This window comes from Acinetobacter sp. GD03645, assembly GCF_029845285.1.
In the GTDB taxonomy this organism is placed as follows: Bacteria; Pseudomonadota; Gammaproteobacteria; order Pseudomonadales; family Moraxellaceae; genus Acinetobacter; species Acinetobacter corruptisaponis.
On record NZ_JAOCLL010000015.1, the window covers coordinates 1 to 98,107 of the forward strand.

Here is a 98,107-nt window from a genome sequence, read left to right on the forward strand (position 1 = left end):
TTATAAACAAAGAAGATTCCAACAAAATTTAATATCCATTTATACTCAATAAAATTTAGATATTTACACACTATAAGTGAAATCGATGACAAATGTTTATATTGCTGGCTCTGGTAAATTAGCCCTTGAATTATTGAATGGATTAATGCTTGATCATAATTATAATGTACGGGCATGGGCTGATAGAAAATTGTCAGAACCCTCTATTGTGGTACACGCTGGTTCAGGACGGGAACTAAAGGACATCATTGGGCATTGTGAACAGACAAACTCTGTTCTGGTTGAGCTATCAACTGAAACGAACCTATCATCTGAGCCTTTAAATATTCCAGTCATTCTATCTCCCAACACCAACATTTTAATGCTCAAGTTTATGTTTATGCTGGAAAAGGTAGGCTATAACTTTAGTCAATACCAGATTAACCTGACTGAGTCCCATCAATCGGGCAAGACTTCAACGCCAGGAACTGCAATTGCCATGGCGAAGTCATTAGGGCTGGCAGAAGAGAATATTGAATCGATTCGTGATCCTAAAATACAGCGTGAGGAACTAAAAATTCCAGAACAGAGTCTGAATCGGCACGCCTATCATCGAATTGAGATTTCTGATCATCAGTCCTGTTCAATTAATGTGGAAGCCAAGGTATTGGGTGGTTCACCCTATGCTGAGGGTGTGAGGCAAATTATTATTGCCGTCAGCAACAATACACTCGAAAAAAGGCTTTATCAGGTTACGGAATTTATTGATAAAGGCTGGATATAAACCAATAGCACTGCATTGATTGTTAGGGCTTATTTTTAGAATAAAACCATGTATAGAAAATTTTATTGGGATTATATTCTATATGCCTTGATTGGGTGTAGCCTACTTGTTGGTTATGCCTATATTGATCAGGAACCCTTTAACTGGGTGGCTGCCATATTTGCCTTTATTTTTGGCATTTTATTGATGACATTTATCATGATTAGGTTGCCGTTATTTAATCAGTATTATATTCATCGTGCTCAATTAAAGCATACGATATTAAAAATGAAAGCACATGATCATGCTACTCATCGTGTTGCACCAGTCATGGCCAGTTTAATCTCAGCAATGATTTTCGGTATTATTCTCTATGTTTTGGGTTTTGAATCTTTTAAGGTTGAATGTTTTGTTGCTGCAATTGCAACTGGGGTGATGAGTTTTTATTACGCTCCTGATTAGTCGTCTGTACCTTAAAAAATCATAAAAAGGAAGTTTCTGTGTTGAATGTCATTGTGCAGTTGATGGGTGGAATCGGGTTGTTCCTTTTAGGTATGACTTTGATGACCGATAGCCTGAAAGCAATGGCAGGGGAAGCACTACGTCAATGGTTGGTGAGATTTACTGATTCTCCAATCAAGGCGGTATTATCAGGTATTGGGCTGACACTGGTGGTGCAGTCCTCAACAGCAACCACTTTGGCGACCATTGGTTTTGTAAGTGCTGGGGTACTCAGTTTCAGCCATGCGATCGGGGTGATCATTGGTGCCAATATTGGAACGACCAGTACGGGCTGGATGGTGGCGCTACTTGGTTTAAAGTTTTCGATTTCCAGTTTTGCCTTACCACTGATTGGTATCGGGGCCCTGCTAAAATTATTGGGAAAAGAAAGGGTTGGGTTTATTGGACTGACTCTGGCAGGTTTTGGTCTATTGTTTTTTGGTATCCAGCTTTTGCAGGATGCCATGAGTGGCGTGGCGGAACTGATTGATCTATCGCGCTGGGCGGAACCGACGTTGTTGATGCGTTTGTTTCTGGTGCTGGTGGGTATTCTCATGACCATCGTACTCCAGTCATCCAGTGCGGCAATTACCACAACCCTTGCGGCATTGTCTACCCAGACCATTAATCTGGAACAGACCCTGGCGTTGGTGATTGGGCAAAATATTGGAACGGTGGCTACGGCTGTTTTGGCGGCAATCGGGGCAACCACGAGTGCCAAGCGAACGGCTGCGGTTCATGTCATTTTTAATGTGGTCACTGCGGTTTTTGCATTTACGCTTTTATCTCCAGCGTTTATATGGGCGTATAACCATATTGAAGCCATTCATCAACTCGGAGCGGTTTTGCTGGTTGCCGCATTTCATACTTGTTTTAGTGTCTTGGGGGCATGTATTTTTATGCCTCTTTTACCTAGGTTTGAGCAGTTCATTATTTACCTGCTTCCAGAAAAAGAATATTCAACAACACGTTATTTGGATGAGTCCCTGTATAGTGTTCCTGCGCTGGCAATTGCCGCAGCAGAACGGGTGCTATTGCAATCGATTGCTGATATGTATGGGATTTTTATACGCTGTATCCGTCGGGAAATCGTTGCTGGGTTGGTGAGGACGGATGAGCTTGATCATATTCTGGTAAAAGTTGAAAATTATCTGGATGCAATGACTATTCCACAATCCCTTGCAGATCAACGTCGCTTTATTATCCTGTTGCGGCTGGCTGTTTATGTCCGTGTTTTAAGGAATGACTTAAAGGATGTCTCAAAGATTGAAACTATTCAACGTCAGGCTGCCATTTATGATTTAGCACAGCATTTTGCGGCATTGATTGAGCAGTATATTCCTTATTTATTGCAGGAACCATTTGTAAAAATACCTAAATCTTTAGTGGATGAATTGAGCTTGATAGTGAATGAAATGAAAGAGAGACAGGAATCTGTAAGGCAAAAGATTATCGAGGATTCTGCCCATCAAAATGTTTCTGCAACCTATACTCTGGAATTGCTCGCTGCCCAGCGTTGGCTGGAGCATTTGGTTGTACATTCTGAACGGGTTGCAATTCTGCTGGGTGATACTGATCAGGGCATTGTCCATGAGGAATTGGCTTAATGCAGAAATGTGGTTAAAGGCCCGAACAGGCAATAATAGAAAAAGAGTCCTGAAGCCTGGACTTGAAAGTTTTGTTATAAATCAGCATCACAAATCGTTAAATATCAATTTTTGATGATAAGGTTAAACTGCGTATAATCTTTTTAAAGACGATAAGATATAAAGGATCATTCATGACAACCGACCAACAATTTCCAACACCTGCCAATCTTGGTATTGCGGTATATGCAAATAATGCCGAAGCGATTGGGAATACCCCACTCATTCGTATCAACCGTATTATTCAAACAGGGGCAACGGTTTTAGCCAAGGTTGAGAGTCGCAACCCTGCATTTTCAGTGAAATGCCGTATTGGTGCGGCCATGATTGCTGATGCTGAGCAGCGTGGTGTACTCAAGGCGGGCATGCATATTGTTGAACCGACCAGTGGTAATACAGGTATTGCACTGGCGTTTGTGGCGGCGGCAAAAGGTTATCCCATTACCCTGACCATGCCTGCAAGTATGAGTCTGGAACGTCGTAAGGTGCTGAAAGCCTTGGGTGCGAACCTTGTACTGACTGAACCAGCCAAAGGCATGAAAGGTGCGGTGGATGAGGCGGTACGCTTAGCCACTGAAAACCCTGAACAATATTTCTTACCACAACAGTTTGAAAATCCAGCCAATCCACAGATTCATACAGATACTACAGGTCCTGAAATCTGGAATGCCACAGGTGGTAATGTTGATATTCTAGTGGCGGGTGTGGGAACTGGCGGCACCATTACAGGGATTTCACGTTATTTTGAGCAAGTGCAGAATAAGCCATTGTATTCAGTGGCGGTTGAGCCAGCTGAGTCTCCAATCATTACCCAAACTAAAAATGGTGAGAGTATTACACCTGCACCGCATAAAATTCAGGGGATTGGTGCCAACTTTATTCCTAAAAACCTGGATTTGGACCTGGTTGATGAAGTCCTGCCAGTCAACAGTGCCGATGCGATTGAATGGGCAAGAAAGTGTGCCACTCAGGAAGGCATTCTGGTGGGGATTTCAAGTGGCGCAGCATTGGCGGCGGCGGCCCAGGTTGCTGAACGTCCAGAAAATGCGGGGAAAAACATTGTGGTGATTCTACCTGACAGTGGTGAGCGTTATCTATCTTCGGTGTTGTTTGAGGACTTGTTTGACGAGGCTTAATCAGTCGTTGAATATAAAAAACCATGCCTAGCGCATGGTTTTTTATTGTCCAATTTAAAGGGCTTTCTTTAAGGCCTTTTCATGTCGCTTCACGGATTTCGCGTATTTCTTGCCTTTGTGTCGTGTCCAGAAACTGCGTTGATAACCTGTCGGTCCGACATTGTAATAGGCAACGGCTTTTGACCAGCTTCCCGCAGATTTATAGTAGGTCGCAAGCACTTGGGTGCCACAGTTAATATTGACACTTTCATCATAAAGATTGCCAGGACAGGCCTGATGCCAGTGGCTTGGAATGATTTGGGTCAGTCCCACCGCGCCCGTCGGTGAGCGTGCGGCGCTATTGTAGTTGGATTCCTGTCGAATAATCGCCGCAATTAAAAGTGGCGAAACATCGTAACGCTCTGAGCTTTGAATGATGATGGGCGATACGCGATTGGCGGTACTAGGTGAAACAGAATAAGCGGTTTGTAATCCTGATGAGAGTTGATTGGAACGATTGGCAAATGATCCGCTTAGACTGCTGCATGCAGACAGGGTGATAGCGGTCAGAACCAGGCCGATTCTTAAAAGCAGCAAGATGGGTTTTTCAAAGATGTATTGTTGAGTTGTTAGGATTTGCAAAGCAAACAACCAGAAAAATAAAATGATCAGTCATGGTATTAAGCCAAATTGAGTGAGTCAATAGCGATTATTTTATCGTTCTATGTGTATGCGAATTAAACATGAGGCCAATAAAAAAGCCCCGACATCCTGTCGAGGCTTTCTCATATTTGGTTTCTTGCCGCCAACTCCTGTCAACGACCACGTCCTGTGCTTCTTGTTGTTCTGAATGAGACTTCCTGTCTCTCTATGATTTGTATATTAGGGGATAAACCTGCTATCAGCTATTCGCCAATCACCGCAACTTGTGTACGTTTTAACCTACAAAATACAGGGTCATGACCAAACGGCTACATTTTATCAGTGAGGGGTTCAGGCATGCGGCAGTATGTCCCGCAGAAAATCATATGCAATGCCCAACGTTTCAGGGTTTTTTAAAGGCGGCCATTACAGGGAGTCTAAAAGGGACTAAAATCAAACCAGACCTGTAGAAAAAGCTGATTTATGTCGGATATTGTCAAAACCCATATTGAATATGGTTCAAAATCATTTACCGCGATTTTATGGTCATTGTTCTTTGCAGGGTTTGCCTCGTTCTCATCCCTGTACTGTGTTCAGCCGATGATGCCGATTTTTGCAAAGTTCTTTCAGGTCACCCCGACACATAGTAGTTTTCCATTATCCTTTTCCACCATTGCCCTAGCCATTGGCCTACTGTTTACAGGCTTTATTTCTGATCGTTTCGGGCGCAAACCGATTATGGTGTTTGCATTGTTCCTGGTTTCGGTTTTATTGCTGGTCAGTGCGTCTTTTCCAATCTGGGAAATTTTCTTAACAACTCGTATTTTTATAGGCTTGGCAGTGAGTGGTGTTGCAGCAGTTGCCATGACCTATATTGGAGAGGAGATTTCACAGAAAGATATTGGTTTTGCGATGGGGCTGTATATCTCAGGCACAGCGATCGGGGGGATGGGCGGACGCTTGATTGCAGGGGTATTGGTTGATTTTATCTCATGGCAATCAGCAACTTATATTATTGGTTTTATCAATCTTATCATTGCCTGTCTGTTCTATTTACTCTTACCCAAGTCCCAGCATTTTCAACCCTATCCTTTTCGATTTTCCCGTTTTAAGGCGGCGTTTGAACAAAACTTAAAAGACCGTAAATTACGCATCCTGTTTGCCGAGGGTTTTATCCTGATGGGATGTCTGGTTACAGTATTTAACTATATTAGTTATCACCTGCTGGAAACACCATTTCAGTTATCACAAAGCTGGATTGGCTTAATCTCGATTGCCTATTTGGCAGGAATTTACAGTTCATCAAAAGCAGCGCAGTGGAGCTTTAAATATGGTCGGGCCAAAGTCTTACCCCTCATGTTATTGATGATGATGGCTGGACTGCTGATTACCCTGATTCCAGCACTTTGGGCAATTTTGCTGGGGTTGATTATTTTTGCCTTTGCTTTTTTTGCAGCGCATTCCACCGCCAGCAGTTGGGTATCTGTGCAGGCAATTCAATATCGGGCGGTGGCTGCATCGCTGTATTTATTCTGCTATTACATCGGTTCCAGTTTGTTGGGAAGTAGTGGTGGCTTGATCTGGGAAAACTTTGGCTGGGTCGGGATCAATCTCAGTGTGGTGTTGGTATTGGCAGTGGGACTGTTTCTGACATTTTATCTCCATGATGCAAAATAATTATTTTCTCAACTTAAACGACAGTTACAGTCGCAGGACACTTGCTAAAAACCATTGAATTTCGGTAACTTAAGCACGTGCGATATTCAGCATGACAACACAAAATAAATATGGGGAAAGCAGATGGAATTACATAGTCGTGTTTATTATAAGCATCCTGACTCAACAATCATGGGGCAATTAGAAGCGTTATTTACCACACACCAGGGAGATGAGGAGAAATTTAGTCAGGTAGCTTTATTGATTAATTCGCAGGCAGGTGAGATTACTCAAGAACTGCTTGATTTGATTGATTCGATTGAACATGACCTTGCGCCAGAGACGCTTGATTATGTTGCTGGCTTTGCAGTGCTGGATTTTACCCACGGCTCAAACGGGGATGAAAATATTGAGAATATTTTAATTTTCCTGAAAGAGCTGCTGCCAGAAATTATTGTACAGGCTTGGGGCTGTGGTGATGATGATCCCTGGGAATTCTGGTTTAAGTTTGATGGCGATGAACTGGTTCGTGAAGATGATGAGCCATTCAATGACCCTGAACAGGATGAGGAAATCAAGGCATCCATTTATGCATGGTGGCATCAGGGCTTGCCAGTGGAAATCAAGGAAGGTTTCCTAAACGAAGAATAAGGTTTATCAATCCCTTATCTCTATATTTCCCCATAATTCTGATCAGAGAAGTGGGGAAATATGATTTGTTTATTTTTTAATCTATAAAAATGAATCAAATTCATGTTAAAATGATCGGCTTTCATCTTTAGATGTCTCTCCTCCATCTGCTAGCCGAGATTCGCAAGCCATGTCTACTGCCTACACCATGCAGACCGCGCCCAAAGCGCTGTTTGATTACGACAAATATTGGGCGTCGTGTTTTGAACCCGCACCATTTTTGCCGATGTCACGAGAAGAAATGGACTTGCTCGGCTGGGATGCTTGTGACTTTATTTTAGTCTGTGGTGATGCCTATATTGACCATCCTTCCTTTGTGTCGGGTGTGATTGGGCGTGTGCTTGAGGCACAGGGCTTCCGTGTCGGGATTATTGCGCAGCCAGACTGGACCAATGTAGAAAGCTTCCGTGTGCTGGGCAAGCCCACCATTGCGTGGGGGGTAACGGCTGGGAACATGGATTCAATGATCAACCGTTATACGGCAGATCGTAAAATCCGCTCGGATGATGCCTATTCTCCAAACAATGAAGCCAATAAACGCCCTGACCGTGCGGCGACTGTGTATTGCCAGCGTTGCCGTGAGGCATTTCCAGATGTGCCTGTATTGCTGGGGGGGATTGAGGGCAGTCTACGCCGTATTGCACACTATGATTATTGGTCAGACAAGGTTCGCCGTTCCATTCTAATGGACTCTAAAGCCGATTTGCTGATGTATGGTAATGGTGAGCGTGCCATTATCGAGGTGATGCACCGCTTGGCCAAAGGTGAAAAGGTGCATGACATTACCGATGTTCGTGGTACAGCATTCATCATTAATAAACATAATAAAGCCTCCAAGGCAAAATTCGTTGAAATTGCCAGTAACGATGTCGATACCATTGGACGTGTTGATCCCATCATCAATCCGTATGTGATGACCGAAGATATTGATGGCTGTGAGGTTGAGAAAGAAAAAGGCAATTCTTTAGCCCAATATCAAAATTTTCAGAAAGAAATTGTGGCAAATCCAATTGTACGTGAGGGTGATCAGTTAGACCCTGATACCCAGATTGTGCAACTGAGAGCTGCACCATCCAAGGCGATTAAGCATAAACTGCCACCACGTGAACTGGCGGTGATTCGTTTGCCCTCATTTGAAGAGGTGGCAAATGATCATGTGCTGTATGCCCATGCCAACCGTATTCTGCATCTTGAAACCAATCCAGGCAATGCGCGTGCCCTTGTTCAGCGCCACGGTGAGCGTGATGTCTGGATTAATCCACCGCCGATTCCACTGACCACAGAGGAAATGGATTACGTGTTTGACTTGCCGTATGCACGTTTACCACACCCTGCGTATGGGGATGCACGTTTCCCTGCATTTGACATGATCAAGTTCTCTGTCAACATCATGCGTGGCTGTTTTGGTGGCTGTACGTTCTGTTCGATCACGGAGCATGAGGGGCGGATTATCCAGAACCGTTCGGAAGACTCGATTTTACGTGAAATTGAAAAGATTCGTGATACTGCACCGAATTTCACAGGCATTATTTCAGACTTGGGTGGCCCAACCGCCAATATGTACCGTCTGCACTGCAATGATCCTGAAATTGAGAAGAACTGTCGTAAGCCATCCTGTGTCTATCCAGGCGTGTGCCAAAATCTGCACACCGATCATGCGCCATTGGTTCAGCTTTACCGTAAGGCGCGTGAAATCAAGGGTGTGAAGAAGATCCTGATTGGTTCAGGCCTGCGTTATGACCTTGCGGTACTCAATCCTGAATATGTCAAGGAACTGGTTCAGCACCATGTTGGTGGTTACCTGAAGATTGCACCTGAGCATACCGAACAGGGACCACTCTCCAAGATGATGAAACCTGGAATTGGTACCTATGACCGCTTTAAGCAAATGTTTGAGCGTTTTAGTAAGGAAGCGGGCAAGGAACAGTATTTGATTCCATACTTTATTGCTGCACATCCAGGTACAACTGACTATGACATGATGAATCTGGCGGTCTGGTTGAAGAAGAATGGTTTCCGTGCCGATCAGGTACAGACGTTCTATCCATCGCCGATGGCCACTGCCACCACCATGTATTATTCAGGTAAGAACCCACTGTCCAAGGTGGCGCGTTACACTGAAAATGTGGATATCGTCAAAGGCGAGAAACGTCGCCGTTTGCATAAGGCGTTTCTGCGTTACCATGATCCAAACAACTGGCCTCTATTGCGCGAGGCATTAAAGGAAATGGGGCGTTCAGACCTGATTGGGAATTCCAAGCAGCACCTGATTCCGACCTACCAGCCACAGGGAACTGCTGAGGGCGAATATAAGTCGGCGCGCAAGAAAAACTCCACTGTGGCAGGGGATTCCGCAAAACGTACAGGACAGCCGCAATCAGGCCAGAAACGTCCACAAAAAGGACAGATTCTAACCCAGCATACGGGCTTGCCACCGCGTGAAACAGGTGAGAAACGTCCTTTCTCGGCAAAGCCAAAACCGAAGTCCAAGGCACATCGTTAAGTTGAGTTTGGGAAAGCATGAACCCTTCATGCTTTCCTTTAGATACACAAATGAGGGTGTGGTCACAGATTATTGGTAAAACTACAATTTATAGAAACATATACTGACAATATCGACTTGAATATTCCCCACAGGATGATTATAAATAAAGGTGCAGGACGCTTTTACGACTTTGGTCGGCTGTTCAAACACGATTAAAAAATTTAAGTTTATACTGCTAAAATGACTTTGCTATCGCTCGCTGTTGATTAAAAAAGTATTGACTAAAAAAATTGGCATCAAAGCCAAAATGATTATAAAAAATCTAAAGGGATTGGTTAGAAATGTATTATTTCATAACAATAGTTGGACTACTGTTTATTACAGTATTTGCAGTTCGAAGTTTGCACCAAAATCGGCGTCAGGACAGCCCACTGAAACGACGTGGTATCCTGAATATTTCTGAACAGATTACCCTGATGCGTTTACAGGCGGTTTTGCCACGGCATACCGTATTGGCGCATGTGTCTTTTGATGCCCTGCTCACCACAAAGTTTGCCCATACCCGCCGTAAGTATCAGGGGCTGGTTGCCGATTTTGTGGTGCTGGACCAGCAGCATCAGGTGCTTGCCATCATTGAGATTGCTGACGAGTCCTATGTCAATCGCCTGCAACAAAAACATTATCAGGACAGTCTGCTGGAACTGGCTGGATACCGTGTATTGCGTTACAGCGCGATTCCAACTGAACAGGAATTAAGGGAAGACCTGATTCCTGACCTGTTCGCGCCTGCTGCACCAAGAAGTGCTACACCAGTGACCATGCCACAGGCGGAGCGCGCGATAAAATACAACGTTCTGGCGGTGAAATCGTCCTAGTCTGGACGCACTGCCGTGACGGTCATTTCCACCAGAACATCAGGCGCATAGAGCTTGGATTCCACACAGGTACGTGCTGGGGGATGCCCCTCAGCAATCCACGCATCCCAAACGGCATTCATGGCCGCATAATCTTTTTCAATGTCTTTCAGGAAAATAAACACAGATAAAATATGGGTTTTGTCTGTGCCTGCCTCAGCCAGTAAACGGTCAATGTTGTCTAAGGTCTGCTGGGTCTGTGCGCCAATATCCAGGCTGGTGTCATCTGCCAGTTGTCCAGCCAGATGAACCTGATTTCCTGAAATTGCAACTTCGCAATAACGTGAGGTGACATGAAGTCGTTGCACAGACATAATGGTGACCTAATTAAAAAACATAGGCTGATTGTACTGCATACCCCCTCGCCACAGTGTAATTTTGTTTGACATCAGACCCACCTAAAGGAGGGTGATTCCTCCTCCGAGACGCTCATGTCCGAGCGCAAGAATATTCAGTGCTGAGTTTATATCTCTATCGTGAAATATACCGCATTCCACACACTGCCACTCTCTTATTCCAAGTCCTGCTCTACCTTTTGGACTACTACAGCGTGAGCCACAGCACGAACACGTTTGGGTGGTATACGCTTCATTGACTTCTTCATACCATACCCCTGCGTTCTCGCATTTATACTTGAGCATAGTCCTTAGTGTTGTCCAACTTGCATCCAGTACAGACTTGGCTAGTTTGGTCTGTGCTAATGCTTTGGCATTCACATTGCCAACGAAGATGGCTGCATGTTCATTCACTAATTTATGACTGAATTGATGCAGCATATTTTGACGTAGATTTTTAATCTTGGCATGAATCGCTTTCACTCGCTTTTTATTCTTAGCTCTTTGTGCAATGCCAAGTTTTTGTTCATATTGACGATAGATTTTAGGAGCTTTGAGTTTGACACCGTCTGAACAGGTCGCTAAGTCTTTTAAACCTAAATCTATGCCGATTGATGTTTTAGCGGTGGTTTTTTCTGCTTTGACTACATCAACAACTAGGCAAACGTACCAACGCCCACGACTGTCTTCTACAAATGAGCCTGTTTTTACGTTGTAGTTCGATAGCCCATAACTATCCCATAGTTTAAATTGGTGCTTGCCATATTGCACATAGCCATCGGCATATTTAATGGCTACTTTCTTGAATGGAATCCAACCTAACGAATGCCTAGCTGATTTCTTGTTACTGACACGCCATTTTAATTTTGCTTTTTTGAATTGCTTGCGTCTTGTGACCAATTCTTCTGTCACCGCCTGAATGGTTTGGCTGTGCAAGTTGCATTCTTTCGATGTGCCTTTCGTGTATTTGGCAATATCGTAAGCTGAAAAGAATTGCTGTTTTCGTTTTAGATGTTTAAAACACAAATCATTGACGTAATTCCAGACAAAATTAACTTCGGATGCCATCTGATTTAGCACCTTGCCATGTTTGTCTTTTATGCGTAATTTGAGTGTCTTCATGCAATTATTTTAACAGTATTTTTCTTAATAGTGACTATAGCACAAGTATCTAAAACGACATTTCATGTCGTATGGCTTACGCGAGTCGCTTATATCCCCCAGCTAAAGCAAGGGGTTTTACGCTCCATTTGATAAATCAGGCAGCAAAGCTTTCCATGCGAACCAGCCTGCGTTGCTGGAAAAATAAAATGGAATGTTGCTGCGGACAAATGATCATATTACCAAGATTCAGGAACTGAATTTTTGCCTCTCTCAGTTGGTTTAGGCAGGATGCGATTGAACTGTGTAATGGGCAGAGCTGGTCAAGCATCATTAAGCTGGTGTGGTACATGGTATTTTCCTTATTTGCAGAATAAAGGATGGAGCGAAGCAATGGCTTCGCCCCCAATCGCTTTAGACCGTTTGTTGTTCAGATTGATACCAGTTGACATGGCGTGTGACGAACATGACACAGGCAATCAGTACAAAGGACAGGATGGAGCCGAAAAGGAATGTTTTTCCACTGGATTGCAGCAGCAGGTACATCATGCCGTAGAGCACACTCAGCAAAATACCAAACAGGATTGCAGCCTTGAGGCCCTTGACCACGAAATATAGATAGCAGGTGATCAGGCTCACACAGGCAATTGCGGCAATCAGGTATGCCAGACTAAAGCTGTAATATTCACTGATAGATAACAGCAATACAAAGAATACGCCTTGAGCCATCGCGACCAGCGCATACTGGACAGGGTGGATTTTCAGGTTCTTTAATACCTCAAATAGAAAGAAGCAGCCAAAGGTAATGATAATCACCATAATGCCGTATTTGATGGCACGATCTGTTTGGGTATAAATATTGACCTGATCGAGAAACTGAATTGAAAGGCCCGACTTGGTGGCTGCATTGGGGTAGGGATAGGCAGCCGATGCATCAGGCTGGGAATTGAATTGCTGATAAAAACATTCACTGTTTTCACACATGGAAAGCTGATCAAGATTACGTTTGCCCAGCGCGATATTTTTCCAGTCTGCCTGAAACTGCTGTTGCTGGCTGGATTTTTTAAAAGGTAGGCTTTGACCGTCATATTTGGCATCACCCCAATTGCCCTTGGCCTGATAGGTCATTTCATAACTGGTGGGAATAAAGGTAAATTCACTCAGTCCCTCAAGCTCAAACTGTAGGTTGAATTTAAAGCCTTGCTGTAATTTCTGGATCAGTTCAGGATATTGCTTGGTGGTGATATGCATCACATCAAAGCCACGCTGGCTTTGGCTCTGTTCAGCAAAGTCAAATTTATAGGCCTTGCCATCAATGTTAAGGTTGGGTTTGGCATTCAGTCCGCGTGCATCCTGAATCGGAAAAACAATTTCAGCCTGATCCCAAAGATAGCTGCGTTGTGACTCATTGGAAAGGCTTTTGAATATGCCCTGTGCTGTCATGTGGTTCTGGTAGCTGATCGCCTTATAAATCGTGCGCTTATACGTGCTATCTGACACCTTAAACGCTGCTGTCCAGTCAGAATTTTCTGCGCCTACGGTGATAAACCGTATTTCATTACATTGATAGTTTTCTTTATTTTCATTGGTACAGGTGGTTTGAACCTGATAAGGCAGTTTTAAGTAAGGAGCAATCACTTGTTGTGGACGGATTTGCTCATTGGCAATGTCTTTAATGACCTGCTGCTGGTAACGTTGTCGTTCGTTCACCAAACCTGAAATAAACAGCAGTCCGAGATAAAAAATCAGGATCAGGAACAGAATCGCTCCAATCTTAAGATTAATAAAATTACGGCGCATCGTGGAGTCCATTGTCATTGTAATAGGACAAGTATCTAGAACTGAGATGCGCTTAGGATGAGCTGGGCTTGAAGCTTAAGTGAAGTTTGTGTGAAGTGTGATGCTGACCAGTACACCAGATGCATGATTTTTCAGGAAATCCAGCGTGTTCTCGGCAATATTCTGGATATGAATCTGTCCGTGGTGCTGTTGAACAATCTGCTGAACGATACTGAGTCCAATGCCTGTGCTACGTTGCTGATTGTGGGGACGGGGCAGGGAAAAGTAGGTTTCAAAAATACGGCCCAAAGCGTATTCGGGAATCGCCTCGCCCTCATTAAACAATAGAATGTGCAGATGATGCTGGGCAGGGTTTGCCTTAAGTTGCAGTGCAATGATTCCCTGTGCTGGGCAGAAGTCTCGCGCATTATCCAGCAGGTTGTTGAGTGCCTGTCTGAGCCAAAAGGCATCGGCATATACGCCGCATTGTTGAGGCAGATCAAGCTGTAGCTGAACCTGCTTGAGTTGCAGGGCGCTATGTTGCTGTTGAACACATTGTTGAATCAGGGCATTCAGGTCAAGGGTTTGAAACTCTAGAGCATGCTGGTTTTTTTCCAGACGGGTCAGCAACAGCATCCGCTCAATCAGGGATTGCAGGCGCTGGCTTTGCTGCACAATATGGGTGGCAAACTGCTGCTGATCAGTCAGTGGTAGATCATCCTGCAACAGTTCAGCACTGGCTTGAATGGCGGTCAATGGGCTTTTAAGTTCATGGGTGAGTGTGTTGACATAGTTTTCAACATAGCCACGGTCTTCCAGTTTTTCCCGCATATCGCTTAATGCCTGAGTCACCTGATTCAACTCTTTGGCGGAGTAGAAAAAGGGAGCCTGGTTGACGGGCGCAAGGGCCTGGGCATAACGCCGTACCTTATCAATGCTATGTCTCAGCCAGTAGGCAACGATACTAGCCAGTAATAAACTGAGCGCCGCAATCCATAACGCCTGATAAACCAGTTGCTGTTCCGCACGCTCAATATAAGGCTGTACCGACTGGTTTGGTTTGCCAATACTCACCACACCGATGAGTTGCTGTTGATGGATAATTGGTGCGGCAATATACATCACACTGCTATTTCGGTCATAGGGATAGATGGCTGTGGAACGTGCGCCGTATTTGCCAAGCAGGGTCAAATAGACATCATTCCATTTGGAATAGTCCTGTCCAACCGCTTGGTGTTCAGAATCGTAAATCACAATCCCATTTTGGTCGGTAATATAAAGCTGCTGGTTGATTTGGTTCTTTTTATGCTGCCAGATGGTGGCATTCAGTTGGCGTGATAGCGCCGCCTGTATTTTCTGGTCGAACTCGGGAGTATTGACCTGATGCTGGGCGACATCCTCCGCAACCAGTTTTGCAATGATGTTGGCGTTTTCAGCCAGTGTATCTTCAACCACCTGCCGTACATTGGGTTTGACCTGCTGGGTCAGGGTATAGGCAATAAAGCCTAGACTGAGGATAACCACCAGACTAAAGAAAAACCAGATACGGATAAAGATGGACATCGCTTATTCCATTATTATTTTTTTAAACTATAACCAAAGCCCCGATGGGTTCGAATAGGCTCATCATCAGGTCTGACCTGTTTTAGTTTTTGCCTTAAACTCTTGATATGGGTATCAACCGTCCGTTCCAAACTATGTTCGGGATGCTCCCAGATATGATCCATCAATTGCTGTCGGCTAAACACTTGTTCAGGATGTTGAATCAGCAAAAATAACAGGCGATATTCATAACGTGTAAGCTGTAGGATTTGTCCATGATACTGGATTTGCAGCGACTGTGGAAAGCATGACCATACTGAGCACCGAAGCAGGGATTCTGTTTGTGGTGATAACGGGGTTGGAGCAGCTATCGCGGTTTGGGCTTCCATCCTGCGCCAGATGGCTTTAATCCTCGCCACAATCTCACGCGCGCTAAAGGGCTTGCTACAATAGTCATCCGCACCAATTTCCAGTCCCACCACACGGTCAATCTCATCATCGCGCGCAGTCAAGAACAATAACGGCGTTTGATATTTCTGGCGTAATTGCTTGCACACCTCAAAACCATTGATATCAGGTAGGCCCACATCCAGAATAATAAAATCAAAACCCTGCTGTGAAAGCAGTTGCAGTGCCTGAGTCCCTGTATTGGCCCAACTGACCTGCCAGCCCTCACGTTCAAGTGCATAGCGCAAGGGTAAAACAATGGCGGATTCATCTTCCACACATAGAATTTGTTTTTGATTCATGGTGATTGATCATTCAAGATATTCTAATTGTATGGATACAGTTTAGCTGAACACGGCAGGGAGAAAAGTGCAATCCTGAAAATTTTATGGGCGGGGAAATTGAGAAAGGACACCAGAAGCGCCCTGTAATATTCGGATTTGATCGTCACGCCAACCACAGGAGCAGATGCTAAAAGTGAGGATTTCTTTAGCATCAGCAAATCACATGGATAATGTGATTGCGCTGCCTAGAGTACTGAAAAGCGCATAAAAAGCAAACATAAATTTAAACAGAAACCATGCTTTTGAGTAAAAAAACGCCATTACCATAAGCAAAGCTGGGGTTCCTGCTGGGCTTGCTGTAATTGATAAACACCCACGCCAACCAGACGGAACTGCAAACTGGGTTCAAGATGCATTTCATTCAGCAATTGCAACACCACCTGCCACAGGTCCTGCTGCGATTGCAGGGGCTGTTTAAAGCTTTTACTGTGCTGTAAAACCTGAAAATTCTTTAACTTCAACTTGACGTTGACACCACGGGCCGCCAACTGCTTTTTATTCAAACTACGCCAGACCTGTTCGGTCAACGGTTGCCATGTACGGCTGCATTGATCAAGGGTGTAATCATCATCAAAGGTGATCTCCTTGGAAATTTGCTGCCGTTCCCGTTCAGCCTTGACAGGGCGGTGGTCAATGCCCTGGGCATATAGATAGAGCTGTTTGCCATATTTGCCAAAATGGTGAATCAGCACCTTTTCCTCAATTTGTTGCAGTTGACCCAAGGTATGCAGATTGAGTTGATGTAGCTTGTGCTGGGTCACCTTGCCGACACCGTGAATTTTACTGACGGGCAAATCCTGAATAAAGCTGAGTACCTGTGAGGGCTTGATCACAAACAGGCCATTGGGCTTGTTCCAGTCCGATGCGATTTTTGCCAGAAACTTATTCGGTGCAACGCCTGCGGAAGCGGTTAGTCCAGTGGCTGCCAGAATATCGGCACGGATCTGTGTTGCAACCTCGGTGGCGCTGGGGATGTTTTTTAGGTTCTCGGTCACATCCAGATAGGCCTCATCCAGCGACAGCGGTTCAATCAGTGGGGTATATTGCTGAAAAATCTGGTGGATTTGCGCAGACACCTCTCGGTATTTCTCAAAGTTCGGTTCAAGCACAATCACCTGTGGACAAAGTTTTCGTGCCTGCCCCATCGACATGGCGGAACGCAGGCCAAAGACACGGGCAGGGTAGGAGGCGGCGGCAACCACACCACGGGTATGATGAAAGGCCACCACCACAGGCAAATCCCTGAGCTCGGGACGTTCCCTTAACTCAACTGAGGCATAGAAAGCATCCATGTCGATATGGATGATCTTGCGCAGCTCATTTGCCATCCTGAATGCCCTGTTGTTTTAAAAATATTCGCCACTGTTTGGGAGAGTCGGCATAAACATTTAAATCGACAGGTTGATCAATGCCATCAATTTTGCCATTCTGGGTGTGTTGCCAAAACAGCCATTGCCGTCCATCTTTCAGCTTGGGCTGTTCCTGATAATCACGTACCCAGAGCGGTGTATTAACGAAGCTGCCCATCAGCACAATATGGTAAAAACTCTTGGAAATATAGAAAATGGGCTGCTTGCCATAATGCTGCTGTAGTTGGTCATGCATGACCTGAATTTCGCTGAGTAACTGCTCCTTGGTAAAGGCATTGATGCAGTTGCTGTCATATTCAAGGTCAATCACGGGTGGCAGGGCATCCGCTTTCTTGGGTACGGTAGCGATAAAGTTTTCCGCCTGTACCTTGCCATCCCGACATAAACGGTAGAAGTGGTAGGCACCGACATGCAGGCCCTGTTCGCGTGCCTTAAGCCAGTTTTCCTGAAAGTTTCGGTCCTTAAAGTCACCACCCTCGGTGGCTTTCAGATAGACAAACTGGTACTGCACTGGAGAGATCTTTTTCCAGTTAATCTCACCCTGATGGTGCGAAACATCAAAGCCACGAATGGCATAGTCCTGTGCAGAGGCTTTCTGCTGATGGAACAGGCCGAAATAGCTCACCACACCAAGCATGACAGCCAAGCCAACACTGGCATAGGTTGGATAATATCGGGAGAGTGGATGTTTCGCAGGTTTCTTTGCCATGTCGTCAGCTATATTTTTTCATGCAGCCTAGTCTGCCATTTCTTTTGGAATTTGCCAAAACACCAGTGCGGTGATCAGGTTGATACAACCCAGTGTTATTAATGTGGCATGGAACGCAGTGGTGAGGGAAGCGGTTGAGAAATGCTGACCAAACACATTAATCAAGGTTCCTGCCAACGCCACCCCGATACTCATCGACAGCATCATGATCATGGAAAGGAAACTGTTGCCACTGCTGGCATCCTGTTGCGGCAGGTCTTTCAGGGTCAGGGTGTTCATTCCGACAAATTGCAGCGAATTCAGTGTACCAAAGATAAACAGATGCAGCACTTTAAGCCATAGTGGGGTGGTTGCTGTCATTAGGGCGAAACTGGCGATACATAATCCAACCAGAACGGTATTGGTCAGTAGAAAACGACGATAGCCAACACGCTGGATCAAAGGACGGATAATCGGTTTAGAGAATAATGAGCCCAATACCAGTGGAATCATCATTAAACCTGTGAAGAACGGTTCAAAACCAAAAGCCACCTGTAGCATCAGCGGTAAAATAAAGGGAATGGCGTTACTGCCCAGACGTGCAAAGAAGTTGCCCAAAACCCCAATCGAAAAGATTTTATAGCGAAACAGGCGACCATGAAACAGCGCATTTTGATGGCTATGCGCATGATAGGCATAGCCAATGGTGGCAATGGTTCCCATCACCAGCAGGCTAATGCTGACAAGGCGGGAATATTGGGGGGCCGCAATATTTTCAATACCCAACGATAGCCCAACCATTGCGATCATCAACAGGATTAAACCACTTAAATCAAAGGGTTTTACCGTCGGTTCGGTTTGGTTGGGCATGACTTTCAGGGTCATGATCATGCCAAGTACGCCCATAGGCAGGTTGATCAGGAAAATCCAGTGCCATGTCGCCACCTCAACCAGCCAGCCGCCCAGCGTCGGTCCCATCAACGGGCCAATCAGGCCTGCAAGGCTCATTAAACTCATGGCGGAAAGGAACTGCGAGCGTGGAATGATTTTCAGCAATGCCAAACGTCCCACGGGCATCAGCAATGCGCCACCAATACCCTGAATCACCCGAAAAAACAGTAGTTGATTCAGGTTCTGCGATAACCCACAGCCTAGTGAGGCAAGGCTAAAAATCACCATTGAGGCAAGGTAGACATTGCGAATCCCAAAGCGGTCGGCCAGCCAGCCACTCAATGGAATGCAGGCCGCCACAGACAGCACGTAGGCCACGATTACTCCATGCATCTGCAAGGGATTTTCATTGAGCTGGGCCGCCATGCCTGGAATTGCGGTGTTGACAATGGTGGTGTCCAGCGCCTGCATAAAGAAGCCAATGGAAACCAGTAACACCAGCAGTCGAAATTCAGGCTGTACGGCTTGATGGGTGGTTGTGGACATGCAATATCATGAATAAAGGTTTTAGCTTAGTTTAAGGCAACCCTGATGAAAATAAAGGCTTAAATTGTCAAGGAGTCGTCATGGAATTGACATGAAACTGTCATCCAACTTGAATCTCAAGGCATTAGCTTAGCCGTACAAAAGAAATGTATGGAAGTTGATGATGAAATTTAAGATTTCAGTTTTATTGACGGCACTGCTGTCAGTGGGGATGGTTGGCTGTGAAGATGATCAGGACATCTTGCCGAAAGAAGAGGTGCAGCCAAAACCAGAAGTGGTTGAGCCGAAGCCTGAACCTAAGCCAGAGGTTGAAGCAACGCCAGAGCATATTCAACTCAGCTTGTTGGGACGTTATGAAGCGGGTGCGTTTGGTGTCAGTGCCGCGGAAATTCCAGCCTATGATCCTGCAACAAAACGCGCGTTTATTGTCAATGCCAAAGCAGGTGCATTGGACGTACTTGATTTATCCAATCCAGCCCAGCCTGTATTGCTCAAATCACTGACTGTGACGGATATTGCTGCGGGTGCGACCGTGAATAGCGTGAGTATTCGTCAGGGGATTATTGCAATTGCCATTGAAGCAGGCAAGAAAACCGATACAGGTTTTGTGGCATTTTATCAGGCAAGTGATTTAAGCCGTCTAAGCTATGTGCCTGTGGGGGCACTGCCTGATATGTTGACCTTTAGCCCAGATGGTCAAACGGTATTGGTTGCCAATGAGGGTGAACCGTCGGATGATTACCAAATTGACCCAGAGGGTTCAATCAGTGTGATTAATGTCAGTGACATTCTTAAGCCAACCGTGAAAACAGCAGATTTCAAGGCGTTTAATAATCAAAAAGAAGCATTGCTTGCCAAGGGTGTGCGTATTTATGGACCGAATGCCAGCGTTGCCCAGGATTTAGAGCCTGAATATATTGCGGTTTCCAGTGATGGCAAAACCGCCTGGGCCAGCCTACAGGAAAATAATGCGATTGCGGTGATTGATATTGCCACAGCAACCGTGACTTCGATTGAGGCATTGGGACTGAAAGATCATGGTTTAACGGATAGCTCATTTAAATCCATGCTGGATAGCAGCAAAAATTCAAGTAATGGATTGGATGTGAGTGATTTTGATGGCAAGAAAACCGTACAGGATATTCTAATCAAGGCATGGTCGGGCCTGAAAGGCATGTATCAGCCAGATAGTATTGCTGCATATACCGCAGCGGATAATAAAACCTATTTGGTTTCTGCCAATGAGGGCGACTCGCGTGCATGGGGTGAGACGACCGTAGAATATTTTGGCCTGACCAAGCCAAAAGATTTAGAGAAAAATAAATTAAAACGTTGTGATAATGACAACAGCAAAGGCTTTGTTGAAGAATGGCGTGTGAAGCATCTTGTGCATAAAGATGGTTTTGACCGCCGTTGTGCCGATGATTTACCTGCACATTTACGTGATCTTGCCGCAGGTGCGCATCTGAACCCAACTGTATTTAGCTATTGTGGCGCAAGCAAAGGTGATGCGGGCGATTGCCGTGATGATAAACAGTTGGGGCGTTTAAAAGTGACATGGACACAAGGTTATCAAACTGAAAATGGTAAACCTGTGTACTACTCCAAAGCAGGCGATAAAATCGGGGTCAATGGTAATCCACTCACCGACTATCTGATGTATGACGCACTCTATGTATTGGGTGGCCGTTCATTCTCGATTTGGGACACGCAGAATCAGGTCAAGATAGCTTATGATTCAGGCGACTTTATTGAACAATACCTGAATAGTGATCAGTGTAAGTTAGGTAAGACGCGTAACATTCCATGTAAAAACTGGTTTAACAGTAACCATGAAAAAGGAAATACACTGGGTGGACGCAGCAGTAACAAAGGCCCAGAACCAGAAGGTCTGACCATTGGTAAAATTGGTAATAAACAATTCCTGTTCTTAGGCCTTGAACGTATGGGTGGCGTGATGGTCTTTGATGTGACCCAGCCAAAACAACCGATTTTTCAGGATTATTTAAATACTCGTGAAATCTGGGATGAAGCGGATCCATCAAAGAACTTGTCTGCACATGGTGATCTAGGCCCAGAGGGATTGATCTTTATTGCCGCCAAGGATTCACCAAATGGCAAACCGTTGCTGGTGGTGGGGAATGAGGTCAGTGGTTCAACCGCGATCTATCAGGTCAATACACAGTAAAAAAAAGCGGATCACCAGATCCGCTTTTTTGTGTTCTTTTTAAACCCTGATATGTTCAGGACTATTCAGGTTTTTGATGACATTGGAAATCTGCTCAGGATTTTCACAGATAATCAGTTTGGCGCGATGCTGTGGCGGTAAAAAGCCCTCTTCAACGGCATGGTCAAGCTGGGCAATCAGCGCATCATAAAAACGGTTGACGTTATAGATAATCATCGGTTTCTGGTGCTGGTTGAGCTGTCCCCAGGTGGCGATTTCCAGAATCTCCTCAAACGTTCCCAATCCGCCTGGCAGGGCGATAAAGGCGCTGGCACGTTCCGCCATCAAGGCCTTGCGTTCATGCATGCTCTTGACGATATGCAGTTCGGTCAACTGGCTGTGTGCAATTTCATAATCCAGCATAAATTCGGGAATCACCCCAACCACTTCACCGCCATGCTCAAGCACGGTGTCAGCAACCTGACCCATCAGCCCAATGCTGGCCCCGCCATAGACAATTCCGAAACCCTGGGTGGCAATATGCTGGGCCAGTTCAATGGCTGTGTCGCAGTAAATGGGCTTGTTGCCTGCACGGGAACCGCAATATAAGGCAATCAGGGATTGGGTGGTTTTGATGGGAGATGTTTCGTTGTTGTCAGTCATTTTTACAATACTATTCATTCAGTTTATTTTTACCTTATCATTTTCACTGTCGTTGTCTAGGTTAAATGACTTTTATGACAGTTTGATGCACACTTTCCGTACAGGCTTCTCTGTAAACTTTAGAAAAAAATTACCAAGATCATCCCCATAAAAATGATGAATTTCACCGTAATCTTGCCTATACTGAAAATCCTTTTATTAATCTATGTACCTCTATGAGTAGTGGTTGTTGTCGCTCCGCTTTGTTCTTTTTTCCTATAAAAAATGTTTTGGCTACCTGTGCCGATCTTTTAGATTTTAAATTTCATCATAACACTGCCAATTTTGCAGAGGAGTCAGCTCAATGATTCTGGAATGGATGTCCGACCCCTCTGCATGGGTTGGCCTAGCGACATTGGTTGTACTTGAAATTGTACTGGGTATTGATAACCTGGTCTTTATTGCCATTTTGGCAGAGAAACTACCACCGCACCAACGTAATACAGCCCGTAGGGTGGGTTTGGTGCTCGCATTGCTGATGCGTCTGGTGCTGCTTGCATCCATTGCATGGGTGGTGACCCTAACCGAACCACTATTCCATATATTTGACCATGCTTTCTCAGGTCGAGACCTCATCCTGTTGTTCGGTGGTGTGTTCCTGTTGTTTAAGGGAACCATGGAGTTGCATGAACGGATTGAGGGCAAGCAGGCATTAAAAGAGGAAAACCCTGTCCATGCCGCGTTCTGGATGGTGGTGGTACAGATCGTGGTGCTGGATGCCGTGTTCTCACTCGACAGCGTGATTACCGCCGTGGGGATGGTGAAAGAGCTTTCCATCATGATGATCGCGGTGACCATTGCGATTGGTATCATGCTGCTGGCGTCACGCCCGTTGATGGATTTCGTCAATAAGCACCCAACCGTGGTGATCCTGTGTCTCGGCTTCCTGATGATGATTGGTTTCTCACTGGTGGTGGAGGGCTTTGGCTTCCATATTCCGAAAGGCTACCTCTATGCGGCGATTGGTTTCTCTGTGCTGGTCGAAATGGTCAACCAAACCATGCGCCGCAATCAGGAGAAACTGGTCACCACCACAGATTTACGCTACCGCACGGCATCGGCTGTGTTGCGTATGCTTGGCAGTAAGGGCAATGGTGGTGAGGGGCAGAACAACGAGTCTGAAGATGTGTTGGCGACACAGGCCTACGCCAAGGAAGTGTTTGATGAGGACAATGGCGTGTATCACAGCGTACTGGTGCAGGGCGTATTGGGCCTGTCTGAGCGTCCTGTAAAATCGGTGATGACTCCACGTCCTGAACTGGAATGGCTGGACCTTGAGGCTGACCCAGCCGAATTGAAAGAACGCTTGATGGCAATGACCCATTCACGCCTGATTATTGCACGGGGTGAGCTGGATAACATTGAGGGTGTGGTACTGACCCATAAAATTCTCAATGAATACATTGAAACAGGAACGATTGATTTCAGTAAACATCTGCGTGAACCTGTGATTGTGCATGAAAATGCGCAGGTGTTGATGGTGATGGAGCAACTGCGTCAGGCACCGTTACAAATGGCAATCGTACTGAATGAATATGGTTCGATTGAGGGCATTGCCACACCAATTGATGTCCTGGAAGCGATTGCAGGTGAATTCCCTGATGAGGACGAACTTGAGGCAGCGGCGGAAAGTCTTGAAGATGGTTCCATGATATTGGAGGGTTCAACTGATATTCGCCATGTTTCATTGTTGCTGGGTAAAGACCTTGTGGATGAAAGTGAGGAATACTCAACCCTGTCTGGTTATCTGTTGTTCCATTTGGGCCGTTTACCTGAAAATGGTGAGACGGTTGAAGCAGATGGCTACCGCTTTGAAGTAGTGACCATGGATGGGCACAAGATTGAGAAAGTGCGCATTATCGCGGAAGAGAAACAAGCAGAGAAGTAATTAGTTTCCATCTCAATAGCCTTCGAGTTTGATCTTGTTGTACAAGATTTTCTCAGGGCTATTTTTATTTGAGAGTTGAAAATGACCTCCTTGGAAAACTGTCCATGTGGACAGGGGCAATATGTAGCGTGCTGCCAGCCCCTGCATTTGAAACAGAAAACGGCCCAAACGGCTGAACAGTTGATGCGTTCACGCTATAGCGCCTTTGCCTTGCAGCAGATTGGCTACATTCTGGAAACCACGGCATTGGGGCAGCAGGTTTTTTTAGACCGTGCTGCGATTGCGGATTGGAGTCAGGCGAATCAGTGGCTGAAACTGGAAGTGGTACAACACCAGCCCAAACTGGATAAAAGCCATGCCTTGGTAGAATTCAAGGCCCATTACCATGATGGAAAGCAGCAACACGTTCACCATGAGGTTTCACATTTTGTGTTGCATCAGCAATACTGGTATTTTCTTGATCCAACGCTGGATATGCAGATCACCATGAAACAGCCCTGTATCTGTGGTTCAGGGAAAAAATTTAAGCAATGCTGTGCGCAATTCATCTAAGTTTGACTTAAAATAGTGCACACTTTTATGCCTGATTTAAGGATGTAGGCAGATGTTGCTCACCGTGATTTATATAATTGCCATCACTGCGGAAGCCATGACAGGTGCACTGTCGGCAGGGCGACGGAGTATGGACTGGTTCGGTGTGGTGCTGATTGCCTGTGTCACTGCACTGGGTGGTGGCTCCGTGCGTGATGTGTTGCTGGGACATTATCCCCTAACCTGGGTCAAGCATCCTGAATATCTGGTTTTGACCTGCTGCGCGGCATTTGTCACCATCATTATTGCCAAATGGATGAAGCATTTACGCAGTGTGTTCTTATTGCTTGATGCCATGGGATTAATTGGTTTCACCATCATTGGCTGTCAAATTGCCTTGTCGATGGGACATGGTTTTGTGGTTTCCGCCGTGGCTGGGGTATTAACAGGGGTATCGGGTGGTATTTTGCGCGATATCTTGTGTAATGATGTGCCACTAGTGTTCCGTCGTGAGCTGTATGCCAGTATTTCCTTTGTTGCGGTGATTTGTTACTGGGTCTGTCTGGAGGTTGGACTACCACATGACCTTACCGTAATTTTTACCTTGGTGTTTGGTTTCACCTTGCGCGTGATTGCAATTTATTTTGGTCTGGAAATGCCAAAATTTATTTATAAGGAAGATGATGCCGAGTCTGCATCTTCAACGGATGAGCATTGATTTGAATCCGAGCCACGGTTTCAAGAAATGGAAGCTATAATGAAAGATATAGATTTTACTAGAAAAGATTTTTATAAAAGTAGCGCGCTTTTTGTTTTCTTAATGATCATATATTTAATGGCACATTATAAATTTCAGCTAGAATTCTTTAGTGTTTTGCATGATGCATTCTTATTTGGTGTTATTTTAGGTTTGTTCAAATTACTACGAAAAAGTAAGGATGATCAACAGAACTATCTTTTTCCCAATATCTTTTTTATATAGCTCATTATTTCTCATCTTATCCTGAATAAATAAAATATCATCTCTGAGTCACCACTTGACGCACTCATAGCAATAAACACTTGTCACATCTCATTCATCGACTTAGCATACCAAATATTGACGATAACAATGATTTTGGATGACTTGCTGATATGACCAGCCTTGCACATCATGCAACAGAAAACCGCTCCGTAGCCGAATTCACAGAACAAGCTTACCTCAACTATGCCATGTACGTGATTATGGACCGTGCATTGCCACATATCAGTGATGGCCTAAAACCCGTACAGCGCCGTATTGTCTATGCCATGAGCGAGCTGGGCTTGAAGTCAACAGGCAAGCCAAAGAAGTCTGCACGTACAGTCGGTGATGTACTGGGTAAATATCATCCGCATGGTGACTCTGCCTGTTATGAGGCGATGGTGTTGATGGCACAGCCATTCAGCTATCGCTATCCACTGATTGAAGGACAGGGCAACTGGGGTTCACCTGATGATCCAAAATCATTTGCGGCAATGCGTTATACCGAAGCCAAACTTTCTGCCTACAGTGAACTGTTGCTGAGCGAGTTGGGACAGGGCACCAGTGAATGGCAGGACAACTTTGATGGTTCGATGAAAGAACCAATCACTTTACCCGCTCGTATTCCCAATATTCTCTTGAATGGTACGACGGGTATTGCAGTGGGTATGGCAACCGATATTCCACCACATAATTTACGTGAGGTGGTGAAAGGGACGATTGCGCTGATTCGTAACCCTGAAACCACCGATGAAAAACTGGCGGAATATATTCCTGCACCAGACTTACCGACCAAAGCTGAAATCATTACCCCGCCTGAAGAGTTGTTAAAGATTCAAACCACAGGGCGAGGTAGCTATCGGGCACGTGCGGTGTATACAGTAGAAAAAAATGAAATCGTGATTACGGAGCTTCCATATCAGGTTTCAGGCTCTAAAGTTGTGACTCAAATTGCCGACCAGATGATTGCGAAGAAGTTACCTCTGGTCGCAGATATTCGTGATGAGTCGGATCATCGAAATCCAACGCGTTTAGTCATTGTATTGCGATCTAATCGTGTCGATGCGGAAACAGTGATGAGCCATTTATTTGCAACGACAGATTTAGAATCAAGCTATCGCGTTAACCTCAACATGATTGGGGCCGATGGTCGTCCGCAGGTGAAATCTATTCGCCGTATTTTATTGGAATGGATCGAGATTCGTAAGCAAACCGTCACCCGCCGTTTGCAATATCATTTAAATAAAATCGAAAAACGTTTGCATATCCTGGCAGGTCTTTTAATTGCCTACCTTGATATTGATACCGTGATTCGCATCATCCGTGAGGAAGACCAGCCGAAACCTGTGTTGATGCAGCATTTTGGTATTGATGACATTCAGGCCGAAGCCATTCTGGAACTCAAACTTCGCCATTTGGCCAAGCTTGAAGAAATGGAAATCCGCTGCGAGCAGGAGGAGTTGGAGGCAAAAGCAGCCATTATCCGTGAACAACTGGCAAATCCAGAATCATTGAAAAGCCTGATTATCAATGAACTGAAAGAAGATGCGAAAAAGTTTGGTGATGACCGACGTTCTCCAATCGTTGCGCGTGCGGATGCCGTCCAGATTAAGGAACAGGATTTAATGCCTGCCGAAACCGTGACGGTGGTGTTGTCTGAGGCTGGGTGGGTACGTGCCGCCAAAGGTGCGGAAGTTGATGCGGCCAACCTGAATTATCGTGCAGGTGACCAATACTTGAGCCATGCTGTGGGTAAAACCAATCAGAGGGTGTATTTCCTTGATGAGACAGGGCGTAGCTATGCCTTGCCAATCAGCAGTTTGCCATCGGCACGTGGTTTGGGTGAACCCCTGAGTTCCAAACTTGCGCCAGCAAGTGGCGTATCCTTTATTCAGGTCTTTATTGAGGATGATAACAGTGAGCTGCTTGCCGTCAGTTCAAATGGCTATGGCTTTAAAACCCAGGCCGCACAGTTGGATACCAACGCCAAGGCAGGTAAAGCGTTCTTAACTGTTGCAGACAAGGCGACCGCCTTGCCATTGCTTCCAATTCAGCAGGCCACCCATGCCGCAATCCTGAGTTCATCAGGCCGTTTACTGATTATTGACTTGGCCGAACTGCCTGTCCTGAACAAAGGAAAAGGTAACAAGTTGATACAACTTGAGGAAAAAGAGCAGATTTTATCCATGACAACCCTGACGTTAGATGAAATAATCCAAGTCGCTGCAGGACAACAGCACTTAAAACTGAAAGGGGATGATCTCCAAAAATATATAGGAAAAAGAGCAACAAAGGGGCAACTTTTACCACGGGGATACCAAAAAGCAAATAGACTCTTCATTCAGAGATAAGGCTAGTATTCTGTAATACAAATACGTTATATATGACAATGTATTCATATTGTTTGAATAGGTTGACAGGGCAATTCAAAAAGTTAAAAAAAATGTTTTGTCATGGAAAGTAACGTTGTTACATTTTTAAGGATTACCACTCGGAGATAATGGCATTATGGAAAAGATTTGGTTTGCTGAATACCAAAAGACAGGAATTCCAGAAACAGTTGCACTGCCTGCTGAAAACACCTCACTTGTTGATATTTTTGAACGCAATTTCCAAAAATTTGGTTCACGTGATGCCTTTATCTTTATGGATAAAGTTTTAACGTATAATGAATTAGAAGTCGCTAGCCGTAAATTCGCAACCTATCTACAAAGCCTTGGTTTGGCAAAAGGATCGCGTGTTGCGGTGATGATGCCGAACGTATTCCAGTATCCAGTGGTGGCATTGGGTGTGTTCCGTGCAGGTCTGGTACTTGTGAACGTGAACCCGCTCTATACAGCGCGTGAGCTTGAGCATCAGCTAAATGACTCAGGTGCTGAAGCACTGGTGATCATTGAAAACTTTGCCAGCGTATATCAAAGCATCATTGGCAAAACACCTGTGAAGCATGTGATTGTTGCCTCTGTAGGGGATATGTTGGGTACGCTTAAAGGCACCATCGTAAACTTCGTTTTACGCAAGGTCCGCAAGCAAATTCCAGCATGGAGCATCCCTGGCCATGTGAAGTTCAACACAGCGTTGAACAAGGTGAGCCCAAGCAACTACAAGCGTCCAAGCCTGACTTTAAGTGACACGGCTGTACTTCAATATACGGGTGGTACAACAGGTGTTTCTAAAGGCGCTGAGTTGACTCACCGTAACCTTGTATCAAACTTATTACAATGTGAAGCCATCTTCTCAAGCAAGTTTGGTGAAGGTGATGGCACCAAAGAAGACCGTATTGTGTGTGCATTGCCGCTTTACCACATCTTTGCGTTCATGGTTTGTGCCATGTACGGGATGTATAAAGGTCAGGCCAATATCCTGATTCCTAACCCGCGTGATCTTCCAGCGGTTGTGGGCGAATTGCGTAAATACCAGCCTTCATTCTTCCCAGCAGTGAACACATTGTTCAATGCCTTGGTGAATAACGAAGAGTTCAAGCAGCTTGACCATAGCAAATTGAAGATGGCGATGGGTGGTGGTATGGCAGTATTGCCATCGACTGCTGAAGCGTGGAAAAAAGTGACGGGCACTATCATCATTGAAGGTTATGGCTTGTCTGAAACCTCACCAGTTGCAACAGCAAACCCACCAGCAACTACAGAGTTCAGCGGTACGATTGGTATTCCATTGCCGTTGACCGAAGTTGTATTGCTTGATGATGATGGTAATGAAGTTCCTCAGGGCGAACAGGGTGAAATCTCGATTCGTGGCCCTCAAGTCATGAAAGGTTACTGGAACCGTCCTGATGAAACTGAAAAAGTCATGACGAAAGATGGCTTCTTCCGTACTGGCGATGTCGGTGTCATGGACACACGCGGTTACTTCAAGATTGTAGACCGTAAGAAAGACATGATCCTGGTATCTGGCTTCAACGTTTATCCAAGTGAAATTGAAGAAGTAATTGCAAAACATCCGAAAGTATTGGAAGTGGCTGCAATTGGTGTTCCAGATGAAAAATCAGGTGAAGTGCCGAAGTTGTTCATTGTGAAGAAAGATCCATCTTTAACCACTGAAGAAGTGCTTGCTTATGCAAAACAAAACCTAACTGGCTACAAGTGCCCACGTTATGTTGAGTTTATGGATGAATTACCTAAATCAAACGTTGGTAAAATCCTGCGTAAAGATTTACGTAAACCAGCTTAAGCTGTGCTGTAAAAAACGCCGCAATTGCGGCGTTTTTTTATTTAATCTGAGTTAAATATAAAATTCTAAGTGAAATATGATACTCGGAAACGTCATCCGCAATTGTTTGAGACAGGACTCCGTTAATAAAGTATTGTTTCTGCGATTCATTAATTAGCTGATGGTAGTCAACGAGTTTTGCGGATGACAATGCCTTTGCTTACTTTGGGCGAAACCAAAGTAAGGCGAGCCGCAGGTTGATCCTGAAATTGGATGAGCACTCGGCAAGATTCCACCAAGAATTTTTCCAATAAGTTAGAGAAGTCTTGAAGCCTAACTCAGGTTATTTATGATTAGATTTCATTAACCAGCGATCAATATAAGGGCGGCCAATACCCACAATTCCTACAAACACCAGCATGGTGGCAAGCTGAAAACGTAAACGGCTCGGGTCGATTCCATTAAAGCTAAAATAATTGTCGGCAAAGACATATAGCACAATCACCAGTAGCCAGTGCCAAAGTGTGAAACGCTGAATCCCCACCGCATAAAAGGCAATGGTCAGCACCACAAAAGTTCCCAAGGTAGACTGCCAGTTTAAGTTGGCACAAATCACGCTTAGCAGAAACGCCATAATAGGCAGGACCACTTTCAGCGCGCGATCAACCAAAAGCTGATGCTGTCGTTGTTGGGCCAGAACATCAAACATTTCTTTTTGATCTTGAGGTTGCATAACTTGACCTTAAAACAGTATGAAAAAACACCACTTCTACACAAAGAAAATAAGTAACCTTGCGTTCAGCTACACTTGATTTATCCCATCCACCATCCTCTCATCTTATCAATACAGCATCAAAGTGCTTTGCTAAGGTTCAGGGTTGTGTGAGGAATAGGGCAAATTGTATATTCTTTCTAAGTTACAAAATCTACAATTTGTGTGTAGTGATCACTCACCACTACACGAGGGAATATACAAGATTAAATATTTTTGTACAGGCAAAGCGGCATTGCATTTTTTTTATGCACCAGAATCAGATCATCAGCAGGAAATAATCCAGCAGGCTATCTTGTCTCTCGCCCCAATTCATTCTTAAAAGTTCAACAATAGACCCATCAATAATAGACCCATCAATAATGAATAAAAATATCGCTGCATCCTCCATTGTGGCGCTAGTTTTGATTTTTAACAGTAAAGACCAGATTTGCTCCAGTAGCCATGTTCTATATTCAATAACAATTTGATAGGCGTTGGGATATAACTTCTCAAGCTCAAAAATAGCCTTAAACAACAAATGATACGGGCCATTTAAATCAACATGGAGCAGATAAATTTTCCTCAATTGGTCGACCACATTTGAATGACGATAAGCCGTCTTAATATTGCTGATTTTTTCTTCCAGAGTTTCTTTTTGAAAAACAAGGCACAGTTCTATAAGTTTTTCTTTGGACTGAAAATAACGATAAAACGTTGCCTTCGCCACATTGGTTTCCCTAATAATCCGATCCACACTCACCTCCTGAAATCCATACAAGTTAAAAAGATTTCTTGAGTAATCAAGCACTGACAAGGCTCGTGAGGAGATTTGCAAATTTGGCATAAGCACACCACCGAACATAAGTTTTTTTGTTGTATATCCATGAGATCAAAACATCAGTGTCTTTTCAGGAACGTAGAAAATAGACAAGACTGTGCCTTAGCCATCTCACATGCTTTATTGTTGATATGATTTTTTAGTTGGTCTGATCTAAAGTTTGTAAAACCTATAGACGATCAAACAGCATGAAAGGTTTGCTGGAATGTATGGGAATAAAGGCTTTGGCAATGATTGCCGATGAAAAAACAGAAATGGTGCGCATAGTAAACCCCTGTAAAATAGAAGTTCTACCAAACCATTGCCTGATTATGGTGGCAGAACGAAAGAGGGTTGACCGACTGGTTTCAACTCCAGCACACCCGAAGGTGTCCCTCTCCCGTCCTACCGCTACGGGAGGAGACGAGGAGTTTACACACAAAACTATTCCTCAGAAAGAATAGTTCTGATGTAGTTGAAAAACGGTCGGTCAAGACCGACTGGCGATGTAGGCCAGTATGCACAGAATAATCTGTGAGTTCGTGAGTGTCAATGTAAAGAAATGGCAAGCTATTAAATTTATTAGCTTTTAATATGGTGGCAGAACGAAAGAGGGTTGACAGACTGGGCATACAGAACCAGCACGCACGAACGCGTCCCTCATCCGTTCTACCGAAAAGGAGGCACGGCTATAGATACTTGAAGTCTTGCCCCAAACCGTTGCGGATGAAGTGTCCGAGTATCATATCTCATCAAGGATTTTATATCGAATTCAGGTTATACAAAAGAAACACTTGGCGAACAAGCACAAATGAAAATTCAATAGATTATGAGTTATGATAGCATGATCAGAAGAACTTCAAATGATGGATGTGAGCATGCAAGGTATTAGCGGCATTATATTGATTATTATCGTCGCATGTTTGTTGCCGTATGTTTTTACCCTGATTGCAAAATCAAAAGGTGGTTTTCAGGCAAAGGATAACCAGAATCCGCGTGAGTTTCTAGCCAAGACCACAGGTCTGGCGGCCAGAGCCAATGCGGTGCAGCAAAACAGTTTTGAAAGCCTGCCCCTGTTTATTGCCGCAATCCTGATGGCCGAATATATGGTGGTGCCAGAGAAATTCATTCTTACCCTGGGCTGGGCATATATCGTATTTCGGGTGATTTACGGAATATGTTATTTGGCCAATCTGGCGACCTTGCGTTCAATCATCTGGTTTTTTTCAATACTTTGTCCCATCTTCCTTTTTGTGATTACCATTAAAATGACCTAAGCAGCGTTGGGCAGAAAATTCACCAGCGCTCAGCATATCTAGCATCATTTTCCTTGTATTCACGTTATAATCTGTCGGATTTTCATCTGACTTCACAATATAAACGAGTGTTGATATGAGTTATAGCAATATTCCTGCGGGTAAAGACGCACCAAACGACATCTATGTCATTATTGAAATTCCTGCAAACGCAGCGCCAATCAAATATGAAATCGACAAAGATTCTGATGCGTTGTTTGTAGACCGTTTCATGGGTACAGCAATGTTCTACCCAGCAAACTACGGTTATGTGCCAAATACATTGTCTGAAGATGGTGACCCATTAGACGTGCTTGTTGTAACTCCACATCCTGTTGCTGCGGGTTCTGTGATTCGTTGCCGTCCAGTGGGCAAACTGAACATGGAAGATGACGGTGGTATCGATGCGAAACTGATCGCTGTTCCACACGAGAAGTTATCTCCACTATATAAAGATGTTCAGGAATATACCGATCTTCCTCCGCTGTTAATCAGTCAGGTTGAGCATTTCTTTGCACACTATAAAGATTTAGAGCCTGGAAAATGGGTGAAAATCAGTGGTTGGGAAAATGCCGCTGTTGCGAAAGAAGAAGTGTTGAAAGCAATCGAAGCTGCTAAAAAATAATTTTAAAAGATAAAGCCTGATTTTATCATCCTAAAATCAGGCTCATAAAAAAACCGCCATTCAATTGAATGGCGGTTTTTTTATGAGTTGATCTAAATTGAATTAGAACAGTTTCACTGGAATATCAAGGAACAGGCGCCATTCATTGGTGTCACCGATATATGCCTTGTCATAGGCATCGCTGGCACGGTAGTGTGAATAACGTACTTTCAAGCTGGTGTCTTTTGCGAAACCGCTTTGAATCTTGTAAGACACCTGATTGAAGAACTCACGTTCCTTTGCATTGTCATCAACAAGGTTGTTCTTGTTGTCTGTCGCATGGATGTTCCAGCCATAGACATAGGCGGATGTCCAGCTTAAACCTGCAAGGTCAAGCGCGGAGAAATCAAAGGTGTATTGAAGCTGGGCCGATTTCTCGCGGTTACCAATAAAGTCAGACAGGTAAGAGTTCGGCAGGTAAATACTTTGTCCACCGTCAGCATTTTGACCATAGTCATAACCGACATTACCCGTGTTTTGCTGGTAAGCCAGCATCACAGTGTGTGGGCCTGTGTTATAGGTGGTTGAGAACGCCCAAATATTATTTTTCTTATCTTCGCTGGCTGGGCCAGTCGCAGAGTAAGTGTTGGCATTCTTGTCAAACTTGGTGTGGTAGCCACTCAGGTCATACGTCAGTGAGCTTTTGTCAGCAAGGGATTGCTTGTAGTTCACATTGGCATAATGACGCTCAAGCGTATCTTTACTGTCCAAACCATAGTAGGCGGTATTTAACTGATCATTCACCTTGTATTTGGCACCCCAAACCACCGCACGGTCCAATTCGTTCTGGTCAGTGGCGATCTGGTCTGGAAGCTGGTTCTTGGTAAATTTACCCGCAGTCAATTCCAGCCCGTTAATTTCACGGCTGGTGATCAAGGTACCTTCAAAGTATTCAGGCACCATACGTGTGGTCATGCTTGCCAATACAGGCAGGTCGAGAACCTGTGTACCGTAGCGTACAGTGGTGTTTGAGAAACGCGCCTTCACGCTACCGCCACCACGGGTCCACTGGTCATAAGGTGAATTGTCATTCTTTCTTGGCACCATGCTGTTGCCAGAATGTTCATTGTCACCAATTTTAAAAGAGAAATCACCTACCGCACCGACACCAAAACCCACAATGCCTGGGGTAAAGCCTGATTCAACATTCAGCATTGCTGACTGTACCCATGAACTGGTGTCTGGAGCACCATTTTTTTTGTCACGGGAAATATAACCGTTACGTAATAAAAGAGACGCCTGGGTATCTTGCACAAACCCTTTTGCTTCGCTTTGTTCACTTGCATATGTTGAGGAGATCAATGCGGCATTAATCAAAACCGCCAATATAAGTTTCTGTGCCTTTGGCATGCTAAGCCTCATAAATAACAAATTTGGGGAGAGAAACTGAAAATTTGACCAATTGTATAAGTTGTGCGTAAAAAAGATAGATTTTTATTAAAATAATTTAATTAATTTTAAATAAAATACTTATAGGATATTGTGATTTATTTCCCATTTAAAATCACCATTTGTTTGATTTAATTATTTGATTATATTTGAATTAATATTTATTTTTGATGGTGGTTTTAATGGATTGTTTTTTGATTTATCTTTATTAAAATATGTGATTATTTGATGTATTTTTTCTTTTAATTTAATTATTTATTTACTAATTGGTTAAAAATAGCCCGCTTAACTGGCGAAAAATACCATCCCGACGAACGGTATTGGTGCTGAATTACATCTCAGTAGATTCCATCTGGCGCATTGTTCCACTTTTTCTGCACTTTTATTGAACATTTTATCTGGAGAGGGCCTGCAATATGAATTTCAATCATTCCAACGGTTTTCATGGGTTAAAAAAGCATTATTTTTGTGCGAAAAATAGTCTGGTTTTATTTATGTGCCTTTAAATGGTTCAAATTTCAGCCAAAATCCTGCATCAAACTTATAAATAATGAGGGTGAAAATGCTTTTTAGCCCTTTAATGATACAAATATGCGATTTTATTGGCTTTTATTGAGTTGGCATAGCCTTTGCAAGATACATTTTGATGCAATTTAAAACATAAATCAGTCAAATATCCATCATGGGGAGATCAAATGATGAAACTTGCATATAAAGCAGTGGCGTTAAGTGTTATGGCGATGGCTTCAACTTTGGCAATGGCTGAAGAATCGAATGCGCTGTCTCAGGCAGGTGTAAGCTTTGCAGGAACCGCTGCCTTAACTTCAGATTACCGTTATCGTGGTGTGACCCAAACTCAAAATGACCCTGCGGTGCAAGTTGGCTTTGCATTAACGCATGAATCAGGCCTTTATGCGGGTGTCTGGGGTTCCAATGTAAATTTTGGTGGTGCTGATCCACATCTTGAGCTAGACCCATATGTTGGCTATGCAACTGAACTGCCATTTGCAGGCAAACCAACCTTGGATGTTGGCCTATGGTATTACGGTTACCCAAGCGCATCAGATATCAATTGGCTTGAGCTTTACGCGAAACTTGGATTCAAGGATGTATTGACCTCTGGTGACAGCTTGCTGGGTGCAGTCAACTATACCAATGACTTTGCTGGTCTGGACGAGAATGGCTGGTATGTAAACGCAACCTATAATGTGCCGTTTGCCGCTGGCTTTGGTGGTGTGGCAAGCATTGGCTATACCAAGGTGGATAACTACGACTTTAGCGACAGCGGCAGTGAAGATGACACCTATGTTGACTGGAAAGTGGGCCTAACCTATAACGTGAAGTCTGTTTCTGGCTTGACTGCTGAACTTGCTGCGATTGGCACCAATATTGATGCCAATGCCCAACCATACAAACGCGGTACAGAAACGGGTGCGGTGTTTACCTTAACCAAGGCGTTCTAATATAGTTGGGGGTTTGTATTGAACCTTCATTTATAAAGGTTTGCCAGATCCTCTAGCGAAGAAAACAGCCAGCACATATGCTGGCTGTTTTTTTTATATCTGCAATTCATCTAGTGTGAATCATTCATTCAGTATAGGGAAAAGCATCCCTGCACTTTTAGGGCGCACAGGAACGCTAAAAAAAAGCGCCGTTTTCATGCGCCAACATTCTCCATGACTGCACATTATTACTGCACCATATCGGTAAATCCTGAGTAAATGTTAAAATTTATCAGGAGCGGTAATCATAATTAATTTTTATATCTAATTGTTATTTAATATGAAAATATATTATTTTACAAAATTTTTTCTAAAGTTCCTGCATTCCATAAAAACTGGCACAGCATTTGCTAATTACACAGTGATGCAATTCAAAACATGAATCAGTTGAACATCTATAATATGGGGGAGATCAATATGATGAAATTTGCATGCAAGGCTGTTGCTTTAAGTGTTATGGCTGTAACGTCAACTTTCGCTTTGGCTGAGGATAGTAAGCTTCCATTCCCAGGTGAAGTCACAGGTAATATTAGTGCTGTATCTAGCTATAATTTACGTGGCATTACCAATGCACCTGAAAATAGTGGTCCAGCTGTACAGGGTGGACTGGACTATGGCTACAATGGCTTCTATCTTGGTTATTGGTTTTCAACCCTGGATTATTCATATGCCTGCCTAAACCCAGATGGCTGTAGCGATACAAACTCAAGGGATTCTTTTGAAAGTGATTTTTATGCAGGTTATAAAGGCAAAATCACAGATGATCTAGGCTATCAGGTTGGTGGAACAATTTATTATTACTATCCTGGCTGGGAATCAACAGGATATGAAACTTTCCTGGGTCTAAGCTATAAAGAACTCACCGTAACGGCTCAAACGCTACTTAACAACGTTACTTTCGGTAATAAGGGCGACACCTATTTCCTTGCGACTTATGCACCTGCATTGCCTGCTGGTTTTACAGGTAAGGCGCAGATTGGTGCTTATTATTATGGGGATGATGATGAGTTCACTGCAAAAACAGAAAACACCTTTGCTTTCCGTCATGCAACGCTTGGTTTGTCTCATGCTTTAGGTGAAACAGGTGCAAACTGGAGTCTGGATTACATCCTGGGTGGCTATGACCGTACTGACACCAAACAAAAGAACAAGGTTGTGTTGGGACTGGCTTACGCTTTCTAATAACAATAAAAATCAAAGCGACCTCTAAGGTCGCTTTTTTTATGGCCTGATTTAGGCTGAATTACCCCGATAAGACAGTGCTTCAGTTAAGTGCGAACTTGAAATGATTTCACTTTCTGCCAAATCCGCAATGGTTCGTGCCACCCGTAACACCCGATGGTAGGCACGGGCTGAAAGGTTCAGGCGCTGTTGGGCTATCTCAATAATTTTGCTTGAGCTGTCATCCAGACAGGCATATTGTTCCAGCAAAGTGGGTGATAGTGCCTGATTTAAACATTGCTGTCGCTGAATTTGCTGCTGATAGGCTTTCATCACCCGCTGACGCACCGTTTCAGAGTTTTCAGTTGGTGTCCGTTCCTGTAATTCCTGTGCCTGCAAAGGGGGCACATCAATGTGCAGGTCAATACGATCCAGCAATGGGCCAGAAATACGGTTTTGATAGCGCTGGATACTTTCAGGTGAACATTGGCAGCGATTGTCCTGATGAAAGGCATAGCCACAGGGACAGGGATTCATCGCGGCAATAAATTGGAAGTTTGCTGGAAAGGTCATTTGCCGTGCGGCGCGAGAAATGACAATTTCTTTGGATTCAAGTGGCTGGCGTAAAACTTCAAGGACTTTTCGGTCAAACTCAGGCAATTCATCCAAAAATAACACACCTAAATGGGCCAGGGTAATTTCACCTGGTTTGGGTTGTGAGCCACCCCCAACCAATGCTATCGCTGAAGCAGTATGGTGCGGTGCGCGGAATGGCCTCTGCCCGAAAGTGTGCTGAGCATTTGCAACTGAGTAGATGCTGGCAACCTCTAAATTTTCCTGCGCATTTAATGGCGGCAAAATAGAGGGCAAACGCGAGGCGAGCAGGGTTTTTCCTGTGCCTGGCGGCCCCTTAAATAATAATGAGTGTCCACCTGCCGCGGCAATTTCCAGCGCACGGCGGGGGCGTAACTGTCCTTTGACATCGGCAAGGTCAAATGGGTAGCGTGAGGATGCCGCAGTTGATTTTTGTGGTGCAGCTTTTAGTGGTGAACTGCCCAGAAAATGTGCACACACTTCCTGTAAATGATTGGCTGCATACACTTCAAATTCAGGTAGTTGGCTGGCTTCATCGAGATTGGCGGTTGGCAGTAACAAGCGATGTTGTGCCTGCTGGCAAGCCATGGCAATGGTCAATGTCCCTGAAACAGGGCGTAAATGCCCGTCCAGTGCAAGTTCACCAATAAACTCAAAACCATCGGTACAGTTTTCGGGTAACTGTCCAGAGGCGATCAGAATACCCAGTGCAATCGGCAAGTCTAAACGGGAACCATCCTTGGGCAGGTCTGCGGGTGCCAGATTAATGGTTAAGCGCTTGGTTGGAAACAGAAAACCACTGTTGATAATCGCAGAGCGCACACGGTCCTTGCTTTCACGGACTGCGGCTTCAGGTAACCCCACAATGGTTAGGGAGGGTAGGCCTGAGCTGATATGGACTTCCACTTCGATCTGAGGGGCATGTAGCCCCAGTAAGCCCCTCGTATAAATTTTGGCAAAAGACATGTTGTTATTGTTCCATCATGGTGCTTTATTTTTAGTCATTGTTCAGTATTGGTTGCACTGAGTTGGTGCTTATTTTTTGTTCTGCACCATTTCTTCAAGTGTTTTCATTTGCTGTTGCAACTCACTCAGGCGCTGGTTGGCCGAATTCAGTGCTGTTCGCTGACGATCCAGCTCCTGTTTTGAAACCAGGTCCAGTTTTTCGATGCTTTCATTCAGGAGGGCGCGTAAATTTTTTTCTAAATCTTTTTTCGGCTGGTCAACTTGCTGCAAAATGGCTTGTAAAAGTGTCTCAATCATAAAGTGCTCAATCGGTTATGGGTATTTGTTGCCCAGTGTATCACTGCTCACTGCATTCCCATAGCCTTGTGCATCATGGCTGGATGAGTGACTGATAAATCTAGCTAAATAGTCGCAGTTGAAACTTATTTTCGATTGGGTATCTACATCTTCAAGGCTAAATAGGTTATAAAGAAAGCTTGTGTCCAGTATTTTAAAACCCCCAACCTTTAAATATTGGCATGAAAATTGAACATAAAACCTTACTGGTGAAAATAAGCCGAAGGAAAACAAACATGAAGCTTGTAACTGCAATTGTAAAACCATTCAAATTGGATGACGTGCGTGAAGCACTCTCTGATATTGGTGTTCAAGGGATTACCGTAACTGAAGTCAAAGGTTTCGGGCGTCAAAAAGGTCACACAGAACTGTACCGTGGTGCAGAGTATGTGGTTGATTTCCTACCAAAAGTAAAGATTGAAATTGCGATTAGCGATGAAATGGTTGATGCGGTGATCGAATCAATTACCCGTGTCGCAAGCACAGGAAAAATCGGTGACGGAAAAATCTTTGTCACCAATCTAGAACAAGTCATCCGTATTCGTACTGGTGAGACTGGGCCAGACGCTGTCTAAATTGGCATAAAGTTTGCTGAGTTAGAAATTAAGACAGATAGCTCACAAAATAAGGTTGGGGGACACGAATGAAAAAAATGCTTATGGCGCTCAGTCTATCTGGCGCACTCTTAGGTGGCTCTGCTGTAGTTTGGGCAGAAGACGCCGCATCTACACCAGTCGCTGCTGAACAAACTATGGCGGCAACTGACACCGCGGTTGCAACACCAGAAACTGTAGTGGCTGAGGCGCCTGCAACTGAAGAGGCAGCTCCTGCCGCTGAAGCTGCACCGACAGTGGATACAGGTGACACGGCGTGGATTCTGGTTTCAACAGCGTTGGTTCTGTTGATGACCATTCCAGGTCTGGCTTTATTCTACGGTGGTATGGTACGTAAGAAAAACGTACTGAGCACCATGATGTTCAGCCTTTCTGCGGCAATTCTGGTTAGCTTGATCTGGGTGATTGCAGGCTACTCACTTGCGTTCTCTGGTACTGGCGCATACTTTGGCGACTTGTCGAAAGCCTTGCTGAATGGTGTTGCATTCGATGCCTTGAGTGGAACCATTCCTGAAAGCCTGTTTGTTATTTTCCAAATGACCTTTGCCATTATTACTGTTGCGATTATTAGCGGCTCAATTGCAGACCGTATGAAATATTCAGCATTCATGGCATTCATCGCAGTTTGGGTGATCCTGGTTTACGCACCAATCACACACTGGGTTTGGGCAGCGGATGGCTGGTTATTCAAGGCAGGCGCACTGGACTTTGCTGGTGGTACAGTGGTTCACATCAACTCAGGTGTTGCTGGTCTGGTTGCTGCATATATGCTGGGTAAACGTACAGGCTTGGGCCGTGAGTCAATGGCGCCACATAACCTGACTTTAACTGTTGTGGGTGCAAGCCTGATCTGGGTGGGCTGGTTCGGCTTTAACGGTGGTAGCGCATTGGGTGCTGGTGCTCGTGCAAGTATGGCAATCCTGGTCACTCAAGTCGCTGCTGCCGCTGCCGCATTCTCCTGGTTGGTGGTTGAGCGTGTCGTTCGTGGTAAAGCCTCAGTTCTTGGTGGTGCTTCTGGTGCGGTTGCAGGTTTGGTTGTGATTACACCTGCTGCTGGTTTCGTTGGTGTCGGTGGTGCGTTGGTGATGGGCCTGATCGGTGGCGTGGTTTGCTTCTGGGGGATTACTGCACTGAAACGCCTACTTAAAGCAGATGATGCATTGGATGCCTTTGGTCTACACGCTGTGGGTGGTATGGTAGGTGCCGTATTAACAGGTGTCTTCTATAGCGATGAAATTATCAAGGCGGCTGGTGTGGTTCTTGCTCCAACATTTGCAGGTCAATTGTGGATTCAAGTTGAAGGTGTGTTGGCAACCATCGCATATAGCGCAGTGGTGACATTCATTATCCTTAAAGTGATTGATCTGGTGATTGGTATTCGTGTCAGCGCTGATGACGAACGTATGGGTCTTGACCTAAGCCAACATGGCGAACGTATCGAATAACTGATTATTCAGTGATCCAAAAACAGCCCATCAGGGCTGTTTTTTTATGTATTTATCCTTGGGCTTTCCTTATGCTGTGATTAAAACAGTGCTCTGCTTTTGCCCAGGTTCAGCAATTGCCGAAACTTTGCTACACTTAAGCAAAGTGATAAATAACTGCGCCACTATGCATTGTCCATTTTGTAACGCTGCTGATAGTAAAGTCATTGACTCCCGTCTGGCTGCTGAAGGCTGTCAGATTCGCCGTCGCCGTGAGTGTGTTGTTTGCGGTGAGCGTTTTACCACCTTTGAGAGTTATGAAGTGGTGATGCCGCGGGTCATTAAATCGGATGGAAAAAGTGAACCTTTTGATGAGGCAAAACTTCGCCGCTCATTGATGCATGCTCTGCAAAAGCGTCCTGTGACCCAGGAACAAATTGAAACGGTACTCAGTGATATTCAGTCGCAGATCCGTCGTCTGGGTGAGCGGGATGTGAAGTCGAGAACCATCGGTGAGATTGTCATGCAGGCATTGTTTGCGCTGGATCATGTCGCCTATGTCCGTTTTGCCTCTGTTTACCAAGATTTTCAGGATGTTGAGGCATTTCGCCGTCAGATTGAGCAAATGCAGCAACGTGAAAATGAAACCTGAGTTAGAGAAATCATGTCGGAATTAAAGTCAGATCAATATTGGATGCAACGTGCCATTGAGTTGGCTCGGCTTGGACAATATTCAACTAAACCGAATCCGAATGTAGGCTGTGTCATTGTCAAGGATGGTCAACTGATTGGAGAGGGTTTCCATCCTAAAGCGGGGCAGCCACATGCGGAAGTTTTTGCATTGCGTCAGGCAGGTGGCAATGCCAAAGGTGCAACTGCTTATGTGACTTTGGAACCCTGTGCGCATTACGGCAGAACACCTCCATGTGCCGAAGCCTTGGTGAAAGCACAGGTCAGGAAAGTGGTGGTTGCCTGTTCAGACCCAAATCCACTGGTGGCAGGGAAAGGTGTGCAAATCCTGCGTGATGCGGGGATTGAGGTTGCAATAGGTGTTTGTGAGGCGCTTGCAAAAACACTCAATTTCGGTTTCTTAAAGGCCATGTCCACGGGCTTGCCTTATGTACGTTTGAAAATTGCATCCAGTCTGGATGGACGTACCGCGATGGCGTCGGGTGAATCGAAATGGATTACAGGCCCAGCCGCGCGGCAGGATGTACAGCATTGGCGTGCAGTTTCTGGTGCAGTCATTACTGGGATTCAAACGGTTTTGGCAGATGATTGTGAACTCAATGTGCGTTCCTTGGACAAGGTTGATATCGAGACTGTGGTACAACCCAAACGTATCGTGTTAGACCGTCAGGGACAGTTGCCACTTTCTGCCAAGATATTACAAAATCCTGAAACAGTGATGGTGATGACACCATTTCGTCAGGAACTTGCCGATTTAGGCGTGATACAATTGTCGCCGCAACCTTTAAACCAATTATTGCAGACCTTAGCTCACCAATACCAAATTTATGATGTATTGGTTGAGGCTGGCGCAACGTTGTCCACCGCCTTTTTACAGCAGGGTTTGGTTGATGAAATGATCAGTTATGTTGCACCCACCTTACTTGGTCAATCTGCCCGCGCTATGTTCAATGCTGAATTTAGCCAGATGGCAGAGCAACTGCGGTTTGAGTTGGTCGATGTAACCCAACTTGGGCAGGATATTCGCCTGAGATTGCTCCCTATCCAAGAGATGATATGAATCCAGAACCATCGGTTTATCACAAACGTCGGCACGCGGCACGCACCACTGACGAGTATCTTTTTCATCAGCTCGTTCCCTATCTCGGTAATAAGCGTCGTCTATTGCACCTTATTTTAGAGGCGCTTGAGATTACGGGAACACTGAATAGCAAGAAAAAGAATCCACCGATTTTTGCTGATTTCTTTGCGGGGAGTGGTGTGGTCTCGCGTTTGGCGCGCCAGAATGGCTATCGTGTGATAGCCAATGACTGGGAACCCTATAGCCATGCGCTTAATCATGCCATTTTGGCCTGTGTCGATGCGCCTGCTTTTAAGGAACTGGGTGGCTATCAAAAGGCCATTGATTATCTTAACCGTCTGCCTGAAGTTAAGGGCTGGGTTACGCACAACCTCTGTCCGCGCAATGATGATGTGTATGATCCAGCACGTGATCGTTTGTTCTTTAAACGCCGTAATGGCATGCGGATTGATGCGATCCGTCAGCAAATCGCAACCTGGCAGGCACAGGGTGCAATCAATGATGTGGAAATGAGTGCCTTGTTGGCACCACTTTTGTATTCGGCCAGCTTTGTCAGCAATACCAGTGGTGTCTTTAAAAGTTTCCACCAGGGCTGGGGCGGTAAAACCCAAACTGCACTGGAACGGATTGAATCCTTACTGTGGCTGACCCCAAGCCGTTTCTGTGAGATTGGCGATACGAAGCGTCCTGCGGCTGAAATGTGGTGTGTGGATGCCCAACATCTGGCCAATCAAATGAGTGGCTTTGAAGTGGATGTGGCTTATCTCGACCCACCCTATAATCAGCATGCCTATAGCAGTAATTACCATGTGCTCAATGCGCTGACCTTATGGGATCAGGTCGATTTACCCTCCCCAGATACCAAGGGCTTTAAAAGCGGTATTGACCGTGCATGGCGTAAACAGCGCCCAAGTCCTTATAACTCATCCAAATATGCCAAAGAGGCGTATGAGAAGTTATTGGAAACCATTAATGCCCGCTATATTTTGACCAGTTATTCGACTGATGGAAATATTGAACCGAAAGACCTGCTGACCGCCAATTTAAAACGCGGCAAGGTCACATTGCTGACTCAGGATGTTCCTCGCTATCGGGTCAGTAAACAACGTCAGTCTGAACGGGCACGCGTACTGGAATTTATCGTGATTACCGATACCCATGCCAAGTCTGGTCCACCATTGCGACAACTTCTGGGGCAGTTGTATCACTTTGCTGAATTGGGTGGGGTGGATACCACAGGCAACAGTACTCAATTGGCTTTGTGGTAATACATTCCCCTCTTTGAAAAAGAGGGACAACGGGAGATTTTATGTTTACAGGCATTATTGAAAGTTTAGGTAAGGTTGAGAGCCTGCAAAGTGTAGGTGGTGATGTTCGTCTACGTATTCAAACTGATTTGGATATGTCTGATGTACATTTGGGAGACTCAATTGCCACCAATGGAATTTGCCTGACGGTCATTGAGTGGGGTGAAAACTGGTATGCGGCGGATGTTTCGCGTGAGAGTTTAAACCGTACCACACTAGGCCAATGGAAAGTTGGCCAGGCGGTGAATGTTGAAAAGGCGATGCTGCCAACCACACGTTTTGGTGGGCATATTGTCAGTGGGCATGTCGATGGCTTGGGTGAAATCACCCTGGTACGTCAGGATGCACGTTCTTTGTATTTTGAGGTCACCGCACCTGCTGAGTTGGCAAAATATCTGGCAGAAAAAGGTTCTGTGACGGTTGACGGCATTAGCCTGACCATTAACCATTTACGTGGCAATATCCTGAGCCTGAACCTGATTCCACATACGGCCGAACGGACTAATATTGGGACATGGCAGGTTGGAAGTAAAGTGAATCTGGAAGTAGATGTATTGGCTCGTTATATTGAGCGTTTATTGTTGGGTGATAAGGCCGCAGAGCAAAAAACCGAATCGAATATCAGTATGGCGTTTTTAGCGGAAAATGGTTTTCTAAAATAGAATGGCAAGCATAAAAAAGCCCAGTTTGATGAACTGGGCTTTTTATTATTTCTCGTCTGAGAACTGACTGTTTTTCAATATGTAGTCAATTTCGTCCTGAGCCAGTGCATGAAGCTTGGCACGGAATACGGTTACTGCCTGTTCAATCAAGCTTTCCGCTTCCAGTTCCAGTCGAACACGGACACTTTCCAGTTCAGACAGAATTTGCTGATCTTCAATCACAACACGCTGACCTTGGGCGTAATCAACACTTGGCTGTTCAGGATTGACCTGATAACGTTCAGTTTGTTGTGCAATTTCCTGATCGATATGGCGACGCAACACAATCAGGCTTTCAGTTTGCTGTTCAAACTGCTGTTCTTCATCTGCCTGTAGCTGTGCCGCATAAGCCGCTTCAGCTGCACGTTTTTCCGCCAATGCCTTTTCCAAAGCCTGCTGTTTGCGGATACGTGCCTGTTCGATCAATTCTGCCTTTAAGTCGGCATAGGCCTGATCGATGCGTTGTTGGGAACGCTGCTGTGCTTTCTCTTCATGTTGCGTCCATGTTTGAATCAGGGTTTGGGGCAATAGCAGATCACAGATGCGTGCCAAATCTTCCTGATAGGTCTGGCGGACTGTTTCAGGTGCATTTAACCAGCGTTTTTTAAAATCCTGACCTACATTTAATGCCACGCGACACTCCTCAAAATGATGCTCTTTGTTGCAGACTTATAATTTAAATGTTCGAGGTTCGATACCCAAACGACGATACATTTTAAACTTTTCCCGACCAGCCTGTTTCGCAGTTTCATTATTTTCAATAATTTCGATAATGTGGCGAAAATCCTGAGTTTGTTCAAGTGCATGATTGTTAAAATTAAACACGATCCAATCATTGGATGGTGGTAATTGTTCTGAAATGCAGACGGAACTATGCGGTTGATGAATACCATGCGGTATAAAACTCTGGGGATCAAAAGTCCAAAGCTGTTCATCCAGTTCGGTTTGTAATTCTGGATCAGCACAATACCACCAGATATGGGGATGCTGATTCAGGATTTTTCGACATAAACGGCAAGCACTTTCGACTTGCCGTTCGGTACTATTTTCAAACAGATAAAAACTGATTTGTGCCATGTGTTAGTTGTTCGTTGCAACACGATTCGCTAAAAACTGCATCAGTAATGGTACTGGGCGACCTGTTGCACCTTTGGCGGCACCTGACAACCATGCTGTACCCGCCACATCCAGATGTGCCCAACGATAGTCACGGGTAAAACGTTCAAGGAAACAAGCCGCCGTAATGGCACCGCCGTATGGACCACCAATATTGGCGATATCGGCAAAAGGAGAGTCCAGTAACTCCTGATATTCCTCCATCACTGGCATACGCCATACACGATCCAGTGACTGCTCGCCTGCCTGTTGTAAATCCTGGGCCAGTTCATCATCTGGTGTGAATAAACCACTGACCACTTTACCCAGCGCCACCACACATGCACCTGTCAGCGTCGCAATGTCAATCACAAGGGCAGGGTTGAAGCGTTTGATATAGGTCAGTGTGTCACAAAGTACAAGGCGGCCTTCGGCATCAGTATTCAGAATTTCAACGGTTTGACCGCTCATGGTGGTCACGATGTCACCTGGACGGGTGGCATGCCCTGATGGCATGTTTTCAGCCGCGGCAACCGCACCGACCACATGAATTGGGAGTCGGGCTTCGCATAATGCGCGGATTGTGCCCAGTACCGAGGCTGCGCCACACATATCAAACTTCATTTCATCCATACCCAAGCCTGGTTTGAGTGAAATGCCGCCTGTATCGAAAGTCACGCCCTTACCGACCAGTACCACAGGTGCCTGATCTACCTGGGTATTGTATTCCAACGTGATCACGCGCCCTGGACGTTCTGAGCCTTTGCTGACGGCGAGGAAAGCATACATGCCCAGGTCAGCCATTTGCTGTTCATCCAGTACCGTAACTTTGAGCAGGTCTGGATATTGTGCGGCAAGGGCAAGGGCCTGATCAGCAAGATATTCTGGGAAGCAAAGATTCGGCGGGCAGTTGCCCAAATCACGCGCATAGTTTTGACCTGACTGAACCGCATGAATCAGGTTGAGTTGGACATCATTCAGTGAGCTTTCGCTTGCAACCAGATCAATGGTTTCCAATACAAATTCATTTTTCTTGGATTTAAATGCATCATAGCCATAAGCTGCCTGTGTCAGGTTCAAGGCAAACAATGCATGTAAATCAGTTGGTAACGCCGAAATGTCTAGCGTGATGTGCTTAAATTTATTTTGTGATGATTTGATAATGGATTGTGCGAGTTTTGCTAATTTAATGGCTTTTAATTCTGCACTTTTCCCAAGACCCAATAGTTGGGCGTTTGGCTGTACCGCAATATTGGCAATTAACGGCAGGCTTTCATTAAAACCCGCCTTAAACTGAGTGGCATTGAGAATATCATCTAGCTGGTTGATTTGATAAGCATTTAAATTCTGTTGTAATTGTTCTGAATCAACCAATATCCACAAAGATTCACTTGATGTTTGTGCTGGAAATGCGGTTTGCAGTGTAAATTTCATTGTCTGTTTCGAACCTAATGGACAAAAAAGAAAGATAAGTCCATTAAACACTTTCGGATATGAGGTTGCAATCGGCAACAAGCGATAGGTTTTATATTTTTAACATTCGGGTAAACTACAGTTTCCCCTCGACTGACTCTATCTGGAAGCATTACCTTGATTATTCGGCGTTACCTCGTCAAACAAGTGGTGTCCACCTCGCTGGTGGTGACTGCCTTGCTCACCTTAATCATTATGGGTGGTCAGTTGATCAAGATTTTTGGACGTGCTGCACAAGGTCGCCTGGATGGTGGTGTTCTACTGAGCATCATTGCCTATCGCCTGCCTGAGTTTTTAACATTGATCCTGCCATTGGGCTTTTTTATTGGCCTGATGTTGGTGTTTGGCCGTTTGTATGTCGATCACGAAATGGCGGTGCTGAATGGCAGTGGCGTGAGCCGCAACCAGTTGGCACGACTGTTATTGCCAATGACCCTGGTGTTTTTGATTGTTCAGTCTATCTTGATGTTTTGGGGCGCATCTTCAGGAATACGCGCCTATGAAAGCCTGATGCAGACTCAGGCTGTGCGTGCGGGCTTTGATCTGGTTCGACCAAAGGAGTTTATCTCTTCTGGGCCGTATACCATTTATGCAGGTTCGCTTTCGGAAGACCGCAAGAATTTAAAGGATATCTTTTATTACCAAAAGGCGGATCGGGAAGATAAACCTGATGTGATGATTCTGGCGAAAGAGGCCACCCGTGTGGAAATGGCAAATGATACTGCCAATGTGGTTGATCTGGTTCAGGGCCGTCGCTACGAAATCTATCCAAACCAGCCTCGATATACCCAGGCCGAGTTTCAGTCCTATCGTTTACGTCTGGAAAATGATAAGGATGTCAAATTTGAAAGTGATGATGTGGAAGCCTTGCCGATGAGCAAGCTATGGCAAAAGCGCGATGATTCCGTAGTGCGGAGTGAGTTGGGCTGGCGGATTTTTGGTCCATTGGTCATGGTGATTGCCCTGATGCTGACCGTGGCCTTGTCTGAAGTCAGTCCACGTCAGGGACGTTATTACCGCCTGATTCCCGCCATTTTCATTTTTGCCAGCCTAATTGTATTGATGATTGCGATTAAAACGCGGATTAGTAAGGAACAACTGGATATCTGGGCCTATCCAGTGGTGTTGCTGGTATATGCAGGTGCTGCGGCAATTTTTGCCCGTAAACAGAAGCTGGCACCCAAAATCAAGAAAAGTATGCAGCGAGTGGGGTTGTGATGTTAGCACGTCGAATAGTCGCCAGACATGTCACCAAAACCACGATTCTCGCCATGCTGGGAACCACGCTGGTGCTGTCTTTTCTACAGGTGCTGTTTACATATCTGGGTGAGCTGGGTTCACTTAAGCCTGATTACAACGCATGGCAGGCGTTCCTGTTTGTAATGTGGGGGGCGCCGCGTTATCTCTATGAAATCCTGCCTGTTGCGGCATTGATTGGTTCGGTTTTAGGGCTGGGGGCATTGGCATCCAATAGTGAGCTGATTGTGATGCGTTCAGTGGGCATCAGCTTATGGCGCATTGTGGGCTGGGTGATGCGTTCTGCTTTATTGCTGATCATCCTGTCATTTGCCTTGAGTGAATGGGTGATCCCATATACCAATGAAAAGGCGCAGAGCATTAAAAAACAGCGCAGTGTGGCATCCTTGGGAGAGGTAAAGGGCTATTGGTCTCGTGAGGGGCAGCGCTTTATCTATATTGACTATGCCAATGCCCAGGGACAACTTCGTAATATTAACGTCATTGATTTCGATCAAAACTACCGTTTGCAGTCTTTTGTCAGCGCCGAGCAAGGGCAGTTTGTCAAAGATGGGCAGTGGACTTTAAAAGAGTCGCATCAGGTCGATTTACTGGCTCAGGGTAATGCGATCAAGACTGATCATGAGCAACAGCCATTGGGTTTGGCATTACAGCCTAAATATGTACATATGGTTACGCTGGACCCAGAGGATTTATCGCCAAGTCAACTGATCAGTTTTATGCGCTACCTGAAAGAATATAGTCAGGTGCCAAAAACCTATGAATTGGCATTCTGGCAAAAAGTTGCTTCCCCCTTTGCCCTGATTACGCTGGTATTGATCGCCTGTTCCTTTATTTTTGGCCCATTGCGTCAGCAGTCGATGGGTTTCCGTCTGGTGATTGCACTGTTCACAGGACTGGGCTTTTTCTATTTACAGGACTTTTTGGGCTATGCCAGTCTGGTCTATGCGCCATCTCCAGCGTGGTTTGTCTTGCTGCCAATTCTGTTGATGTTTGCGGCAGGGAGTTATTTGCTCTATCGCGCACGCTAGAGGTCTGAATAGTTTGAATTGATAATCATTATTGATTAAAGCGTCTGCAAGATCATGGAGAAATTTATCAAATTTCGGTAAACTATGCCGATCAAATGATAGACAAACAGAGAGTCCATTATGACGGATGCAAATGCTGGCAAAATTCCTCACGTTCTGGTCATTATGGATGGCGTGGGACATCGTGAAGCGGTTGAGGACAATGCTTATCTGGCGGCAAAAACGCCAAACCTCAGCGCCATGAAAGCCAAGCATCCCAATAGTTTAATTTCTGGCTCAGGTGAGGATGTGGGCTTGCCTGATGGACAGATGGGCAACTCAGAAGTTGGGCATATGAATCTGGGTGCAGGTCGTGTGCTGTATCAGGATTTTACCCGTATTACCAAAGACATTCGTACAGGTGATTTCTTTGAGCATGAAGTGCTGGTGGATGCGGTGGAAAAAGCCAAGGCAGCCCATGGTGCGGTGCATGTGATGGGGTTGCTGTCAGAGGGTGGTGTACACTCGCATGAAGACCATATCGTTGCCATGTGTGAGCTTGCGCTAAAACGTGGCGCGACTGTCTACTTGCATGCATTCCTTGATGGTCGTGATACACCTCCACGCAGTGCCAAGCCATCACTGGAAAAACTGGATGCCATGTTTGCCCAATACCCAAATCAGGGGCGTATTGTCTCAATGATTGGCCGCTATTTTGCAATGGACCGTGACAATCGCTGGAACCGTGTTGAGGAAGCCTACCGCTTGATGACAGAGGGAGAGGCAATCCGTGTTGCCAATTCTGCGGTTGATGGCTTGGAACAGGCCTATGCGGCGGATGAAAACGATGAATTTGTTCGGGCGACCCGTATTGGTGAAACCGTCAAGGTACAGGATGGTGACAGCATTGTATTTATGAATTTCCGTGCTGACCGTGCCCGTGAAATCACACGTGCCTTTGTTGAAAAGGATTTTGCAGGCTTTGAACGTAAAGTTGTTCCGCATTTGTCAAAGTTTGTGATGCTGACCCGTTATCAGGCCAGCATTGATGCACCTGTTGCCTATATGCCTGAAGAACTTAAAAATTCCATTGGTGAATACCTGTCTGGTTTGGGCAAAACCCAGTTGCGTATTGCTGAAACTGAAAAATATGCACACGTCACTTTCTTCTTTAGTGGTGGCCGTGAAGATGAATATCCAGGTGAGAAGCGTATCCTGATTCCATCACCAAACGTGGCAACCTATGACCTGAAACCTGAAATGAGTGCCATAGAAGTCACGGATGAACTGGTGAATGCCATCAATTCAGGTGAGTTTGACCTGTTGGTGGTGAACTATGCCAATGGCGACATGGTTGGGCATACGGGCGTGTTTGACGCTGCGGTAAAAGCGGTTGAGACAGTGGACACCTGTTTGGGACGTGTCTATGAGGCAGTTATGGCAAACAAAGGGCATATGTTAATTACCGCCGATCATGGTAATGTAGAGCAAATGCAGGACTACGACAGTGGACAGGTTCATACCCAGCACACCACTGAACTGGTTCCATTTATCTATGTTGGACCAACGCAGGCAACTATTGCCGAGGGTGGGGTTCTGGCAGATGTCGCGCCAACATTGCTTCATTTGATGCAGATTCCTGTACCGCCAGAAATGCAGGGTAAAAATTTAATTACTTTGGAATAAATTTCCCCGAACCTCTCTTTTTGAAAGAGGGGATTCTTCAGAAGGTGAACGAATGACCCAGCACAACAACATTTACAGGGCTTTGTATGCAGGTTTGTTGATGTGCTGGGGGCATGTCCTATATGCAGCACCAAGTCCACATCCGTCGGGTTGGGTGGATGAGACTGCACCGCATAGCACCGCCGAAGTGCCAATTGAGTCAATTCAACAGTTTGTACAAATCTATGGCATTGTACGGGACAACTATGTTGACAAGAAATCTGATGATGCCCTGTTCCAGCAGGCGATCAAGGGATTGGTCAGTGGTCTGGATCGCTATTCCCGTTATCTATCGGCAGAAGAATATCGTGAATTAATTCAATATACCGAGGGTGATTTAGCTTCTGTTGATTTTAATTTAAATTACGACAGCTTTGCCCGCTTATGGCAGATTCATGACCTAAAAACAGGGTCGGACTCCAATAAGCTGGGATTGCGTAATGGGCAAACCATCCTGAAAATTGACAATCAGGAATTAAAGAGCCTGAATCAAGATCAGGTGCAGGGTCTACTTTACGGATCGATTGGCAGCACCCTGCAAATACAGCCTGAAAACAGCAATAGCACCATAATTCTGGTTCGGAATAAAAAAGTTGAAACTGATATTGAACCTGTTTTATTACATAATCAGGTACTGGTACTCAAAATTCGGGTATTCCAGCAAGATACGGCCAATGAAATCAAACGTTTGATTGAAGAATACAGTTCAACCAAGTTAAAGGCAGTCGTGCTGGATTTACGCAATAACCCAGGTGGACTGCTTTCCGCAGCAGTTGAATCCGCAGACTTATTTTTGAATCAGGGACTCATTGTCACCACAAAAAGCCGTTCTGAGGGCGATCAGCAGTTTCAGGCGTTGCCCTCCAATGAGTTTCAAAATATGAAACTGGGGATTCTGATCAACCGTCGTTCCGCATCGGCGGCTGAAGTGTTTACCGCAGCCTTGAAAGAACATAAACGGGCATGGGTGATTGGGGAGAACAGTTATGGTAAAGGCGTGGTGCAAAAGCTTTTTCCACTTCCAAGCGGTGCAGCTTTACAAATGACGGTATCGCATTATTACACCCCAAATGGCAACATGATTGAGGGACAGGGGATTCAGCCAAACCAGACCTATCCCTTGCTACCAGAAATGAAAGAGGACAGTTATTTAGAGCATGTCACTGAACTGGTGCTGAAAAGTAAGCTTTAACATAGGGTCTGTTGACATTTCACAGATGCTTGCGACAGAGGACATTTTTTAGACGGTACAAGGCATGACTTACGAAATTTAGCTATCCTAAATAAGTAAGGCATAACGCAGTAGCGGCAAAAAATGTCCCTGTCCCGCAGGGTTATGGTTAAAACTTCCCTAAACTGCGTTATGAAACTTGACAAGGGGGTCGCCATTGCCTGCGTTTCATGCCTTGTTTATGTCGTTTTAGCCTATAACGCAATGCATGGCTGAAATGTCAACAGACCCTAATAAAGCCCCTTTTAAAGGGGCTTTATTTTTAGATCAGCGTATTACTCATCATCTTCAGTATCGAGTCCAAATTTTTTCAAACGATAGCGTAAAGAGCGGAACGTCATCCCCAGTTTCTTGGCTGCCAGGGTGCGGTTCCAGTGCGTGAGATTGAGTGCATTGAGCAGGATTTCTTTCTCAATATTCTCTAGATAACGTTCCAGCCCTTCAGGTGGAAGCTTTTTAGAACTCATTGCAGGGCTAGAGCTTTGATGAGTCTGCTCATGCTCTTCCTGTGTTGCAAATGGCATGCTGGCAGGAGTTGCAATTGAGCCGCGTAGCGGGGCTGTTTGCAAGTGTGCAAGATCGATGTTTTCATCATCACTGAGGGTGATGGCGCGTTCAATGATGTTGCGTAACTCACGCACATTGCCTGGGAAATATTGCTGTAACAGGAACTGTTCTGCACGAGACGACAGGGTTTTTGCAGGAAGTTCCCATTCCTGGCTAATTTTCTGGATAAAGTGATTGGCCAGCAGGAGAATGTCTTGGCCACGCTCACGCAAAGGTGGCAGCACGATATCCATGACGTGAATACGGAAAAATAGGTCCTGACGGAAACGGCCCTGTTGAACGAGAAGTTCAAGGTCCTGATGGCTGGCACTGATCACACGGAAATCCACATCAATTTCCTGATCTGAACCGACAGGGCGGATTTTCTTCTCCTGTACGGCACGCAGTAATTTGACCTGCATATTGAGTGGTAGCTCTGCGATCTCATCCAGAAACAGGCTGCCGCCGTGTGCCGAGAGAATTAAGCCCTGTTTGTCCTGTGCCGCACCTGTAAAACTGCCTTTCTTATGTCCGAATAATTCACTTTCCATCAATTCAGTTGGAATGGCACCGCAGTTAATCGCAATAAAAGGCCCTTCACTACGGTTACTTAGACGATGAACCAGATTGGCAACGACTTCCTTACCTGTTCCAGACTCACCTGTGATAAATACAGGTGCCTGAGAACGGGCAATTTTCTTGAGCGCGATACGTAATTGTTGAATCGGTGCCGAACGGCCAATCAGTAATTTATTTTCTAAAGCTGTTTCAGCCGCTTCCTGTTCAGGTTGCGGGCGATTTAACGCCTTTTGAATCAACTGGTCTAAATGTGTTTGATTGACAGGCTTACTGACAAAATCAAATGCGCCTGCTTTTAATGCCGCAATGGCAATATCCATATTGCCATAGGCTGTCAGTACCGCAATGGGTGTGTTGGGATAGTTCTGTGTTACGTGTTTGACTAAATCGAGACCGTTGCCATCTGGAAGGTTTAGGTCTGTTAAACAGGCATCGTACTGAAATTCAGTAAAGAACTTTTTTGCTTGCTCTACACGATAGGCAAGATGGGTTTTAATCCCCATTCGTGCAAGCGTCATTTGCATGAGGAGACATAAGTCTTCTTCATCGTCTACCAGCAAGACGAGTGGTTGTTTAGTTGCCATTTCCCCGAAAACCTAATCTAAATCAATGAATTTTTGAGCATTCAATCCTGAAACATGCTCCTTGTTGTCGCTCTACATAGGTGAGCTTTGCATGATTTGCCTCACAAAAGCTATGAGACAGGTACAATCCTAAACCAGTTCCTTTAATTTCGGTACTAAAAAATGGCTTGAATAGCTGAGAAATATCACGTTTTGCCACGCCTGTACCAAAATCAATGACATCAATATAGGTTCGTCCCTCTTTTAAATGCACCTGCACCTCAATATGTTCCGCATCTGCGGCATTATGTCTCAATGCATTGCGAATCAGGTTGATCATGACCTGCCTTAACTGTTTTTCATCAAACAGGATACTGGCTCGTTCAGGAAGATTGAGCTGAATCTGTTGTTTTGCATCAGCCAAATCTTCATTGAGTAGGCTACCAAAAAACTCATTCAGGTGAATGACCTGCGCCTCTGTCGGCTTGTTGCGTGCCATTTCCAGCGTATCCTGAATGATGCTGTCAATACGCTTGGCCTGTTTGCCAATCATGCGTGAAAGCATGTCCTGTTGATGCGCATCACTTTCCTTGAGCAGTTCATTGGCCTGTACAATTGCAGCCAACGGATTGCGAATTTCGTGAGCGATACTGGCTGAGAGCTGTCCTAAAGCCGCCAGTTTCAATTGCTGGACTTGCTGGTTAAGTTTCTGTGCATCTTTTAAAATCAATAAAATGAGAAATTGTTCAGGAACGACGAGGTGCTTAACCTTTACATTGACGGTATAAGGACTTTGCTGTGATTCAAAACTAAATTCTTCACCATCTTTCAGGTCACTGAGCCTGATCAGTTCGAACAGATCGGGCTGCCATTTGATCAGTGGAGTCTTTTCAGCGGAAACTGGAAAGTGAACACCCAACAGGGTATTGGCTGCTGGGTTGGTCAAGACAATATGGTTGCTTTCATCCAGCACCAGATAACCATCCTCGATCTGTTCGAGAATATAGCGGTTAATGTTCTGGAGTTGATGGATCTCGATAGATTGGTGGAAAGTTAAGGTTTCCAGAATTTTAAAGCGTTGCACCGCAATACGGCCAATCGCATGCACCACAAAAAATAGAAAGGCAAGGAGAGCGCTATTGCCGAGATGATTTAAATTATTGTAGTCAAAAAAGTTGCCAAGAAAACGCTGGTAAACCACCATAATTACCGCGAACAGCGTCACGATTAAGGATAACTGGGCATTAAGCAGAATAGCGGATGAAAAAATAATAATAACGTAGAGCAGGCTAAGCTGGAGGTTTGGCCCGCCTGCTGAAAATGTAATCAGGCTCAGGCAAATCACGTCAACAATAAAGACAAAGATCAACTGCTTGGTGACTTGCAGGGGAAGCAGTTTTAGTAAAAAAAGCTGGAAAATATTGATGCAGGTATAACACAGCAGTGTATAAAAATACAGAAAGGGGTATTGATAGTTGTTGCCCAGTTGTTCTGCGGTAAGCACATAAATCAGGATCAGGCTGACTGAAATAATCAGGCGATAACCACTATACCAAATCCCTAGTCGATAGATGGTCTGTGATACAGAGGAAGCAATTTGTCCCAACATAGGCGATGACTAATGATTAAGGTTTAATGAGTCCATATCGAATCGCAAGATGGGTGAGTTTGACATCGCTATCAATTCCCAGTTTCTCAAAAATACGATAACGATAGGTGTTTACGGTTTTTACGCTGACGAATAATTTATCTGCAATTTCCTGGGCACTGATACAGTTGACCACCATCATTGCCACCTGCATTTCACGTTCAGAAAGAGCATCAAATGGAGATTGCTGGGTGTCGGAAAGATAGGAACTGGCGAGTTGTTCGGCTATGTCGGCACTGAAATATTTACCGCCCTGCATCACTTTGTTAATGGCACGCACCATTTCTGCAATCGGCGCACCTTTGGTGATATAACCCTTTGCCCCAGCCTTAAGTAACAGGGATGGATAAGGCTCTTCTGCAAGGCCACTCACCGCGATCACCTTGGTGTCAGGTGCGGTCTGCAATAGCCGACGTGTGGTTTCAACCCCACCAATGCCAGGCATGTTTACATCCAGCAGCACCACCTGCGGATGTTTTTGCCGAACCAGCGCAATCGCTTCCTCTCCAGACTCAGCCTGCCCAACAACATCAACATCTGGATGGTCTTCCAGCATACGGCAAATGCCTGTGCGTACGAGCTCATGATCATCAACAACAAGAACAGTGATCAAGAAGACCTCCTTTTTTTCAGAAAAACTGGTTTTTTGTTACATAAAGCAAAATTAGCTTGCATTGAAACGACAAAATTAGCAATCCTATTCTCCGTTTCTAGCGAATAGTTGTACACAATTGTGTCTATAAAAGCTTTACCCGATTTGTTCAAATGTAAGGCATAATGATAGTAAGCGCAAATGTGCAGCGTCCTGAGTTGAGTATTGTGTCGTGAAAAATTCTAAAAAATCTGTCATGCATGTGTTGGGCATGTCTATCTTGTTGGCGTGGAGTTCAACAAGCTTTGCCGAGCTGGTGGTCAATAACAGTCCAGTTGCTTCGAGTACAAATGGTTCTGCGTCATTAAACTGGTCTGCGAATGATGCCAGCCAGTTAATGGAGGAAGATGAACCTTTAGAGATTAGTCCGCAAGGCTCGACCTCTGTGACGACAACTTTACGCAGTGGTGGTTCTGCAACCATTACATCGTCGGGCAGCCCTAAAAATACTGTACAAATTCGCGACACTTTTAGCAACAGCAGCAATTATAGTAGCCAGCCTTCAGTCAATGCCCGCGCTGCGCTGGTGATGGATGCGCAAACGGGTGAAGTGCTGTACAGCAAAAACAGCAATATGTCTGTGCCAATCGCTTCAATCACCAAACTGATGACAGCGGTGGTGACTGCTGACGCACGTTTAAATATGTCTGAAGAAATTACACTGGAATCCATTGATTTTGCAGGTGCGGGTGGCAAGAACTCTAGTTCAACCCTACGTGTTGGCGACACAATGAACCGTGCAGAAGCATTGTTGTTTGCCTTGATGAAGTCTGAAAATCCTGCGGCAGCCGCTTTGGCTCGTACCTATCCAGGTGGCCGTCCTGCCTTTATTGCAGCCATGAATGCCAAGGCAAAGCAATTAGGTATGAGCTCTACCCGTTATGCTGAATCAACAGGCTTGGACCCTCATAATGTTTCCTCAGCACGTGATTTAGGCATTCTAGTCAGTGCAGCTTCACAATATGGCTTGATTCGACAGTTCTCAACCACACCAACCTATGACTTCAATCTAGGCTATCGTGTGTTGAAGTCAAACAATACCAATGCCTTAGTGCGTAATGGTGGCTGGAACATTAACCTGTCAAAAACAGGTTATATCAATGAGGCGGGACGTTGTGTGGTGATGCACACCACAGTAAATTCCCGTCCAGCGGTTGTGGTGCTACTTGGTGCATCCAGCTCTCAGGCGCGTACCAATGATGCCACCAATCTATTAAACTGGGTTGCAACACTGCCAAAACGTATTTAATACTGCGTAGATCCGTTTTTAAAATAAAAACTCTTCATCAAGAAGAGTTTTTTTATGCCAAAATGAAGCGACATAATTTGTCTTGTATCAACCTATGATATTCGTTTTTAAAATAAAAATCGGTTAATGTTGAATCAAAATTAGAAGTGATGGCTTCTTATATGATTGTGAATCAACAACACTGGCTTTACAGTGCTTAAGTTTTACATCAGAAAAACAAACAATTGAGTGATAAATAAATTAGGGGAACAACATGAGCACCTATGTGATTCGTGAAAAATACTTTGGTTATAATGATGAGGTTTTTTATGCATCAGGTAACCGTATTCATAATGTTTTTGAGGATAAGGAGCAAGCTGAGGCGGCCTATAAGCAACTGGAAATCAATGGGGCACGTAATTTTGCGCTCTATGAGGTTGAATCATTGTTTGATGCAGATGAGACATTATTAAAAAAACTGGATGATTTCGTTTTTGCGCGTTGTGGCGAACATATTTATCAGGAGGGTGAAGTCTCTCGTGATACGCTGCCTGAAAGCTTAAGTGATGAGGATACTTTTGAATTTATTCAACTTGCAGATATGCAGAAATTTCAACTGGTTCAGTTTGAACATGCAGCCAGGTTTTATGCACTTTGGTCAGTCAAAAAACAGCAATGGGTGGAAGAGCATGATGAATTTTTTGCAAGTTTAGCTTATGCAGATCAACCTGAACAATTAAAGAGTCATGTCAGAATCATTTTTGCAGATTACGATTATGGTGATATTGAGCTGAAAGGTTCATTTGAAGATTTATCGGAACAACCTGTATTATTACAAGCCTTAATAAAAAATAATAAAGCGTTAAAATATAATAATAAAAGTCAAACGTTAATCATTCTGCAGGGTTGGGAGGAAGAGGGATTATATGCGGTTAATCCTTTGCTCAAACAGCCTTTATTTGAAATAAAAGAAATTGGTTTAGAGGAAATTCAAACGATTGAAAAAGAATTGGCCAAGCAGTATAGCTATGATGAAGATGACTGGGGAGCCGAAGAAGAGGGTGGAGGCTTTGATGCCGAAGCCCTTGAACTGATTCAAGAGTTGGTCGAAGAATTGGACTTAAGCGATGAACAGCGGGCTGAACTGTTTGAGGAAATGAAAAAAGAATCTTAACGCCTGAATATTAAAAAACCTGCCGTAGCAGGTTTTTTGATCGATCAATGATAGCTTACATATTTGAAAGAATCGAATCTTTCACTTGATCCATGGTGGCATCGATTGACAACATAACTGCATCAGCACATTGCTTGATTGCAGTATCAGGATCTTTAAGACCATTACCTGTTACGGTACATACAATCACAGAGCCCTCAGCAATTTTACCCGCCTTGATGTCACGGATAGCGCCACCAATTGAAGCTGCTGAAGCAGGTTCCACAAATACACCTTCATACATTGAAAGTAGGCGTTGTGCTTCCAGAATTTCAGCATCCTGTAACTCATCAAACCAACCTTTAGAATCACGTACCACTGCTTTAGCATGATTCCAGCTTTGTGGATTACCAATACGAATTGCTGTTGCAACAGTTTCTGGATTCTCTACAGGCGCACCACGTAAGAATGGCGCAGCACCAGAAGCTTGATAACCGACCATGGTTGGTAAGCTTTCTGGCTTAGGGCCAGTGAATTGATCGGTTGCAGCATCATAGATCACTTGTTCAAACTGGTCAGCAGGCTGGTTTGCAACCGCTTCAGTATAACCCATCCAGTGTGCCGTGATATTCCCTGCATTACCGACTGGCAAGCAGTGATAGTCAGGTGCACGACCTAAAGCTTCCACGATTTCATAGGCAATGGTTTTTTGACCTTGCAAACGGTACGGGTTGATTGAGTTTACAATCGTTACAGGGGCTTGGTCAGCCACTTCTTTGACCAGACGCATGCCGTCATCGAAGTTACCGCGAATTTGCATGGTGATCGCGCCGTACATCATTGCTTGTGCCATTTTACCCATGGCAATCTTGCCTTCTGGAATGAGGACAAATGCCTTGATGCCTGCACGGGCCGCATAAGCTGCCGCAGCAGCAGAGGTGTTGCCTGTAGATGCACAGATAATCGCTTTCGAGCCTTCCTCAACTGCTTTGGTCACCGCCATGGTCATACCGCGGTCTTTAAATGAACCTGTTGGGTTCAGACCTTCGTATTTGACATAGATTTCAACATTTTTGCCAATAATACGTGGAATGTTCTCTAGTTTGATCAGTGGAGTATTACCTTCACCCAAAGAGATTGCACGTGTAGTTGCAGACACAGGTAAACGGTCACGATAACGGTCTACAAGACCAGTATAACGATTGGCATTCGACATGATGGTGTTCCAATATGAGGTAGAGCGGGGAGAGGGAAGTCATTTTCCCTCAACCTGATTAACTATCGAGCGATTCTAAACGAATTCTGATGATTTCGCCATGAATTGTAGGTAATGCCTGAATTTGTGCAAGTGCTTCATCCATTTTGGACTCAAGCACTGGGTCAGTCAAAATCACAATTGGAATCAAATCCTTTAACCGTGATTGTTGCATGATGGCATCAATGCTAATCCCTGCACGGCTCAGAATGGTGGTGACATCGGCCAATACGCCTGTCTGGTCTTCGGCATTGAGGCGGATGTAGTATCCAGTGGTCATTTCCTCACGGCTGAGGATTGGCACATTGGTGAGTGCTTCAAATGCCAATTGTGGAATGGTCCCAGCACCATCTTCGGTATAGGAAATATCACGTACGATATCAATCACGTCGGCGACCACAGCGGAAGCGGTTGGACCTGCACCTGCACCTGCACCATAATATAAGGTTGGGCCGACTGCATGAGCCTGCACAAGAACGGCATTCTTAACGCCATTGACATTGGCAATCAGTTCTTCGGCTGGGATCAATGTTGGATGGACGCGTAACTCAATTCCATTGGCTGCACGGCGTGCAATACCCAGATGCTTGATGCGGAAACCAAGATCTTCTGCATATTTCACATCTTGCGCGGTAATCTTGCTGATGCCTTCGGTGTAGACTTTGTCAAACTGTAGCGGAATACCAAAAGCACAAGAGGCTAAAATGGTGAGTTTATGGGCCGCATCAATGCCTTCAACATCAAAGGTTGGGTCAGCTTCGGCATAGCCCAGTTCCTGAGCTTCCTTTAACACATCTTCAAAGGCACGGCCTTTTTCACGCATTTCTGTCAGGATAAAGTTGCCTGTACCATTGATGATCCCTGCCAGCCATTCAATATGGTTGGCTGCAAGACCTTCACGGATCACCTTGATAATTGGAATACCGCCTGCAACCGCCGCTTCATAGGCGATCTGTACGGCATTGTCTTCGGCCGCCTTAAACAGTTCATTGCCATGTTCAGCAAGCAAGGCCTTGTTTGCGGTAACCACCTGCTTGCCATGTTTAATGGCTTCCATGATGACTTCATAGGCAGGGTGAATGCCACCCATGACCTCAACCACAACATCCACATCAGGCTGACGTACGATGTGCATCAGGTCATCACTTTGTTGAATACCATCAAGATTTAAGTCTGGACGTGGACGGCGTGTACCCACATGGGTAATTTGAATTTCTCGACCAGTACGGCGTTTAATTTCAGCAGCATTTTCTTGTAATAATTTAAGGGCTCCACCACCAACAGTACCAAGACCGAGTATCGCCAGACGAACTGGTTTCACGTCACACTCCATTTTATTCAATCGTTTTAATGAAGCTTGATCATAGCTAAAAAACTGCGTAGACACTAGGGCCTGTTGCCACTTTATAAATGAATTGCGTTGTAAGCTAAAAATTCATCAGACGAGGCATGAAACGCAGGGAATGGTATTCCCTTGCCAAGTTTCATAACAAAGTATGAGGGATTTTTAGCTACAACCCTTCGGGACAGGGACATTTTTTGCCGCTACTGCGTTATGTTCTACTCATTTAGAATGCTAAATTTCGCAAAACATGCCTTGTATCGTCTAAAAAATGTCCTCTGTCGCAATCATGGATAAAGTGGCAACAGGCCCTCATTATTAAACTTTCCTTAAGCAATTCATGTCAGTTATAGGAACGTACAGAATCACCACTGTAATTGTTAGAATAATACACATGCGATTTAACGCTGTTTTAAGGATTGGCACCTTATTATTCAAATTATTTTTGTCATTTGAATAGCTGAAAAAATATGCAAATAACAGCCATTGTCCGAGGAACAAGCCAGCCAGAATTTTTAAAACAAGAAGTCCTTGCTGATATTTTTACTGAAACTGTCCAGCGTATTCCAGATCAGGTCGCCCTGATTGAGGCAACGCAACAGATCAGTTATGCCGAGCTATATCGTCAAGCTTCGAATATGGCGCAACATTTAATCCTGAATGGGGTTAAAGCAGGTGATATTGTTGGTTTATGGTTGCCAAGGGGAATCGAGCTTTTAACCTCACAATTGGCGATTTGCCTCAGCGGGGCGGCATGGTTGCCTTTCGATATGGACACACCCGCAGACCGTATGGCGGTTTGTCTGGAGGATGCCAATGCCGTTGGCATGATTACCAGCACGGAATGGTATGAACATCTTGAGGTGGTGCCACAGAGCAAATGGACGGCGACTGAGTTGCAGCGACCACAGCAACAGCAGGTGACTTTACCGAAAGCATCGCCAGATCAGCCTGCCTATATTATTTATACTTCGGGTTCTACAGGTAAACCGAAAGGCATTGTGATTACCCAGAAAAATATCTGCCATTTTCTGCGGAGTGAAAATAGCATCTTGGGGATTCAGCAACAGGATAAGGTTTATCAGGGTTTCTCTGTGGCCTTTGATATGTCCTTTGAGGAAATCTGGCTGTCCTATCTGGTGGGTGCAAGCTTGTGGATTGCACCTAAATCCTTGGTTAGTGATCCAGAGCGTTTGTGTAAAACCTTGCAGCAGGAAAATATTAGCGTTCTACATGCGGTACCAACCTTGTTGGCCTTGTTTCCTGAAGATGTGCCGAACCTACGGATTATTAATCTGGGTGGGGAAATGTGTCCTGACTCACTGGTAGAGCGCTGGGCCTTACCGCATCATCAAATGTTCAACACTTACGGCCCAACTGAAACCACTGTTTCGGCCAGTCTGGAACTGTTGCAACGGGGCAAGCCTGTGACCATTGGCAAGCCATTACCGAACTATGGCATGCTGGTGATTAATGAAGAACGGCAGTTATTGCCACAGGGCGAAACAGGCGAGTTATGTATTTTTGGCCCCAGCGTGGCACAGGGTTATTTGGGACGACCCGACTTAACTGCGGATAAATTTATTCAGAATCCGTGGGCGGAAAACCCTGACGAGGAAAGTTTATATCGAACGGGTGATCTGGCTCGGATTGATGAATTTGGGCAGGTGCATTGTCTGGGACGTGCCGATGACCAGATCAAGATTCGGGGTTTCCGTGTGGAACTGGGTGAAATTGAAGCGGCGCTGTGTGATCTGGATGGGATTGGCACGGCTGCGGTGATTTTACGTGCTGAAGATGGCATTGATCAGTTGATTGCCTTTATTGCCGTAGAAATTGACAGTAAACAGCCGATTGAAATTAAACAGCTTCGTGCCGCACTCAGTCAGCGTTTACCACCATATATGGTGCCGAATCGTTTTGAAATCATTGAGGATGTACCGCGCTTATTGTCTGGGAAAATTGACCGTAAGGCATTAAAAGCACGACCATTGATCAGTGTGGTGGATCGTAGTGAATCCGATCTACCGCAAAATGTGGCGGAAGAAGTGTTATTTGAAATTCTGAATCGCTTATTTCCCAATATGCCAATTAAGCTGGATGCCGATTTCTTTGATGATCTGGGTGGACATTCCTTATTGGCAGCCGTGTTGGTGTCTAATTTACGTCAGCATGAGGCTTATCAGCACCTCACCATACAAAACCTGTATCAAGCCCGAAAAGTCGGGGCGATTGCCAGTTTGATGCTGGATGTGCCGCAGCAAGCTCAAAATACTCAGCTTGGGCAGGATAATCCGCGTAACCAGACGTATAAGTGGCTGTGTGGTCTTGCCCAGTTGATCACTATTCCCACCCTGATCTCGATCAATATCTTACAGTGGCTGGCACCATTCTTTACCTATCATTATTTTACAGGCGGAGCGAGGGACAGTATTCCTTATGCCATTTTCCTGTCATTGCTGGTCTATGTCAGCGTGATCATTGCCAGTTTTGCCGTATCGATTGGGATAAAACGACTTTTGATGCTGGGAGTAAAAGCGGGGCGTTATCCACTTTGGGGCATGACCTATTTCCGTTGGTGGCTGGCAGATCGGATCGGCAGTATTTCACCTGTGTACCTGTTGTCAGGTTCAACTTTACTGAATCTATATTTGAAAGCTTTGGGCGCGAAGATTGGCCATGATGTCAATATCAGCTCGGTGCATATTCGGATGCCGTCTTTATTGACCATTGAAGATGGGGTGAGCATTGGCTCAAATGTCAATCTGGAAAATGCCAAAGTGGAACATGGGCATCTGGTGTTGGGTTCGATTACGCTTAAACAAGACAGTTATGTTGGTTCCTATGCAGTGTTGGAAGAAAACACGGTTCTGGAAGCCAAAGCCCATGTCAATGCCCTGACTGCCATCGAATACAATACCACTGTGCCCGTAGGTGAAATCTGGGATGGTACACCTGCCCGTAAAATTGGCCATGTCGATGAACTGACAAAAATGCCAGCCCGTCCTGCGTTGTCATTTGTCCGTAAGATACTGGAATATGGCTATTATGCAGTGAGTGCGCTGATCATTGCCTGTATTTTCTTTATTCCCATCTTTCCAAGCTTTATTCTGGTGGATTGGTTAGATGTGAATGTGTTTAACCTTGATCCGAATAACCATTTACAAATCGCCCTGTATTATTTCCTGTTGGCGATTCCAGCCAGTGCCATGATGATGGTGATGACAGCGGTGATTTCATCCATTGTTCGTAAAGTTGCCTTGCCTAACCTGAAAACAGGAACCTATCCTGTGCATGGTGGGGTGTATTATCGTAAATGGTTTGCCGCCCAGATTCTGGAAACCAGTTTGCAGACCCTGCATGGTTTATTTGCCACCGTTTATGCCCCGACATGGTTTCGGATGCTGGGTGCAAAAGTCGGTAAAAATACCGAAATCTCAACTGCAACAGGTGTGATTCCTGAAATGCTGAGTTTGGGCGATGAAAGCTTTATTGCCGATGCGGTGATGCTGGGCGATGAAGAGATCAAGGGCGGCTGGATGACCTTAAAATCCACTCAAATTGGTCACCGTAGCTTTGTGGGGAATAGTGCCTATATCGCAGATGGTACGGTACTGCCTGATAATGTGCTGATTGGGGTGCAATCCAAAACGCCTGACAATCGTGAAATGTATTCAGGGCAGACCTGGTTTGGTTCACCTGCCTTGTTACTGCCTGCACGGGAGGCAGCGCAACACTATCCAGATCATCTCACCTTTAAGCCAGGTATTGGACGTCGTTTGATGCGTGGTTTTATCGAGGGGTTGCGTATTGTACTGCCTGCTGCCTTGGCGATTGGGGTGGGCTATATGATTGTGTTGGAAATTATTGATGTGATTAACATCTATAATGTTTCGGTTGGCTTGTTGGCTCTGACTCTTGCTGGACTACTATATGGTGTTGGCTGCTTTATTATTGTGGCTTTACTCAAATGGATGCTGATTGGACGTTATCAACCTAAGTCTGCGCCAATGTGGACCATGTTTGTCTGGCTCAGTGAGGGTATTACCAGTTTATATGAATCGGTGGCGATTCCGAACTTCCTCAATTACTTGCGTGGCACACCGATGTTGCCTTTCTTCCTGCGTCTGTTGGGTGTGAAGATTGGTCGGGATGTGTATCTGGATACCGCAGATATTACCGAGTTTGATTGCGTCAAAATTGGTGATCGGGCTGAATTTAATAGTTTCTCTGGACCACAGACGCATTTATTTGAAGACCGTATCATGAAGATTGGTCAGGTGAATGTCGGAAATGATGTGGTGGTCAATGCGCGTGGCATCATTTTATACAATGCCAATGTGGATCATCATGCTGTGCTGGGACCACTGACACTGGTGATGAAAGGGGAAAATATTCCTGCAAAATCAGCATGGATTGGTTCGCCTGCGGTGCCGTGGAATTATCACTAACAGGCTGGATGTAAAAACACCATTCAAATGAATGGTGTTTTTTTATGGATTATTTATCCAGACGTTTGACGATTTCCTCTGGGGTCATATAACCGCCCAGATATTCACCCTCAACATTGTAAATTGCTGGGGTGCCATTTACGCCCATGTTGAGACCCAGTTGATATTGGTCACGTACTGGGTTTTTACATTCTCCAGCGAGGACAGGTAAACCCTGAACGGCTTGATCAAAGGCGGCCTTACGGTCTTCACTACACCAGATCGCGGTCATGGTTGGCATAAACTGTTCGCCGCGTGGCCATGCGATATAACGCACTTCAATACCTTTGGCCGTAATCTCTGCAAGATGTTCATGCAGTTTGTGGCAGTATGGGCAGCTTGAATCGGTAAACACATAAATCACATGCTTAGCTTTACCGCCCTGTGCTGGATAAACAATCAGGTCTTCTGTTTTAAGGGCGGCCAAGTGTTTTTTATTCTCGGTGGCCTGCAATGCCTCACTGACATTGTGCAACTGCTTGTCGCCTAAACGAATCACATCGCCCTGAATAATATATTGCCCGTCAGCCGTGGCATAGACCGAACCCATACCTTCCAGACTCACCCAATATAAGTTGGGTACTTCGGTTTTTTTCACCGCCAAAATTTTGGCATTGATATTGGCGGTTTTAAAATGCTTTTCCAGGGTTGAAACCAGACGTTGCTGGGCATTGCGTTCATTTAAGGTTGATGCTTCACCTGTTGCAGGTGCACTCGCTGTCAGGGCATCTTGTTTTTGTGCTGAGTTTTCTTTTGAGCAAGCACTTACTAATAATGTCGATGCTAATGTACATGCAAGTACAAGCTTGGAACGGGTAAACAACATAAAGAACCTTTTTTGTTCATATTCATATATTCAGGGGCTTAGCATAACAAAAAAATGCTAGGACTTCGTTAAATCTTGCTGATGCATTGTGAACGAAATCAAATTTTATCCCAATCTTGGACAAGTGGTGGTTTTATCCCCGTGGATGGTATTTACCATGCAACTCCTGCATACGGTGTTGAGCAACATGGGTATAAATCTGGGTGGTGGAGAGGTCACTATGCCCCAGTAGCATTTGCACCACACGTAAATCCGCGCCGTGATTGAGAAGGTGGGTGGCAAAGGCATGGCGTAGGGTATGCGGTGATAGCTCAGCCTGAATATTGGCCTGTAGCGCATAGCGTTTAATCGCGTACCAAAAGTTCTGGCGGCTCATGATGCCACCGTGCTGGGTGAGAAACAGATAATCGGTACTGCTCTTGTAGAGCTGCGGACGTGATTCAACCAGATATTTCTCAATCCAGTCACAGGCATATTGTCCGAGTGGAACAAGACGCTCTTTATTGCCTTTGCCTGTGATGCGTAAAAAGCCCTGCTTTAAATTGATCAGTTCCATGCGTAAATTGAGCAACTCTGATACACGTAAACCGCAGGCATACAGCACTTCCAGCATGGCACGGTCACGTAGGCCTAGGGCGGTGTCAGTGTCAGGCGCATTGATCAGCGCCTCAACATCCTGTTCTGATAAATCCTTTGGCAATGCCCGACCAATTTTAGGGGATTGATGGGTGGCAACAGGGTTGTCATCCCTTATTTTCTGTTCCCTTAAAAACTTATAGAACTGTCTCAGGGCCGATAGGCAACGCGCAATTGAACGGGGACTTTTACCTGCCTTGGTCAGCGCAATCAGCACATCGGCAATGTCATCACTCGACCATTGTGGTAATGAAACCGATGTGTGTAATTCGTTGCACTGAATCAGGTCAGAGAGATAGGCGTTACGGGTATGGGGGCTTACTGTTTGTGCCACCAGATAATCACGGAAACCCTGTAAAAAACTCAGGTGTTCTGGAATGGTGACCGCAGCGGGAATACGAGGTTTTTTATTTAACATAACAGCTAGTGTCCTTGATTCATCTGCACTGTAAAAGAAAAATTTTGTGTTGTCGATCTGTGACAAAGCTAAACGCCATTGATATTGTTTTTGGTAATTATTCTCATTTATCTGTATACTAGAACAAAAGAGTTAAGGGTTAGAAGCGGTGCGATTGTCAGCATTAAAAGTCAAGCAAACGGCGGTAATCACCAAGGTGAATCGCCTGGTCGATGAGACTGGACAACCAGATCTTGTAGCGGTGCGTTTAGAGAGTTTGGGCTTTGTGCCAGGCACTCAGGTGCAGGTGATTACCAAAGGTGTTTTTGGTGGCGATCCGATTCTAATCCAGATTGGTTTTACCCGTTTTGCATTACGCAAGCTTGAAGCCGAGAAAATTGAAATTCAACTTGAAGGAGTACCTGCATGAGTGATGCGTTACGTGTTGCCCTTGTGGGGAATCCAAACTGTGGTAAAACCTCTTTATTCAACCACCTGACAGGAACCCGCCAAAAGGTTGCCAACTATGCAGGGGTAACGGTAGAGCGTAAGGTCGGGCATTTCCAGTTGCCATCGGGGCGTAATGTTCGTGTACTGGATTTGCCAGGAACTTACAGTTTACAGGCCACCAGTCCAGATGAGGAAATCACCCGTGATGTCTGTCAGGGCAAGATCGCGGAAGAGGGGCAGCAGAATGCCTTTTTATGCGTGGTGGATGCAACCAACTTAAAGTTGCATTTGGGCTTGGTGCTGGAAATCATTGAATTGGGCCGACCAATACTGGTGGTGTTGAACATGATGGATGAGGCGCGTCGCCGTGGCATCCAGATCAATACCCAGAAATTGTCAGAACGTTTGGGCGTGCCCGTGGTCGAGACTGTTGCAGTCCGTAACACAGGCATTGAAAACCTGCTACATGCGCTTGACCAGGAGAAATACACGGTTCCACAAACAGAGCTCAGTGGTTTAAAAGGTGGACATCATCAGAAAATTGAAACGATTTTCAGGGATGTGGTGAATTTCGTTGATCAGGAAGATAAGCGCACAGATTTTCTTGATAAGATTTTCCTGCATCCAGTGCTGGGCTTGATTAGTTTGGCTGTGATGATGTTTATCGTCTTTCAGGCGGTCTTTGCCTGGGCTGCACCATTCATGGATGGGATTGAAAGCCTGTTTGGCTGGCTTGGAGAAACCCTGGGACAACACATTTCCCAGCCATTGCTGCAAAGTCTGGTCGTGGATGGCATTATCGCTGGGGCAGGCGGTGTGGTGGTGTTCCTGCCACAAATCCTGATCTTATTCTTCTTTATTCTGGTACTGGAAGAATCAGGTTACTTGCCACGGGCAGCGTTCCTGTTAGATAAGTTGATGTTCAAGGCTGGTCTGAGTGGGCGCGCCTTTATTCCATTGCTTTCAAGCTTTGCCTGTGCCGTACCTGGGATTATGGCAACACGCAGTATCAGTGATCCACGTGATCGTTTTACCACGATTATGGTGGCACCACTGATGACCTGCTCAGCACGGTTACCTGTGTATGCCTTGCTGATTGCGGCCTTTATTCCAGAGCAAACTGTGTGGGGCATTTTTAACCTGCAAGGTCTGGTGTTGTTTGGCCTGTATATGTCAGGTATTGTCAGCGCACTTTGTGTTTCCATCGTGATGAAATTCCTGCAAAAGGACAAATCACAACATGCCTTGCTGCTTGAGTTGCCAAGTTACCGTATTCCAGACCTGAAAAGTGTCGGGATTGGACTGCTGGATCGCGGCAAAATCTTTATGAAACGTGTCGGTGGCATTATCTTTGCCCTGTCGATTTTGCTGTGGTTCCTGTGTACTTTTCCGCAGGCACCAGAGGGTGCAACCCAACCTGCAATTGACTACAGTTTTGCGGGGATGCTGGGGCATGTGATCCAGCCAATTTTTGCCCCGATTGGCTTTAACTGGCAAATCTGTATCGCCCTGATTCCAGCGATGGCGGCCCGTGAAGTGGTGGTGGCTGCACTGGGTACCGTCTATGCACTGTCTGGTGCGGATGATGATGCAGTGGCACAAGGCTTGGCACACCTGATCAGTGCTGATGGTTCTGGTTGGTCATTGGCAACAGGTTTGTCTTTGCTGGTGTGGTTTATCTATGCGCCGCATTGTCTGGCAACATTGGCAACCGTACGCCGTGAAACAGGTTCATGGAAGCATGTGGCGGTGATGACCGCTTATCTGTTTGGATTGGCCTATTTAATGTCTTTCTTTACCTACCAAATTGCATCACGCATTTGGGGGTAGGAAATCCCATCTGACCTCCCTTTAACAAAGGGAGGGAGTCATTGGAGAGATGCTTATGTTTGAGTACTTGATTGTTGCTGTATTGGTGCTGTGGAGTGCTGTGGTGGTATTTAAGAAAGTATTTCCTCAAACAGCAAATGCAGCATTTCTGGCTTTATCCAACCTGTGCCAGCGTTTGGGCTGGCAGCGTCTGGCCACATGGTTAAAACCTAAAATGGTGGTGGGTTGTGCTGGAGGCTGTGGTTGCTCAACAGACGCGAATGAACCACAAAATAAAAAAGAAACGGTTCAGGCGGTAAAATGGCGTTAAGTTAATACACTCACTTGTTTGAGCCTGTTGGTATTCTGGAAATGTAAACAGGCTCAGTTGCTATATTTTTTAAAGACCTGTATAAGAATAAAAATGTTTGTTTTGCACATTTTAAACAAGAAATTTAACTAAAATTTAGTATCCAACATATAAAAGGATAACAATCATGCAAGTTCCATTTGACTTTAATAGCGCCGCATTGCTGGCATTTATTACCGCGTTGATCTGGAAAGTATTGGGTGCATTGGCACTCTGGATCATTGGGCGGTGGCTCATTAATTTTGCAATTAACCAACTGCGTAAACTGTCTGTGCATCGAAATCTGGATGCAACCTTGACCCGCTATGGTTTATCCATCTTAAATATTACCCTGAATATTCTGCTGGTTATTGGGATTCTGGGTTATTTTGGTATCCAAACCACAACGTTTGCAGCCCTGTTTGCAGCTACAGGCGTGGCGATCGGTTTGGCATGGTCTGGACTGCTGGCAAATCTGGCTGCTGGCGTATTTCTGATTATCTTACGGCCATTTAAGGTAGGGGATTTTATTCAGGCGGGTGGTGAAATAGGTACTGTCACTGAAATTGGATTATTTGCTACGACTATAAATACTATGGATAATATCCAGACGATTGTAGGCAATAATAAAATCTTATCGGACAATATCCAGAATTTCTCCCATAATGCCTATCGCCGTGTTGAGTTGCAGGCACAACTTTCTGCAAGTACTGACCCTAAACAGGCAGCCATTTTGTTAAAAGAAGCCATTGCCAAAATTCCTAATGTTCTGGTTGAGCCCGCGGTGGATGTGGAGGTGCTGGAGCTGAATTTAATTGGGACAATTATTGCGGTACGCCCATACACCCATAATGACCATTATTGGCAAGTGTATTTTGATACCAACTATGTCATTCAGGATGTTCTTGGTAAGGCTGGATTTATTGCCCCTGCCCCGACACAAAATATTGTCGTGCAACAGCCACTTAATCCATAATATTAAATGTGAATAGAGTCTTACTGTCATTTATGATAAGGCTCTAAATTTTTATCATGCTCTCAATGCAAAAGTATGATATTTAACAATGATGTTGTTCTTGGGTAGGGCTGAGCCTTAATCCTTTAGAGAATATAGGGAATTATAAAAGAATATATGAACCAGATTGAAGCCACTGAAGAAACATCATTAAGCCTTAAGCATAAAATTATTCTGGCTGGATTTATGGTCTTGGCCACCATTATCTTTCTATTGGGACTAGGGGGGGAGGGTACACCTTATCGGGCTGGAATAAACTGGATCGGTTCTATCTTATGTTTCATCTATTTATGGTTTCGTCCTGAGGTGATTGAGCTAAAAATAAAGGGAATCAAACCCAGGAAAATTGACTGGCTGATGTATCTGGCATTGGGGTTATGGTTGATTGCGGTCTTTATTCCATTTTGATCTGTATATCCAGTCTGGCTTTTACGCACTGACACAAAAAAGCCTGAATAAAACCAAAACTGAAAAAGCATTTAAAACAGTAAAGTGCTAACATTTTTGCCATTCTGTGAACTGCAAAAATGGAACGAAAATGTTAATACAGCGTGGTGGATTAAAAGTCGTGGCAGGCCTGGGGATTTCAGGTGTGTCGGCGGTTAACTTTTTACATGAACAAGGCTACCAGGTTGCAGTGACGGATTCTCGGGAAACTCCCCCTGGACATGACCAGATTCCCGCTGGAGTGAAAACCAGCTTTGGGAAACTCGATTTAGAACTTTTACAACAAGCAGAAGAAATTATCCTAAGTCCAGGTCTTGCGCCGCAGCTACCTGAAATCCAGCAGGCCATTGAGCAGGGTATTGCTGTTGTGGGCGATATCCAGCTGTTACGTCGCGCAACAGAAGTTCCAATTATTGCAATTACAGGCTCAAATGCAAAAAGTACCGTGACCACACTGGTTGGCTTGATGGCGCAGGATGCAGGCAAAAAAGTGGCTGTGGGTGGTAACCTTGGCCGTCCAGCACTGGATTTATTGAAAGACCAACCTGAGTTGATTGTCCTGGAACTGTCCAGCTTTCAGCTAGAAACAACCTCACACCTGAATGCTGAAGTGGCTGTGGTGTTGAACATGAGTGAAGATCATCTGGACCGTCATGGCAATATGCTGGGTTACCACAAGGCCAAGCACCGTATTTTTCAGGGTGTGAAAAAAGTGGTGTATAACCGTGATGACAACTTAAGCCGTCCGCTGGTTCCAGATGTCACGCCAATGCAAAGCTTTGGTCTCAATGCGCCTGACCTGAATCAGTATGGTGTGTTGCGAGATGCAGATGGCAGCATGTGGTTGGCGCGTGGACGTGAACGGTTGCTTAAAACTTCCGAAATGTATATTCAGGGAATGCACAACGTTGCCAATGCACTGGCCTGTCTGGCATTGGGTGAGGCGGTTGGCTTGCCGATGCAATCCATGCTTGAAACCCTAAAAACCTTTAAGGGACTGGAACATCGTTGCGAATACGTCAAAACAGTTGATGGGGTACGCTATTACAACGATTCCAAGGGAACCAATGTCGGTGCGACACTGGCTGCGATTGATGGTCTGGGGGCTGCGATTGAGGTTAAGAAAGGCAAGCTGGCACTGATTCTTGGTGGGCAGGGCAAGGGACAGGATTTCAAGCCGTTACGCGATGCAATTCAGAAATATGTCAAGAGCGTGATTCTCATCGGTGAGGATGTGGCAGTGATTGAACAGGCCATTCAGGGAACCACCATCATCCAGCATGCCAATAGCCTAAAGCAGGCAGTGGAATTGGCCCAGCAGGCAACACAGGCGGAGGATGTGGTTTTACTCTCGCCAGCATGCGCCAGTTTTGATATGTTTAAAAGCTATAATGATCGTGGACACCAGTTCGTGGCATGTGTAAATGCCTTGAATGAAAATAAAAACTAGGGATAGCGTTATGGCTGATTTAGCCCAAAATACCACACAAAAAATTGCACAGCTATTGAGTCGTTTGCCCAAGTTTCCAGCTGAAATGACGGCGCGCAATATCCTGATTTTCTGTGTGATTTCCTTGCTGTGTTTCGGTTCAGTGATGGTGGCGTCGGCCTCGATGCCCTATGCGGAATATATACATGAGAATCCATTCTACTTCCTCATCCGTCACGGCATCTCAATTGTGGTTGCGGCGGTGGTGGCATTTTTAACCTATCGGGTCTCCCTGAATCTGTGGTTTAAAAATGCGTTCCCATTATGGTTAATTACCATTGTATTGCTGCTCGCTGTACTGGTTGTGGGTTCTGAAGTGAATGGGGCACACCGCTGGATTAAGGTGGGTGGCTTTACCTTGCAGCCGACAGAGATTGCCAAGATCGTGATGGCAATTTTTACCGCTGACTATGTGGTTCGCCGTGCCAAAGAGGTGCGAACGCACTGGAAAGGTTTGCTGCGCCTGAGTGGTGTCATGGCGCTAACTGTTGGCTTCATTGTGGCTGAACCTGACTTGGGGGCCACTGTCGTGATTGTCTTGATGATGGTGGGTGTATTTTTTCTGGCAGGTGCGCCAGCAACACAGTTCCTGATTATGCTGGGGGCAATTGTTGCGGGTGTGACGGCCCTGATCCTGTTTGAGCCTTTCCGTTTTCAGCGCCTGATTTCATTTACCAATCCCTGGGCTGATCCATTGGGCGTTGGCTACCAGCTTTCCAATGCGTTGATGGCATTTGGACGTGGTGAATGGTTTGGCACGGGATTGGGACACAGTGTCCAAAAGCTGTCCTATCTTCCAGAAGCACATACCGACTTTATGTTGGCAGTTCTGGGTGAGGAGTTTGGTTTTGTTGGCGTGACCATTGTGATGGTGCTGTCATTTACCATGCTGGCATGCTGTATTCGTATCGGCCACCGTGCATTGCAACACAACTACCTGCGTGCAGGCTATTTGGCCTATGGCATCAGCATTATTTTCCTGCTACAGATTTTGGTGAATGCGGGCATGAATATGGGTCTGATGCCAACCAAGGGTTTGACACTGCCATTCATTAGTTATGGTGGTACGTCATTGATGATGTGTGCAGCTATGATCAGTTTGATTCTGAAAATTGATGCATCAACGCAAGAGTTAAACCCAGTAAAAGAAGAATCAAACTTCTAGTCAATCAAGCTTAAAAGTTTTACAGAAGCCCTTTGCCATGCCTAGGGCTTTTTATTGCCTATAGGTATATTCCAGCCAAATGAATGCCTTTTGGAATTAAAGCAATATTCCATTGTTGCACCGCCTGTCTGAGCATGATTCGGGGCTGGTCAAGTTCAACATCAGGCTGACCTAGCGCTAAAATCGCCTGCTGTAGCAGTTCTGGAGCTTTGGAGGTATCTAATGCCTGTGCCATATTCTGCTTTGACAGTTTTTGTCCCTGATCATTCATGGCGAGGGGTAAATGCATATAGCTTAAAATTGGATAATTTAACAGGGAACCCAGCCAGATTTGTCGTGCTGTGTTATCCAGTAGGTCTGCGCCACGCACCACATGGGTAATCCCCTGTAAATAGTCATCGACTACGACAGCCAATTGGTAGCTGATAATGCCATCTCGGCGTTTTAGGACAAAATCGCCGAGATCATGTTGCAAGTTTGAGCATTGTTGTCCCTGTAAGCGGTCATCAAAACAAATGAGCTGATCAGCGACCTTTAGACGAATCGCCTGCTGGTTGAAATCAAGATGCAGGTCACGACAAGTACCTGCATAGATATGATTGGAACCCAACATTTTACGTGTGCATTGGCAGGCATAAACCGCCTGGATTTGTTTAAGCTGTTCAAGCACCTGTTCATAAAGGTCTAAACGATCTTTTTGAAAAATGATTTCGGCATCAGGTTCAAACTGAAATGCATCAATACAGGATAGAATGTGGGCTTCACTATGGGGATAAATGCGTGGAATGTCGGTATCTTCAATGCGAACCAGCCATTTGCCATGATTGGCCTTGGCATCACAATAGCTTGCGACTGCGGTAAGCAGGGACCCAAAGTGCAGTGGACCTGTGGGAGAGGGGGCAAAACGTCCGATGTAAGACATGAGGGAAAGGATGTTGTGGTGGATGTAAAGGAAGCTGTCAGATTCTTGACCTCACCCTAACCCTCTCCTAAAAGGAGAGGGAGCACCACGAATCATATAAGTTGATTGGATTCGTGGAAGTCCCCCCTTTTCAAAGGGGGAATTAGGGGGATTAACCGTTGTTTTGCTTTTCTTTGATTTCTGCCAAAGTTTTGCAATCGATACAGAGCGTTGCCGTTGGACGTGCTTCCAGGCGACGCAGGCCAATCTCGATACCACAGGTTTCACAGAAACCATAGTCTTCGTTCTGGATCGCCTCAATCGACTGTTCGATTTTACGAATCAATTTACGCTCACGGTCACGGGTACGCAACTCAATCGCAAACTCCTCTTCCTGTGTTGCTCGGTCATTGACATCAGGCAGTGCGCTTGATTCATCCTGCATGGTGTTCAGGGTACGGTCAACTTCAGACATTAACTCGGCTTTCCATGCATTTAAAATCTGGCGGAAATGCTCAAGCTGCCCTTCAGACATATATTCTTCGTTTTTCTTTGGCTGATAAGGTGCGATACCAAACAAGCTTGCAGTGGTTCCACTTTCCGTAGACTTGGGCTTGGTTTTACGCACACGTTTTGCAGGCGCTTTTTGATCGTCAATCACTTCTGTCTGTTCTTCCAGGACTTGATTTTGGTTGTCATTCGCCATATAGGGCATTCCTCATCATACACGTACTATCTATACGCAAAAAATATGGTGATATGCAAGTGTTTTTATACAAACCGAAGATGGTTTTTTCCATCAGGGGCCGTCATCATATAGAGTTTTTAGACAAGATGGTAGTCATTCCTGTCTAGATTTCGTGAGAAATCGTGGATGTGATGTGTAATCAAAAATTTAATCATATCCCAAAACTTCTGAGCTACTCATCCGTTGTGAGCTTGTAAGCCGATAGACCTGTGTTTCCAGTTCTCCATTGGCCTTAAGGCAGATATAACGGTAACCAGGATGTTCCTCATCCAGGGCAAACTTGTCGCTTTTTGGCTTGAATTGAATACAGGTGGAGGGAGTTGATAAAAAATCGACACCCTGCCAGCTATGAATGGAATCCTGATGCACATGACCGCAGACAATCGCCTTTACATTGGAAAAGGGCTGGATGGCGTCCAGCAGGTCAGAAGAATTCTTTAATTTATGCTGGTCAATCCAGGCCGACTGCATTGCAAAGGGATGGTGATGACAGGCAATGACCACATAGCGGTCTTTTAGCTGTTCCAATAGTTTGCTCAACTGCTCTAACTGACCATCCGCGATTTTTCCATCAATACGTTGTGGCTGTGCACTGTTCAATAAAATGATGCACCATTTGCCAAGCTCAACCACTGTTGCCTGTGTCTGGTCGCTTTCATGGAAAGGGAAATGAGCGACATCATCATGATTACCTGGGGTGTGGAAGAAAGGAATACCCAGACTCTGCATATGTTGCAGGTAGCGATTGTAGGTCACTGGTGTCGGATTCTGGGCCAGATCACCTGTATGCACAATCAGGTCAATATGGGGGTGCTGTTGGCGCATCAAGTCGATTACTGCATGAAAGCTTTGCTCGGGATGCATCCCGACAAACTCCAGATGCGGATACTCCAGTAAATGGGTATCAGTAATCTGTATCATCACAAAATCATTTTGCGATAACGCTGAGACCTGGAAAGTCACCGTCTGTAGCCCCTCAGATTCTTATCGTTGTTGTAAGTGTTGAGCCAGCCACTGCAATGCCATAATCACAGGTGCATTTCTCAAACGCCCATTCTTAAGTAAAGTGCCTAGTTCTGAATAGTCAAATAAATGAAGCTGGATGTTCTCCCCTTCATCTGGCATCCCAAAGATGCCCCCCATTTTTGGTAATTCTACTTCTGCCGCATACAAGTGAAAAAATTCAGAGCATGCCCCCGCAGAGGGGTAAAAACTAAATAAATGCTGTAGCTGTTGAACCTCGCAACCCGATTCTTCCAGGCTTTCCCGACGGATACAGTCTTCTGGTGCTTCATCTCCATCCAGCACGCCTGCAATGATTTCAAGCTGCCATGCCGAGTCGGTATCATTCAATGCACCGACCCGAAACTGCTCAATCAGTGCAAAGCGTTGTTGTTGGTCATTATAAAGCAAGACACCAGCGGCTTCTGGACGATGGATCAGCTCACGCTGAATCACGGATGAGTAGTCTGGCTGATTAAACAGTCGGTGCCGAAAGCTCACTTTCTCAACTTGAATGAATCCCCGAAAGATCGGCTCTCGGGATTCTATCGTTACGTCTGATGCTGAATAGCTGGCGTGGTCAAGAATATTCATCTTCAATCAGGATGAGATTGTACATATCTCATCCTAACCGAGAATGATTCGCGGGAAAATCTTTTTTTAGTCGATTCACACCTTGTGGTACAATTTTTGACCATGTTCCTGATAAGCGGTTTTCATGGCACTGAGACCTGCTTCAACATCTTTTTCCGCATCATTTGACTGATTGGCATTGTGTTGATTTTGCGCATAATCTCGCACATTCTGGGTGATCTTCATGGAGCAGAATTTTGGTCCGCACATGGAGCAGAAATGGGCTGATTTATGCGCCTCTTTTGGCAGGGTTTCATCATGCATGCTGCGTGCCGTATCTGGGTCCAGACTCAGGTTAAACTGGTCATCCCAACGGAACTCAAAACGTGCCTTGGACAGGGCGTTGTCACGCACCTGTGCGCCTGGATGGCCCTTTGCCAGGTCCGCCGCATGCGCCGCAATCTTGTAGGTGATAATCCCATCCTTGACATCTTTCTTGTTGGGTAGACCCAAGTGCTCTTTTGGGGTGACATAACAGAGCATGGCTGTGCCATACCAGCCAATCATCGCGGCACCAATCGCCGAGGTGATATGGTCATAGCCTGGTGCAATGTCAGTCGTTAATGGCCCCAGTGTATAGAATGGCGCTTCCTTACACACTTCCAGTTGCAGGTCCATATTCTCCTTGATCATATGCATTGGCACATGACCAGGACCCTCAATCATCACCTGTACATCATGTTCCCAGGCGCGGTGTGTCAGTTCACCTAAAGTTTTGAGTTCGCTGAACTGCGCTTCGTCATTGGCATCCTGAATACAGCCAGGACGCAAGCCATCACCCAAGCTAAATGACACGTCATAGGCTTTCATGATTTCACAGATTTCATCAAAATGGGTGTAGAGGAAATTTTCCTTATGATGAGCCAGGCACCATTGCGCCATAATTGAACCACCACGCGACACGATGCCTGTCAGACGATTGGCGGTCATTGGCACGTAGCGTAGTAGTACACCTGCATGAATGGTGAAGTAATCCACGCCTTGCTCGGCCTGTTCAATCAAGGTGTCCTTAAAGATTTCCCATGTGAGGTCTTCGGCCACACCATCGACTTTTTCCAAAGCCTGATAGATGGGTACTGTGCCGATTGGAACAGGTGAGTTGCGGATAATCCATTCACGGGTCTCATGGATGTTTTTCCCTGTCGATAGGTCCATGATGGTGTCGGCACCCCAACGGGTTGCCCAGGTCATTTTTGCCACTTCTTCATCAATGGATGAACCGAGTGCAGAGTTACCGATATTGGCATTGATTTTTACCAGAAAATTACGACCAATAATCATCGGTTCACATTCTGGATGATTAATGTTGGCAGGGATAATGGCACGGCCCGCAGCCACTTCCTGACGGACAAACTCAGGGGTGATTTCCCTTAAATTTTGTGCACCGAAGTTTTGCCCTACGTGTTGACGCATATCCACATCATTACGCTGGCGCTGGTTTTCACGAATGGCAATATATTCCATTTCAGGGGTAATCATGCCTTGCTTGGCATAATGCATTTGCGTCACGTTTTTGCCCGCTTGGGCACGGCGTGGATTCTGAATGTGGGCAAAACGAATGTCAGCGGTACGGATATCTTTTAAGCGGGCTTGTCCAAACTCGGAACTGAGGCCTGCAAGCACATCGGTATCGTTACGTTCTTCAATCCATGTTTGGCGAACTGAGGGTAAGCCTTGATTTAAGTCAATCCGTATGTTTGGATCGGTGTAAACGCCCGAAGTGTCATAAACCATCACAGGTGGGTTGTGCTCACCACCCAAACCTGTTGGGGTGTCAGTGAGGCTGATTTCACGGAATGGAACCTGAATGTCGGGGCGGGAACCCTCGACGTAAACTTTTTTGGAGGCAGGTAGAATACGGGTTAAATCTTTAGCATCCTGCTCATGTTGGGCAGAAATGTCAGCAGGGGAAAGATTCGTTAACTGGTTCATGGCATGATCCTTATTGAAAGCATTAACGAATCAAGCACGACCAAAAACGCTGGCGAATTTATCCTGGAAAATGGATAAAACGGGGCTGGGTTTTTGCTGGGCTTGATTCCTACGCAGGTGTTAACCTGATCAGGTTCAACGGTACTTGTCCTTAAATCCTTGTGATAAAAAATAGGGTTAAGACAATCTCAGCAGTTCCTTAACTGCGCTCCGTCAAGCTAGGGCTAGACTACCAGATTTTTGGCTTTTTGTTGTATCAATTCACACCATTCTACAATGCGCATGTTATTGTCATAAAACTTTCATGATTGCTGTGTTTTAATCACCCATCATTTTCCATGTGTCTAGTGGAGGCATACTGTGAGTCCAAGTAATCCTGTGTTAAGTCACCATATTTCTTCACAATTTAATGAAGACTTACAAGCTGTGCATACCAAGTTTATGACCATGGGCGGTTTGGTCGAGCAACAGGTTGCCAATGCAATTCATGCCTTGCTGGATACCGACGCAAACCTGGCGATTGATGTTCAGTTCAAGGACAATACCGTCAATCAGCTTGAACGAGATATTGATGAGGGCTTAACCCTGATTCTGGCACGCCGTCATCCAGCAGCGATTGACCTGCGTATGGTGATTGCCATGAGTAAGGCCAACACCGACCTTGAGCGTATTGGTGATGAAGCGGCGAAAATTGCGCGTATTGCCCAAAACCTGTGTGAGGAGGGAGAGTCACCACGTGGTTACATGGAAACACGCCATATTGGCAATCAGGTCCGCGTGATGATCCATGATGCACTGGATGCATTTGCCCGTCTGGATGTGGATCAGGCCTTAAAGGTGGTCATGGCGGATGTGGATATTGACCGTGAATACCAGTCGGCAACACGTACCCTGATGACTTACATGATTGAAGACCCGCGTCATATTTCCCGTGTCATTAATGTGATGTGGGTGCTGCGTTCTTTAGAGCGAATTGGTGATCATGCGCGTAACATTTCCGAGCAGGTGATTTATATGGCTAAGGGAATGGATGTGCGCCACACCAGCATTGAAGAAATTGAACAGAAAGTAAATCAAAAATAATTTCAGGAATTAATATTAACCACTGAATCTGAATGATCAGTGGTTTTTTATTGGAAAAAATCCAGATAAAAAAATCCCAGACTTCGGGGGAAAAGTCTGGGAGAGAAATATCATGCGTTCTGAGATATCAATGTATCTCTTTATCTTTCTTAGACTCACTATAAGTATATTCCCCTCAAGTGTCATGTAGACAACTGTGTATACTATGTAAGGCTTTATTACTTGTGTAAATGTCACGTAAAAAGAGAGCTGAAAATCAGCTCTCTTTGGTGCGTTCTTGCCTAGTGATAATCGTTGCTTTCCTGTTTAACTCGAAGCATAGCTTCTCGTTTTGCATAAGTGATTCTTTTTTAATTGTAGCCTACGCGGACTTCGTCCTTGTCTTGCAGAAAACTAAAGCGTTGCTTTAGTTTTCTTCAGGCTTCCACCCCTCAGCTTTTTCAACGCTGTCATCATTATCAAAGAACTTCTCACGTTGTTCTTCAAGAAATTTTTTCGCGTCAGGTTCAAACACATTCAAGCGTTTTTCATTGATGAGTGTGGTTTGATGCTTTAACCATTCCTGCCAAGCCTGTTTTGAAACAGTTTCAAAAAACTCCTGACCTTTCGCGCCTGGAAATGGTGCAAAGTCCAAGCCCTCAAGTTCCTGTTTGTACTTACGGCAAAATACTTGTCTAGTCATCATCAATCCTTAAGCGTATAACTGTTCTAGTCGAGTGCGTGCGCGTTCAATCGCGGCTTCCACCTGCTTGGGTGCTGTACCGCCAATGTGGTCGCGTGCATTGACAGAGGCCTCTAAAGTCAAGGCTTTATCAAATACATCGGCTGTGATCAGGTCAGAGAACTGTTGTAGCTGTTCAAGTGTCAACTCAGACAAATCTTTTTCCTCTGCCACACCCAAGGCTACAGCCTTACCCACAATTTCATGGGCATCACGGAAAGCAGTACCTTTTTTCACAAGGTAGTCTGCAAGGTCGGTTGCGGTTGAGAAACCACGTAATGCTGCTTCACGCATAATTGCAATATTGGGTACGAGTGCTGGAATCATGTCGGCAAATGCCATCAAGGAACCGCGTACGGTGTCAATTGCATCAAATAGTGGCTCTTTATCTTCCTGATTGTCCTTGTTGTATGCCAATGGCTGACCTTTCATTAACGTCAATAAGCTAATCAAGTCACCAAATACACGGCCTGACTTGCCACGAATCAACTCAGGCACATCTGGATTTTTCTTCTGTGGCATGATGGATGAGCCTGTACAGAAACGGTCTGGAATATTCACAAACTTGAACTGTGCTGAAGTCCATAAAATCAATTCTTCTGACATACGTGACAGATGCATCATGATCAGTGACGCAGCCGCATTAAATTCAATGGCAAAGTCACGGTCAGACACCGCGTCCAGCGAGTTTTCTGAAACGGCCTCAAAACCTAGGAGTTCTGCGGTGTAGGCACGGTCAATTGGATAGGTCGTGCCTGCCAGTGCTGCTGAACCGAGTGGCATACGATTCACGCGTTTACGGCAGTCCTGTAAGCGTTCAGTGTCGCGTACCAGCATTTCAAACCAGGCCAACAAATGATGACCAAAAGTCACAGGCTGTGCGGTTTGTAGATGGGTGAAACCTGGCATGATGGTATTGGTGTTTTTAGTTGCCAGTTGCAGAATGCCATTTTGTAAACGCTGTAAAATAGTCAGGATGTCATCGATTTCATCACGCAAATATAAACGGATGTCCGTTGCCACCTGATCATTACGACTACGGCCTGTATGCAGTTTTTTTCCAGTGATACCGATTCGTTGAGTCAGGCGTGACTCAATGTTCATATGCACATCTTCCAGATCAATGCGCCATTCAAACTGACCTGCTTCAATTTCGGCCTGAATGGTGCTTAAACCCTGAATAATGTCGTCACGTTCTGCTTCAGTCAGCACCCCAACCTTGGCCAGCATGGTGGCATGTGCAATTGAACCCGCAATATCCTGTTTATAAAAACGTTGGTCAAACTGCACAGATGCGGTAAATTCTGCAACAAAGGCATCTGTTGCTTCAGAGAAGCGACCGCCCCACATTCCAGAGGTTTGGTTCGGGCTTGCTGAAGAAGAGGATTGAGAAGATGTGGTCATGGCGGCTCAGTAAAATAAAAAAGAGTATAGCAAATCCAAACGCAGTTGCCGAAACTCGACGCAACAAGTTATCGCAAATGCGTCAGGACAATGTACAGGATCAGACATCAGCTTCCTATTTTTTTACGAAAATTGGGCAATGGCAACACTTATTGGAACTTATTGTTGCCAGTAATGTGCTGGCGATGGTGTTGGCGCTGGCAGAGGCACGTTCATGGCAGGCACTGGAAACCGCCCGTGTTTTGCAATATATGTGCTTTATTAACTGGGTGATTTTGTCTTTTTCTGCACTGGTTGATTATTTTCAGGAGTTTTTTGCCAAATTTAGTCAGAAAATGGCATTAATTTTAGGCTTTATTTTACTTCAACTGGTTGTTTTGTTTACCACTTGTGCGGTAAATATAATCCAGTTCTGGGCTTCACGCTCGACCGACTTTTCAGAACAGGTTTTATTTCAGGGAGTGGGCCTGCATTTAAGCTATGGCATATTGCTGGGTGCGTTTTGCATGCGTTACCTGTATATGCGTGAACAATGGCTCAAACAGCAATACAGTGAGCTGAATGCACGCATTCAGGCAATGCAGGCGCGTATTCATCCACACTTTTTATTTAACAGTTTAAACAGTGTGGTGAGCCTGATTGCGATAGACCCTGACCGCGCTGAAAATATGCTGATAAGTTTGTCCCGCTTGTTTAGGGCAAGCTTTCAGGAGCTTAAACTGGTGAGTCTGGCGGAAGAGATTGATTTGTGCCAGCAGTATTTAAGTATAGAAAAAATGCGTTTAGGAGAACGTTTAAATGTAGAATGGAATATACAGGCAACGCCAATTGACTTAAAACGGGTGACGATTCCACTATTAACATTGCAACCTTTGCTTGAGAATAGTATTTTTCATGGGGTGGAAAAGGTTTTGCAGCCATCAACCATCAGTGTATTGGTTGAAATATTGCAAAATCAAGTCAGTATAGTCATTACTAACCCTTATTCTCACGATACAATAAAATCGAGAAAAGGGAATGGAATTGCGATAGAAAATGTGAAACAGCGCCTGAAAGCCTATTATGGGCAAACGGTCAAGTTTCAGGTTTATGGGGGAGCATCGCTCTATACGACGGTGGTAAGCTACCACTATCGAGTAAAATAATAAGTCCAGTTAACCATAAAAAAGATGGATGAAGTTAACGGTGACAAGGAGGAGAGGATGAAAGTTCTGATTGCTGATGATGAACCTCTCGCAGTAGAGCGTTTGTCACGTTTGGTGACCCAGATGGGGCATGAGGTTGTTGCGACGGCACAGCATGGGCAGGATGTGTTGAACCATATTGAAAATGATTCGCCTGATGTGGTTCTACTGGATATTCAGATGCCAGGGATGAATGGCCTGGAATGTGCCGAGCAGTTGAGTCAGCTCAACCCGCGCCCCGCGATCATCTTCTGTACAGCCTATGACCAGCATGCATTGGAAGCATTTAAGTTTCAGGCACAAGGATACCTGCTTAAACCTGTTGCGCAACAAGACCTGCAACAGGTGTTTAATCATTTAACCCAACTTACACAAGCACAAATGACTGGTTTACAACAACAAGACGATATGTACGATACTAAAACCCAACGCCATCAGATTGCTGCGAAGACTTATCGCGGTGTGGAACTGATTCCCCTGGAAAATATTTATTATTTTTTGGCCGATCAAAAATATGTCACTGTACGCCATAAAAATGGCAGTGTGCTGATTGATGAAACCCTCAAGGATTTAGAGCAGGAGTTTTCAGACCGCTTTATCCGTATCCATCGCAATGCCTTGGTCTCGCTTGATTATCTTGAAGGTTTGGAGCTGATCGCTGCTGGACAATATCAGGTTCGGTTGCGTGAGCTGGATGAACGCCTGTCGGTGAGTCGCCGTCATTTGCCGAGTCTGAGAGAATGTATGCATCAGCTCTAAAGACTGTATTTTCAGCATGATTGCTGTGTACTTTATGATTTTTTACTTGCAATTTTAGGTGATCAAGTTAAGTTGGGAACAATTGCCTTGATCAATCCTCATTTAGCGCTATGAAAACCCTAAAAATTGCGACCCGACAAAGCCCCCTTGCCCTGTGGCAGGCAGAGCATATTCGTTCTCGTTTAAATGAACTTTATCCAGACTTGACGGTTGAGCTGGTGAAATTTGTCACTCAGGGGGACAAAATTCTGGATACGCCCTTGGCAAAAATTGGTGGCAAGGGATTGTTTGTTAAGGAACTGGAAGTTGCATTGCTGGATGGGCGTGCTGACTTGGCGGTTCATTCGATGAAAGATGTGCCGATGCACCTGCCTGATGGTTTAAGCCTTGCGGTGATTTGTGAGCGTGAAGATCCTTTGGATGCGTTTGTTTCCAATCAATATCAACATTTTGATGAGTTGCCACAAGGGGCAAAAGTTGGAACCTCAAGCTTGCGCCGTAAATGCCAGATTTTACAGCAACGCCCTGATTTAGAGATTATTGACCTGCGCGGTAATGTGGGAACACGTTTATCCAAGCTGGATGATGGTTTGTATGATGCGATTATTCTGGCAAGTGCAGGTTTAAAGCGTTTAGGTCTGGCAGATCGAGTTCGTCATTGCTTAACACCCGTTGTGAGTTTGCCAGCGGTGGGTCAAGGTGCACTTGGTTTAGAGTGTCGTGCTGACGATGAAGCATTATTACAACTCATTCGACCTCTGCAACATGATGAAACCTCGATTTGTGTCCGTGCGGAGCGCGCCTTTAATGCTTATCTTGAAGGCGGCTGTCAGGTTCCAATAGCAGGTTATGCAACCCTAAATAACCAACAGTTACAGATTGAGGGTCGTGTTGGCAGTGTGGACGGTAAAACCTTGCTCAAACAACAGTTGTCTGGTTCAGCGGATCAGGCCGAGCAATTGGGTGAACAACTTGCACAGGATTTATTGCAACAGGGTGCAGGTGAGTTGTTGAAAGCGTTATATTGATGCTGTTTATTAATACCCGCCCTTCAGACCGCGCCTCCAGCCTCACCCAGGCATTGACTGAGGCAGGTTATCAGGTTGAAAGCCTGCCCTTGCTGGAGTTGGTGGCGGAACCTTTCTCTGAGGCATTGCAGCAACTTTACCAACAGCTTGAACAGGTGCAGGTGATTGTTGTGGTCAGTCCAACTGCCGTTGAGATCGGGATGCGTTATCTGCAACAGGCAGGCATCACTTTGGAACGGTTGGTGCATATTCAGTGGATTGCGGTTGGAAAAACCACCGCACAGGCATTAACAAAATTTAATATTAAAAGTGATGTGCCTGAGATTGAAAACTCCGAGGGCATGCTGCAACTGCCGATTTTAAGGCAGCATCCCCATTTAAGTCGGATTGCGTTTTGGCGTGGTCAAGCTGGGCGGCAGTTTATGATGCAGCAACTGCAACAGCAGGGGATCAGTATTCTTAACTTTGTGCTGTATCATCGGCAGTGCCCTGAAATAAGCTTGAAGCGTTTTCCTAACATCTTGTCAGGAATTCAACCCGATCAACCCACTATGGTGCTGATCAGCAGCGAGGCGAGCTGGAATTACTGGCAACAGCTTTGCGGCCAGAACCTTATTCAAGCACAATGGGTTTATCTGGTATTGGGTGAGCGTTTGGTGAAGATACTGGAAAATACAGCAAAGCGAACAGGCAGGGCATTTAACATTATTCCGCTTGAAAATTTGTCTGCATCAGGGATGATTCAACGCATAAATGACTGGCAAGGAAATCTATGAGAAAAATTGTATATTTAATATTAGCACTGGGTTTGGTGTGGTTGGCCAAGCTGAGTTATGATGTTGCACAATATTCTCAAACGATTCCCCAGCTTCAACAGCAGCTTGATCAAACAGAACAGCGCTATGCACTGCTGAATGACCAGTTTGTTGCTGTACAGCGTCAGGCCCAGAATAACCGTGTTGTGGAACCTGCTGAAAACATGGTGACGATGCCAGCGACGGTGACAGGTGTCGCGCCTATTATTCTGATTAAGCAACACTTGCAGTTAATTCAGTTTGCAGTGGAACAGCAGCAGTTTATCTATGCACTTGACCATTTAAATCAGTTACAGCAACAGATCATTCAATATGCGGTTGCTCCTGCATTGCAACAAAGTTTAATGAAGGCAATTGAGCAGGATCGGCTAGCCATTCAGCAGTTTGTTCTGGCACAAACACAACAACAGCAGCAACTGGATAATCTACTGCAACAACTGGATCAAAAAATCCAGCAAGAAATCTCCAATCCCAGCATTACGCTGCAAAAGAATGCAAGTGGTTCATGGTGGCAATGGTTCAAGCTGGAAAGGGTTGAACAGCCTGCTACGGATTTAATGAACCGTCATGTGGTACTGAAAGAGGCGCAGTTACGATTATTGCTGGCATCCCAGGCCTTAAACCAGGGACAAACTTCTGAATACCGAAAGTCAGTTCAGGAGGTCATACAGCTACTTGTGAAATTGCCTGACCAAAAGAGCCAACAGATTAGGTCGCGACTGGAAAAAGTATTAAATTTACCTGCTGTGCCCACACCAAAACTAACAACGCTCAGTTTGTTGGGGTAGCGAATGATGAAACAGCTTGTATTGATTTATCTACTTGTCAGTCTGTTAATCTTTGCCCTGCTTGCCGTATTGAACTATGGCTATGGCGCGGGTTATGTCTATATCTACTGGCGCGATTGGCAATTCCAGAGCAGCGTTTGGGGTCTTATCCTGCTGTTTATTTTAGTGAGTCTGTTTGCACAGTTATTATGGATATTTGCTCGGCGTTATTTGGCACGTGAGCAACGAAAAAAAGAAACAGTTTTACATTTTAGAGACTTGCATCCCTATGAACAACTCGGCATTGTTTGGTTACTGGATGCCGCCAAAGACCAGCAGGTATTTATTGAACGTGTTTTTACACAATCAGGCTTGCTGAATAATATTGTGGATGCGCAGTTTGATTATCGAAATGGAGATTATGAAACTGCGTTGCAGCATCTGGAAAAATCGGCACCTATGGCTTTTGAACTGGCTGAGTTACAGCGTATCGATATTTTTCTAGAACAGCAGGAAACTGAAAAGGCACTGACCCATTTGGAATTTCTTGCCCAGCACCAGCTTTCTCCTTGGTTAAGTGAAATTGAAACAGCTTATCAGCAACGTATCACGATTTTATGGGGTAAGCTGGCATTACAAAAACCGTGGTTATTTTTACGTACCACGAAGCAGGGTTTACTTGATGCTGAACATCGTGATTTATGGTTGCAGCAGTTACTCATTCAGTTTGACCAGGCTTCAGTCGATGATTTAATTGCCTTGCAGCAACGTTATTTGGCACTGCAAAGCGAGATTCAGGCGCGACCATACAGTAGTAAAGTCCTGTGGCTGAAATTAATGGCACGACTGCCAGAAATGAGTCTGCAACACGAAGATTTAGCCTTACATTTATTGCAGGAACATTTTGACCCAGAGGTGTTTTATCTTTGGTTCCAGCAGCAGTTGTTAAAGCAGATTCCAGATTATGCCTATGTGGAACAGCGTATAATCCAGCTTGAGCAGCGTTATACCAGTGTACCCATGTTGACGTTCGCCAAGTGGCATATTTATGTGGCGACACAGCGTCAGCAAGAGGCGGAACAGCTCTTAAGCCTATATCCAGATAACATTTTAATGAGCTACCTACGTATTAAAACCGTGCTTGGCGATAATCCTGATTTAATCAGACAGTTGAATTTAATCTTTGAAAATGATGTTAATTTTCTTAACTTTAAGATATGAGTGGAAATATGCAAGAACTGTCTATCTATCCTGTTGTTCACGAGCAAACTGTGGCTTGGGGAGATATGGATGCTTTTGGCCATGTCAATAATGTGCAGTATTACCGATATATTGAAAGTGCGCGAATTGCGTATTTAATGGCATTAAATATATTCGAAAATGATATATTGACTGTGGTGGCTTCCAGCCAGTGTAAATATTTAAGACCAGTATTCTATCCCGATGTATTGCATATTGGGGCACGCATTGAAGAACTGAGAAACAGTGCATTTCGTATGCATTATATTTTATGGAGCCAGGTACAAAACCATGTTGTTGCAACGGGTGAAGCTGTGTTGGTGTGTGTAGATAAACAAACTTCACAGAAAGTGAATATTCCAGAGTTGATTAGAGATAAAATTATTCAGCTTGAAGCCAGTGTAGGACATAATCTTGCTGCTGATTAATAAAGACAATTATGTCTATTTTGGATACCTGAAATAGATATTTATATCATTGGGTTCTTTTGTAATTCTAATCATGCATTGAGCGAATAGAACCCTTTTATAGATCATCGAATAAGAAATATTTTAGTAAAAATTAAGAAAAATTTAATATTATTGCTATCGAACCTCAGTCACAATTCATTTAGTTTAAGTTCATTTAATTGATCGGAATCCTGTATGTTTTATTTAATTGTAAATAAAAAAGTGATTTTATTGTATATATGCGATTAAGTAGACTATTCTGATATTGATTATTTAATCACTTATAAATTAATATGGAATTGAATTTTTAAATTCGTTTTTATTTTTGAGTGATATATTCCTTTTTTTGATTTGGAGTGGTTCGAATGAAACCCGATATTAGTGATTTATCTGTTGAAGACCTAAAACGTTTGCAGGTGGAAGCAGAAGCTTTAATTGCAAGTAAAAAAGACCAGGCCATTGAAGATGCCTATGACCAGATTCTTGCGATTGCTGAAAGTGTTGGATTCAGTGTTGAGGAACTATTGGAGCTTGGTGAGCAAAAACGTAAAAAAACAACGCGTAAGGCAGTAGAGCCGCGTTACCGTAATAAAAATAATGCTGAAGAAACCTGGACAGGTCGTGGTAAACAACCACGCTGGTTGGTTGCTGAATTAGAAAAAGGTGCAAAACTTGAAGATTTCTTAATCTAATCAAGTTTTAAAAGTCATTGTTTTGTCATACGATGACTTTATCCTGATTCAAGAGCCAGGCTGAAAAAGCTTGGTTTTTTTATATGAGAGAATTGGCGATGTTGAAAAAGTATGCATAATGTCATTCGGGGAACAAGTTTCTCAAAACGGACGATCTGTTGCATGTTGGTAAGGATGGAATGAAGAAAAAAACCAAACAATGGAAATGGTGGGTTTTCGCCATATTTGCATTTTTAATTTTTATTATTTTACAAATTCCAGCAACATGGTTAATTGCGAAATTTTCAAAAGATAATCAAATATTACATAATGTCAGCGGCAATATCTGGCAGGGACAGGCAGATTGGCAGCAAGGCCAGCTGCGAGGTTCCGTGCACTGGAAAACACGTCCTTTAGACCTGTTGCTCATGCGCTTGGGTGCCAATCTCGATATTCATAGTGGCAATACCCAGTTCAATGGTGTGTTTGGATATGGTTTTGGCCAAAAAATCATGGTCAAGGACTTGCAGGGAACAATTTCACCTGAGACCCTAAAATATTTTGCAAATTGGCAATGGCCACAAAATGCGATTCAGCTCAAGGATGTACAGTTAAACTATCAGAAAGAAAAAGGTTTTGGTTCGGCAAAAGGCCAGTTGCATTGGGGTGGCGGTGAATTGAGCTATACCTTTGGCCAGCGTCAGGACCGTATGAACATGCCATCCCTGATGGCTGAATTAAAGGATGAAAACGGACAACTACAGATAGATGTCCGTGACCAGCGCAGCCAGAAAATGGCAAATCTCAGTTTAGACCCGAGTTTCATGTTGGATGTACAGTTGACACAACGTATGCTGTTGAATATTCCATCATATCAAGGCAAGGCTGGACTGGACACCTATGTGATCAGTTCCCGTCAGCCATTGTTGCAGGGTGGTTTCTAATGAATGCATTGACGCAGAGAATGCAGCAACTACGCTGGCAAAAGCTGGATAAACTTAGCGCACTGGTTCTGGCATTGCTGATCCTATGGTTATGCTGGAAGCTGGCCTCATTGTTCTGGTGGGTGGTTGCACCGCCACAGCCGATGCAGTTTGATCGGGTTGAGCTGGGTTCACAGCAGGCAAGGGTGCCAAACATCAGTTCATTTGCCCTGTTTAATGAACCTGCTGCAACAACGGCACAGGACAATGTGAATTTGGAACTACAGGGTGTCCTATTGGGCTACCCAAGTTATTTATCTTCCGCGGTGATTAAGCTGAATGATACCGCCGAGCGTTATCGTGTGGGGGAAACAATTGGTTCGACTTCATATCAACTGGCGGAAGTATATTGGGATCATGTCATTTTAAGGCAGGGCAATGGTGCAACCCGTGAAGTCAAGTTCAAGGGACTGGATAAGGGGCTGTATCAGCCAATTGCGCCAGTATCAACGAATAACAGCAACAGTGTGCCACCTCAGATACCACCAGCACAGAATACTGCACAATCTGCTCTAGGTCAGGCTATTCAGCAAATGCAGGACAACCGTGAGCAATATCTGAAAAATATGGGTGTCGCTGGCGGAGCGGATGGTTATGAAATATCGGATCGGACCCCCAGTGCCTTAAAAAACACCTTGGGTTTACGCTCGGGTGATCGTATCCTATCGGTCAACGGTCAGACCATTGGACCAGGACTCAGCGAAGTGCAATTACTAGAGCAAGTACGTCGTGAGGGGCATGCCAAAATAGAAATAAAACGTGGTGATCAAGTGATGACCATACAACAGAGTTTTTAGTGATAACACCGTCACCACAAGTTAGGAACAAGTGCAAGTTATGGCTTTCTTGAATCATCAACGTCCACTTTGGGCACTACTTGCCGCCGCACCATTGGTTGCGGCCATCAGTACCCAGGTGCAAGCACAAACATGGAAGATCAACCTACGTGATGCGGACTTAACCGCATTTATCAATGAAGTTGCTGACATTACAGGCAAGAATTTTGCAGTTGATCCACGTGTGCGTGGCAATGTGACGGTTATCTCCAACAAGGCGCTCAATAAAGATGAGGTGTATGACCTGTTTTTGGGGGTGCTGAATGTCAATGGCGTGGTGGCGTTACCCTCTGGAAATACAGTAAAACTCGTTCCCGACAGTAATGCGAAAAACTCGGGTATTCCTTATGATGCACGTAACCGTGCAGGTGGCGACCAGATTGTCACCCGTGTCATCTGGCTGGAAAATACCAATCCGAATGACCTGATTCCTGCCTTACGTCCACTGATGCCACAGTTTGCACATTTGGCGGCGGTTGCTGGCACCAATGCGTTAATTGTTTCAGACCGCGCGACCAATATTTACCAATTGGAAAGCATTATCCGTAATTTGGATGGTACAGGCCAGAATGATATTGAGGCCATTACACTGCAATCGAGTCAGGCCGAAGAAATTATTGGTTTGCTAGAAACCATGAGCGCCACTGGAACATCCAAGGACTTTATTGGTTCGCGTGTACGGGTCATTGCTGATAATCGAACCAACCGAATCCTGATCAAGGGTGATCCTGATTCACGTAAGCGTTTGCGCCATACCATTGAAATGCTGGATGTGCCATCGGCAGACCGTTTGGGTGGCTTAAAGGTATTCCGTTTAAAATATGCCAGTGCAAAAAATCTGGCTGAGATCCTGCAAGGATTGGTGACGGGACAATCTGTTTCCTCATCATCCACCTCAAATAATGCGAATAAATCCAGCTCGATTAATAACCTGACTTCCAATAGTCAAGGTCAGACTGGTAATTCCTCCTCAGGTGTCAATTCATCCATTAACCTGAACAGTGGTTTTAATAATAATCAGAACAATGCTGGCATCACCAGTTTTAATGGCAATGGTGTCAGTATTATTGCCGATGGTACTCAAAATGCCTTGGTGGTAAAAGCCGACCCGCAACTGATGCGTGAAATTGAGGCTGCAATTCAACAACTGGATATTCGTCGTCAGCAAGTATTGATTGAGGCCGCGATTATTGAGGTATCAGGAAATGATGCAGATCAATTGGGGATTCAATGGGCATTGGGTGATTTAAGCAGTGGCGTTGGCCTCATGAGCTTTAGTAATGTCGGGGCAAGTCTTGCATCAATTGCCGCAGGTTATGCCAGTGCTGGGGCAAGTGGCGCAGCCGCAGCCATTGCTGGAGATGCGAGTAAAGGCAATGGTGCCACATTCGGGGTAGGTAATTTTGAGAATTCACGCAAAGCTTATGGTGCGTTGATACAAGCCTTGAAAACCAATACCAAATCTAATTTCTTGTCTACCCCTTCGATTGTGACGATGGACAATGAAGAAGCCTATATTGTTGTGGGTCAGAACGTTCCGTTTGTGACAGGTTCGGTATCGACAGGAACGTCGGGTACGGTTAACCCTTATACCACTGTTGAGCGCAAGGACGTTGGTGTCACCTTAAAAGTGGTTCCGCATATTGGCGAAAACGGTACAGTTCGCCTTGAGGTTGAACAGGAAGTTTCGGATGTTCAGAACAACAAGGGCCAGGCAACCGACCTTGTCACCAATAAACGTGCCATTAAAACGGCTGTGCTTGCTGAGCATGGTCAAACTGTGGTGCTGGGTGGTTTGATTGCGGACAATACTGCATTGTCACGTCAAGGTGTTCCTGGGCTTAGTGATATTCCTTATCTGGGGCGTTTATTCCGAGCTGACAGTAGAAGCAACGAAAAGCGCAACCTACTGGTCTTTATCCATCCAACCATTGTAGGCGATGCCGATGATGTACGCCGTTTATCGCAGCAACGCTATAACCAGCTTTACAGCCTACAGCTTGCAATGGACAACAATGGCAACTTTGCAAAACTGCCAGAAAATGTTGGGGATATTTACCAGCAACAACCTACGCTGAATAACTCACCCTATCAAAAAGTTCCGACAGCAACGCAAAGCAAGACAGTTGTGGTGACAACACCTGTTGCAATTGATGCACCACCTGTACAGAAGCAAAGCATACAGCTTCCTGCCAAGGCGACTGAACGAAGCAAAAATACGGTGACAACAACAACCATCCGCCCTGCGTATTCACAGTAGATGCACAGAAGCGCTTGTGTCAAAATGTTATTATTGCAAGAAAATATGATAAGGATAGGCATCTATGACTTGGAAACTGCAAGCCATTACAGGTGAATTTACGGGGCAGGAAATTAACGTTGAGCGAGACATGCTGGTGGGGCGGCATCAGGACGCTGATATTTTGTTGCAGTCCGCTGATGTTTCACGTCGTCATGCCGCTTTATTGCTTAAAGACCAGCAACTTTGGGTGCAGGATCTCAATTCATCAAATGGCACGTTTATCAACGACCTGAGAATTGAGCAGGAAACAGAGCTGCACGATGGTGATATGCTGCAATTTGCAAGTTTTGTATTTTCAGTGCTTGCACCAGCCAGCCAGAACAATGAATTACCTGAAATTGAGGTTGAACCTGTAACAGTAGCGCCGCATGATCAGGGAATGCTAAGCATTGCCGAGCGTGCCGCTGAAACAGGTATTACACGTGATGGCATGCCACAACAGGTTTCCATCCCAAAACCTGCACCAATACCAGAAAATGTGCAAGTTGAGGCGGTTGCTGAACCAAAGCCTGTGCCTATGGAGGAGCCAGTCTCCCGTGTGGCTCAGGAAAAGGAGCAGCAGAAAAATGCTTCGGTTGGCCTGATTTCAATTATTATTTTAGTGATTTTGGCGGTGATTGCCTGGCTGTTCTTTAAATAATCAGTCTAAGCTTCTACAATGAAAGGCATGCTAGAAAGCATGCCTTTTTATTTCTGGGTAAATTCAATGTCTGTTGCACAGTTACAAAGCCGTAGTCTCATTTTATTTGATTTGGATGGAACACTGGTTGATTCCGCTGCCGATTTATATCGTGCCATGAACCTGAGTCTGGAAAAACTGGAATTTCCTTTGGTGACGGAAGAGCAGGTGCGCGCATGGGTGGGTAAGGGCGCGGCAAAACTATGTGAGACCGTACTTGAACATATATTTGGGCAGGTGAATACTGAGCGGCAAAAGCAATTGCTCGATACGTTCGTGGACATTTATGCGCAGGAGTTGTGTGTCAATACTCAGGTCTACGCGGGTATCTTGCCTTTTCTGGACTATTGCCAGAGCCATAACATTGCGATGGCATGTGTGACCAATAAACCTGAACATTTGGCGCGAGGTATTCTGGATATTCTGTCACTCTCCCCTTATTTCAACATGGTGATCGGTGGTGATACCTTGCCTGAGCGCAAACCCCATCCATTGCCATTGCTGCATTGTATGCAGCTGTGTCAGGTATCCGCGGCGGAAACCCTGATGATTGGGGACTCAAGTAATGATGTGGAAGCTGCAAGACGTGCAGGTATAGATTGTATTGTGGTCAGCTATGGCTATAATCATGGAGAAAATATCCATGACTGCCAGCCACAACAGGTGGTGGACAGTCTGGAAGAGTTGGTTGAGGAAGATCTGGTGAGGAGAAAGGCATGAAAGCTGTTATGGTTTTTCGATGGCGGGCTTGAAGCAGCATTAAACGAAAACGCACAAAAATCGAAACTATAGAGAAAATTCATGACCACCCTCGTACAATTTGAGCAACTCAAGGCCGCTGGCTATAACACCATTCCCGTATACCGTCAGCGACTGGCAGATACAGAAACACCACTCTCAGTTTTTGCACGCTTTAAAGAGCAAAAGCAGGCCTACTTATTTGAATCAGTGGAAGGCGGGGAGAACTGGGCGCGTTATTCAATGATCGGCTTGGGTGAGTCAACTGTCTTTTCATGCAATGCAGGTGTCCTCACTGTTCAGCAGGCGGATGGTTCCGTATCCCAGCAAGACTGTAGCGATCCATTCCAGTATATTCGCGACTTCCAAAGCCAGTTTAAGGTTCCCACCCAAAAAGAATTGCCTGATCTGCCTAGCTTTACAGGTGGACTGGTTGGATATTTGGGCTATGACGCTGTTCGTTATATCGAACCAAAACTAAAAAATGTTCCGGCGGCTGACCCTGTCACCTTGCCTGACTTGTGGTTGATGCTGTCCCAAACCGTGATTGTGTTTGACAACCTGAAAGATACGCTGTTCCTGATTCATCATGCCGATGCAAACCAGACAGATGCCTATATGCAGGCACAGGCTAAGCTGGACCAGCTGGAGCAACTGCTTGCAATCCCTGTTAGCCTACAGGCCAAGCCGCATACACCACCGCATTTTGAATCCATTACAGGTAAAGCGAGGTTTCTTGAGACCATTGAAAAGGTCAAGGAATATATCCGCGCTGGTGATGTGATGCAGGTGGTGCCTGGACAGCGAATGGTGTCTGATTTTGATGGTGAGGCCTTGCAGGTTTACCGTGCATTGCGTCACCTCAATCCATCACCCTATTTGTTTTTGGTGCAAGGACAAACCCTGACAGACCAGAAACCTTTTCATATTGTGGGTTCTTCGCCAGAGATTTTATCCCGTCTGGAAAATGGCATTGCAACTGTACGGCCTTTGGCGGGTACACGACCAAGGGGCAAGACCAAGGAGGAAGACCTGGCCTTGGAGCAGGACTTGCTGGCAGATGAAAAGGAGATTGCTGAGCATTTAATGCTGATTGATCTTGGGCGTAATGATGTGGGGCGTGTCTCCAAGATTGGCAAGGTGCAGGTGACTGATCAAATGGTGATCGAACGCTATTCGCACGTCATGCATATTGTTTCCAATGTGCAGGGAGAGGTGCGTGATGATGTGGATGCGTTGGATGTCTTTAAGGCAACTTTCCCTGCGGGCACGCTTTCAGGCGCACCAAAAATCCGTGCAATGGAGATCATTGATGAAGTTGAGCCTGTAAAGCGTGGCGTATTTGGTGGGGCAGTCGGTTATCTGGGCTGGCATGGGGAGATGGATATGTCGATTGCGATCCGTACCTGTGTCATCCGCGATCAAAAGGTCTATGTGCAGGCGGGGGCGGGACTGGTGGCGGACTCAAATCCTGAGTCTGAGTGGAATGAAACCCAGATAAAAGCTCGCGCAGTGATCAAAGCGGTTGAATTATCATCAAACGGATTGATTTTATGAGTTTTTCGCAGTTTTTCTAAAAAAACTGCTTGCATCATGTGTGAGTTTTGCTAAACTGCACACCGTTCCGATACGAAACGTATCAAACGCTAAGATAAAGCCGGCATAGCTCAGTTGGTAGAGCAACTGACTTGTAATCAGTAGGTCCACAGTTCGAATCCGTGTGCCGGCACCATCTTAAAGTTGATAGGTTGAATAAAGGATGGCACTGCAAGTAAGTGCGATATGGTGGGATTCCCGAGCGGCCAAAGGGGGCAGACTGTAACTCTGCTACGAAAGTTTCGAAGGTTCGAATCCTTCTCCCACCACCATTCGACTTCGATATAAGTGGTCAGTACCAACATGCGGGAGTAACTCAGTTGGTAGAGTGGCAGCCTTCCAAGCTGCATGTCGCGAGTTCGATCCTCGTCTCCCGCTCCATCGAAGAGATCGCTCTTATAGCTCAGTGGTAGAGCACTCCCTTGGTAAGGGAGAGGTCTCGAGTTCAAATCTCGATAAGAGCTCCAGATATACAGTTTAGTAGAGAATATCTACAAAATTTAAAGAAGCAGGCTATTATAGTCTGCTTTTCAAGTATTAGGTGTCTAGTTTTTTAGGCGAATGTCGATAAAGAAAGTTTTTCAGGGTTGTTTTTCTCTAAACTGGTGTCGACGTAAACG

The 98,107-nt window shown here is 45.1% G+C and carries 87 protein-coding genes, 4 tRNA genes, 1 pseudogene and 1 riboswitch; of the genes and pseudogenes, 59 read left to right on the forward strand and 33 right to left on the reverse strand.

The genetic code is table 11. The features are described 5' to 3' along the window. Window positions 1-85: 85 nt before the first annotated feature. The 4 genes from N5J47_RS12625 (at window position 86) to cysK (ending at window position 4,025) form a co-directional block, all read left to right on the forward strand. Window positions 86-763 (forward strand): dihydrodipicolinate reductase C-terminal domain-containing protein, encoded by a 678-nt coding sequence (locus tag N5J47_RS12625; RefSeq protein ID WP_279960271.1) that lies wholly within the window; start codon window positions 86-88, stop codon window positions 761-763. A gap of 48 nt (window positions 764-811) precedes the next feature. Next, window positions 812-1,204 carry a hypothetical protein gene (locus tag N5J47_RS12630; protein WP_279960270.1) on the forward strand — a complete coding sequence of 131 codons (393 nt, stop codon included), beginning with the start codon at window positions 812-814 and terminating at the stop codon, window positions 1,202-1,204. A 38-nt stretch (window positions 1,205-1,242) separates the two neighbouring features. Beyond that, window positions 1,243-2,850: a Na/Pi symporter gene (locus tag N5J47_RS12635; RefSeq protein WP_279960269.1), complete on the forward strand. Its 1,608-nt coding sequence runs from the start codon at window positions 1,243-1,245 to the stop codon at window positions 2,848-2,850. 173 nt (window positions 2,851-3,023) lie between these two features. Further along, window positions 3,024-4,025 (forward strand): cysteine synthase A, encoded by a 1,002-nt coding sequence (cysK, locus tag N5J47_RS12640; protein WP_279960268.1) that lies wholly within the window; start codon window positions 3,024-3,026, stop codon window positions 4,023-4,025. A gap of 54 nt (window positions 4,026-4,079) precedes the next feature. On the opposite strand, the gene N5J47_RS12645 is transcribed toward cysK, so the two are convergent. Next, window positions 4,080-4,646 carry a transglycosylase SLT domain-containing protein gene (locus tag N5J47_RS12645; protein WP_279960267.1) on the reverse strand — a complete coding sequence of 189 codons (567 nt, stop codon included), beginning with the start codon at window positions 4,644-4,646 and terminating at the stop codon, window positions 4,080-4,082. A gap of 317 nt (window positions 4,647-4,963) precedes the next feature. On the opposite strand from N5J47_RS12645, the pseudogene N5J47_RS12650 reads away from it, so the two are divergent. The 5 genes and pseudogenes from N5J47_RS12650 to N5J47_RS12670 all read left to right on the forward strand — a co-directional run. Next, a pseudogene (locus N5J47_RS12650) lies at window positions 4,964-5,116 on the forward strand (MerR family transcriptional regulator); the annotation flags it as partial. Between the two features lie 13 nt (window positions 5,117-5,129). Continuing rightward, complete coding sequence (locus tag N5J47_RS12655) at window positions 5,130-6,323, forward strand: MFS transporter (RefSeq protein ID WP_279960266.1); 1,194 nt, start codon at window positions 5,130-5,132, stop codon at window positions 6,321-6,323. 123 nt (window positions 6,324-6,446) lie between these two features. Next, the gene (locus N5J47_RS12660) at window positions 6,447-6,953 is read left to right on the forward strand and encodes a hypothetical protein (RefSeq protein ID WP_279960265.1); all 507 of its coding nucleotides are present in this window, start codon (window positions 6,447-6,449) and stop codon (window positions 6,951-6,953) included. A gap of 169 nt (window positions 6,954-7,122) precedes the next feature. Then, complete coding sequence (locus tag N5J47_RS12665; RefSeq protein WP_279960264.1) at window positions 7,123-9,495, forward strand: YgiQ family radical SAM protein; 2,373 nt, start codon at window positions 7,123-7,125, stop codon at window positions 9,493-9,495. A 323-nt stretch (window positions 9,496-9,818) separates the two neighbouring features. After that, window positions 9,819-10,352 carry a DUF2726 domain-containing protein gene (locus tag N5J47_RS12670; protein ID WP_267981619.1) on the forward strand — a complete coding sequence of 178 codons (534 nt, stop codon included), beginning with the start codon at window positions 9,819-9,821 and terminating at the stop codon, window positions 10,350-10,352. Here N5J47_RS12670 and N5J47_RS12675 read toward each other — a convergent pair. The 9 genes from N5J47_RS12675 to mdtD all read right to left on the reverse strand — a co-directional run bounded on the left by N5J47_RS12675 (window position 10,349) and on the right by mdtD (window position 19,434). After that, window positions 10,349-10,705, reverse strand: a complete 357-nt coding sequence (locus tag N5J47_RS12675; protein ID WP_279960263.1) for a RidA family protein — start codon at window positions 10,703-10,705, stop codon at window positions 10,349-10,351. The genes N5J47_RS12670 and N5J47_RS12675 overlap by 4 nt on opposite strands. A gap of 84 nt (window positions 10,706-10,789) precedes the next feature. Beyond that, window positions 10,790-11,848 (reverse strand): transposase, encoded by a 1,059-nt coding sequence (locus N5J47_RS12680; protein WP_279960262.1) that lies wholly within the window; start codon window positions 11,846-11,848, stop codon window positions 10,790-10,792. 136 nt (window positions 11,849-11,984) lie between these two features. Continuing rightward, the gene (locus N5J47_RS12685; protein ID WP_279960261.1) at window positions 11,985-12,179 is read right to left on the reverse strand and encodes a hypothetical protein; all 195 of its coding nucleotides are present in this window, start codon (window positions 12,177-12,179) and stop codon (window positions 11,985-11,987) included. Window positions 12,180-12,241: 62 nt separating this feature from the next. Further along, on the reverse strand, window positions 12,242-13,627 hold the full coding sequence (gene creD, locus N5J47_RS12690; RefSeq protein ID WP_279960260.1) for a cell envelope integrity protein CreD: 1,386 nt from the start codon (window positions 13,625-13,627) through the stop codon (window positions 12,242-12,244). A 75-nt stretch (window positions 13,628-13,702) separates the two neighbouring features. Continuing rightward, a complete protein-coding gene (gene creC, locus N5J47_RS12695) occupies window positions 13,703-15,169 on the reverse strand; it encodes a two-component system sensor histidine kinase CreC (RefSeq protein WP_279960259.1) in 1,467 nt (488 codons plus the stop codon). A gap of 14 nt (window positions 15,170-15,183) precedes the next feature. Then, on the reverse strand, window positions 15,184-15,897 hold the full coding sequence (gene creB, locus N5J47_RS12700; protein WP_279960258.1) for a two-component system response regulator CreB: 714 nt from the start codon (window positions 15,895-15,897) through the stop codon (window positions 15,184-15,186). Between the two features lie 302 nt (window positions 15,898-16,199). After that, window positions 16,200-17,255, reverse strand: coding sequence for a DNA polymerase IV (dinB, locus tag N5J47_RS12705; RefSeq protein ID WP_279960273.1), 1,056 nt, complete (start codon window positions 17,253-17,255; stop codon window positions 16,200-16,202). Between the two features lies 1 nt (window position 17,256). Continuing rightward, window positions 17,257-18,018, reverse strand: coding sequence for a GH25 family lysozyme (locus tag N5J47_RS12710; protein ID WP_279960257.1), 762 nt, complete (start codon window positions 18,016-18,018; stop codon window positions 17,257-17,259). Window positions 18,019-18,045: 27 nt separating this feature from the next. Continuing rightward, window positions 18,046-19,434 (reverse strand): multidrug transporter subunit MdtD, encoded by a 1,389-nt coding sequence (mdtD, locus tag N5J47_RS12715; RefSeq protein ID WP_279960256.1) that lies wholly within the window; start codon window positions 19,432-19,434, stop codon window positions 18,046-18,048. A gap of 163 nt (window positions 19,435-19,597) precedes the next feature. Here mdtD and N5J47_RS12720 point away from each other — a divergent pair, with 163 nt between their 5' ends. Further along, window positions 19,598-21,622 (forward strand): choice-of-anchor I family protein, encoded by a 2,025-nt coding sequence (locus N5J47_RS12720; RefSeq protein ID WP_279960255.1) that lies wholly within the window; start codon window positions 19,598-19,600, stop codon window positions 21,620-21,622. 39 nt (window positions 21,623-21,661) lie between these two features. Here the strand turns inward: N5J47_RS12720 and N5J47_RS12725 are convergent, their stop codons facing one another. Continuing rightward, the gene (locus tag N5J47_RS12725; RefSeq protein WP_279960254.1) at window positions 21,662-22,282 is read right to left on the reverse strand and encodes a TIGR00730 family Rossman fold protein; all 621 of its coding nucleotides are present in this window, start codon (window positions 22,280-22,282) and stop codon (window positions 21,662-21,664) included. A 325-nt stretch (window positions 22,283-22,607) separates the two neighbouring features. Here N5J47_RS12725 and N5J47_RS12730 point away from each other — a divergent pair, with 325 nt between their 5' ends. The 5 genes from N5J47_RS12730 to N5J47_RS12750 all read left to right on the forward strand — a co-directional run bounded on the left by N5J47_RS12730 (window position 22,608) and on the right by N5J47_RS12750 (window position 29,913). Further along, window positions 22,608-24,191 carry a TerC family protein gene (locus N5J47_RS12730; protein ID WP_279960253.1) on the forward strand — a complete coding sequence of 528 codons (1,584 nt, stop codon included), beginning with the start codon at window positions 22,608-22,610 and terminating at the stop codon, window positions 24,189-24,191. A gap of 81 nt (window positions 24,192-24,272) precedes the next feature. Continuing rightward, window positions 24,273-24,743 carry a YchJ family protein gene (locus tag N5J47_RS12735; protein WP_279960252.1) on the forward strand — a complete coding sequence of 157 codons (471 nt, stop codon included), beginning with the start codon at window positions 24,273-24,275 and terminating at the stop codon, window positions 24,741-24,743. A gap of 52 nt (window positions 24,744-24,795) precedes the next feature. Further along, complete coding sequence (locus N5J47_RS12740) at window positions 24,796-25,440, forward strand: trimeric intracellular cation channel family protein (protein WP_004680789.1); 645 nt, start codon at window positions 24,796-24,798, stop codon at window positions 25,438-25,440. A gap of 416 nt (window positions 25,441-25,856) precedes the next feature. After that, a complete protein-coding gene (parC, locus tag N5J47_RS12745; RefSeq protein WP_279960251.1) occupies window positions 25,857-28,076 on the forward strand; it encodes a DNA topoisomerase IV subunit A in 2,220 nt (739 codons plus the stop codon). A 157-nt stretch (window positions 28,077-28,233) separates the two neighbouring features. After that, on the forward strand, window positions 28,234-29,913 hold the full coding sequence (locus N5J47_RS12750; protein ID WP_267981605.1) for a long-chain-fatty-acid--CoA ligase: 1,680 nt from the start codon (window positions 28,234-28,236) through the stop codon (window positions 29,911-29,913). Between the two features lie 322 nt (window positions 29,914-30,235). On the opposite strand, the gene N5J47_RS12755 is transcribed toward N5J47_RS12750, so the two are convergent. Both N5J47_RS12755 and N5J47_RS12760 read right to left on the reverse strand, forming a co-directional pair. Further along, entirely contained in the window at window positions 30,236-30,625 is a 390-nt protein-coding gene (locus N5J47_RS12755) for a hypothetical protein (RefSeq protein WP_267981604.1), read from the reverse strand. Window positions 30,626-30,923: 298 nt separating this feature from the next. Next, entirely contained in the window at window positions 30,924-31,490 is a 567-nt protein-coding gene (locus tag N5J47_RS12760; RefSeq protein ID WP_279960250.1) for a helix-turn-helix domain containing protein, read from the reverse strand. Window positions 31,491-31,672: 182 nt separating this feature from the next. On the opposite strand from N5J47_RS12760, the gene N5J47_RS12765 reads away from it, so the two are divergent. From N5J47_RS12765 to ppa, 3 genes are all read left to right on the forward strand, one after another. After that, on the forward strand, window positions 31,673-31,927 hold the full coding sequence (locus N5J47_RS12765; RefSeq protein WP_279960249.1) for a hypothetical protein: 255 nt from the start codon (window positions 31,673-31,675) through the stop codon (window positions 31,925-31,927). Between the two features lie 414 nt (window positions 31,928-32,341). Continuing rightward, on the forward strand, window positions 32,342-32,740 hold the full coding sequence (locus N5J47_RS12770; protein ID WP_267981602.1) for an MAPEG family protein: 399 nt from the start codon (window positions 32,342-32,344) through the stop codon (window positions 32,738-32,740). 115 nt (window positions 32,741-32,855) lie between these two features. Continuing rightward, window positions 32,856-33,383: an inorganic diphosphatase gene (gene ppa, locus N5J47_RS12775; RefSeq protein WP_005060879.1), complete on the forward strand. Its 528-nt coding sequence runs from the start codon at window positions 32,856-32,858 to the stop codon at window positions 33,381-33,383. Window positions 33,384-33,485: 102 nt separating this feature from the next. On the opposite strand, the gene N5J47_RS12780 is transcribed toward ppa, so the two are convergent. After that, entirely contained in the window at window positions 33,486-34,772 is a 1,287-nt protein-coding gene (locus N5J47_RS12780) for an OprD family outer membrane porin (RefSeq protein ID WP_267981601.1), read from the reverse strand. A 734-nt stretch (window positions 34,773-35,506) separates the two neighbouring features. On the opposite strand from N5J47_RS12780, the gene N5J47_RS12785 reads away from it, so the two are divergent. Continuing rightward, window positions 35,507-36,274, forward strand: coding sequence for a TorF family putative porin (locus N5J47_RS12785; protein WP_279960248.1), 768 nt, complete (start codon window positions 35,507-35,509; stop codon window positions 36,272-36,274). Window positions 36,275-36,730: 456 nt separating this feature from the next. Continuing rightward, entirely contained in the window at window positions 36,731-37,495 is a 765-nt protein-coding gene (locus N5J47_RS12790) for a TorF family putative porin (protein ID WP_267981600.1), read from the forward strand. 51 nt (window positions 37,496-37,546) lie between these two features. On the opposite strand, the gene N5J47_RS12795 is transcribed toward N5J47_RS12790, so the two are convergent. Continuing rightward, entirely contained in the window at window positions 37,547-39,034 is a 1,488-nt protein-coding gene (locus N5J47_RS12795) for a YifB family Mg chelatase-like AAA ATPase (RefSeq protein ID WP_279960247.1), read from the reverse strand. Window positions 39,035-39,103: 69 nt separating this feature from the next. Continuing rightward, window positions 39,104-39,331, reverse strand: coding sequence for an accessory factor UbiK family protein (locus tag N5J47_RS12800; RefSeq protein WP_279960246.1), 228 nt, complete (start codon window positions 39,329-39,331; stop codon window positions 39,104-39,106). 275 nt (window positions 39,332-39,606) lie between these two features. On the opposite strand from N5J47_RS12800, the gene glnK reads away from it, so the two are divergent. The 6 genes from glnK to N5J47_RS12830 all read left to right on the forward strand — a co-directional run bounded on the left by glnK (window position 39,607) and on the right by N5J47_RS12830 (window position 45,148). Then, the gene (glnK, locus tag N5J47_RS12805) at window positions 39,607-39,945 is read left to right on the forward strand and encodes a P-II family nitrogen regulator (RefSeq protein ID WP_000780326.1); all 339 of its coding nucleotides are present in this window, start codon (window positions 39,607-39,609) and stop codon (window positions 39,943-39,945) included. A gap of 68 nt (window positions 39,946-40,013) precedes the next feature. Beyond that, window positions 40,014-41,429, forward strand: coding sequence for an ammonium transporter (locus N5J47_RS12810; RefSeq protein WP_267981598.1), 1,416 nt, complete (start codon window positions 40,014-40,016; stop codon window positions 41,427-41,429). A 166-nt stretch (window positions 41,430-41,595) separates the two neighbouring features. Then, window positions 41,596-42,060, forward strand: a complete 465-nt coding sequence (gene nrdR, locus N5J47_RS12815) for a transcriptional regulator NrdR (RefSeq protein WP_267981597.1) — start codon at window positions 41,596-41,598, stop codon at window positions 42,058-42,060. 12 nt (window positions 42,061-42,072) lie between these two features. Then, window positions 42,073-43,158: a bifunctional diaminohydroxyphosphoribosylaminopyrimidine deaminase/5-amino-6-(5-phosphoribosylamino)uracil reductase RibD gene (gene ribD / locus N5J47_RS12820; RefSeq protein WP_279960244.1), complete on the forward strand. Its 1,086-nt coding sequence runs from the start codon at window positions 42,073-42,075 to the stop codon at window positions 43,156-43,158. Beyond that, window positions 43,155-44,447, forward strand: a complete 1,293-nt coding sequence (locus N5J47_RS12825; RefSeq protein ID WP_267981595.1) for a DNA adenine methylase — start codon at window positions 43,155-43,157, stop codon at window positions 44,445-44,447. The genes ribD and N5J47_RS12825 overlap by 4 nt, the downstream gene beginning before the upstream one ends. 41 nt (window positions 44,448-44,488) lie before the next feature. Continuing rightward, window positions 44,489-45,148, forward strand: a complete 660-nt coding sequence (locus N5J47_RS12830; RefSeq protein WP_279960243.1) for a riboflavin synthase — start codon at window positions 44,489-44,491, stop codon at window positions 45,146-45,148. Window positions 45,149-45,193: 45 nt separating this feature from the next. On the opposite strand, the gene N5J47_RS12835 is transcribed toward N5J47_RS12830, so the two are convergent. From N5J47_RS12835 to N5J47_RS12845, 3 genes are read right to left on the reverse strand one after another with little or no spacing between them, the layout of a single operon-like run. Beyond that, window positions 45,194-45,820 (reverse strand): hypothetical protein, encoded by a 627-nt coding sequence (locus tag N5J47_RS12835; RefSeq protein WP_279960242.1) that lies wholly within the window; start codon window positions 45,818-45,820, stop codon window positions 45,194-45,196. A gap of 36 nt (window positions 45,821-45,856) precedes the next feature. Next, the gene (locus N5J47_RS12840; RefSeq protein WP_004674261.1) at window positions 45,857-46,264 is read right to left on the reverse strand and encodes a DNA polymerase III subunit chi; all 408 of its coding nucleotides are present in this window, start codon (window positions 46,262-46,264) and stop codon (window positions 45,857-45,859) included. A 3-nt stretch (window positions 46,265-46,267) separates the two neighbouring features. Beyond that, window positions 46,268-47,716 carry a leucyl aminopeptidase gene (locus N5J47_RS12845; RefSeq protein WP_279960241.1) on the reverse strand — a complete coding sequence of 483 codons (1,449 nt, stop codon included), beginning with the start codon at window positions 47,714-47,716 and terminating at the stop codon, window positions 46,268-46,270. A 156-nt stretch (window positions 47,717-47,872) separates the two neighbouring features. Here N5J47_RS12845 and lptF point away from each other — a divergent pair, with 156 nt between their 5' ends. From lptF to N5J47_RS12865, 4 genes are all read left to right on the forward strand, one after another. Continuing rightward, a complete protein-coding gene (lptF, locus tag N5J47_RS12850) occupies window positions 47,873-48,973 on the forward strand; it encodes an LPS export ABC transporter permease LptF (RefSeq protein ID WP_279960240.1) in 1,101 nt (366 codons plus the stop codon). Further along, entirely contained in the window at window positions 48,973-50,043 is a 1,071-nt protein-coding gene (lptG, locus tag N5J47_RS12855; RefSeq protein ID WP_279960239.1) for an LPS export ABC transporter permease LptG, read from the forward strand. Before lptF ends, lptG begins: the two co-directional genes overlap by 1 nt. Window positions 50,044-50,163: 120 nt before the next feature. Then, a complete protein-coding gene (gene gpmI, locus N5J47_RS12860; RefSeq protein ID WP_279960238.1) occupies window positions 50,164-51,708 on the forward strand; it encodes a 2,3-bisphosphoglycerate-independent phosphoglycerate mutase in 1,545 nt (514 codons plus the stop codon). Between the two features lie 52 nt (window positions 51,709-51,760). Then, window positions 51,761-52,939, forward strand: coding sequence for a S41 family peptidase (locus N5J47_RS12865; protein ID WP_279960237.1), 1,179 nt, complete (start codon window positions 51,761-51,763; stop codon window positions 52,937-52,939). A gap of 314 nt (window positions 52,940-53,253) precedes the next feature. On the opposite strand, the gene N5J47_RS12870 is transcribed toward N5J47_RS12865, so the two are convergent. The 3 genes from N5J47_RS12870 to N5J47_RS12880 are packed head-to-tail and all read right to left on the reverse strand — an operon-like array spanning window position 53,254 to window position 56,927. After that, window positions 53,254-54,687 carry a sigma-54 dependent transcriptional regulator gene (locus N5J47_RS12870; protein ID WP_279960236.1) on the reverse strand — a complete coding sequence of 478 codons (1,434 nt, stop codon included), beginning with the start codon at window positions 54,685-54,687 and terminating at the stop codon, window positions 53,254-53,256. A 22-nt stretch (window positions 54,688-54,709) separates the two neighbouring features. Further along, the gene (locus N5J47_RS12875; protein ID WP_279960235.1) at window positions 54,710-56,275 is read right to left on the reverse strand and encodes an ATP-binding protein; all 1,566 of its coding nucleotides are present in this window, start codon (window positions 56,273-56,275) and stop codon (window positions 54,710-54,712) included. Between the two features lie 16 nt (window positions 56,276-56,291). Continuing rightward, window positions 56,292-56,927, reverse strand: coding sequence for a response regulator (locus N5J47_RS12880; RefSeq protein ID WP_267981582.1), 636 nt, complete (start codon window positions 56,925-56,927; stop codon window positions 56,292-56,294). A 211-nt stretch (window positions 56,928-57,138) separates the two neighbouring features. On the opposite strand from N5J47_RS12880, the gene pbpG reads away from it, so the two are divergent. Next, entirely contained in the window at window positions 57,139-58,215 is a 1,077-nt protein-coding gene (gene pbpG, locus N5J47_RS12885) for a D-alanyl-D-alanine endopeptidase PBP7/8 (protein ID WP_279960234.1), read from the forward strand. 253 nt (window positions 58,216-58,468) lie between these two features. Beyond that, window positions 58,469-59,368, forward strand: coding sequence for a hypothetical protein (locus N5J47_RS12890; protein WP_279960233.1), 900 nt, complete (start codon window positions 58,469-58,471; stop codon window positions 59,366-59,368). 55 nt (window positions 59,369-59,423) lie between these two features. Here the strand turns inward: N5J47_RS12890 and thrC are convergent, their stop codons facing one another. Both thrC and N5J47_RS12900 read right to left on the reverse strand, forming a co-directional pair. Further along, window positions 59,424-60,563 (reverse strand): threonine synthase, encoded by a 1,140-nt coding sequence (gene thrC / locus N5J47_RS12895; RefSeq protein WP_279960232.1) that lies wholly within the window; start codon window positions 60,561-60,563, stop codon window positions 59,424-59,426. 58 nt (window positions 60,564-60,621) lie between these two features. Continuing rightward, window positions 60,622-61,923, reverse strand: a complete 1,302-nt coding sequence (locus N5J47_RS12900) for a homoserine dehydrogenase (RefSeq protein ID WP_279960231.1) — start codon at window positions 61,921-61,923, stop codon at window positions 60,622-60,624. 491 nt (window positions 61,924-62,414) lie between these two features. On the opposite strand from N5J47_RS12900, the gene posA reads away from it, so the two are divergent. Beyond that, on the forward strand, window positions 62,415-66,395 hold the full coding sequence (posA, locus tag N5J47_RS12905) for a delta-poly-L-ornithine synthetase PosA (protein ID WP_279960230.1): 3,981 nt from the start codon (window positions 62,415-62,417) through the stop codon (window positions 66,393-66,395). A 49-nt stretch (window positions 66,396-66,444) separates the two neighbouring features. Here the strand turns inward: posA and N5J47_RS12910 are convergent, their stop codons facing one another. Together N5J47_RS12910 and xerD are read right to left on the reverse strand one after the other, a co-directional pair. Then, window positions 66,445-67,260, reverse strand: coding sequence for a DsbC family protein (locus tag N5J47_RS12910; RefSeq protein ID WP_279960229.1), 816 nt, complete (start codon window positions 67,258-67,260; stop codon window positions 66,445-66,447). A 133-nt stretch (window positions 67,261-67,393) separates the two neighbouring features. Then, window positions 67,394-68,314: a site-specific tyrosine recombinase XerD gene (xerD, locus tag N5J47_RS12915; protein ID WP_279960228.1), complete on the reverse strand. Its 921-nt coding sequence runs from the start codon at window positions 68,312-68,314 to the stop codon at window positions 67,394-67,396. 148 nt (window positions 68,315-68,462) lie between these two features. Here xerD and N5J47_RS12920 point away from each other — a divergent pair, with 148 nt between their 5' ends. The 7 genes from N5J47_RS12920 (at window position 68,463) to ftsW (ending at window position 75,017) form a co-directional block, all read left to right on the forward strand. After that, window positions 68,463-68,723, forward strand: a complete 261-nt coding sequence (locus N5J47_RS12920) for a FeoA family protein (protein WP_279960227.1) — start codon at window positions 68,463-68,465, stop codon at window positions 68,721-68,723. Continuing rightward, window positions 68,720-70,573 carry a ferrous iron transporter B gene (locus tag N5J47_RS12925; protein ID WP_279960226.1) on the forward strand — a complete coding sequence of 618 codons (1,854 nt, stop codon included), beginning with the start codon at window positions 68,720-68,722 and terminating at the stop codon, window positions 70,571-70,573. The genes N5J47_RS12920 and N5J47_RS12925 overlap by 4 nt, the downstream gene beginning before the upstream one ends. 55 nt (window positions 70,574-70,628) lie before the next feature. Then, complete coding sequence (locus N5J47_RS12930; protein WP_279960225.1) at window positions 70,629-70,883, forward strand: DUF6587 family protein; 255 nt, start codon at window positions 70,629-70,631, stop codon at window positions 70,881-70,883. A gap of 166 nt (window positions 70,884-71,049) precedes the next feature. Further along, window positions 71,050-71,877, forward strand: a complete 828-nt coding sequence (locus N5J47_RS12935; RefSeq protein WP_279960224.1) for a mechanosensitive ion channel family protein — start codon at window positions 71,050-71,052, stop codon at window positions 71,875-71,877. A 156-nt stretch (window positions 71,878-72,033) separates the two neighbouring features. Continuing rightward, window positions 72,034-72,324: a hypothetical protein gene (locus tag N5J47_RS12940; RefSeq protein WP_279960223.1), complete on the forward strand. Its 291-nt coding sequence runs from the start codon at window positions 72,034-72,036 to the stop codon at window positions 72,322-72,324. Window positions 72,325-72,454: 130 nt separating this feature from the next. Continuing rightward, complete coding sequence (murD, locus tag N5J47_RS12945; protein ID WP_279960222.1) at window positions 72,455-73,813, forward strand: UDP-N-acetylmuramoyl-L-alanine--D-glutamate ligase; 1,359 nt, start codon at window positions 72,455-72,457, stop codon at window positions 73,811-73,813. Between the two features lie 10 nt (window positions 73,814-73,823). Then, window positions 73,824-75,017: a putative lipid II flippase FtsW gene (ftsW, locus tag N5J47_RS12950; RefSeq protein WP_267981555.1), complete on the forward strand. Its 1,194-nt coding sequence runs from the start codon at window positions 73,824-73,826 to the stop codon at window positions 75,015-75,017. Between the two features lie 58 nt (window positions 75,018-75,075). On the opposite strand, the gene gluQRS is transcribed toward ftsW, so the two are convergent. The 5 genes from gluQRS to thiC form a co-directional block, all read right to left on the reverse strand. Then, window positions 75,076-75,939, reverse strand: a complete 864-nt coding sequence (gluQRS, locus tag N5J47_RS12955; RefSeq protein ID WP_279960221.1) for a tRNA glutamyl-Q(34) synthetase GluQRS — start codon at window positions 75,937-75,939, stop codon at window positions 75,076-75,078. 151 nt (window positions 75,940-76,090) lie between these two features. Next, window positions 76,091-76,624: an RNA polymerase-binding protein DksA gene (gene dksA, locus N5J47_RS12960; protein WP_279960220.1), complete on the reverse strand. Its 534-nt coding sequence runs from the start codon at window positions 76,622-76,624 to the stop codon at window positions 76,091-76,093. Between the two features lie 189 nt (window positions 76,625-76,813). Then, window positions 76,814-77,629, reverse strand: a complete 816-nt coding sequence (cpdA, locus tag N5J47_RS12965; protein ID WP_279960219.1) for a 3',5'-cyclic-AMP phosphodiesterase — start codon at window positions 77,627-77,629, stop codon at window positions 76,814-76,816. Window positions 77,630-77,650: 21 nt separating this feature from the next. Beyond that, complete coding sequence (locus N5J47_RS12970; RefSeq protein WP_279960218.1) at window positions 77,651-78,262, reverse strand: NUDIX domain-containing protein; 612 nt, start codon at window positions 78,260-78,262, stop codon at window positions 77,651-77,653. 75 nt (window positions 78,263-78,337) lie between these two features. Next, the gene (thiC, locus tag N5J47_RS12975) at window positions 78,338-80,233 is read right to left on the reverse strand and encodes a phosphomethylpyrimidine synthase ThiC (RefSeq protein ID WP_279960217.1); all 1,896 of its coding nucleotides are present in this window, start codon (window positions 80,231-80,233) and stop codon (window positions 78,338-78,340) included. 89 nt (window positions 80,234-80,322) lie between these two features. Continuing rightward, window positions 80,323-80,456: riboswitch (TPP riboswitch) on the reverse strand. Window positions 80,457-80,593: 137 nt separating this feature from the next. On the opposite strand from thiC, the gene phoU reads away from it, so the two are divergent. After that, complete coding sequence (gene phoU, locus N5J47_RS12980; RefSeq protein WP_267981545.1) at window positions 80,594-81,316, forward strand: phosphate signaling complex protein PhoU; 723 nt, start codon at window positions 80,594-80,596, stop codon at window positions 81,314-81,316. Window positions 81,317-81,722: 406 nt separating this feature from the next. Here the strand turns inward: phoU and N5J47_RS12985 are convergent, their stop codons facing one another. Together N5J47_RS12985 and argH are read right to left on the reverse strand one after the other, a co-directional pair. Beyond that, complete coding sequence (locus N5J47_RS12985) at window positions 81,723-81,998, reverse strand: oxidative damage protection protein (RefSeq protein WP_267981544.1); 276 nt, start codon at window positions 81,996-81,998, stop codon at window positions 81,723-81,725. 9 nt (window positions 81,999-82,007) lie between these two features. After that, window positions 82,008-83,441: an argininosuccinate lyase gene (gene argH / locus N5J47_RS12990; RefSeq protein ID WP_267981543.1), complete on the reverse strand. Its 1,434-nt coding sequence runs from the start codon at window positions 83,439-83,441 to the stop codon at window positions 82,008-82,010. Between argH and N5J47_RS12995 the strand changes: the two genes are divergently transcribed. The 18 genes from N5J47_RS12995 to N5J47_RS13080 all read left to right on the forward strand — a co-directional run bounded on the left by N5J47_RS12995 (window position 83,432) and on the right by N5J47_RS13080 (window position 97,954). Next, entirely contained in the window at window positions 83,432-84,586 is a 1,155-nt protein-coding gene (locus N5J47_RS12995; protein WP_267981542.1) for a histidine kinase, read from the forward strand. The two genes, argH and N5J47_RS12995, sit on opposite strands and share 10 nt — an antisense overlap. A gap of 57 nt (window positions 84,587-84,643) precedes the next feature. Further along, on the forward strand, window positions 84,644-85,384 hold the full coding sequence (locus N5J47_RS13000; protein ID WP_279960216.1) for a LytTR family DNA-binding domain-containing protein: 741 nt from the start codon (window positions 84,644-84,646) through the stop codon (window positions 85,382-85,384). A 110-nt stretch (window positions 85,385-85,494) separates the two neighbouring features. Beyond that, window positions 85,495-86,412 (forward strand): hydroxymethylbilane synthase, encoded by a 918-nt coding sequence (hemC, locus tag N5J47_RS13005; RefSeq protein WP_279960215.1) that lies wholly within the window; start codon window positions 85,495-85,497, stop codon window positions 86,410-86,412. Further along, window positions 86,412-87,188 carry a uroporphyrinogen-III synthase gene (locus N5J47_RS13010; protein WP_279960214.1) on the forward strand — a complete coding sequence of 259 codons (777 nt, stop codon included), beginning with the start codon at window positions 86,412-86,414 and terminating at the stop codon, window positions 87,186-87,188. Before hemC ends, N5J47_RS13010 begins: the two co-directional genes overlap by 1 nt. Beyond that, a complete protein-coding gene (locus tag N5J47_RS13015) occupies window positions 87,185-88,015 on the forward strand; it encodes a hypothetical protein (RefSeq protein ID WP_279960213.1) in 831 nt (276 codons plus the stop codon). The genes N5J47_RS13010 and N5J47_RS13015 overlap by 4 nt, the downstream gene beginning before the upstream one ends. Before the next feature lie 6 nt (window positions 88,016-88,021). Next, on the forward strand, window positions 88,022-89,215 hold the full coding sequence (locus N5J47_RS13020; protein ID WP_279960272.1) for a heme biosynthesis protein HemY: 1,194 nt from the start codon (window positions 88,022-88,024) through the stop codon (window positions 89,213-89,215). A gap of 8 nt (window positions 89,216-89,223) precedes the next feature. Continuing rightward, window positions 89,224-89,661, forward strand: coding sequence for a thioesterase family protein (locus tag N5J47_RS13025; protein WP_279960212.1), 438 nt, complete (start codon window positions 89,224-89,226; stop codon window positions 89,659-89,661). Between the two features lie 386 nt (window positions 89,662-90,047). Further along, on the forward strand, window positions 90,048-90,374 hold the full coding sequence (locus tag N5J47_RS13030; RefSeq protein ID WP_267981532.1) for an H-NS histone family protein: 327 nt from the start codon (window positions 90,048-90,050) through the stop codon (window positions 90,372-90,374). A gap of 179 nt (window positions 90,375-90,553) precedes the next feature. Further along, window positions 90,554-91,297, forward strand: coding sequence for a type II secretion system protein N (gspN, locus tag N5J47_RS13035; protein WP_279960210.1), 744 nt, complete (start codon window positions 90,554-90,556; stop codon window positions 91,295-91,297). Then, on the forward strand, window positions 91,297-92,133 hold the full coding sequence (locus tag N5J47_RS13040) for a type II secretion system protein N (protein ID WP_279960209.1): 837 nt from the start codon (window positions 91,297-91,299) through the stop codon (window positions 92,131-92,133). The genes gspN and N5J47_RS13040 overlap by 1 nt, the downstream gene beginning before the upstream one ends. A gap of 40 nt (window positions 92,134-92,173) precedes the next feature. Further along, window positions 92,174-94,432 (forward strand): type II secretion system secretin GspD, encoded by a 2,259-nt coding sequence (gene gspD, locus N5J47_RS13045; RefSeq protein WP_279960208.1) that lies wholly within the window; start codon window positions 92,174-92,176, stop codon window positions 94,430-94,432. Window positions 94,433-94,496: 64 nt separating this feature from the next. After that, window positions 94,497-95,114 carry an FHA domain-containing protein gene (locus N5J47_RS13050; protein ID WP_279960207.1) on the forward strand — a complete coding sequence of 206 codons (618 nt, stop codon included), beginning with the start codon at window positions 94,497-94,499 and terminating at the stop codon, window positions 95,112-95,114. 66 nt (window positions 95,115-95,180) lie between these two features. Beyond that, the gene (locus N5J47_RS13055; RefSeq protein ID WP_279960206.1) at window positions 95,181-95,873 is read left to right on the forward strand and encodes a phosphoglycolate phosphatase; all 693 of its coding nucleotides are present in this window, start codon (window positions 95,181-95,183) and stop codon (window positions 95,871-95,873) included. 81 nt (window positions 95,874-95,954) lie between these two features. Next, on the forward strand, window positions 95,955-97,448 hold the full coding sequence (gene trpE / locus N5J47_RS13060) for an anthranilate synthase component I (RefSeq protein ID WP_279960205.1): 1,494 nt from the start codon (window positions 95,955-95,957) through the stop codon (window positions 97,446-97,448). 99 nt (window positions 97,449-97,547) lie between these two features. Then, window positions 97,548-97,623: transfer RNA gene (locus tag N5J47_RS13065), tRNA-Thr, on the forward strand. Between the two features lie 52 nt (window positions 97,624-97,675). Then, window positions 97,676-97,759 (forward strand) — tRNA-Tyr (locus tag N5J47_RS13070). A 33-nt stretch (window positions 97,760-97,792) separates the two neighbouring features. Further along, window positions 97,793-97,868 (forward strand) — tRNA-Gly (locus tag N5J47_RS13075). Between the two features lie 11 nt (window positions 97,869-97,879). Beyond that, a tRNA-Thr gene (locus N5J47_RS13080) sits at window positions 97,880-97,954 on the forward strand. Window positions 97,955-98,107: the final 153 nt, after the last annotated feature.

Bases quoted from the DNA above. Each gene is read 5' to 3' on its own strand.
- N5J47_RS12625 (WP_279960271.1), top strand. From the start codon at position 86: ATGACAAATGTTTATATTGCTGGCTCTGGTAAATTAGCCCTTGAATTA.
- N5J47_RS12630 (WP_279960270.1), top strand. From the start codon at position 812: ATGTATAGAAAATTTTATTGGGATTATATTCTATATGCCTTGATTGGG.
- cysK (WP_279960268.1), top strand. From the start codon at position 3,024: ATGACAACCGACCAACAATTTCCAACACCTGCCAATCTTGGTATTGCG.
- N5J47_RS12655 (WP_279960266.1), top strand. From the start codon at position 5,130: ATGTCGGATATTGTCAAAACCCATATTGAATATGGTTCAAAATCATTT.
- N5J47_RS12660 (WP_279960265.1), top strand. From the start codon at position 6,447: ATGGAATTACATAGTCGTGTTTATTATAAGCATCCTGACTCAACAATC.
- N5J47_RS12665 (WP_279960264.1), top strand. From the start codon at position 7,123: ATGTCTACTGCCTACACCATGCAGACCGCGCCCAAAGCGCTGTTTGAT.
- N5J47_RS12670 (WP_267981619.1), top strand. From the start codon at position 9,819: ATGTATTATTTCATAACAATAGTTGGACTACTGTTTATTACAGTATTT.
- N5J47_RS12675 (WP_279960263.1), bottom strand. From the start codon at position 10,705: ATGTCTGTGCAACGACTTCATGTCACCTCACGTTATTGCGAAGTTGCA.
- N5J47_RS12680 (WP_279960262.1), bottom strand. From the start codon at position 11,848: ATGAAGACACTCAAATTACGCATAAAAGACAAACATGGCAAGGTGCTA.
- N5J47_RS12685 (WP_279960261.1), bottom strand. From the start codon at position 12,179: ATGTACCACACCAGCTTAATGATGCTTGACCAGCTCTGCCCATTACAC.
- creD (WP_279960260.1), bottom strand. From the start codon at position 13,627: ATGCGCCGTAATTTTATTAATCTTAAGATTGGAGCGATTCTGTTCCTG.
- creC (WP_279960259.1), bottom strand. From the start codon at position 15,169: ATGTCCATCTTTATCCGTATCTGGTTTTTCTTTAGTCTGGTGGTTATC.
- creB (WP_279960258.1), bottom strand. From the start codon at position 15,897: ATGAATCAAAAACAAATTCTATGTGTGGAAGATGAATCCGCCATTGTT.
- N5J47_RS12710 (WP_279960257.1), bottom strand. From the start codon at position 18,018: ATGGCAAAGAAACCTGCGAAACATCCACTCTCCCGATATTATCCAACC.
- mdtD (WP_279960256.1), bottom strand. From the start codon at position 19,434: ATGTCCACAACCACCCATCAAGCCGTACAGCCTGAATTTCGACTGCTG.
- N5J47_RS12720 (WP_279960255.1), top strand. From the start codon at position 19,598: ATGAAATTTAAGATTTCAGTTTTATTGACGGCACTGCTGTCAGTGGGG.
- N5J47_RS12725 (WP_279960254.1), bottom strand. From the start codon at position 22,282: ATGAATAGTATTGTAAAAATGACTGACAACAACGAAACATCTCCCATC.
- N5J47_RS12730 (WP_279960253.1), top strand. From the start codon at position 22,608: ATGATTCTGGAATGGATGTCCGACCCCTCTGCATGGGTTGGCCTAGCG.
- N5J47_RS12735 (WP_279960252.1), top strand. From the start codon at position 24,273: ATGACCTCCTTGGAAAACTGTCCATGTGGACAGGGGCAATATGTAGCG.
- N5J47_RS12740 (WP_004680789.1), top strand. From the start codon at position 24,796: ATGTTGCTCACCGTGATTTATATAATTGCCATCACTGCGGAAGCCATG.
- parC (WP_279960251.1), top strand. From the start codon at position 25,857: ATGACCAGCCTTGCACATCATGCAACAGAAAACCGCTCCGTAGCCGAA.
- N5J47_RS12750 (WP_267981605.1), top strand. From the start codon at position 28,234: ATGGAAAAGATTTGGTTTGCTGAATACCAAAAGACAGGAATTCCAGAA.
- N5J47_RS12755 (WP_267981604.1), bottom strand. From the start codon at position 30,625: ATGCAACCTCAAGATCAAAAAGAAATGTTTGATGTTCTGGCCCAACAA.
- N5J47_RS12760 (WP_279960250.1), bottom strand. From the start codon at position 31,490: ATGCCAAATTTGCAAATCTCCTCACGAGCCTTGTCAGTGCTTGATTAC.
- N5J47_RS12765 (WP_279960249.1), top strand. From the start codon at position 31,673: ATGAAAGGTTTGCTGGAATGTATGGGAATAAAGGCTTTGGCAATGATT.
- N5J47_RS12770 (WP_267981602.1), top strand. From the start codon at position 32,342: ATGCAAGGTATTAGCGGCATTATATTGATTATTATCGTCGCATGTTTG.
- ppa (WP_005060879.1), top strand. From the start codon at position 32,856: ATGAGTTATAGCAATATTCCTGCGGGTAAAGACGCACCAAACGACATC.
- N5J47_RS12780 (WP_267981601.1), bottom strand. From the start codon at position 34,772: ATGCCAAAGGCACAGAAACTTATATTGGCGGTTTTGATTAATGCCGCA.
- N5J47_RS12785 (WP_279960248.1), top strand. From the start codon at position 35,507: ATGATGAAACTTGCATATAAAGCAGTGGCGTTAAGTGTTATGGCGATG.
- N5J47_RS12790 (WP_267981600.1), top strand. From the start codon at position 36,731: ATGATGAAATTTGCATGCAAGGCTGTTGCTTTAAGTGTTATGGCTGTA.
- N5J47_RS12795 (WP_279960247.1), bottom strand. From the start codon at position 39,034: ATGTCTTTTGCCAAAATTTATACGAGGGGCTTACTGGGGCTACATGCC.
- N5J47_RS12800 (WP_279960246.1), bottom strand. From the start codon at position 39,331: ATGATTGAGACACTTTTACAAGCCATTTTGCAGCAAGTTGACCAGCCG.
- glnK (WP_000780326.1), top strand. From the start codon at position 39,607: ATGAAGCTTGTAACTGCAATTGTAAAACCATTCAAATTGGATGACGTG.
- N5J47_RS12810 (WP_267981598.1), top strand. From the start codon at position 40,014: ATGAAAAAAATGCTTATGGCGCTCAGTCTATCTGGCGCACTCTTAGGT.
- nrdR (WP_267981597.1), top strand. From the start codon at position 41,596: ATGCATTGTCCATTTTGTAACGCTGCTGATAGTAAAGTCATTGACTCC.
- ribD (WP_279960244.1), top strand. From the start codon at position 42,073: ATGTCGGAATTAAAGTCAGATCAATATTGGATGCAACGTGCCATTGAG.
- N5J47_RS12825 (WP_267981595.1), top strand. From the start codon at position 43,155: ATGAATCCAGAACCATCGGTTTATCACAAACGTCGGCACGCGGCACGC.
- N5J47_RS12830 (WP_279960243.1), top strand. From the start codon at position 44,489: ATGTTTACAGGCATTATTGAAAGTTTAGGTAAGGTTGAGAGCCTGCAA.
- N5J47_RS12840 (WP_004674261.1), bottom strand. From the start codon at position 46,264: ATGGCACAAATCAGTTTTTATCTGTTTGAAAATAGTACCGAACGGCAA.
- N5J47_RS12845 (WP_279960241.1), bottom strand. From the start codon at position 47,716: ATGAAATTTACACTGCAAACCGCATTTCCAGCACAAACATCAAGTGAA.
- lptG (WP_279960239.1), top strand. From the start codon at position 48,973: ATGTTAGCACGTCGAATAGTCGCCAGACATGTCACCAAAACCACGATT.
- gpmI (WP_279960238.1), top strand. From the start codon at position 50,164: ATGACGGATGCAAATGCTGGCAAAATTCCTCACGTTCTGGTCATTATG.
- N5J47_RS12865 (WP_279960237.1), top strand. From the start codon at position 51,761: ATGACCCAGCACAACAACATTTACAGGGCTTTGTATGCAGGTTTGTTG.
- N5J47_RS12870 (WP_279960236.1), bottom strand. From the start codon at position 54,687: ATGGCAACTAAACAACCACTCGTCTTGCTGGTAGACGATGAAGAAGAC.
- N5J47_RS12875 (WP_279960235.1), bottom strand. From the start codon at position 56,275: ATGTTGGGACAAATTGCTTCCTCTGTATCACAGACCATCTATCGACTA.
- N5J47_RS12890 (WP_279960233.1), top strand. From the start codon at position 58,469: ATGAGCACCTATGTGATTCGTGAAAAATACTTTGGTTATAATGATGAG.
- thrC (WP_279960232.1), bottom strand. From the start codon at position 60,563: ATGTCGAATGCCAATCGTTATACTGGTCTTGTAGACCGTTATCGTGAC.
- posA (WP_279960230.1), top strand. From the start codon at position 62,415: ATGCAAATAACAGCCATTGTCCGAGGAACAAGCCAGCCAGAATTTTTA.
- N5J47_RS12910 (WP_279960229.1), bottom strand. From the start codon at position 67,260: ATGTTGTTTACCCGTTCCAAGCTTGTACTTGCATGTACATTAGCATCG.
- xerD (WP_279960228.1), bottom strand. From the start codon at position 68,314: ATGTTAAATAAAAAACCTCGTATTCCCGCTGCGGTCACCATTCCAGAA.
- N5J47_RS12925 (WP_279960226.1), top strand. From the start codon at position 68,720: ATGAGTGATGCGTTACGTGTTGCCCTTGTGGGGAATCCAAACTGTGGT.
- N5J47_RS12930 (WP_279960225.1), top strand. From the start codon at position 70,629: ATGTTTGAGTACTTGATTGTTGCTGTATTGGTGCTGTGGAGTGCTGTG.
- N5J47_RS12935 (WP_279960224.1), top strand. From the start codon at position 71,050: ATGCAAGTTCCATTTGACTTTAATAGCGCCGCATTGCTGGCATTTATT.
- N5J47_RS12940 (WP_279960223.1), top strand. From the start codon at position 72,034: ATGAACCAGATTGAAGCCACTGAAGAAACATCATTAAGCCTTAAGCAT.
- murD (WP_279960222.1), top strand. From the start codon at position 72,455: ATGTTAATACAGCGTGGTGGATTAAAAGTCGTGGCAGGCCTGGGGATT.
- ftsW (WP_267981555.1), top strand. From the start codon at position 73,824: ATGGCTGATTTAGCCCAAAATACCACACAAAAAATTGCACAGCTATTG.
- gluQRS (WP_279960221.1), bottom strand. From the start codon at position 75,939: ATGTCTTACATCGGACGTTTTGCCCCCTCTCCCACAGGTCCACTGCAC.
- dksA (WP_279960220.1), bottom strand. From the start codon at position 76,624: ATGGCGAATGACAACCAAAATCAAGTCCTGGAAGAACAGACAGAAGTG.
- N5J47_RS12970 (WP_279960218.1), bottom strand. From the start codon at position 78,262: ATGAATATTCTTGACCACGCCAGCTATTCAGCATCAGACGTAACGATA.
- thiC (WP_279960217.1), bottom strand. From the start codon at position 80,233: ATGAACCAGTTAACGAATCTTTCCCCTGCTGACATTTCTGCCCAACAT.
- N5J47_RS12985 (WP_267981544.1), bottom strand. From the start codon at position 81,998: ATGACTAGACAAGTATTTTGCCGTAAGTACAAACAGGAACTTGAGGGC.
- N5J47_RS12995 (WP_267981542.1), top strand. From the start codon at position 83,432: ATGTGGTCATGGCGGCTCAGTAAAATAAAAAAGAGTATAGCAAATCCA.
- argH (WP_267981543.1), bottom strand. From the start codon at position 83,441: ATGACCACATCTTCTCAATCCTCTTCTTCAGCAAGCCCGAACCAAACC.
- N5J47_RS13000 (WP_279960216.1), top strand. From the start codon at position 84,644: ATGAAAGTTCTGATTGCTGATGATGAACCTCTCGCAGTAGAGCGTTTG.
- hemC (WP_279960215.1), top strand. From the start codon at position 85,495: ATGAAAACCCTAAAAATTGCGACCCGACAAAGCCCCCTTGCCCTGTGG.
- N5J47_RS13010 (WP_279960214.1), top strand. From the start codon at position 86,412: ATGCTGTTTATTAATACCCGCCCTTCAGACCGCGCCTCCAGCCTCACC.
- N5J47_RS13015 (WP_279960213.1), top strand. From the start codon at position 87,185: ATGAGAAAAATTGTATATTTAATATTAGCACTGGGTTTGGTGTGGTTG.
- N5J47_RS13020 (WP_279960272.1), top strand. From the start codon at position 88,022: ATGAAACAGCTTGTATTGATTTATCTACTTGTCAGTCTGTTAATCTTT.
- N5J47_RS13025 (WP_279960212.1), top strand. From the start codon at position 89,224: ATGCAAGAACTGTCTATCTATCCTGTTGTTCACGAGCAAACTGTGGCT.
- N5J47_RS13030 (WP_267981532.1), top strand. From the start codon at position 90,048: ATGAAACCCGATATTAGTGATTTATCTGTTGAAGACCTAAAACGTTTG.
- gspN (WP_279960210.1), top strand. From the start codon at position 90,554: ATGAAGAAAAAAACCAAACAATGGAAATGGTGGGTTTTCGCCATATTT.
- N5J47_RS13040 (WP_279960209.1), top strand. From the start codon at position 91,297: ATGAATGCATTGACGCAGAGAATGCAGCAACTACGCTGGCAAAAGCTG.
- gspD (WP_279960208.1), top strand. From the start codon at position 92,174: ATGGCTTTCTTGAATCATCAACGTCCACTTTGGGCACTACTTGCCGCC.
- N5J47_RS13050 (WP_279960207.1), top strand. From the start codon at position 94,497: ATGACTTGGAAACTGCAAGCCATTACAGGTGAATTTACGGGGCAGGAA.
- N5J47_RS13055 (WP_279960206.1), top strand. From the start codon at position 95,181: ATGTCTGTTGCACAGTTACAAAGCCGTAGTCTCATTTTATTTGATTTG.
- trpE (WP_279960205.1), top strand. From the start codon at position 95,955: ATGACCACCCTCGTACAATTTGAGCAACTCAAGGCCGCTGGCTATAAC.